Genomic DNA, 115,343 nt, shown 5'->3' with positions numbered 1-115,343 from the left:
GCAACCTGCTTGGTTTGCTGGCTGACACCAGTTGCTGCAGAAATTTTCTCGATAGCCTCGTTAGCGTTGGCAATGGCTGAGTTCTTGTTATACCAGCGATTGACGAAATAGACGTTGGTGGGAGTCAGCTCATGTCGGCTGATCAGTGGTCCGTCAGCACTCTCAGGTCCCTCAAAAGAGTGTGTCTTCGAGGTGAAGGTCTCTACGATGAACGACAAACCGAAGGCCTTGTGATAGTACTCAAACAAAGCGTTGTCGGCCAGTGCCAGTGCTTGTTCGTCGTTAATGGTCTCTACACCCGTGTTAATAGTGTTTGCATCGTCGTTGTTGTCACTGCTGCAAGATGTGGTAACAACTCCTGAAACAGAAAGTGCTACAAGTGCACCAACTAAAGTTTTGTTAATCTTTTCCATAATCGTCCTTGTTTTTTTAATTAACTACTATATGAAGAAATGGTATAATGAAAACGAGTGAATAATCAGAAGGTAACCTCTGCACCCAATGTAAAACAGCGTGCGGCGGGATAGTCGCCACGGTCCACACCACTTTGTATCTCGGGCTCGTAGCCTTTGTATCCGGTCAGAGTGAACAGATTCGTGGCTGTGGCATAGAGTCGTATGCCGTCTATCTTGAGCGGCTTCAGGAGTGATGCGCCCACTTGATAACCTATGGTCAGTGTCTTCAGCTTAAAGTAGTCGGCGTTCTCCACAAAACGGCTGTCTATGTAGTTGTAGGGGCGTACATCGCTGACAGCGGGATAGTCGTTGGTGGGATTATTGGCCGTCCAACTGTCAAGGATAACCGACGATACGTTATAGCAGTCCGTAGGACTCTCCAATGTTCTGCGCAGTGCGTTATAGATATGTCCGTTTGCCGTTCCCTGAAACTGTACGAACACGTCCAGTTGCTTGTATTTCAGACTTGTTGACAAGCCGTAGGTGACATTCGGTTGTGCATGTCCTAAGATCACACGGTCGTATTCGTTCACCTTGCCGTCGTTATTGATATCTCGGAATTTCTCTTCACCCACCTTGGGCTTGCTGCCGTTTTGGGTGGGCAGTTTACTGATGTCTTCGTCTGCCTGCACCACGCCGTCGAACACCAGTCCGTAGAATGAGCCCACCGCTTCTCCTTTTCGTAGAATGGAGTAATTGTTGGTGTTCAGTTCCTGATGATTGCCAAGATTCGTTATCTCGTTTTTGTTGTAAGCCAGGTTACCTTGGATATTCCAGGTGAGCTGTCGTTCTCTGAAGGGTGTCACTCCCAATGCCAGTTCAAAACCTTTGTTCTCGACGTTGCCGATGTTCTGTAGTTGCGATGATACGCCATATTTAGCCACATCGACAGGAACGGTGAGCAGCAGGTCGTTCGTCTTCTTGTGATAGAAATCGGCTGTCAGGGTCACAAGACCATCCCAAAGCGTGGCATCAATACCGATGTTGGCCGATACGGTTGTCTCCCATTTCAGTTTGCTGTTGGCAGCATTCGACTTGGTATAGTGCACATTGCCACCAGTGGTGCTCGTTGTATAGGATGTAGAGTACAGATAGTCGCCAATCTCCTGGTTACCCACTGTTCCCACTGAGCCGCGCACCTTCAGGTCGCTGAGCCACGTCGCGTTACTGAGAAACGATTCGCGGTTGACGTTCCACGACAGGCCGATAGAAGGGAAGAAGCCCCAGTTATGATTTTGCGAGAAACGCGACGAACGGTCAGCACGTATCGTGGCGGTGGCATTATATCGTTCAAGCAGTGTGTAGTTAACGCGTCCAATCAGTGAATGCAGGTTCGAAGAACTTTCGCCCGACACGGGAGCTGCATACTGACTGCCGCCCGAGAGGTTGTTCTGCTTCAGACTCTCATCGGTATATTTGCTCGACGAACCGATGAGCTGTGTGCGGTTGGTGGTCTGATAGGTATAGCCCACAAGTGCGTCGATAAAGTGGTCTGAGCCCAGTTGGCGCTTGTAGTTCAGCGTAAATTCCGTCTGCCAGGTCTCCAGTCGGCGCTTGGCAATGCTGCCCGTACCGCCGTTGGCCAGTCCCAGTGCCGTGTAGTGGGGCGCAAAATAGTTCTGCGTGAGGTTGTCGATGTCGAAGCCCAGGCTGGCTTTACCCAGAAGTCCCTTAACAAACTCATAGTTCAGGTTGATGTTGCCAATCACATCATCGCTTACCGACTGTGCCACACTGTTCTCCAGGTCAGACACGGGGTTGGCGGCAATGTCGCCCATAGCAAAATACGCATATTCATAAGGGTTCGTGTAATTATACGAGCCATCAGCCTTATAGATAGGCACCACAGGTGGCATGAGCAAGGCATAGGTCAGCGAATTGGTGATGCCTCCCTGATAGGGCGACGAGTTGAATGTCACCCCCGTGGTTGTGGTGAGTCCGTCTTGCTTGTTACGACTCACGTTAAGTGCTGTCTCAACGCTGAGTTTCTCGGTAAGTTTACGATCAATGTTCAGTCGTACAGCAGAGCGGTTGAACCCTGTGTTCAGCACAATGCCTTCCTGGTCGGTGATGTTACCAGTCAGCAGAAAGCGTGTACGGTCGTCACCGCCGCTGATAGTCACATTGTGTGACTGGCTGACCGTGTTTCTGAGTACGGCATCCTGCCAGTCGGTACCTGCTCCCAGGGCATCAATCTGTTCGTCGGTATAGCCACCTTTATTATAAAAGTATTGCTTTTGATAGCGAGCCCATTCTGTGGCGTTGAGCACGCTGAGTTTCTTTGAAGGACTGCCAAAGGTCAGTTGGTAGCCATATTTGATGGTGGTCTTGTCGCGACGGCCTTTCTTCGTCGTAACCATAATCACACCATTAGCACCGCGTGAGCCATAGATAGCCGTAGCCGATACGTCCTTGAGAACCTCAATCGACTCGATGTCGGCGGGGTTGATAAGACTCAGTGGACTGATGCCACCGCTGATGCCGGTGCCACGTTCGCCGGTGCTCAGTGTGCCGCTCTCCTTATAATAAAGGAAGCCGTCAATCACATAGAGGGGCTCGTTGTTGGCACTGATAGAGTTGCCGCCTCGAATACGGATAGAGGAACCACTGCCAGGCTGTCCCGAGGTGGTCACCTGTACGCCTGCCACCGATCCGCTGAGCAGTCCGTCGAGGGTGGGCAACACGTTGTTTTTCAGAACGTCCTGACTGATGCTGACCACGCTACCCGTCAGTTGGGTGCGCTTCTGTGTGCCGTAACCCACAACAACGACCTCGTTGAGGTTGTGGTCCTCTTCCTTTAACTTCACCACCAGATCACCATCATCACCCTTCACGCTGATAATCTTCTGTTCATATCCCATGTAGCTTATCTTGAGCTGCGAGGGGAAAGTGGCGACATCGATTCGGAAACGTCCCTCAGCATCGGACACTACGCCTATTTTGCTGCTGGCATTGTAGATGGTGGCACCAATAATAGCCTCACCCGTTTCGGCATCGGCCACCTTACCAGAGATGGGGGTTGCCGATGCCGTATGATGGAAAACAATGGCTATCGTTATTAAGAGAAAACGTGTTATCAGAAAATGCTTCATACCTTATCCTTTACTATTAAATCAATTCAACGGTGCAAAGGTACGCCGTTTCTTGTGCCCTCACAATCCCTTTTCTATGGCATTCGTGTACCATGAGTGTGGTATATTGCTGATTTTAATGGTTTTTGGAGCCTTTTTTGATGGAAAAGCAGTACCTTTGTACCCAAAAATTAAACGATGGCAATAGATAGTGCAATATTTCGTAGGAGTGAGTTGCTGCTGGGTAATGAGGCGATGGACCGCATTGCCCAAAAGCGTGTGATTATCTTTGGTGTAGGCGGCGTAGGCTCGTGGTGTGCCGAGAGTCTGGTGCGTAGTGGTATACGCCAGTTGACGATTGTCGACTCCGATCGCGTGTGCATCACCAACATCAATCGTCAGCTGATGGCCACCACCAAGACCGTTGGACAGGTGAAGGTGGATGCTCTGAAGGAGCGCCTGCTCAGCATCAACCCCAAGGCCGAGATTACCGCCCTGCAACAAATCTTCTCGGAAGAAACTGCCGAGAGTTTTGAACTCGATACCTATGATTATATTATCGACGCCATCGACTCGCTGAAAGACAAGGCTGCCCTTATCCTTTTGGCCTGCAAGACAAAGGCTAAGTTCTTTTCGTCGATGGGCGCTGCGTTGAAGCTCGATCCAACGCGCATCAAGGTCACTGAGTTTTGGAAAGTACAAGGCGACCCTCTGGCACGCGCCTTACGAAAGAAGTTCAAGTCACAGAAGCTATTCCCTAAACGCAAGTTCCAGTGCGTCTATAGCGATGAACTGCTGGAGAACCGCGGCCAGAACGCCACCTGTGGCACAGAGCAGTGTATGTGCCCCAAAGCAAAAAATGGTCCAGGCGACCAGAGTCTCCTGAACCATGAGTGGTGTTCTTCGAAAGCCCAGATTAACGGAACCTTAGCTCATATCACAGCCATCTTCGGCTTTATGCTGGCAGGTCTCGTTGTTCAGGACGCAACGGCAGAATAATCCTTATTTCTTGTTTGAAACGGGAGTGCCTTCGCTCTTTTTGGGGGCGTTCTTCACCTCCTTTGCCTCGTATTTAATCTTTTTGAATCCCTTGATGATGTTGTCGACATTGGTCTTGTCGGCATCATACTTGATGGTGACCATCTTGGTGCAGAGGTCGGTTTCAATGGCTTTGACGCCCTTTTCGAAGCGCAGGTTACTCTTGATCTTCTTCTCGCAATTCTCGCAGTGCATCTCAGGGTTGGTGGTCAGTACCACCGTCTTGATGTCCTTAGCCAGTGCAACCGTTGCGGTCAACATCATGGCGCTAAAGATAAATAACTTCTTCATTGTTTATTTGTTTTTGGATTAATACATTCTTCCTATATTCACGCGTATGCCGGCATAGAACATGGCCCCATGCACGGGTCCCCAAACCATGGTGGGGTCGAAAGTGCTGCTCCAAGGATCGACAGCATTAATGATGGATTGCTTCTGACGGAAACCTGTGAGGTTCTCGCCACCAATATAGACGGAGAAATGACGGAACCAGCGGGTGATTTGTGCCGATACCTGCTCGTAGCCGTGGAAGTGGCTGTCCCAGAGGGGAGCCCCCGAAGCGTCGGAAACGGGTGTCGGCATGCGTCCGCCACCATTCAACTGAAGGGTGGCATCAAACTGCCAGATGCCAAGTGGGGTCTTGTAGCTGGCAGTGACCAGTCCCTTGTATCGACTGGTTAGCGGCTTCTCCATCAACTCACCGCCATAGGTACTTTTCACATCATTCCAACGCCATGCTGCTGTCAGTTCCAAGCCTTGCACCACGGAGTAGGTGGCATCCACCTGAATGGTGTTCGAATACGATTTGCCGTCGAGGTTGCTCATGCGAATCTCAGCTGGATTACTGTCGTAGTCGATGATTGTCTGATTGCTAAAGTGCGTGTGATAATACTCAGCGTTCAGCTTCAGTGTTTTGCCGAACACGGGAATATAGAATGAGCTGCTGAGGCCAGAGTTCCAAGCCTCTTCTTGCTTCAGGTCGTCGATGACCAACTGGCGTCCACTGGCCAACAGGTTGTTGTTCTCGGCCAGGGCATGTACAGAACGATAGCCTTTGCCAAACGAAAGACGCAAGCTCACCACTTCGTTGGGCGATAGCTTCAGGTGGAAACGTGGTGTTACAAAGGTGCCGTAGCGACTACTATGGTCGGCTCTCAAGCCAGCCATCGCCACAACTTTTTCGTTCAGATTGTAGGTGTACTGGGCATAGATGCCAGGGGTCGTTTCTTTTGTGGCAGTCCACTTCTCGCCAATCACTGCTCCCTTCTCATTCAGATAGTCGTGGTTCAGCGAGAGACCAGCCGACAGACTATGCTGAGGCGTGAATGATGTCTCGAAGAGGAGTTGTGCATAGGCATTCTTTTCGTCCACGTTATAGGCCTTGTGACCATAGTTGGCGTCCAACTGATGCATCGAGGCGCTACCCATCACGGCAATGTTCGTTCCGTGTGCGGGGTCGAGGATAAAGGCGTGCTTCATATAACCCTCGTAGCGGTTGGTCTCTAAGCCTATTTTATATAAATGTGAAAGATGTGAGGTGTGTGACGTCTGTCCGCCTTCGCGCTTCTCCTTCATCAGGCCGATGCCACCATGAAAAATATAGTTACGTCCCTTCCAGTTCCAGCGGTTCTGCAGGTTCCATTGACGCACGTTGGCCTGGTCGAGAAAACCATCGTTGTTCTCATCGTGATGACCATAGTCGTCTTGATAGTGCGCCAGTAGCACCGTATTTAGTTTGTCGTTCAGATGGATGCTTGCATCGGCATTGGCATCCATACGACTCTTACTGTTGCCATAGACGTTTACCGTGATGCCCTCGTCGGCCTCTGGTTTCAGATACTCCACATCAATCTGTCCTGTGATGCTCTCGTAGCCGTTCTTTACCGACGAGGCACCTTTCGACACCTGAATGCCACTCATCCAAGGACCAGGCACATAGTCCAGCGCATAGGGCGCAGCCGCTCCGCGGAAGTTTGGCAGGTTCTCAGTGAGCATCTGCACATAGGTGCCACTCAATCCTAAAAGTTTGATTTGCTTGGCGCCAGTGGCAGCGTCGCTATAGTTCACGTCAACGGATGGGTTGGTAGTGAAGCTCTCGCCAAGGTTGCAACAGGCGGCCTTGAACAACTCCTCTTTTTGAATCATCACACCATTCACGGCGCCTCCCATCTTGCGAGTGCCGGCTCGGCGTGAAGTGATAGTCACGTCGTCCAGTTTCTGTGTTTTCGTAATGGTGGTATCTGTCTGCTGGAGCGTCGTTTCTTGTCCCATAGCAGGCAGACAAAGCATCATGATGATGCTTGTCAGAATATGTTTCATGCTTTTTCTATGTTTGTTTCTTTGTGTGAATATGATACAATGACTTTTCTGGGCAACGTCACGACGATGCTCAGAGATGTTAGATACTCATATCAAAGAATCAAATCAGCAATATTCGGATGAAGTTCAAGTAGGCGCGAGGCTTACCCCTCCACACCTGTGGCATGAACCGTTGTGGTGCCTTGTGTTCCGTAAGTGTTGGCCATCCTGTCACAAGACTCGGCAGGAAGGTCAGCAAGGGTTGCACCACATGGAAGTTGGGCTTGACGGTCTTAGCTGTTTCCGTAGGCGACAACTCCACATGCTGCATCGTGACACAGCAGAAGTTCTGGTTGCAATGCGCATCGTGCATGGCCTCGCTGCTGAGCACGGTGAGAATCTTCATCCTTCCCGTGTGGTGGCAGTGCATGATGTTAACGCCACTTCCGATGAGCAATAGGAGCATCGAAAGCAGCATCGACAGGCCGATGTGAAAGCATTTCTTCATTCTTTTGTGTTGTTTGCGGGTGCAAAGTTATGACATTTTCCTCTTACTCGCAAGAAACAAACGTTAATAAACAAAAATATGAAGAGGTCTACTGTTGGCCATCTGCAAGGAAAAAAGTGTTTGTTGCCTATTTCGGACGCAGGGCCACGCGCTTCGACTGACCAATAGCACCAGCAGGACACACCAGACGGCACAGATGGCAGCCCACGCAGCGGGTGCCAACGAGTCGCGGACGCCGACTGTCATGGTCGAAGACGATGGCCTGGTGACCGCCATCGTTGCACGACATCTCACAGCGGCCGCATCCCACGCACAACTCATGGTTGAACTTCGGATATACGATGGTATCGCGATTGAGCGAGTCGGGCTTCAGGAACAGTGGCAGTGACTCGCCAACGAGTGGAGCGAGCGACTTCAGACCACGCTTAGCCAGATAACGACGCATACCCAGCACCAGGTCGTCGATGATGCGATAGCCATACTGCATGACGGCGGTACACACCTGAACATTGCTGCATCCTAGTTGGATGAACTCCAGGGCGTCACGCCAGGTCTCTATGCCTCCAATGCCACTCAATACGGGCTTCTCTGGCATCTGTGCCAGTTCCAGCACATGGCGCAGGGCAATGGGACGGACGGCACGTCCTGAATAGCCCGAGATGGTGCGCTGACCAGCCACCTCTGCACCAGTATCCATCGTCACCGATTTGATGGTGTTGATGGCCGAGATGGCGTCGGCACCTGCCTGCAGACAGGCCTCGGCAGGTTCTGTGATATGGGTGATGTTGGGCGTCATCTTGGGGATAACGGGAATCTTCACGTTTCGCTTCACGCAGGCCGTATAGGTCTTTACCAGTTCAGGACTCTGTCCCACGTCGCTACCCATGCCCTTGTGCTTCATCTGCGGACACGAGAAGTTCAGTTCTACGGCATCACAGCCAGCCTCCTCGGCCATCTTGGCCAGTGATATCCATTCCTCTTCAGTCTGTCCCATGATGCTGGCCACCACCACCTTTGTAGGATAGTCACGTTTCAGTCGGCGCAGGATGTCAAAGTCCATCTCCACAGGGTTCTCACTCAACTGCTCCATGTTGCGGAAACCATAGAAATCACCATGGGTGGCATTGTTATGCATCGCATCGAATCGTGGCGACACTTCCTTGATCTCCTGCAAGCAGATGGTCTTGTAGAAGACGCCTGCCCATCCAGCATCGAAGGCATGAGAAACCATCTCGTAGTTCGTACACACAGCCGATGAGGCCAGGAAGAACGGATTCTCGCACTTGATGCCACAGAAGGTGATGTCGAGTGGTGGATACTGGCTCTCGTCAACGTCGTCCTTGTGGATGGCATGCACCATCTCCTTGATGCGGATGGGCCAGTTATAGTGGATACAGGCCTGCTCGGCGCGCTCCAGGTCGCCGTCGCTGCAGTCCTTCACCCATTGTAGGGCGGGCTTGTGGTTATCAAAGCGGATGGCACGGATGGCGCGTGCAGGGTCGCCTGTTTTGCAGGCTTTGGTGCAGGGAGCATCCTGGCAGAGCAGACAGCGGTTGGCCTCTTCATAGATGTTCACCTTCCTTACCTTGACGCCCTTCAGGTGAATCTGGTCGTTCTCCAGCGATTCGATGATGGCCAGCGACTCAATGTTTTCTATGCCGGCCTCTGCGAGTACCTTGCGACCGCCCTGAAACTCCTTCTCAATAATGAAGCCCATGCCCACAATCTCGGCACCAGCCTGACGACATAGGTCAACAATGCCCATTCCTGTGTTGCCATAGGCCAGGAAGTCATCAATGAAAAGCACACGATCCTCGGGCGAGAGATACTCGCGACTGATAACCAGCGTATAGTCATTCTGCTTGGTAAACGAGTGTACCTTCGTCGAATAGAACCTCCCCATTGTCGACGTCTTTTTCTTCTTTGCAAAGACCACGGGCAGTTCCATCGTGTAGCCCAGCATAACGGCTGGTGCGATGCCCGATGCCTCAACAGTCAGTATCTTAGTGGGTCTGGCCTGCGCAAAGCGGTTCATAAATTCCACTGCCACCTGTTTCATCAGGTAGGGGTCCATTTGGTGGCTCACAAACCTATCCACCTTCAATATGCCACCTTCCAGACAATGTCCATCCTGCAAAATGCGGTTAATCAAGGTCTTCATAGTTCTAACGTTTTTAGTTTCTGTGGCAAATATAGTGAAAAAAGTGGAAACATCAGACTTTTTTCTTTGAAAAAATAAACAAAGATGCAAGACTGTTTTTATATTTGTCATCAGAGCGCCTGGAACAACTGCTCCAAAGCCTGAAGGAGGACAGCGCGAGGCGTGCCAACGTTGAGGCGCATGAAGCCAGAGCCGCCGATGCCAAACATGGCACCATCGTTCAGGGCCAGGTGGGCATGGTTGACAAAGATGTCTACGAGCGCATCGTGACTGAGTCCCAGGGCGCGACAGTCGAGCCAGACAAGGAAGGATGCCTGTGGGCGCCAAGGCTTTATCTGAGGCAGATGCTCCCTGCAGTAGTCCTCCACGAAGCGGATGTTATCCTCGATATAGCTGAGCATCTGCTGGCGATAGTCCTCTCCCTGCGTATAGGCTGCGATGGTGGCAATAGGCGAGAATAGAGGCGGGTCGTTGAGTTCGTTGGCCTCGAGCCAGGTATAGAAGCGGCGACGCAGCGAGTCGTTGGGCACAATGGCATAGCTACTCACGATGCCAGCGATGTTAAACGTCTTCGAGGGAGCGCCGAAGGTGATGCTGATCTGGGCAGCCTCGTTGCTCACTGAGGCGAAGGGAATATGCTTGTTGCCAAAGAGTGCCATGTCGGCATGAATCTCGTCGGAAATGACAATGATGTTGTGCTCGAAGCAGAAATGAGCCAGTCTTTGCAATGTTTCCTTTGGCCAGCATACGCCAGCAGGGTTGTGTGGATTACTCAGAATCAGCAGTCGGCACTTGTCGTCGACAACCTCGGCCAACTGCTCAAAGTCCATCTCGTAGGTTCCATCCACCTCTTTCAGGGGGTTATAGACCACCTTGCGTCCATTACCTTGGGGCGTCAGGCGGAAAGGATGATAGACGGGAGGCTGGATAATCACCTTCTCGTCCTCCTTCACAAATACGTTGATGGCCATGCCGATGCCCTTCACGATTCCTGGGATATAGGTGAGCCATTCGCGCTTCACCTCCCATTGATGATGGTCGCGAATCCACTGGATGATGCTGGTCCACAACTCATCGGGCACCACCGTATAGCCAAACAACGAATGCTCCAAGCGTTGACGCAGGGCGTCCGTGATAAACTGAGGCGTTTCAAAGTCCATGTCGGCCACCCACAGGGGCAGCAAGTCATCACGTCCATAACGCTCCTTGAGTACCCCATGCTTCAAGTCGCCACTGCCCGTACGATCAATAATCTTATCGAAGTCGTATGTCATGCGAGTGCCTGTTTGATGTCTGCGAGAATATCCTCTTTGTCTTCCAATCCTATAGACAGACGGATGGTGGTCTGATGTACGTCCATCTCATTCAGTTGCGCCTCAGGGAAGTTGCCGAAGATAGTTGAGGCCGGATGGATGGCCAGCGTGCGACTGTCGAAGAGGTTCGTGGCGCGATGTACCAGTTTTAAACGGTTCAGAAAACGGAAACACGCCTCTTTTGAATCCAGGTCGATGGTGAACATAGCACCTGCCGTTGGTCCAAACTGCTGTTGGGCGAGGGCGTGATAGGGGTTGCTGTCCAGCCCCACATAGTTCACTTTCACCACCTTACTTAACTCCTGCGCCAGCCACAAGGCGTTGCTAGCCTGACGCTGATAGCGCACGTCGAGTGTTTCCAGTCCCAGCGTTTGCATATAGGCAGCCTGTGGTGTCATGTAAGCCCCCAGGTTGAACAGCAGTTCATATTTCAACCGCTTGTTGATCTCAGGGAAGGTGCCATAGTCGATGACCAGTCCACCCAGCGACGTGCCGCCCCCTGAGAGATACTTCGTGCTCGACACCACCTCCACGTCAACGCCCAATGTTTTCAGGTTCGTTTCTGTGAAAGGAATGACTGTAGAGTCAGCAATCACGGGCACACCCTTGCTGTGGGCAATCTCGGCAATAGCCTTCAGGTTGGCCACCTCCAATTGTGGGTTGGTCACCACCTCAAGAAACACTGCACACGTCTTGTCGTCGATAGCCTTGGCCACAGCCTCCACGTTGGTGAGGTCACGTAGTCGTGGCTCCACGCCAAAGCGCTTAAGGGTGGTGGTGATGAGGGCCAGCGTGTTGCCAAACAGATGGCGTGACGACACGATGTTCTTACCCTGCTCGCTCACTGCCAGCAGGGTGTTACTGATAGCAGCCATACCCGAGTTGAAGGCCGTCACGTGGTCGGCCCCCGTCAGCGCCTTCACACGCTGCTCGAAGTTGGTCACTGTGGGATTTTCTACACGTGCGTAGTCGGGTGCCTTGATGCGATTACAAAAGGCATCCGCCATCTCGGCCGCATCCTCAAACTCGAACGCCACGTTATTATAAACAGGTACGGCCAGCGCTCCGTAGACATCTGGCCGTACATATGGGTTATTTATTGCAATTGTCTGTTTGTTCATCCTTACCAATTTTTCTACCTCTTAGTCTTTGTATTCTGAATCTTTTTACCTTTTTAGATATAGAACTCCGACGAGTCTATCAAGCCCGCTCGCAGGGCGTATTTCACCACCTCGTGGGCCGTGTTGATGCCCAACTTGCGAAAAATGTTCTTGCGGTGGGTGGTGATGGTGTGTATGCTCGAGAAACGCTCGTTGGCAATCTCCTTGGTGGTCTTACCCTGAGCAATGGCCTTCACAATCTCCACCTCGGTGGCTGTCAGCACGCTGGGCTGTTCCTCTTCCTCGTTGTGCTGACTGATAATCACCTCCAGGGCGCGCTGACTGATAAAGCGCTGATGGCGACCAACGGCCTCCAGCGCCTCGCGCACCTCCTGTAGTGGTCCGTCCTTGAAAATGATGCTGAACTGATGCGACGAATAGACCATCCTGCGCAGGAAGCGCGGCGTGAGTTCCTCGCTGACGAGAATCCAGTCGGACAATGAGAATCGTTCTGCGACAATCAGGAGCTGATCTTCGTCGGAGAAGTCAAACAAGGTGTAGTCCAGAATCACCACGGCACTCTCGTGCTCCTTGAGCAATTCCACCAGTCCGGCCTTGTCCGAGGCCTTATACACCACGTTCTCCTCGTCCTTCTTCAGAAGGCTCTCCAACGCGAAGCGCGTCAGTTCCTGATTGTCTGCAAGAATGAATTTTCCCATCAATTATCTAATTTTCATGCAAAAGTACGAAATTCTCTTTAAATATTGTCCAATGCCTGCGACAAATCTTCGATGATATCGTCGATATGCTCTGTTCCGATGCTCAGGCGCACGGTTGAAGGCGTGATGTGTTGCTCGGCCAGTTCCTCAGGCGACAACTGCGAGTGGGTGGTGGTGTAGGGGTGAATCACCAGACTCTTCACGTCGGCCACGTTGGCCAGCAGCGAGAAGATTTGCAGCGCATCGATAAACTTCCACGCCTCTTCCTGTCCGCCCTTGATCTCGAAGGTGAAGATAGAGCCGCCGCCGTTGGGGAAGTACTTCTGATACAGTTTATGGTCGCGATGGTCGGCCAGAGCAGGGTGGTTCACCTTGGCCACCTTGGGGTGCTTAGCCAGGAAGTCGACCACCTTCAGTGCGTTCTCCACATGGCGCTCCACACGTAGACTCAGCGTCTCGACACCCTGCAGCAGGATAAAGGCGTTGAAGGGCGAGATGGCAGCACCAGTATCGCGCAGGACGACGGCACGGATACGGGTGACGTAAGCGGCTGCACCTACAGCATCAGCAAACACGATGCCGTGATACGAGGGATCGGGCTTCGAGAGGGTGGGGAACTTGTCGTTCTGCTTCCAGTCGAACTTGCCGCCATCCACAATCACGCCGCCCAGGCTGGTGCCATGGCCGCCCAGGAACTTGGTGGCAGAATGAACAACAATGTCTGCACCATGCTCCAAGGGACGGATGAGATAAGGCGTTCCAAAGGTATTATCGACAATAAACGGGATGCCGTGCTTGTGGGCCACAGCGGCCACACCCTCCAGGTCGAGCACGTCAGAGTTGGGGTTGCCGAAGGTCTCGGCATACACTACCTTGGTGTTAGGTTTGATGGCTGTCTCCAGTGCGTCGAGGTCGTTCACGTTGACAATCGTGTTACTGATGCCCTGAGTGGCTAAGGTATGGGTAATCAGGTTGTAAGAGCCGCCATACAGGTTATCGGCAGCCACGATATGATCGCCAGCCTGCACAATGTTCTGCAGGGCGTAGGTGATGGCAGCAGCACCAGAAGCCACAGCCAGACCAGCCACACCACCCTCGAGGGCAGCCACACGATCTTCGAATACGCCCTGGGTCGAGTTGGTCAGTCGACCATATATATTACCTGCGTCGCGCAGGCCAAAGCGGTCGGCAGCGTGCTGCGAGTTGCGGAACACATAACTGGTGGTCTGATAAATGGGCACGGCGCGAGCGTCGGTTGCAGGGTCAGCCTGTTCCTGGCCTACGTGGAGTTGCAAAGTCTCAAAACGGTAATTCTTGTTCTGTGCCATAATCTTTTTCCTTTCTTTTATTTTAGTTTTACTTATGTTTTGTTTTCTGGGTGCAAAGTTACGGCAAAAAGAAATATCTTCCAAATTTCTGCTGAAATCCAGAAGATATCCCTAAATTCTTCATTTTGACTTTTCTTCTATTCTAATTCGGTCCCTAAAAACAGAGTCAAACAGAATATCATTCTAAAAAGTGGCCTTTTTGAGTGTGTTTAGCCTGCTTTTGTAGCATTTCCTAGAACACTGCCTTCACTATCTTACATACATTATCAGGTCTGGCCATCGTATAATAATGGATGGCAGGCACCCCATGCGCCAGCAGGTCGCGACTCTGCTGGATGGCCCATTCAATGCCCACCTGATAGGTGGCCTCAGGCGTCTTGGCCTTCGCTATCTCGCTCACCAGCTCCTGAGGAATGTCGATATGGAACGAGCGTGGCAGCAGGTCAATCTGTCGCTGACTGGATATCGGTTTCAGTCCAGGCACCACAGGGATGGTGATGCCCGCTTGGCGCAGACGGTCGACAAACGCATAGAACTTCTGGTTGTCGAAGAACATCTGCGTCACGATATAGTCGGCCCCAGCCTCCACCTTCTCCTTCAGGTGCTGAATGTCCGTATCCAGGTTAGCCGCCTCAAAGTGCTTCTCAGGATAGCCGGCCACGCCAATACAAAAGTCCGTCGACAGTCCCTTCTTCACCGTGGGGTCCAGATACTGACCACGGTTCAGGTTGCGAATCATCGTTACCAGTTCAGCGCTGTGACTGAAGCCGTCGGCCTCAGGGATGAAGTAGCGCTGACCAGGCAAGGCGTCGCCACGCAGGGCCACCACATTCTGAATACCCAGGAAGTGGAGGTCCAGCAGTTCGCTCTCAACACGCGACTGAGAGGCGCCGCCACAGATCACGTGAGGCACCACCTCTAGGTCAGGATAGCGACGGATGATGGCACCCACGATGGCCGTCGTACTGGGGCGCTTGGCCACTGTCATCTGCTTAAACGTGCCATCAGCATTAGGCACATACTCCACCTCGTCGCGATGGCAGGTTACGTTGATGAACGGCGGCTGAAACTGCATCAGCGGTTCAATGCTGTCGTACAGCCTACTCACGTCGCTGCCCTTGAGAGGCGGCACAAGTTCAAAACTGGCGAACGGTCGCTGAGAACTATTGATGATGTCGATGACTTTCATATCGTTGTTATTTTCTTTATCGTTTTCGTTACTTTGCAATATATTTCGAGAGCAGCTGCTCACCCTCGTCCAGACTGATGCCACGACGCTGGCAGTAGTCGGCCAATTGCGCCTCGTCAATACGTCCCACAGGGAAGTAGCGCGCCTCAGGATGCGTGATGAACAGGCCACAGATGGCCGTCGATGGCTGAATAGAGTAGTGGTCGTTCAGGGTGACGTTCATCTGGCGTTCAGCATCCAACTCGTCGAACACGATGCGCTTCAGCGAGTGGTCAGGACAGGTGGCATAGCCAAAGCCCACCCTGAGGAGCGATGGCATGTCGGCTTGCGCCATGATGGTCTTTTGCAGCCATTCAGCACACGCCTCAGTCAGACGGGCACAGATGGCGTGACTCATCAGTCGCTCCCCCTCGTCCTCAGGCTTTACCTTTGGCTGACAGGCAATGACGAAGAGTCCGATGGGCGTTGCCTCTTTTGTGTCGAAGTAGTCGGCCAGGCAGAGATAGTGGCCAGCGGCACTCTGACTGCGTAGCATGGGCATCACCTTGCCGCTTTCCAGTACGATGTCGTTGCCCTGGCGCTTGGCCGCCTCAAAACGATGGAGCACCTCCAGGCGGATGCTGTTGTTCTCGATGGCCTTGGCCAGGTAGTCCTGACCATCCTTCAGGGTGCGCTCAGCCTCAGGGTTCACCAATAGCTGCTGCAGCGTCTCGCCCTTAAAGCCCCAGAACAGCAGGAACATGCGCCAGTCGATGAGGGGCAGGAGGTCGGATGTCTGAGGGACGATGTTTGAGGGACAAGAGAGATGAGAGGTGAAAGATGCGAGCTGAGGCGCCTTCGCGTTGGCCTCGGCATAGGGTGTCAGAGGGGCATGATGTTCCTCGTAGGCCTCTCTCAGTTCCTGCTGCTCAGCCTTGATCTGCGCAATGGTAGTGGTGGCATCCATCTGCAGGTGCTTGGCAATGAGCGATGTCTGCGAGGCATCGCCGCCATAGGCCACGCAACCCTCATAGAGTGGCGCCAGTTTCACAGCCGTATGAACCGTCGATGTGGTGGCACCACCCACCACGATGGGCACACGCAGTCCCTCGCGTTGGAATAGCATGCACAGCTGTTCCATCTCCTTCAGCGATGGTGTGATGAGGCCACTCACGCCCACCAGACAAGGCTGGCGCTTCCTGGTCTCCTCCAGTATGGTTTCGTTGGGCACCATCACCCCCAGGTCAACAACCTCGAAACCGTTACAGTTGAGCACGATGCTCACAATATTCTTTCCTATGTCGTGCACGTCGCCGTTGGCAGTGGCCAGCACCACGCACGGCCGTTCCTCTTTCTGGGCCCCTCCCTCTGCGTCGATAAAGGGTTGCAGATGGGCCACGGCCTCCTTCATCACCTTGGCCGACTTCACCACCTGGGGCAGGAACATCTTACCTTCGCCAAACAGTTGGCCGATGTGCTCCATGGCCTGCATCAGTGGCTGTTCAATCACGTCGATGGGGCGACCATATTTCTGCAAAGCCTCAGGGATATCCTCTGCCAGGTGCTCGCTCACGCCCTTGCTCAGGGCATAGAGCAGTCGCTCCTCAATGCTTTTGGTGCGCCATGAGTCAACAACTGCTGTCGCTGCGCCAGTCGTCTCGTTGGCCGAGGCGAGTACTGCTGCCGCCATGTCGATGAGTCGCTCAGTGGCTCCATCGTCCGTGTTCAGTATCACGTCCTCCACTGCCTTCAGCAGCGTAGGGTCAATATCGTCGTACACCTGCAGCATGCCAGGGTTCACAATACCCATGTCCAGTCCTGCACGGATGGCGTGGTAGAGGAAGGCCGAGTGCATGGCCTCGCGCACCTTGTTGTTGCCACGAAAGCTGAACGACAGGTTACTCACGCCGCCACTGGTCTTGGCCCCAGGCAGGTGTTCCTTAATCCATGCCACAGCCTTGATAAAGTCCACACCATAGTTCTGGTGTTCCTTCAGTCCTGTGCCCACCGACAGGATGTTCACGTCGAAGATGATGTCCTGAGGTGGGAAGCCGATGCCTGTCAGCAGGTTGTAGGCACGCTCGGCAATGGCAATCTTACGTTCGAAGGTCGTGGCCTGACCCTCCTCGTCGAAGGCCATCACCACCACGGCGGCTCCCAGTCGGCGCAGTTCCCTGGCCTTACTGATAAAGCTCTCCTCGCCGTTCTTCAGGCTGATCGAGTTGACGATGCACTTACCCTGCGCGTTCTTCAGTCCAGCCAGGATAGTGTCCCAGTCGCTCGAGTCGATCATCAGTACTGAGCGACACACGGCAGGGTCGTTGGCAATATAGCGACAGAAGGTCTGCATCTCCTCCTTGCTGTTCAGCATGGCATCGTCCATGTTGATGTCGATGATGGCAGCACCACCTTCTATTTGGTGACGGGCCACGGTCATGGCCTCTTCATATTTCTTTTCGGCTATCAGGCGTGCAAACTTCCTCGAGCCGGCCACGTTGGTGCGCTCGCCCACGTTGGTGAAGTTCTGCGTCTGCTTGTCCACCAGCAGGGGCTCCAGTCCAGAGAGCCATAGCTTCGAGTTGAGCGACGAGGCCTTGGCTTGCGATATGTCTCTGGGTTTCAGGCCTTTCAGGGCCTCGCTGATGGCGTGGATATGCTCCTCGTTGGTGCCACAGCAGCCACCAGCGATGTTGATGAGGCCGTCCTCTGCCATCTGGCGTATATGACTGGCCGTATAGCTGGGCAACTCGTCGTACTCGCCCATCTCGTTGGGCAGTCCGGCATTGGGATGCAACGACAGATATACAGGGATGCGCTTGGCCAGCAGTTCGACAAAGGGTCGAAGGTCTGTCACGCCAAACGAGCAGTTCAGTCCAAAGCTCAGCAGGTGGGGGTAGTGGCACACACTGATGAAAAAGGCCTCCAGCGTCTGACCTGTCAGGGTGCGTCCGCTGCGGTCGTTGATGGTGGCCGACACCATCACAGGTATCTCGCTGCCCGTCTCCTCGTTCAGTTGCTGAATGGCATAGAGTGCTGCCTTGGTGTTCAGGGCGTCGAAGCAGGTCTCCACCAACAGAACGTCGGCCCCACCGTCCATGAGTCCCTTGGCCTGTTCGTGATACACGGCCGCCATCTCGTCGAACGATGTGGGTCTGTAGCCTGGCTCGTTCATGTTGGATGCCAGCGAGAGCGACCTCGCCGTGGGACCCATCGAGCCTGCCACAAAGACTGGCCTCTCTGTGCAACTGTCGGCCACCTCACGGGCTATCCTGGCACCTTCCTTCGCCATCTGATAGGCCACCTCCTCGCACCCGTACTCATGCTGACTGATACGGTTCGACGAGAAGGTGTTGGTGGCAATGATGTCGGCACCTGCCTCCACATACAGTCGGTGAATCTCCTTAATCACCTCTGGTGCCGTCAGACTCAGGATGTCGTTGTTGCCTGTCAGTGATACTGGCCACTGTGCAAACTGGCCTCTTTGATAATGCTCTGGGGTCAGTCCAAACGACTGAATCTTCGTGCCCATGGCACCATCCAAAATCAATATCTTTTCTTTTAAAAGCGCTTCTATTTTCATTCTTATCTTCTGCAGAGTGATAAAATCACGTTGCAAAGTTATAAAAAACAGCGAAAAATATCAAATGTTTTGCATAATTCAGAAAATATTTCTAATTTTGCGCCCATTAAAGAATATATCTCTAAGCATGGCGCTTAAACCTTATATTCACAGAATAAAACTCTAAAAGGCTCAGAGAAAAATAGTAAGAAGATGGCAGATATTTTAGACGAAACCGATCTGCAGATACTGAAAACGCTGCAGAAAAATGCGAAGTTAACCACCAAGGAGTTGGCCGATGCCGTGCATCTGACGCCCACGCCCGTTTTCGAGCGCCAAAAGCGCCTGGAGAAGAAGGGTTACATCAAGAAGTATGTGGCCATCCTCGACCCAGAGAAGCTGAATCAGGGTCTGCTGGTATTCTGCAAAGTGAAGCTCCAGCAGATTAACCACGAGATTGCCGACTCGTTTGTGCGTCGCATCCAGCGCATCCCTGAGGTCACTGAGTGCTACAACACCTCTGGTGCCTACGACTATCTGCTCAAGGTGCGTGCTCGCGACATGAAGCAGTATCAGGAGTTTGTGCTCAACAAACTTGGCGAGATCGAGAGTCTTGCCTCCATCGAGAGCACTTTCGTGATGAGCGAGGTGAAGCAGAACTACGGCATCAATATCTGATTCTTTGAACTTTTCTGACAATAGCGCCTCTGAGATTTAAAAATTCTGAGCCAAAAATTTTTTCTGTGCGTACAGGCGAAATATGAGCATGTTTATAAATCGTTGAAAATGAGAGGCTTACGAAATTAGCTCGAAAAGTGTAAAGATTTAGAACGCAATCGAATATTCGTTTAGGTTGTAACGGAGCCTGAGTTACACTGCAACGGAGGCTGTTTTGCATGGTAAAACAGCATGAGTTGCATCGTAAAACAGCCTCCGTTGCATCCTAAAATCGATAGGGGCCCCTCAAAAGGTCATTTTTGACCCATTTTTGCGTTCTAGTTTGCATTTTTTCAGAACCCCTTTTTTCGGCAGTATTTCTTTACAATGAACAATGAACAATGTACAATGTACAATGAATAAACGTGTGGCGGACGTTTGATGGGTTGAAGTCCTCCTTAGGCAAGGAGGGTTGGGTGGTTGTGAAAAAAGAAATATAAGTTAGTTGATGAAAGAAGAAATAAGTTTTATAATGAGAAGAAGATAAAAAGAAGAAAAAAAGTAGTACCTTTGTGTAAGTTTTCTGTTTTTCATGCGACTGATAGAGCAAAGTGTCAAATGAAACAAAGGATGAAATGAACCAAAATGAATTAGAACAGCAGTTCGTGAACCTCATGGACAACCACAAGCAGATGGTCTATAAAGTCTGCTTGATGTATGCCAACGACGATGAAGGCATCAGCGACCTCTTCCAAGAAGTGGCACTGAACCTGTGGAAGTCGTTCCCCCACTTCCGTGGCGATTGCAAACCATCAACGTGGGTCTATCGCGTCAGTGTGAACACCTGTATCTCGCACCTGCGCCATGAGCGCACACAGCCCCAGATGGTGACCCTGACGATGTCGATGGCAGACCTCTTTCCTGACGAGCAGGAGCGCGAACAGCTGCGAGAACTCTATCAACTGATCAACCGACTGGGCGAATTGGAACGCGCGCTGATTCTGCTGTGGCTCGATGACAGGTCGTATGAGGAAATGGCTGAGATGCTTGACATATCGGTCTCGAATGTGGGAGTGCGCATCAACCGCATCAAGGCGAAACTCAAGCAGATGTCTAACAACTAAAAAACAGAAAGAACAATGGAACTACAAGAATTAAAACAGAAATGGACAATGCTCAACGACCGTCTGTCGAAGAGCGAGGTATATAACAAGCAGGTGCTGATGGAGACCATCAAGGGCCATAACAAGTCGACCTATGAGCAACTGTCAAAACAGGGCATCTTCAACTTCCTGGCAACGCTGTTTGTGGCAGCCTTCGTGGTGCCCCTGCTTCATGAGAAGGGCATCTTCCACGCCCCCTCATTCTATATCCTTGAGGCTGTCTGCGTGCTGGGCGTGCTGATGGTGGTATGCCGACTCTTCCTCACCAGTAAGTTGAACGTGGTTGAGGCGCCAGGCAAGCAGCTCAAGGCACTCGTCAACTATAAGCGCTGCTTTGTGTATGAGTCGGTCATAGGCACTCCCCTGGCTGCTTTCGGCATCTGCATCACGCTCTATCTGGAGCATGTGGCCTCGCCCCTTGGCATCTTCTTCGTGGCCCTCGGCTTCTTTTCTGGCCTCTTCTGTGGCTGGATTGGATGGCGCAGACACAAGAGCACCATGCAGGAGGTTGAGAAGAATCTGCAGGAACTCAAAGAGCTTGAGTCGTAAGATACGTCTTATGGCTTTTTATGATAATCCTCTATGTTGTCCCTGCTGAACACGATGGTGTCGGCATGCGTGATGGAGCCAGCGGCGAAGTAACCCAGACAGCCGCCTGAGATGTTGCTGTGGGGGTTGGCGCCGTGGTATTGGCCAGAGCCCAACTCAGACAGGTAGTTATAGACCTTGGGGTCGACAGCCATCAGCGTGACAGTGACCCTGTCGCCATCATAGAGGATGCGATCCCAGTCCTTCTCATCGTCCTCGTCCATCTTTTTCTCGCTCATCAGCATCCAGTCCATGATGATGGTGCCTGGCGGACAGCCACGGTCGTCGAACAGGTCCCAACTGAAGGGGGCCGTCTGGCGCTTGTCCTTCAGGTGGGGATGATGCGAGAGGCGATGCATCCTGAACCAGTAGTAATTACGCACATCGGGCTGGGGGTCAACACCCGTCATCTCGTAGCACAGCATGCGCTCGCCCATCATCGGCATCCACGAGAACTCAGACGTGTTGATGATGGCTGCTGGGGGCATGGTGGACGAGGCTTTATACTGCACGCCCTCGAAGAACATGTTAAGGAAATAGGTGTTGCCAGGCTCGCCAGGAACGGGCGAGAAATAGCGGTTGGTGGCTTCATCATAGGTGAGCTCGGTGGTGAGTCCGTCGTCGCCGTTGATGGTGATATAGGCGCCAGGCAGACAGCGCGAGTGGACAGAGTCGGTGACCGATCTGCTGCGACTCACAGTGACCCATCGGCCTTCGTTAGTTACCTGGCCCTCGATCACCACCACAGGGTCCTCCTCGTGGAAGTCGAAGTCAATCTCCTTGGTGCAGGCGCTAAGCAGCGCTGCTGCTATCATTAAAAAGAATATCTTTCTCATATCGAATCAATATTTCAGGGTGAACGAAACGGAGGGCACGATGCCAAAGAGCGAGGTCTGCTCTACCTTGGTGCCCGATGCTTTCTTGTCGTCGTTTGAGAAACGGATGACGTAGGGGTTGTAGCGGTTGTAGGCGTTATAGACGCCAAACGACCAGATGTGGGTGGCCTTGCCGTGCTTGCGAGTGTAGTTGGCACTGAGGTCCAGTCGATGGCAGGCTGGGGCGCGATAGCTGTTGCGCTCGCTGTACGAATAGAACGTGTTGCCAAACATGTCGTACTTGGCCGTAGGGGCACTCAGGGCCTGACCCGTGTTATAGTGCCAGGTGGCAGCCACATCCCAGCAGGGCGACAGCTGATACATGCCCACGATGGACAGGTCGTGGCGACGGTCGTTCGATGCCGTATACCATCGGCCGCCGTTGATGCCTTCAATCTTGTTCTCCGACCATGCCAGCGTATAGGATATCCAACCCGTCAAGGGACCGTCGTTCTTGTGGGCGCAGAGCTCCAGTCCGTAGGCACGCCCCTTGCCGCCCAGGATGATGCGCTCCACCTCGATCTCAGAAAAGAAGAACTTGCCATCACGGAAGTCATACACGTTGTCGATGGTCTTATAGTAAGTCTCGGCCGAGAAGTCGTAGGCGCCGTTCCTGGTGATGCCTGTCCAGCCCAGCGACACCTGGTTGGCCTGCTCAGGTTTCACGATGTTGCTCGACATGAGGTAGCGACTGAAGGGCATGCCCGATGCGCCGTTGTTGATGGCGTGCACATCCTGCGATGTGCGACTGTAGCCTATCTTCAGGTTGTGCTGGGCGCCCAGACTGATCTTGGCGCTGAGGCGTGGCTCTATGTCGGCATAGGTCTTCACGATATGCGAGCTGCTGGGGTTGGTGGTATTGGTGATGTTGCCGTCGGCATCAATCTCATAGTAGGGCGCGCCACCCAGTACTGAGAAGAGGTGCAGACGGGCACCAGCCTGCAACTCGAGGGCATCGCTGATGGTCCAGTCGTCGCCAATCCACAGGGCGCCTGTCAGGGCGTTGCGCTTCTCGCGCTCGTGCAGTTCTATGATGTCCCATTCGGCCGACTGCACCTGAAGGTACGAGCCTTCCAGTCCGTAGTTCATGCGATGATGGCCGTCGATGGTCCAGGTGTGCTGGTGGTTCAGCGTGGCATGGCGGATAAAGCCTTTCATGGTGTAGTCCATGCTCATCACGTCCATGCCTATATGACTGCTGAAGTCGCTATAGATAAGTTTTGTGTTGGCATAATACTGATCGCTGAAGGTGTGCAGCCAGTTGGCCGTGGCCGTGGTGTTGCCCCACTTCATGAACATCAGGTCTTCCAGTCCCATGTTGTCGAAGCCGTGGAAGAACGACAGCGCCAGCACGTCCTTCTGCGTCAGGTGGAAGTTCAGGCGCACGTTGGCATCATAGAAATGCAGGGTGTTGTTCTTATATTCGTCGGTGGCCTTGAGAAACAGGTCGAGATACGAACGACGACCAGAGACGAGGAACGACGACTTGCCTTCTTGTATGGGGCCTTCGGCCATCACCTTGGCCGACAGCAGGCCGATGGTGCCGCCATAGTGATAGTCGTACATGTCGCCAGAGCGCGTGCTGATGTCGAAGACGGATGATGAGCCGCCACCAAACTGTGCTGGCACCATACCTTTATAGAGGGCGCCACTCATCAGGGCGTCGTCGTTGAACGTCGAGAAAAGGCCCATCAGGTGGCCTGCATTATAAACGGTGGCCCCATCCAGCAGTATCAGGTTCTGGGCTGCCGTGCCGCCACGCACCTGATAGCCGCCAGAGCCTTCGCTCTCGCTCTTCACGCCAGGCAGCAGTTGCAAGCTCTTGATAATATCTTTCTCGCCAAAAAGCGAGGGTACTTTTGCCAGTGTGGCTATCTCCACTTTCTCTACACCTATCTGCACCTCGTCCATTCGCTTCTGAACGGAGCGCGAGGTGATGGTCACTTCCTGCAGGTCTTTCTCGCGTGCAATGTCTGACGCCTCCTGAGTCATGCCTGGAAGTGGTGCTACGGCCGCCACTGCAGCCGTTAACCTGAAAATCATCTTTTTAACTAATACTTTCATTTTTTCTTTTGCTTCAACGTCTTTTTCGTCTACACGTTTGTTTTGTCGCTGCAAAAGTACAAAAAAAAGCAGAATACACCATGGATATGGGATATTCTGCATGATTATGTGATGAATGGATGATTCAAAAACTACTGATGTTCCTTTTTCTCCTTGCCATGAACACTCTTAACCTTCATGCCCAACTTACCAGGCAGGACGGCATTGAGTGTGACACCAACGATGGCTGAAAGGGCCAGGCCTGAGAAATGGATGGGGCCGATGTTCACGTTGTCGTCGGCACCATACTTCACGCCAATGGCGATGACCAGAATCAGGGCTGCCACAAACACGTTGCGCGATGAGTTGAAGTCGACACTGTCCTCCACCAGATTGCGCACACCCACAGCCGAGATCATGCCATAGAGAATCAGACTCACCCCACCAATGGTGGCAGCAGGCATCAGGCCGATGAGGCAGGCAAACTTAGGACAGAACGACAGCAGGATGGCGAAGCAGGCTGCCAGTCGGATGACGGCAGGGTCGAACACCTTGGTGAGGTTCAGCACACCAGTGTTCTCGCCATAGGTGGTGTTGGCAGGGGCGCCAAAGAGTGATGCCAGCGCAGTGGCCAGTCCGTCGCCCATCAGGGTGCGATGCAAGCCAGGCTCCTTGAGGAAGTCCTTGCCCACGGTAGATGAGATGGCACACATATCGCCGATGTGCTCCATGATGGTGGCAATGGCGATGGGCATGATGGCGATGATGGTAGAGATGAGGAATGTGGTGTCCAGATTGTCGAACACGGCCAGCGCCGTCTGCTCTCTGCTGAACGGCAGTCCAATCCAGTCGGCCTCGCTCAGCGACGAGAAGTCAACCTCGCCCATGGCCACGGCCGTCAGATAGCTCACCACCACACCCAGCAGGATGGGGATAATCTTGATGATGCCCTTACCACACACACTTGACAGGATCACTGTGGCCAGTGCCACGATGGCCAGGGGCCAGTTGGTGGTGCAGTTCTGAATGGCACTGCCTGAGAGTACCAGACCAATGGCAATAATCATAGGACCAGTGACGAGTGGAGGGAAGAAGCGTAGCATCTTTTCAATGCCAAACGACTTGATGAGGCCTGCCATCACGAAATAGCAGAGTCCTGCAAAGAACACGCCGATGCAGGCATAGTCCAGGGCCAGCGTCTCGCTCATGCCCTGCTCCACGCCCAATGCCTTGACCGACATATAGCCGCCCAGGAAGGCAAATGAGGAACCCAGGAAGGCGGGCACCTGCAACTTGCTGACAAAGTGAAAGACTAAGGTGCCGATACCTGCAAACAGCAGCGTTGACGACACGGAAAGACCTGTTAACACGGGCACCAGCACGGTGGCACCAAACATGGCAAACAAATGCTGGACACCCAGGATGACATACTTGGGCAGCCCCAGTTTTCTGGCATCGGTGATGCCTTCTTTCTCTGTAATAGGGTTCATCTGAATTTTAAAATTATTGTGTCTATAGGTTGTTTGGCTGCAAAGGTAATCATATAATTGAAAATACACAAATCAAAAACGCAAAAAGTGACGCCGTCCAGAATTTCTTTTTTTTTCTATAGTCTAACGCCAAACGACAGGCGGGCATAGGCATCATAGATGTTGATCTTGCCATGGTCGTTCTTATAGTTGAAGTTGTTGTACTGCGCCTGTGCGCCAACGAAGTAGTTGCGCCAGTTATAGGCTATGCCGAGTCGCAGGTCGAGGTTCAGTCGGAACATGCTGTGGTTCACCTCTGGCTCCACATCCCAATAGTCAAACTGAGGGTTCGGCGTGTCAATCATCAAAATGGGCTTGTGGGTCTTGCCGTTGGCCCATGTCTTTGTCTCTTTGTTCCAGTCGCCGTAGTTGTCAACAGACTCTTTTGGCGACAGGTCGTAGTTGGTCTCGTATTTGTAGGCCTTCACACGGTTGTAGAGGCTGACGGTGGGCATGGCCATCACGTTGACAACAAGGCCACGCAACGGCACCCAGTTGTAGCCGTAGCCCACGCCCAGGTTGGCCTGATGCACTTTGGCGCGATAGATGCCATGACCAAGAATCATAAAGACGAAGTTTCGGATGTCTGAGTAGTCGAACGACGACTGATACCAGGTGGCTCCCAATAGGAAAGAGCCTGCGGAGCGACGCTGGATGACCGATTGGTTGTAGGCAGCCGCCTGCGAGTAGCGACGACCGTTAAACACGTAGTAGCCGTTGATATAGACGGAACGGATCCATACTGGCGCTGGCATGTTGAGCGTACTGTCATACTGGGTGGTCTGCCCGTTCTCGTAGTCTGTTGAACTGATCTTGGCGTCTTGCGTGTTAAAGCGTCTCAGTCGGAAGTTGAAGCCATACTTGGCTCCTGTTGAGCTAAGCGAATAGTAACGGCCGGCGTTCTTGGTGAGCGACTTGGAATAAGAAAAGCCCGTGCCACGATAGCCCACCCAGAAACCCACGGAAGAAGCCACGGGAGGCTCGAAGCACAGGTTCCAGTCGGAATGGTCGTTGGTTCCAGGAAAATCAACGCTCTGGCTGTAGTCCACATCAACCACGTTCTCTTTATAGCGCAACACCACTCTCCAGGGCTTCTCGGGCACTTCAATATAGCGCGCATCCACCGCTGCCTTTGCTCTGGTTTCCAGGAGTTGCTGCACCTCGTGAAGCTGCTCCATCCAGTTCAACTTACTGTCTTGTGTACTTGTGCTGTCAAAAGGTTCCTGTTCCTGTGCTGCAGCATTCAATGAGAACAGCAGGAGGCAGATGATCGTTCTTCGTATCATATACTAAGGCTTTTATGGTCGCAAAGATAACACTTTTTTTGAAATGTCCAAATCGTTTGACCGACATTTATTTTGTTTCCAAAGTGTTTCAACGTTGGAAACACTTTGTTTCGCCTATGGAAACAAAGTGTATACACTATCGAAACAGAGTGTTTCCTTTATAGAAACAAACTGTATCCTTGGGAGAAACTAAATGCAACTTGTAGTTTAACGATTTTAGTTGACTACTTCCAGTCTTATTAATGATAAGAGTTGACTCAATTAAACTTAATTTTTATTTCACGTTGACTCTATTTGGAATTAGTTATAAATCGGGTTTACACCTATTCTGATGCAAAGATACCTATTTAATTTTATGCAGCCAAAGCTTTGAGTGCAATTTCTCTGTGACTCTTCCATTTCTTCTTCAATTCGCCAGTACAGAGAGCAGCCTGAGCTGGTGTTTTCCAGTCAAGGCTCATATGTGGACGCTCGTTGTTATAGAAGTCAATAGCTACTTTCAGGGCTCTTTTTACCTCATCAATAGAGAAAAACGACATGTCCATAAGCAATTCGTTCTTGATAATGCCGTTGACACGTTCGGCTACTGCATTCTCCTTGGGATCTCCACACTCAGTCATGCTGATCTTGATATTGTTTGCTTTCAGAATATCCGTATAGGCGTAGCTGGCGTATTGGACGCCGCGGTCAGAGTGGTGGATGAGGTCATGGGCAGGATTTCCGCCAAGACGCTTCAAAGCCATGTTGAGCGCGTTAATGGCAAACTTGGCCTCCAGCGTATCGCCCACGCACCAGCCGATAATCTCTTTCGTATAGTAGTCCGTCACCAGCGACAGGTAGCAGAAATCGTACTCGCCAGTCTGGCCATTGAGATAGACGACCATATAGGTGATGTCGCTCACCCATAGTTGGTTGGGACGTAACGGGATGAGCTTCTTCACAAGGTTGGGATACAAGGGCAGGTCGTGGTCGGAGTCCGTTGTCCTGGTACGACGCTTCTTCTTGCGCACCTTCAAGCCGTATTTGTCAATGATGTCGTAGAAACGGTTGTAGCCCACACTGTGTTCCTCGCCGAATGTATCTGTATACTTATGCCACAGCGGACCACCGCCCATGCCGCGGTCCTTCTTGCGGATATTCTTGATAAACTCCACTACAAATGTCTCTTCTGCGAGCTTACGCATCTGACTGTTGCCGTGTTTGTAGTAGGCCTGTGTACTCACACCAAGCAGCTCACACTGCGACGTGACAGGATAAGCCTTCGCGTCGCGAGTGTAAAGCCTACTCACTACTTGGTGCCAGCTTTTTTTAAGTCAATGCCGTACACTTCCTTGCCAAAAGCCACCATCTCCTCATAGAAGTCTGCACGAAGCTTCTCTTTCTTCAGTTGAGACTTCAGGGTTGACACCTCCTCAAGTAACTTCTTGTAGTCCTCCGGAGTTACATCATTGCCTTTTTTCTTCATTTGATCTGCTAAATCTGGATATTCCGCAGCAAAGGTACGAAGAATTTTGTAATAACGAGTTCTATTTAGACCTGTACGTGATAAAATTTCACTCTCACGGAGGTGCTGGACATAACGCATATCAAAGACATCCTTCATCTCGTTAATCAGATTTACATCTCTAGAATAACATTTTTCTTTGGGTTGTTTCACCATAATGTTGAACTTTTGGTGTCAACCTTATTTAAAACAAGACAACTAATTGCCTTGCGGCATTTCTGCTTGTCTTTCTCTGTCAGCAAGGGGTGCATGGCTGTGCCACCACGCTCGATGGTTTTCACGATGTTAAAGCCTGCATAGTGGGCTATTTCGCGCATGGCACGGATGGCGCCACGCGACTGCTTGAACAGGATGTTCCAAGGCCAGGGCGTGGTGCAGGTGCTGATGAGGATGCACTTCTTGCCCTTCATCAGTGGCTCAGGAAAGCGAGGGGTGTCGCGCATCATGCCATACACCTGACGGTCGAACATCAGCTTCATCTGTCCTGGGATGTTACCCCAGTAGCAGGGCGCTCCCATGATGATGGCATCAGCCTGCTGCATCATCTGCAGCACCCGTTGCGAATCGTCCTCTGCCAGTACGCACTTCCCCTTCGTGCGACAGGCCATACAACCTGTGCAGGGCTTCACGGTCAGGTCGTTGGTATAGACCGTCTCCACCGTGTCACCTCGTTTTTCTGCTTCCTCACGCATGATGCCAAGCATCTGCGAGATGAGTCCCTTCTTCCTGGGACTGCCATTTATAATCAGTATGTTCATAGCGCGTTGATAGTCTTTTGCAGTTCTTCCAGAAAGCGGGCTGCATGCTTGCCGTCCATCTGGGCATGGTGAAACTGGAAGGAGATGGGGAGGGTGGTCTTCAGCCAGCCTTTGCGATAGCGGCCCCAAGCCAGGAAGGGATTGTTGAAGATGCCGCTGTATTGATTAACGATGCTGTCGAGCTCTGTGCCCGTGACGGCCGAGGTGCCCACGATGACGGCCTCATCGTCGAGGATGTCCTGACAGGTCTGGGTGATGGTCTCCGTCAGATGCATGTAGTTGGCATTAAACGCCTCCAGGTCGTCGCTGACAGCCACATCGCAGAAGCTGAGTCCGCCCTTGACATTATCGGCTATCACGTTGATGGCCATGCGGTCGTATTTGTACAGTTTCCCATCTTGGGGCAACATATAGAACTCCTCAATCTTCGATGCAGCCTGACCGATGCACCAGCACAGTAGCATGTTGAACTTGAGCCTTCGCTTTCTGCTCGCCTTGCGCAGTCGCGTCACGTCGAAGGTCTTGGTGAGTGTCACCATGGGCATGGGCGACTTTGTCCACAGCTCGAAGGCAATGGCCCTGTTCGTGTCCTTGGGACTGATTTCCTGTTTCATCGTTTTTTATTTGTTAGCCGCTGCGAAGGTACGCATAATTGCTGAGACAACCAAATGCTTGGACTTGTTATTACTAATACTTTCATCGTATCTGTCTTTTCTTGTGTTTGATAATTATTCTATGGGTATCATTACACCACACTGGTAATCGGACCTCATAATCTACTTTTATTTAGCATAAAACATAAGATATTCCTCCAAATGGGCTTTGATATAATCAATGGTATGATGTCCTTCGTTTAAATGATTCTGAACCTGAGCGCCACGGGCTGCCAATCTTTCTGCCAGTTGCGCACATCCGCGATAGAAACCACCTTCATCTTCGTTGCCCGCATCAAGATAAAACTCGATTTTAGTTGGCAGAGAGTGTTTTTCGGCCAAAAAGAGCGGATTGTTTGCCGCCCATTGTTCGCGTGTGCCGAAATAATGCAGGTCTTCATCATCCAGTTGCTCGTCTATGGCAGGCATATGACCACCCACACGCTCAAACATCGTAGGATGTCGCAATGCGTAATTCAGGGCGATGTAACCGCCTGCCGAGCAACCGCCAATATAGCGTTTACGTGTCTTGTACTGCTGCTCTACATGTGGCAAAACTTCACCAAAGAAATAATCCTCGTAGGCGTTTAGCCCCAAAGCATCTTCCATTCTCGGACAGGCAATTAGTATCGGGTGCATTCTCCCGTCGGCAATCATCTTGTCAGCGACAGCCTGTATATCAAGTGCATGGATAATCTTCTCGTCACCGTTACGTCCGTGCATGAAATAAAGCGTAGGCAACCCCTCCGTAAAGTCAGCAGGCACATAGACCATCACTGCCATCGCTTTCCCAAGTACCTTGCTTTGTATTTCTATCGTGTCTATTTTTGAATTATTCATACTCAAATATCTTAAGATCTTTATTGCCAACGATGAGCTGCTTGATTTTTGGCATAATGGTGGTGTAGTGCTGGTTGGCGACATGAGCCTTGAAGGCATCATTATCAAGCCAAGTCTCGCAAAACAACAGGCATGTTGGACTACTACCCTGGAAAAGGTCGTAAGAGAGGTTGCCCTCTTCTAAACGCGATTGCTCAATGAGTTGCCGTGCCATCTGCTTTACCTGCTGAGCATCAGCCTCATCCTTTACATTAAACATACTATTAATTCTTACCATAATTGTATTCCAATTTAATGTCCTCTATGTTTCTCTTTCCTTTTGGCCTGGCGCAGGTCGAACTGACGTTGTTTTTCGGCTTCGCGTTCGGCTTTTGAACGCTGTTTTCGCTCCATCTTGTTCTGCTCCTGTTGAAGTTTCAGGGCCTGCTGCGACTTGGTACCTATGCCCTGCGACTGCATCTGCTTCTTGGCTTCGCGTAGTTGTCGCTTGGGATTTATCTTTGTCCCAGAATCCCTTTCGGCTTCAACCGCCTGACTGAACTGGAGGAGATGCCAGTTCTTATCAATGAACTCCATCACCTCCTTGTCCGTCGGCTCGGCACCAAAAGTCACCTTGCAAACGTGCAACCCTTCATGGTCGGTTTGCTCAAACAAACCAATCCAGAAAGGATCCTCAAACATAACTGTCAGCGAACCTGTATTCATCTTCTACTCTTTTAAGAGTGCGAAATGAAAACAACTTTCTCTTCCCATGCTTTCAGGAAAGCAAGCTGTTCTGGTGTAGAGCCGATATATAATTCTTCCATCATTTTGATTTAAATTTCCCACTGAGGATTCTTTTGCGCAGACACTTTACGGCGGGCTTGTAATAGTCAATCTCCATCGCTTCGAGGGTGCGCTTCAGCTCGTCCGTCAGTTCAGGATAGAAGGTGCACATGCGATAGGCAAGTTTCATGCAGAGCGTCTGGATGCCAGGGAACTCCTCTATGCTGACCGCATGTTCGAAACAGAAGTCGAGGAAGTCTGTGCGCAGATCTTCCTCGTTCATCTTCAATCGCTCGATGATGTTCAGCGTTAGCCGCCTGACGGACGAGTTCTCCGTCTGCATGGCCTGGTCAATCAACTCATTAAATATCACCTGCAATTCAGATAGTTCTTCGTTCGTGGCCTTGGTCAGTCCCCACAAGGCACTCCTCGTCACACGATAATCCGAATCGAAAACATACTGTCGTGCAAAGCCCAGGAAATCACCCTCAGCCTTGACTTCCTGATATATTTCCTGCGCACCGCCCTCAGAAAACGTCTGTTTTAGTCGCTCGCTTGTTATCGCCATATGATGTTTCTTATATATGTTGTCCTAACTCGAATGCCTCGTTCAAGGCATTGGTGTTTTTGATATCGCCTTTATCCTTGACACCACGAACCAACACACGACCAGCATCCTCCAACTTGAAGAAGTTCAGGCAGAGCTGGTATTGCACGAGGATGCTGTCGAAGAGTTCAGGAAGTGTGGCAGCACCAACAAGCAGCAACGCCATCTTCTTGATGGGGAACGTATCCCTGACGGGATTATGACAGCGGTCGATGACGGCCTTCAGCTGTGCACTCAGTCCGTAGAAATACACAGGCGAGGCAATTACCAAAATATCGGCATGAGCCATCTTCTCATAGATAACCGACATATCATCCTTCTGAGCACAAAGATGGTGCTCGCTCCTGAAGCAGGCGTTACAGCCCATGCAGGGATTGACCTTATAATCGTGTACAGATACGACCTCTACATGGTGTTTCTGCAAGACACCTTTGACGAACGCCTCCACCAATAAGTCCGTATTGCCGCCCCTCCGAGGGCTTCCTGAGAGAATCAGTATATTCATTTTTTCCTTAAATAAATACCTTTATGCTTTGTTATTCGCTTAATCGCATTATTCTGAATGTACAGCGGTCGCTCCCTCTAAGAATTGTATTCTCAATCAGAACCTCGAAATGACTGGGTAACGACAAGTGCTTTATTGTTCATCATTTATTCAATCACAAAACTACGTGGATAAAAATCGCTATAGAATCGACCATCGGTGGCGGTGAATTTGAGTACGCAATAGTTAGGGTCGGTGACACCACCGAGATAGTACTCTGTGTCGCCATCGCGCCAGATCATCTCCTTCGAGGCGGCATCCGTCAGTACCTCCATCGTACCTCTGAGCATCATGCCCTTAAATCCTTCGGCATCACAGAAATAGATGCTGGCTTTGGGGTTGGCTTTGTATTGGGCCACACGTATTGAGAATGTGTTAGTTGTAAAGTAGAAAGTTTTGATACCCTCACGCTTGCGTGGCTTCAGCATGGCCTTGGTCCAAGGAAAACCTTCTTGGTCTACTGATGAGATGTAAGCGATGGGCAGTTTGTCGGCCATCTGTGCAATGAGTTCTTTAACGCCGGCTAAAGCGGGGTTAACATTCTTGACTTCATCGTTACTAATATCCAACGTTTTGCGCCAGCGCTTTAATTGGGGGAAATACGTTTTCATCATGCCGATGTACTCCTCTTTAGTGATGGGTTTCTCCAACCCCTCGTTGACAGCACCAATAAACTGCGCACAATGTTCGATCATCTCTTCCATCGTGCAGTCCTGCAAGAACTTCCCATCCTTATAGCAGTACATGCAATAATCTTCATTCTTACTGCCATCGGCATTCGTGCCGAGAACATCTTCGGTTAGCGGCATGCCGCAACTCTGACAAAATTTCATTTCTTTCATAGTGTATCTATGTTTATGGATTATTCATATTTTTATCATTCAACTATAGGCACACACATCTCGCAAAAGCCGTTTGACACCATCTTGACAGAATATCTTTCCATTATTGGGCGTGAAAAATCTATCTTCACGCCGTTGTTGGCCATCTCTGTCGGAAATGATTTCCAGAAATCTGTTACGGCATCTTTAGTGTGGTTGATGGTGAAGACTGCATATTTGCCCCCGCAGAGGTTCCGGGTCTCTACTTGGTCTTCGACTGCGATATCTTTTGCGCTTGAAGCTAATAGGCATACATCATATCTACACTCGCTTGGTTTAGTGAATTGTGGGTTGTCGAGGGCTATACCAAAAAGTACAGCATCGTCTGTCAACAAGCCTCGTTCATTAGACCATGCCTTCATTTTGCACATCAGCTCATAGTTTTCTTCACCGTATTGTCCCGTGCGACGCATATAAATAACCTCGTCACCATTGATTTCTTCTATTCTCATATTCTATTGCTATTGTAAATTATTTCCGTAATGCTCGATAATATACTGCCACGAAGCATCTTTATCATCAAGATTAACCTTCACTTTCATTATTATATTTTATTTATTATGATTTGACGCTGCAAAGGAACGCATAATTGCTGAGACAGCCAAATATCTGGGATAAACCGCAGTGATTTGTGACGAATGGGAGCGCTAATCGTGAGTTACAGGAGCGCGCATCTATGTAGCACCATGCAATGATGACAATTCTAATCTCAATACTCTGATAGGCCTGTTCTCACCTTGATACTGGTTTTCGTCTATGCAAATCTCGCCTGTGGGAACGAAACCACACTTTTCCATTACTCTACCAGAAGCTGGATTATCTACGAAGTGGCCGCTAATGAGCGATTTGATGTCCGTCGATTCTCGGATGTGGTCTAACATCAGGCGCAGTGCCTCTGTGCAGATGCCCTTATTCCAATAGGGCTTGGCCACCCAATAACCAATGAGCGGTTCACCCTCGCGGGCCGGCAGATCGCACTCGCACGACGGGCCGTACCCCATAGCGCCAATAGGTTCGTCAGTCTCTTTTAGAACGATAGCCCATGTGTGCAGCACGTCATTAAATACAGTGCGAATAATCTCCAGACTCTCCTCCACATTCTGATGAGGTGGCCATCCTGCACGAGGCCCCACATCAGGATCAGAAGCCCATTTATACAGTGTCTCCGCATCCGATTCGCGCCAAGGGCACAATATGATACGATTTGTTTCCATTGTAATTCTATTCATTTGATATTATCGTTTTCTCTTCCCATGCTTTCAGGAAAGCAAGCTGTTCTGGCGTATGAAACCAATGTTCTCCATCAGGCATGATGGTGACCTGGCACTGATGCTGACTGATGAAGTCGTGACCTACTTCCTCGCTGACAATCAAGTCCACTTCTGGGCGAAGGATGTATGTGGGTGTATCCCAGCAAGTAATAGGGTTATTAACAACCCACTCGTAATAGTCATCCTCACGCTGTGGCATCAGCTCTATAAACCGCTTCATATCGAGAATCGGAGAAACAAGTAATGCCTGTTCCACTTTCTTGCTCTGGAAAGCCAACAACGTAAACCACGAGCCTATGCTATTAGCACGAACGGAAACCGATTGCCAATTATCATATAGATAATCACAGATATCATTCAGCAAAGGCAGTACCTCCCAAGGCTTGCGCTCTACAGGCAGGTCGATACCCAAAACTTGATAACCATTGGGCACAGCCTCCTCTGCAAAGGCCAATGCCTCTTCCTTGCGTCCATGCAATCCATGCACAAACAGGAATACCTTGTCACTCTTTTCGCCAATGAGTATGACCGGTGCTTTATTGTTCATCATTTACTCAATTACAAAACTACGTGGATAAAAATCGCTATAGAAACGACCATCGGTGGCGGTGAACTTCATGACACAATAGTTCGGGTCGGTCACGCCGCCTGGATAGTACTGTTCGTCTCCATCACGCCAAATCATCTCTTTCGAAGCGGCATCCGTCAGTACCTCCATCGTACCGCGCAGCATCATGCCCTTGAAACCCTCGACATCGCAGAAATAGATCGAGGCCTTGGGGTTAGCCTTGTATTGAGCCACACGTATTGAGAATGTGTTGGTGGTGAAGTAGAAGGTTTTGATGCCCTCGCGTTTGCGTGGTTTCAGCATGGCCTTGGTCCAAGGGAAACCTTCTTGGTCTACTGACGAGATATAAGTGATGGGCAGTTTGTCGGCCATCTGTGCAATGAGTTCTTTTATGCCTGCCAAAGCAGGGTTAACAGTCATGACTTCATCGCTACTAACATTCAGCGTTTTGCGCCAGCGCTTCAGCTGGGGGAAATACGTTTTCATCATGCCGATATACTCCTCTTTGGTGATGGGCTTCTCCAGCCCCTCGTTTACTGCACCAACAAACTGAGCACAATGCTCAATCATCTCTTCCATCGTACAATCCTGCAGGAACTTGCCGTCCTTGTAGCAGTACATGCAATAATCTTCGTTCTTTGTGCCGTCGGCATTCGTACCTAGCACATCATCTGTGAGCGGCATGCCGCAGCTCTGGCAAAATTTCTGTTTCATATTATTATCGTTTTATACGTTTCGATGCTGCAAAAGTATTGTATTTTACGCAGTTGGCCAAATATCTGGGATAAACTGCACGGATTTGTGACGGATGGTTTGATTAAGCGAGAGCCAAGCCGAATAAATTCGAGCTTTCTTGCGTCCCGTTGGTAGCGGCAAAGCGTTACGAACAAAGAGACAGCAATCCTTCCCCATTGATTCGGAGAAGCGATTTCTATGTGATTTAACCTTCGTCCGAAGCGTTGGTGCCCCTTTCTACCATATATGAAGATAACTTGATGACGAATAATTATCCTTTCATACATTAAAAAGATAGTTCATCGCTAAAAATTTATCCTCTCATAAATAGAATTTGTAACTTTGTGCCAAAAAGAAGACTTTGACCATGCCGACAACGAGAAAAGCCATAGCGCAGTACCCTTTTGAGCGGATCTAGGTGGCCCCCTTCACCCAGAAGCGCGGATTCGACGAACGGAGTTTGACCTACCGCCTCGTGCCCATGGAACCGGCGCGGCAGCGAACGGGCATCAAGGTGCTCGACAGCGTCGTGGACCGCAAGAGCGGCGACATCGGCAAGTACGCGCTGTAAGTTTATCCGGCGGATTGGTCTCCGAAGGTCCTGTATCTTCGTTTTTTTTACTCTGAAGGTCAACCACTGAGGTAAAAAGTGGACAAATTCATCTCGAAATCTGCATTTTTTAGTATAATGTACGAAATACGAATAATTTTGTGTATCTTTGCCCCTGCATTCCGCAAAGAATGCAAGACATATTGCTCAATAGTCTCACAATCACCACGTGAAAAAGAGCAAACTCCTATTATTGGGACTGCAACCCAAAAGGGCGCAGCTTTCCCATATTTAGGAGTGGCTTGTGGTGAGCCGTGAGACGTATGGCGAGAGTCTGCGCCTCTTATAATCAATTATTATCTAACTAAAGCCGAAGGGTAACGGCATAACAACGCCCATTTATCATATGAATAAAGTAATTCTTATGGTGTTTTGGATGTTATCACCGACTATTGCTAATGCCTTCACAGGAGAAAAAGAAATAAATGGGATATGGTATAACATCGTTACAAAAATCGCTACAGCAGAAGTCATTAGTTCTAAAGGTAATAAGTATAGTGGTGATATCGTTATTCCTGCGACGATAGAATACGAGGGTGTTACTTGCAATGTCAATGCCATAAAAGAGTCTGCATTTAGTTATTGCGACAATGTAATAAGTATAAAGATGCCAAGTAGCATAAAGACCATCGGCTCTATGGCCTTTTTGTACTGTTCAAAACTGACAAGTATTGAAATTCCCTCCAATGTTATAGAAATCGGTTATAGAGCATTTGCAGGATGTAGTGGAATGAATTCTATTGTCGTGGATAATGCAAATACCACTTTCGATTCTAGAAATAATTGTAATGCGATAATTGAAACTTCGACAAACAAACTTATTGTAGGGTGTAATAATACGATCATACCCAGTGGCGTTACTACCATTGGTACGTTCTCTTTCGAAGCAAGTTCAGGGTTGTCTTCATTGATTATTCCTAGTACTGTTACAACAATTGAAGATTGCGCTTTTCAATCTTGCTCAGGACTTAATACAGTTTATATACCAAATAGTGTCGTTTCAATCGGAAGAGGCGCATTTAGTGGAAGTGGTATTACTTCAATAGAAATGCCGAATAGTATTTCTGAGATTATGTTTGATACATTTAGCGGTTGTAAGAATCTCCAAACAGTGGCAATTCCAAATAGCATTACAAAAATTGGGCAAACTGCATTTTCAGGATGTAGTTCTTTGGTTTCAATAACAATTCCCAATAGTGTTACTATTTTGGAAAAATCTACTTTTAACGGATGCTCGGGATTGAAATCCGTCACACTTGGAGAGGGGCTCAAAACAATTGCATATAACACATTTAATGGCTGCAGCAACCTTAATACGATTGTCCTAGGAAGCCAAATTGTCAAAGTCGAAGAAGCGGCTTTCAGAAATTGTTCGAGTTTGACATCACTATCCTTTCTTAATAATGTCAGTCATTTAGGTCTTCACGCATTTGAAGGCTGCACAGGACTTGAAGAAATAATAATTCCAGATAAAGTTAATACTATGGATAAAGAGGTGTTTTACAACTGCTCAAATCTTCAATCTGTTGTAATAAGCGAAAACATGACTTCTATTTGCAATGGAACCTTTAGAGGTTGTGCAAATTTAAAATCTGTAACAATCGGATCTAATGTTGAATATATTGAAGAAAACGCATTCCATAGTTGCACGGCATTAACTTCAATTAATTTCCCCTCCAGAGTCAAAGTAATAGGAGCTGGAGCTTTCGGTAATTGTATTTAGAGACCTCTAAACAACTACAAACAATGAAAAACATATAGAGATAAATCTCTGTATATCAACTACTTTTAGATTTTAACACTTCGGGCTTGCTTTTTGGTAGTTCTCAAAAATCCGCTTACCTTTGCAACGCATTTCTACCGCGGAGAATTTTGAGGGCTTTTATTTTGCCATCTCATGGACAGGGTTGACAAAGGTTGACAAGAGTGGACAACGGTTGACTGAAGAACGAGAGGGAAAGGAGCAAGGAAGTGACCTCACTTGATGAACGTGACATCGTGGAATGAGTTGACAATGGGTGTCAATGATTGACGAAAGTTCACTCCGTGGCGGTTTGCATGAAATTGATTGTAAAACCACATAAAAAGGAGTCAAATGAGAAAGACAAGAAAATGCGCCTTCTGCGGAAAGGAGTTCACTTGTAACAGCGGCTCGCAGAGGTATTGCTCAGAACAATGTGCCGAGGCGGCAAAGGCTCAGCGCAAGAAGAGGCAACAGGACTTTTTGAAGGCTGTCCAGCCTGTTATAGACATCGCCAGCCAGGAGTATCTCACATTCTCCAAAGCTGCCATCCTTATGGGATGCTCCCCGTCAGTACGTTTACAAGTTGGTAAACGAGGGTAAACTTCCTGCATCCCGAATCAGCAGCCGGATGGCATTCATCCGCAAGGCAGACATTGAAAAGATGCTTGCAGGAAATCCTTATCATCGTGTCTTGCCAACATCCAAACCTAAGAATCCTTCTTCCCTTTCGTTGAAGAAGGAACATGATTCAAGTAAGTCAACGAGGAAAGAGAACTCTTTTCAAGACATTGAACCACTTGAATACATCTCTGGCGAGGACGTTATGGCAACCTACAAGGTTAAGAAGTCATGGCTCTATGTTTCAGCCAAGAGAAACAACATACCTGTGTGCAAGATTGCAGGCAAAAACTATTATAGCCGAAAGCACATGGATGCACTCTTCGGAGTTTCCGCTGAGATAGAAGCCTTGACAGAATGGCTGACAACGGATGAGGCAGAAACACTTTATTCCACGACCAAGGAATCCTTGCGCACCCAAGCCTACCGTCGCCATATTCCCACCAAGCGAGAATATGGCAAGACCTATTATTCAAAGAAACATCTGGATGACATCTTCCGTCCCGACCTGAAGGCGAGTGATGCCTATTACACCACAGCCGAAGCTGCCGAGAAGTACGGCATGACCAAGAGCAACATCTGTGTCATGGTCAAGACGAACAACCTCACGAAGGTGAAAGTCGGTGTGCAGAACCTCATCGTCAAGGAGGAATTAGACCGAATAATGGCAAGCAGACTGGCACAATTCGGGGCTTACAGGCTCCAATAACGCCCAATAATAGGCATCAACTGCGTGAAAGTACAATTATCCATGAGTTATGAAAAGGTGCTTTGGTCACACTTTCATCACGCAGTTACTTTGCACCCGCTATGAGACGCATAGCCTTCGATTATTAACAAAACAAATTTCATACAAGTATGAGTAACATTTGTAAGACAGTAACCTTGCGTACGCGTAAGATAAAGAAAGGTACGCAGCTGAGCTTCTACCTTGACTACTACCCCGGCTACAGGGATGAGTCAACCATGAAGGTACAGCGACATGAGTCGCTTGGCATCTACATCTTTGCCAAGCCCAAGAACCAGCGCGAGCGTGACTATAACGAGCGCATGACGGAAAAAGCCGAGGCACTGCGCTGCCGACGCTATGAGAGCATCGTGAACGAACGCTACGACTTCTTCGACAGAGAGAAGGAAAAAGGCAACTTCCTCGCATGGTTCAAGAAAAAGGCCGATGCCAGAAACACCAAGTGGCAGAACGTCTATAAGCATTTCGAAACTTTCTGCGAAGGCAAATGCACTTTCGGGGAGATAGACGTTGACCTGTGCAACAAGTTCAAGGAGTACCTTTATACCGCTCCACAGACCATCCACAAGAAGCAGAAGCTGCACACCAACACCATTGCAGGCTACTGGTCAACCTTCCGCGCCGTGCTCCACACAGCCTACCGCGACCACAAGATCAAGGAGAATCCCAATGGCTTCCTTGACAGAATAGACACTATTCCTACGGAGAAGGAACACCTCTCACAGCCTGAGCTCGTCAGCCTTGCCAATACAGACTGCAAGGAACCTGTGTTGAAAAAGGCTTTCCTCTTCTCTTGTCTGACTGGACTCAGAAAGAGCGACGTTAAGGCATTGACGTGGAAGAAGATTCAGCCATACGGAGATGGAGGCATGTATATCACTGTGCGTATGCAGAAGACTCAGCAGCTTGTGAACAACCCCGTCAGCGAAGAGGCTCTTGAACTCATCGGCTTCTACGACGGAGAATACGAACCCGATGCAAAAGTCTTTCCCGACTTCAAGGACAAGATGACAGGCACCTCCTTGAAGAACTGGCTGAAGGCTGCAGGTATCACCAAGCACATCACCTTCCATTGTGCTCGTCATACCTTTGGCTCCTTGCAGGTTGATGCAGGAACAGGCATCTACACCGTCCAGCACATGCTCGGACACAAAAATGTGGAAACCACTCAGATTTATGCTAACATGGCTGACGAGAGCAAGCGCGAGTCGGTCAACCGCATCACGTTGAAGCCAAAGATAACTCCGCAACTGAAAGTCGTCGGGCAGGGCTAAACCTATTTGTTGGTTCTATTTCTTCGAGAAATGAAACCAAAGAAGCTTTTTTCAGGTCACACACATGGGAAAATGGGAACCAACAGGATTGGCTCTCATTTTTCGTTATACCTTTGTAGGGCAATCAAACAACGGAGAAAAAGGAGGAAAAGGCCAAATGTGAAAATCATACTCACTTCAAGTATGATTCACAAATAAACATAAATCATTGGCCTACAGACGAAAAGACTATACGCCATGTGCAAAAATCTTCTTAACTTTGCAGCACAATTTCTGAAACAACGAACAATAACACATAAAGACAATGAAAATAGATTCACCATCTTCAATCACTTCACGTGAGGCTTCCATCCGGCTCGAATGGATCTCCACAAGAATACTGCCGGGAGTTGCAGTACTTCTTCTTTCAATTCCACTTTGTCAGTGGGCAGACTCAAATCTTCCCGATGGCATCGTTCCTGTATCTATCATCTACTTGATTATTGTAATAATCCTATGGTCAATGTACATGGCTGTGCAGTATGCTTTCGTGGGAATAGCTCAGACGAGGAAAACCAAGGACAAGGTTACTATGGAGAATAGCAATCCTCACGAAGAAGATGTGCAAGCACCTGTTTTTCTTTTGGAGGCAAAATCGTTTGCTAATGAACCAGAGGATATAAACCCTGTCGGTTGTGTTGAAGCATTTTCCAATAACATAACCGAAGTAGAGCTAAACGAAGAGATAGCTGTTTCAGATACCAAGGTTATAGAAGGAAACAATCCTGTCAATAATCCATCAACTGTTTCGGCTGCTTCTGCCAGCTCGACCTATCAACAAGGCATTGATGACTTCTATCAGAGTCAGGCAGAAAGCCAGAAGAAGAAACTGGATACCATTCATGAATACCTTCTATACATCATGTCTCCATTTGTATATGAGGAAGACATGGACGATTTCTGTACAGACCTGTTGAGATTCGCGATGGATCACGACTACCGCCCTGAAGTTGAGTGGAAGAGATTCAAGACCAAACTGAGTAGCTTCGATGTCCGTCATCTTGTCTGGAGCATTGCCATAAGGTTGGGACTTGGCAAAGGCAAGGTTTACAGCAACGATGATTGCGCCTGTTATATCGAGCGTCGTTTTGCTTCATTGTGTGTGACAGCCAGTGGAGAGCCATTGTCACATAGCACACTCAGGAATCTGACAGTCACATCCAACAGCGACCAGATACATTGTGACATTCAGGGAGAAGACGGATTGTTATTCCATATCCCTTCACAACTGGGCGTAGAGAAAGACAGAAGATAAACTTTCTCACCTCTCCTATATCAATACTTAGACATCACATATTGGAGCCACATCAGAAACCGAACTTGGTGTGGTCCTGTTGTGCCTATGCCCTTTTGCGCTGAAATCTTACCCCTAAAAACAGCCGTAATCCCAATTGTCATTCATTATACTTACATGTTCAATATTGTCAAAATGACGCGTCAGATTCTTGTTTTATCCACTAATAACAGCCAAAAAGAAGGCTCTACTGCGTGATTGTTTCGTGACGCACCAGTTATAAAACTGTGGCTTGCCCTCCGATTCGTAACGGGGTTCCTTTGCAGCACGATTCCACTAAAGGGTCGTGTTGTAAAATGACAAATAAGGAATTAACGTTCAATGACCTTCCGCAGGTCGTTGCCGAACTTCGGGATGAAGTGTCGGGCATGAAGGAGTTACTGCTGAACCTTCAGAACAGACCAACTCAGCAGAGAGAGAACAGACACCGCCCTGTCACACCAGAGCAGGTTGCCGAGTACACCAACATTCCCCTTGCGACCATCTACCAGAAACTCGCAAACAGGGAAATCCCAGGTTCCAAACCTGGCAAGCGATGGGTCATCTACCTTGACGAGATTGACAAGTGGCTGGAGGCGAACCGCAAGAATCCCATCCCTCTGACGGATGAGGAGCAGAACGCTGCCATCCTTGCATCGCACAAGCGCAAGCCGAACAAGTCCAGTTGGAACGATGAAGCTTCAGCTCGACGACGTCAACCTATTGCAAAACCATTTGACGGGGATAAAATCTAAAATCAAGCAATTATGAACGAGCATAAAATTCATTACTGCTTCATTCTGTCCGAGGAACAGATGAAGTATCTACGCAGCAAGAAGTACAAGATGACGCACTTCTCACAGATTCCTTACTATAAGCCAGCAGGCAAACTGATCTTCTTCGAGAAGAGTGCCTTGCTTGACTGGGTGCGCAACGTGAAGGTGAAGTCCGAGAACGAGATAAGGGAGGAAGCTGCCTTGCACCTCTCCTGTCTCAGCGTTCCCCGTTCTGAGAGAACCCATGTATAACCATATAAATATGTATGCTTATGGAGAACTCTCATTCTGAAACACGGCTCATCCTGTCCCTGTCGCTACAGGACATTGACAATCTTGCCAAAGACCTGAAGCCAAGACAGAGGATGTTCCGCTTCTTCTCACTCCTCCGTCATGCCGCAGAAACCGACGGTACGCAGACAAAGCGTAGCATAGACTACAGCGTACAAACGGGACAGGTAGGTGCTTCGCATTCCGAACTTGCCAGAGAATGGAACCGCAACCGCAGTACAGTCACCCGTTTCCTGAAGGAACTGGAGGCCGACGGACTCGTCAAGGTGAGTACGGGCAATGTATCGTCCGTGACAGACATCAAGTGTCTGCTTGGCTGGCAGCATGGAAACAAGGTAACGCCGAACCTGTCAAGTGACAACGAACTTGTTTATCAACTAATCATCTGAACAACTATGGGAAAGATTGTATTATACACTAACGTAAAGGGAGGTGTCGGAAAGACAACCCTTTGTGGTGTCTTTGCCACCAACCTTGCCAATATCGGCAGAAACGTCGCCGTAGTCGATGCCGACCTTCAGCAGTCCCTGTTCCGTCATCGTAAGCGTGACCTTCAGCATAATCCCGATGCCAGTCTGCCCTGGGAGATTGAAACGTTCTGGGGCAGGACTACAGAAGAGGTGACGCAAATCATGTCGAAACTGAAGCAACTGCCCTACGACATCATCATTGACTGTCCGGGTAACCTCGTTGACCCGAACCTCAAAGTCATCTACTCATGTGCTGACATTGCTGTAGTACCTATCCATTATGACAGCGATACGCTTGATGCCACCCAGATGTTCTGCGAGGTATTCAAAGCTCACTTCGGAGCGAAGATATTCTTCGTCCCCAATGGCATTGTGTCGGTCGAGGAAAGGCGTGAACACCTCCAGCAGGAAAGAGACAAGGCCATTGAGCAATTGAAAGCCTATGGCACGATAACACCGAGGATAAAGCGCAGCGTGGTCATCGGCGACTATAATACGCTGTTTCCGCTTACTACCTATCAGAGGAATGCAGTCAAGTATGCCTTTGAACCTGTTATCAATGAATTGCAGAAAGGAGGTGCAGAATAATGGATCCAGACAACGCTTTCAATGAAATCTTCGGCAAAAAGCCATCAACAGAGCAGAAAACAGAGCCGCAGAATAGTCTGGAAGATACTTCTTCCATTAAGGAGCAGAGTGAAGCAGTTCTCCAAACACTATCCGTGCAACAGCCCATGCAGGAAGAGCATGAACCTGATACGGCAGAGAAGCCTGTCCGCAAGCGTGGACGCAGGAGAAAAGGCGATGTCAGTGTCGATGGCTCAACCCCTGATAAGGTCGGCCACTTCTCTTGCATCTGTGACAAAGACATCATATCAAAGGTAAGGGCTATCGCCTGGCAGGAGCACTTGACTGTAAGGGCTGTCGTTGAAAGCATGTTCACCAAGTGCATTTGCAAATACGAAAAGAAGCGTGGCCCAATTCTGATTGAACCCAATCAGTCGTCTGAAGAACTCTTCTGACCGTTACACGATTCCTCCTTTTGTGCAGACACCGAACTGAATGTTGGTTCCGTGTCTGCATTTTTTTGTATAGCCATATAACGATGGCATACCTATACACTATGAAAGAGTATAAGCCTATAGGCATATACACATCCACAACGTATAGGGGTATATTCAGTATTAGCATATACCAAGTATAGGCTTATTTTCCGTATAGGGTTATAGCATGTATGAATGTACAGGGATATAGGCATATAGCTTTACATTTGGCGCGACGGCTTTGCAATGTATAGCCTTATATAGATATACGGTTATACATTAGCGGAGTTTCTGCAATCTCTTTTGTGGCTGCCATTTGTATAACCCATATTGAGTATAGCCCTATAGGTGATATACAGTCTGAAACCAAAGGGTGGTTCCATCTTGCATTTTACGGATGTGGTAAATGCGCAGCAAATCTTACAACGGCATTGGGCTTGGGATGCACAGCAGATTTCCAGTCAATCACCATCCCAATTGCTCATTTTCCTTTTCCCTTCTTTCAAAGATTTGCGACAGTAGGCCGTCGGAAATGTTCTCGCCCTGAAACCGATGCGATGTCTTGTCATTCAAGCAGCAAAGCCCCAGAAGCCTCAGAAATGCTCTAATTCGTGGTTTTGCCATCCCAGATGTGTCATTACCCACGAAAGGATTTTGACGCTTCCTGAAGCCATTTTCGAGTCTTTGTAGAGGCTTACACGCTGGCAAGGCCATCCATCCACACCTGTATAGTTATTTTTCAAACCTACGGGCACTGGGCTTGCCCATGTGCCACATTTTTACAGTATCGGGAAGCTCACTACCCGTTCCGATTTTCATCGGACGGAGATTTGACCAGATAATTCTGCAAGCAGAGGTCATGGAATCTGGCATGAAGGTGTTCCCACACATGGTCGGCCATGAATGGCAGCGATTAATCTCTGGCAATTTTATCCAGTCAGTCTAATCGGCTTGCCGATGCCACTTTTTCAAAGTCATGGGAAGCCTAATTCCCCAATCCTCATTCGGGACTTGGAAGACAGACCAGATAAAATTGCAAGCAATGGGGTTTGTAGTGACTATGAAAACTCTTCAAGCGACTGTCATCTGCACGAATGAAATCTGGTAGCAAGATGATACCAGGGCAACTTCTTTCCCATACTTCAAACGAGCTTGCTCCGCGCAGCAGAATCTGTACTCCTGAACCGAGTTAATTTCTGTTAACTCTTATTAGGCTTAGCGTTTTTTCAAAACACTGTTCGACGCAAGCGTCGCATGATGATAAAATCCGCAGCATTTTTACGTGGCTTACGAGAGTCGTTTCCGACACGTCGGAGCTCGCTCCGTTAGCCATTCGACGGTAAGGATGGGTAGCCTAATACCCCTGCCAACATTCGAGGCATGGGAGGCTAACCAACCCAATTTGCAAGCAATGTGGCAGAAAGCAAGAAACATCAACCGAAGTCCGTTACGCAACAGAGGCTTGCCTCTGTCCACTCAACGATAGAGAGGGGCAGCCTAATACCCCTATCATCGCTTCGTTCGATTGGAGGGGGCCACCCCCTCGGCAAGTCTTCAATGGCAGTTTCACCTGGATAATGCTGTGGACAGAACAGCCCCTCTCATAGTAACAAAAACTTCAGCAGTATAGCGAAAACAGAAAGCTTATGTTGCACCGTCGTTGTCAATCTGGCATCAGTACAAATCGGATTCCTTTTTTTGAGCAGCTAACAAAAATGGTCACTGACCGCATATTTGCGCAGCAACCATTTAATAAATCTTGACAGCCCCGTCTCGTCATCACGACGCGACGGGGCTTAGGTGCCTATAGGACTTTTGAACAAAAATTACTTTGTTTGTTTAACTGATCTTCTTTTATTTACTAACTGTTTTAACTATCTTATAACTTAAACGTGGCGCGGAGCAGGGCGGTGCGACCGCAGAGGGCGTAGTCGTAGGTGTAGGTGTTGATGCCGTTGAAGAGGGTGTAGGCGTAGTGGCGCTGGTTCAGGAGGTTGTCGAGTTCGAGGCGGAGGACGAGGCGCTTGAATTTGTACTGGGCGGAGGCGTTGAAGAGGGACATGCGCTTGTATTGGTCGGCGGTGAGCTGACGGCGCACGTGGTCGTAATCCAGTGAGAGGTCGAGGGTGGCGATGGGGAAGATGTGGACGGCACCGCTGTGGGTGAGGGAGGTCGTAGTGTTGCTCTCTTCGGAATAGCGCGAGCGCGACCACCCGTAATTGATGTCGTACCGCAGTTCGAGCCAGGGGACGGGGGTGATGGTGGCGTTGCCATGTAGGGCGTAGCTGTTCGTGCGGGTGTCGATGACGGTGGCCTCCTCCTGACCTCCCCCCATAGAGGAGGAAATTGCCTGTTCGCCGCTGCCGAAGCTGTAGCTGCCGTCGGCACCGAGCTTGGCAAAGAGCGTGGGGATGTTCTTCGTGACGGAAGCGGAGAAACTGGTGGAGCGGCTGCGGGAGTCGCGGAGCAGGGCCGTGCTGCTCACGTCGATGCCGCTGACCGACTGCGACGTGAGCGTGTTCTGCTTGCCTTCGCTGTGGGTAGCTGCGAGGCTCAGCGTGAAGTACTGCATGGGCAGTTGCCACTTCCAGTCGCCCGACGTGTGCCACGTGTTGGACTCGCCGATGATGCCCGACGAGGTGCGCACCGAGCGGTAGTCCACCTGCATCGGCTCCGTCAGCAGCGTCATCATGTCGCCGATGGAAGTCGTGTAGCCCGTCGAGAACGACAGCTTGCTGTTGGCCGAGAAGGTATAATTGATGCCCATCGAGGGATTGAGCACGGGCTTGGTGTAGTTCAGCTTATTGTAGTACAGCCCCTTCAGCGCGGCCCCGATGCCCGCACTCAGGTAGAAGCGGCGGTTCTTGGAATGAATCTCGAAGCCGGGGTTGAGGGTTGGCGTGAAGGCCCAGCCGCGAATGTCGTTTTGGTCGCCGGTTGCCATGCGATAGGTTTCCAAATCGTCATACATTGCGGACACGCTGACGGGCAGATTCAGGCGGAACGACTTGCCGATGGGGATTTGGAACGACGAGCCGACGTTCATGCTGAGCGTAGAGGACTGCGCCGTCTGCCCATAGTCCGTACCGTCTTGGCTGAACGACAGCCGCAACGTCGGTGTCCGCTTGAACGACACGTTGGCATGGACGTGTCGCCGTGCGCCCTTCTCCGTCCTGCCCATCCAGAAGAGTTCATTGCCCAACTCAAACGATGATGTCTTCCGTCGCTGCTCCACCGACTGCTGATTAGCCACCACATCCCCCTCATTCTGCTCAAACTTTCCCTTCAAGACAAACGTCTCGCTGAGATACACGCGGTCGGCGTTCTTCAGATAGTTCATTGACAGCTTCGGCAGATGAATCTTCGTCAGCGGCGACGTCTGTTCGCTCACGTTCACGTAATCGCCGCCGTCGGCAAGGTACGTCGTGCTCTGGCTGATGTCGTGCGTGGCGCGGTGGTAACAGTAGTCGGCGTTCACCTTCATGGTCGTGAACGAGTCCGTGCGCAGGATGCCGTTCACCGTCGCCATGCCGTTGCGCTGGTAGAGGTACTGCCCCTGCGGAGGCGCACCGCCGTCGAAGCCGCCAAACAGGCTTGTGGCGCGGGTACTCACGTCCGAACCGCCGAAGTGGTCGTACATGTCGGCCCGTGCAAAGCCCTTGTAGTTGCCGCCCTTCACCGAACAGATGGTCTGGAACTTGTTCGTGAACATCATGCCCGTCAGACCGAGGAGGGCTTGCAGCCTGTCATCACCGTCCTCCATATAGCCTGCTCCCGCCTCCTCCTGCCCGAACGGCTTAAACTTCGCCTTGTTCGACAGTTTGATGTTCATCGACACCTCGTTGCTCGGCACGTCCTTCTCCACCCGTCGGCTGTGATGATTACGCACTATCTCCACCTGCGTCACATAGTCCGCCGGGATGTTCCGCGTCGCCAGGTTGTACTTGCCGCCCAGCAGGTCCATGCCCTCGATGTTGAACTGCGAGATGGGCTTGCCCATGTAGCTGATGCCGCCGTTCTTCGACACGTCCACGCCCGGCAACCGCTTCAGTCCGTCCTCCAGCGTCACGTCCATGATTTTCTGCCGAAGCTCGCGCACGTTGCCCGGCCATGAATGGGTCAGCAACGCTTTCCGTGCTTCGGAGCTGAATCCGCTAACCTTGCACTCCAATTCATTATTGGCAATCTCGCGGAAAAACTCTGCCAGCGGCATGATGTCTTCCTGACAATCACGCAGCGGCGGAACGGTTATATCGAAGTCGTGCAGACGGTACAGCAAGTCCTGCCGGAAACGCTTTTCATTGACCGCCTTTTCCAGATTCTCGTTGGTGGCAGCGATAATACGGACATTGAAACTTCTATCCGTCCTGTCACCAACGGGGCGGTATCGCCGCTCCTGTATGGCACGCAGAAGCATCTGTTGGGTTTCCGGTGCGAGGTTGCCCACTTCGTCCAAAAACAGCGTGCCGCCTTCGGCTTCATGGAAATATCCTTTCTTGGCACTGTCCGCACCGGTGAATGCGCCTTTGACGTGTCCGAAAAATGCCGATGGAGCAAGCTCTTTGTTTAACGATCCGCAGTCCACAGCCACGAACGGCTTGCCGGAACGTTTGCTTTTATCATGCAGATGGTGGGCGATATGCTCCTTGCCCGTGCCGTTCTCTCCGAATATCAGTACGCTCATGTCGGTTGGTGCTACCAGCCTTATCCGGTGCATGATTTTCCGGAAGGCGGAACCGTCACGGGCAAACACGGGCATACGGCTCCGCCCGATATTCCGCTCTTTCAGTATGGTACGGAGAAGAGGCACGAGTTTGTCCTCCACGAGTTGTTTGGGTATGTAGTCCAGCGAGCCGAGTTTCATACTTTCAACCGCCGTATGCACTTCGGCATAGTCGGTCATGATGATGAACGGCTGCGTCATACCCTCTTTGCGCATCCAACGCAACAGGTCGATACCATTGCCGTCAGGTAGGCGCAGGTCTGAAACCACGATGTCCCCGTCAGCGGCTTGTTGCAGAAGTTTCCTCGCTGTCGAGAGGTGGAAAGCCTGCACGGTACGGAATCCCTCACGTGCCAGCAGGTTACAGACAAACTCGCAATACACGATGTTGTCCTCCACCACGATGATTTTTATCTTATCCATTGTTGTATTTCTTCCTTTCTTCTTTTGCCAGCCGGATTATCTCCGAACCCTTATCCAGCACAGCTCTTACGGCATTGCCTATTGCTTTGTCGTCAGGTGTGCCATTGTGATGAATCAGTTTATAAAGTTCCCTCAACGGTCTGTCGGCACGGAGTATCTCCCAAGAGCTGCGCAGGTGGTGTGTTAGGGCGTCCAGTTCCGGAAGGTCTTTCCGTTGTTCCGCATACCTGAGCGACTGCATTTCCTTTTCTGTTTCCGTTATCAATTTCTCCAGCATGACGGCTTCATTGCCGTAGGATAGCAGGGAGGTGAAACCCGGCTTTTCATTTTGTGCCGCATTCATGGCGCATTTATTTGAAATCTCCATCAGTTCAGATATGGAGAACGGCTTGAACAGGCATTCTGTGAATCCATGTTCTATAAGTTCCTCTTTGCCGCAACTGCCCGAAGCGGTTGTCACGATTACCGGGATATCCCTTGAATTGCCAACGTTGGAAGTGCGCAACAGTTCCAGCAACTCGAAACCGTTTATATCCGGCATATTCAGATCCGTCAGAAGAAGGCTGTATTCCTTTTTTCGTATCAGTTCCATCAGCTCCGCAGCATTGGTGCAGGTATCGCAGTGTATCCCTTCCTGTGCATACATTTCTTTCAGCATCAGGAGCAGCACTTCGTCATTGTCGATGGCAACCACATCGTGGAATGTATGGTTATGATGAACCTGTGTTTGATTTATCCGTTCCGGTAGTTCCTCGGCTGTCTGCATGGGGATTTCCACCGTGAAACGGCTACCTTTGCCTTTATCGCTCTCCAGACGGATTGTGCCGCCGAGCATTGTCACAATACGCTGAACAATGGAAAGACCTAATCCGAAGCCATCCTTTGCGGCAGCGTTTGACAGACGTTCAAACGCCCCGAATACCCGTTGCTGTTCCTCTTCGGTCATACCTGTACCCGTATCTTCGACGATAAGTTTCAGCAGACCGTTATCATAATCTGCCCGCAAAGAAACACTGCCGTTCTCCGTGAACTTGATAGCGTTGGACAGCAGGTTGTTCCCGATTTGCAAGATGCGTTCCTTATCTGTACATACAAAGGCATCCTTGTGGCAATGTATTGTCAGAGTCAGTCCTTTGTTTATGGCGATTGGCATAAACTCCGTTTCGAGCGTATGTGTGATTGCGGAAATCCTACATGCGGAGAAATTAGGCTGTTCCTTGCCGTTGTCCAGCCGGAAAAAATTCAGCAGGGTGTTCAGCATTTCACGCATGCGGTCAGAAGATTCCTGAATGTTTCGGATATACGTCCCGGTTTTATCCGTATTGCAGTCTTTCCGCATCAGTCCGGCATAACCCGTTATTGCCGTCAGTGGTGTACGTAATTCATGGGTAATGGTATGAACGGCTTTCTTGCGAGAGGCTATCAGTGCCTCGTTTCGCTTTGCCATTTGTTGCAGTCGCTCAATTAAATCTGCGGTTTCCTGTTTATATCGCTTGATGCGGTTGGCATTTCGGTGTATGATGATATATGATATGACCAGTAGCAGTATAACGAACCCTGTCAAGCCCCCAATCTGAATGAACGACCGTTCCCGCATGGCTGTTATCTCGGCTTCCCGCTTTTGTAGGTCAGTTTGTACTTTCCCGTCTATTTGAACAACCAGTCCTTGCAGTTGCCTGTTAAGTTCCGCATTTCGTGCGGCAAGGCTATCGGCATGAACCGATAAGCGACGGCTTTGCGCCTGTTGTTCGGTTCTCATATTCCGGTTAAAGGAACGGTGCATCGTGGTAGTCACAGTTGGTTTCGCTTCTTCCTTTTTGCCGAAGATGCCCAAGAATCCTTTTCGTTTAGGTTTCTTGGGTTGTTCTTGCACACTTTTCTGCGCGATTACGGGTACTTGACGGGGTATCTTATCGTTGATGGCTTGTTGCTGTTCAAGTATCTGCACGATTTGGCACATCTGCCGTTCCTTATCTTCGAGAAGATGGCGTACGCTGTCTATACGCTCTGCCGGATAGGTAGCTTTGAAACGGCAGAGCATACTGTCCATTGCCATACGCTGTGCATGGTAATGTTCGATATCTTTATCGTTCCATTCCAGTATTGTTTCACCAAATAGAGAGAATTTTATCATTTGAATATTGATATTGTTTATCTCTTTTCGGAACTCGTCTATTTTTTTATTGTCAAGTTCTAATGCTTCTATCTCCTGCCATTCATAGAAGCTATTATATGCTATACATCCGATAAGAACGGAGATAAGTATATACCCCAACCGTATTGTCTTATAGAAATTCCTGGATCGTTCCATTATTTTGATGATACTGATTTTTCAAACATGAATAAAAGTTTATCCTTTTCTTCCATACGGGTATTATCAGAATAACCGCCTTTTGTTATTTGATACCCACACGGCTTAACCATAAAAGTGCCTAAGCCTTTAGTGTATGAACTTACTTCTGAGGCATAGTCTTTACTTGTATTTAATGGAACTTTCCCTTTAATATGACACCACTCATTATTACAACTGATGTCTTCAATCTCAGACATCAGTTTTTGCAAATCTGTAATAGCTTTGGAACTCGCTACTTGGGGTATCTGCAACTCAAAACAGAGCATCGGTTCGAGAATGTCCACACCTGACTGTTGCAAAGCCAGCCTGAAGACATAAGGGGTCAGCTGTCTGAAATCAGCAGGTGTACTTACCGGGCTATAATACTCGGCTTGAGTAAAAGTTACTTTCAGATCTGTCACTTCCCATCCATGTAAACCAGATTGGCAAGACATACGAATCCCTTCAAAAACGGCATTTTGAAAAGAATGGTTCAGATAACCATAGGAGATGTCACTTTCGATTTGCAACCCTGCCCCTAACGGTAAGGGTTCAAGAGTCAGCCCTATTGTGGCCCAGTAAGGGTTGGGTGGTACTTCGATCTGAATAATCTTATTGACCTTTTTTATAGGTCGTTCTTTGTAGATAGTCTTGATCTCATCAAAATGGACCTTTACGGAAAATCGTTCTTCCAGCAATGTCTGTATGATTTCCTTTTGGGTCAAACCATATAACGAGATTTCCAATTCATCACTATATGAGTTTATGGAAAAGGACAAAGACGGGTCTTCAATCCACAATGTATTCAGAGCGGATATCACCTTGCTTCTCTCTTCGGGCTTATTTGGCCGGACGGAGGATTTGAGAGCGGGATGCTGATGAGATAATCCTTGAATCAAACAAGGTTTAGCACCTAAATAATCTCCGATTCGAAAATCTTCTATATCTTCTACAATCGCGATATCATTGGCACCCACTTCATCAACATTTATCTCTCTGCCCTGATAAATAGTCTTTAGATTTTTAATCTTGATGAATTTTTCCGAATCGTTGATTCTTACAACGTCTCGAAGTCTCAGACTTCCGTCAATTATTTTAAGAAAACTTCTTTTATGCCCTTTGGGGTCATGCTCTATCTTATAGAGATAAGCTGAAAGTCTGTTTGAGACTGATGCCGGAGGAAGTATAAAAGAAGAAATGGCGTCCAACAACTCATTGATACCGATATTGAACATTGCTGATCCATGTAGCACCGGATAGACTTTGGCTTTTGCCACAAGAGCGATTATCGTATTCCAATAATCAGCCGGTGAAATTTCGCTATCCGCCAAATATCGTTCTAATATATCGTCGTCATGGTTGCATACAAATTCTTTGTATTCTTCCTTTATATATGTTTGGGAGCAAACCGGATAAACCGATCCATCGACAATAGTTTGCATAAACAGGACATCTTGCGACAGATTTGTTTTTATATCCATATACAAACGCTCCAAATTCACACCGGCACGGTCAATCTTATTGATAAATATAATTGTCGGGATTTGCAGCTTTTGTAAAGTACTGAACAGCAACTTTGTCTGCGCTTGTATGCCTTCCTTTGCGGATAAGATGAGGACTGCTCCATCAAGCATTTTGAATGTCCGCTCCACTTCCGCAATAAAATCCATGTGTCCCGGAGTGTCAATGATATTGCATTTCACTCCATTCCAGATAATAGATGTCGTAGAAGCCCGGACAGTAATTCCTCTACGTTTCTCTATATCCATAGAGTCCGTTATGGTGTCACCATTATCCACACGGCCGCACTTTTCCGTTGCTCCACTGGCAAACAGCAGATTCTCGGTTACGGAAGTTTTTCCTGCATCAATGTGAGCAAGAATTCCTAAATTTATAATATTCATTTGATTAAGCAATAATATACTACAATAGATGCATTGCCGAAACGCACCTTTTAATACCTCCTCGTAGCATGTAGAAAACTACAGGATTCTTAACTCGTATTAATATGTATATTATTACTGCCGCATAATTGAACGCAAAGTTACGAAAAAATCGTCATAGAATAATAATTTTGCTGATACTTTTTGAATACTTTAACCGTTTTTTGCCGAAAATAGCTCGTTATTTTATATTTAGGTGGCATTATATACGAGAAAAACAGGTTGAATTGATATGTTCAGCGCAATTATTTGCAAGTTGTTTTTATTTTTGTACCAATGACTGACTGTTTTTTGAGTCTTTCATTGCATATGTCTTGTATTTTTGTAAGAACCACCTTCAAAAAATGCACAGATACGCCGATTTTGAGGTTTGCAAAAGTTAAAAACGTTAAATCTTCTTCTTTTTTAGCTTCTTTAGAATGCACGTCATCACTTTTCTACCGTTTAACACGTAAATAGTTGAAATAAAGCGGTTTGCAAATACCATAGTTGTGGACTATCTTCTATTTATTTACCAGACAATATAGGTAGTATCCAACGAGGTGCTTTTGCTTATTGCGACAAATTATCAACAGTTACAATTGGAAGTGGAATTGTCTCTATAGGAGAATATGCTTTTCAAGAATGCAAGGAAATTGTAGATGTATATTGTTTTGCCGAGAAAGTTCCTACGACAAAAAGTTCAGCATTCTTTTTAGCTGGTATTGAATATGCAACGCTTCATGTACCTGAGTCTAGCATTGATTTGTATAAGATGTCAAATCCTTGGAATAATTTTATGAATATTGTGGCAATAACTGATCCCATGTCAGTTTCAACAATTGCCAATGATGGCAAATCTGGGAACCTGAATATTTATTCCATCAATGGTGTCCAAAGAGATACAATACATAAAGGTGTCAATATCTTAAAGTATAACAATGGCACGATAAAAAAAGTAATAATAAAATAGGTTTAAGATGACAGAGCAGCAATTTGAGAAACTCAATGAACTCATTGATGAGGGATTTGCAGTTAAAACAAATACTCTCGAAGGAAAGAAAAATTTTCTAAAGAGCGTTCAGGTTTTTGTTGGCAATACATACACAGAGAACGGGAAAGATGTGCCGCTATGGGTTTATTTAATTTTGGTCAAACCGATAACTATTGGTAATAACATTCCACAGGCTGATGAAAAAACTTTTGTAGACAAGCAGATAAATGATTGTTTAGACCATCTTTTAGATATGCGTTCAAGACACAATGACAACCTGCTTACCGAGATTAATCTTAGACTAGCAGAAGAGTCTACAAAGCAATCTTTATATGCGAAAAGAGCAAATGTTTATGCCGTGATAGCAGCCATAATATCCTTCCTTTCATTTATTGTCTCCATAATAGCCCTAAATAAAATAAATTAAGATTACATAACTTCTCAGAAAACGGGAGGTCGACGCTGAATCGCCATCGTCGACCTCCCGAATATCTTTTCTAATTGTATTTATAATAGCCCCTGAATTATCTCTATTGCTTTAGTGTTTCATTGAACTCGTCAAGCGTCAGGACGTTGAGTTGGGGAAATGGGATCTTTTTCAGATGATCGAAGTGGCTATCCTCGGTCACGATGTAGTCGGCTCCAGCGGTGATAGCGCAGTCCACGAACTTGTCGTCGTCCTTGTCGATGTCGGTAAGCAGGTGAAAGCGGAAGAATGACTCGCGATAAACAATCTGCGGATGATGCGCAATGGCTTCGACAACGTTGTGGGCTATTGCGGGCGAAGTATGCACGGCGAGAATTTCCTCGTACTCGGTCAGTATCTCATTACTGACGCACAGGCGATACTTGCCAGCCAAGAAGTCGGTCCATATACGATGATACAGGCTACGCGTGGGCAGACTCTGAATAAGGGCGTTAGTATCAAGCACTATGAGTCGCATCGTATTCTTATTTATAAGATGTACGCAAGTGTTGGCCACGCAGTTCGTCGAGTTTCTTCTGGTCGAAGGTTCCCTCGTCCCACATCTTATCGATAGCCTTTTGTGCCCGCTCTGCAAAGAAGAGCGAGATGGTGAGACGCAGCGCGTCAAGGTCTTCCTGCGAGGTGACGTTGGCCGCCGCGTTCATCAGTTCCAGTTGTGCCATTTCTGAGTAACTCATACGCATCTTGTTTAATATTTCGCCGCAAAGATAAGAATTTTCTTTCAATTATTCATCGAATTTACCCTAAATCTTCACCAAATCTATTATAACAGGGCATTTTAACGGAACTTACCGCTAAGAATCCTTTTGCGCAGACACTTTACGGCGGGCTTGTAATAGTCAATCTCCATCGCTTCGAGCGTGCGCTTCAGTTCGTCCATCAGTTCAGGATAGAAGGTACACATGCGATAGGCAAGTTTCATGCAGAGCGTCTGGATGCCAGGGAACTCCTCGATGCTGACCGCATGTTCGAAACAGAAGTCGAGGAAGTCTGTGCGCAGATCTTCCTCGTTCATCTTCAATCGCTCGATGATGTTCAACGTTAGCCGCCTGACGGACGAGTTCTCCGTCTGCATGGCCTGGTCAATCAACTCATTAAATATCACCTGCAATTCAGATAGTTCTTCGTTTGTTGCCTTGGTCAGTCCCCACAAGGCACTCCTCGCCACACGATAATCCGAATCGAAAACATACTGTCGTGCAAAGCCCAGGAAATCACCCTCAGCCTTGACTTCCTGATATATTTCCTGCGCACCGCCCTCAGAAAACGTCTGTTTTAGTCGCTCGCTTGTTATCGCCATATGATGTTTCTTATATATGTTGTCCTAACTCGAATGCCTCGTTCAAGGCATTGGTGTTTTTGATATCGCCTTTATCCTTGACACCACGAACCAACACACGACCAGCATCCTCCAACTTGAAGAAGTTCAGGCAGAGCTGGTATTGCGCGAGGATGCTGTCGAAGAGTTCTGGAAGTGTGGCGGCACCTACAAGCAGCAGCGCCATCTTCTTGATGGGGAACGTATCCCTGACGGGATTATGACACCGGTCAATGACGGCTTTCAGCTGTGCACTCAGTCCATAGAAATACACTGGCGAGGCAATTACCAACATATCGGCATGAGCCATCTTCTCGTAGATCATCGCCATATCGTCCTTCTGAGCACAAGTATTGTCTTTGCTCTTAAAGCAAGCGTTACAACCCATGCAGGGATTGACCTTGTAATCGTGTATAGACATGACTTCCACATGGTGTTTCTGCGAGGCTCCTTTGACGAATGCCTCCACCATCAAATCCGTATTGCCGCCCCTCCGAGGGCTTCCTGAGAGAATCAGTATATTCATTTTTTCCTTAAATATATACCTTTATGCTTTGTTATTCGCTTAATCGCATTATTCTGAATGTACAGCGGTCGCTCCCTCTAAGAATTGTATTCTCAATCTGAACATCGAATTGGCTGTCCGGTTCAAGTTGCGAAAGAATATATAGAATACTCTGTCGTGAACACTCACATTGCTGCGGATGGTTTCTCAGCCCACATTTAACTTTAGGGCATGTACATTCCAAATAACTCAGTTCATATACCTTCCCAGGCTCAATCACCCTACCCGTATAGGACTTGCTGTTGTACCCTTCCGTATAGATTCTGTCAAAATCACCATTATATTTGGCATATATTTGCTTATGTATCTGGAGAACATGATCCTTAACACATTCGATGGCTTCTTCTCTATAGCGCATAGATTCCAAAATTATTTATAATCGGCAAGCGTTTTCACCTCACAGCCTTTGCTTTTGTAATAAGCGAACATCTCTGGCAGTTTCTTCAGGTCATAGCTGGTGACACAGTCTGAGAGAACATGCACCGTGAAGCCAACCTTGGCCATGTTGAAACACGTCGATTTCACGCAGCCTGTAGCATCCGCGCCAGCTACGTAGAACTCATTGATGCCGTTCGCAGCGATGAAAGCAGAAAACGCCTCGCTTGTAAGGGCGTTGCTTTTCGTCTTCACGAAGATATTGTCTGACACGACCTTCATCTCAGGCACCAGTTCTTCGCCTTTGCTACCTGGCTTGAACGTTCGCGTAGCAGCGGTGATGTTGTTATGCTTGATATACACAATGTGCATCCCCTCTGCCACAGCCCATTCGATGGCAGCATTGATGTTGCCGATGATGTCACGATAGTGCTTAGTGATGTCGTTCTGTATGTCGATAACGACAAGTGCTTTGTTGTTCATTACTTCCCCGCACAAATTCTCCTTTGCCTCGGCACTGTTCTCCCAGATGGCACCAACCTTTTTGCACGATTTCTTGTCAGGACAGTCGCCACAGGTTTCGTAACCCTTGGCGGCCACACATTTTTTTACCTCGCACATGTGGCTACAGAAGTAGAACTTCTGGCCTTCCACACGGCAACCTGTGCAATTAATACTCTCAGGTGTAATCTGGTCGGTGTGGTTCATCTCGCACCATTTCTTAGCAACCTCGACGCGCATCTTGTCGTCGTTCTTTATCGTGGCAATGCGAGCCTCACAGGTCTCGCAGTTAATGCCACAACATGCAATCATCTTATATTTCTGTTCCATATTTTACTCTTTTATAAATGTTTTCAGTTTATCGTTGAACATCTCAGACTGCTCCATGTGGATGAAGTGGCCACAGGTGGTCAGCTCTGTGTAGTCGAGATGGGGATAAAGTCGTTCCATCTTCTGACGATTGTCAGGATCAAGACCGCTGTTCTGTGTGCAAATGACCATTGTCTTGGCCTGAATAGGTCTTTGCGTCCACCACTGGCGCTCCACCAGGTTTTGCATGGTGCTTGATGCTACATACTGTGGCGTCTGGGGCATGACGCTCATGGCATAGTCGGTGATACTCTTTGGCGTCTCAGGACCAGCCAACGAGGTGACGAAGCCTGTGATAACCTCACTGCAATCAGGTCCGTCGAAGGCATGACCAAACTGATTGACGGCTTCCACGTATTCTGGCGTTTCCGTGCCGTTGTAGAAGCAATAGACACCATCGATATCAACAAGGTTTCCCTGTCGGCCACCCAGCAACACCTGACGGCAGACGGGTGTGCCAAGACTATGGCCCACGAGGACGGCAGCCTCTACATGTTCTTTATCCAATACAGCATTGACGCCCTTGGCAAAGAAGTCGAGCGTGTAGTCCACATGTGGCTTACTGCTCTCGCCATAGCCAGGCAGGTCGATGAACAGCAGGCGCAGTCTCTCCTCATCGCGCAGTCCTTCAAACTGCTTCTCCCATGTGTTGAGGTCGCAGCCGAAACCATGAACGAAGCAGATGGTCTGGCCGCCATTGCCATAAGTCTTATAATGTACGCGTACGCTATCGTTGATGGTTGCGTATGCTGAGTCGATGTCGCTCAGCTTTTCTGGTTTTAAACAACATCCTGTCAGAAACATGCTGAACAGGAGTAGTAAGCATACTTTTTCTTTCATCTTTTTTTATTGTTTTGATGTTGCAAAAGTAGTGTTTCTTACAGATTTCACCAAACAATTGGGATAATCTGCATAAAAATGTGATGAATAACTTGGTGAACTCGCTTATTTGCGGTATTATTGCGGCATGAAACAAATTATTACGAACCCATGCGGGCCTGTGCATCCAGTCCAGCTCCTGTACCTTTGTACTTGCTGCGGGTGGCATTGAAGCGATAGATGAGCGTTGTCACCAGTTTGTGGGTTGAGTAACGGTTGGTCTGGCGGAACCAGTTGTAACCCAGGTCGCCCACCTCGTTCACATGATGACGCTGCAAGCAGTCGAGCACACCCACACGGGCGATGAGCGAACGGTCCCTGAGGAAACTCTTCTGTGCAAACAAACCCAGACGCAGGCTGTTGGTGTCGTTGTAGAAATTATATGAGTTACCCTTAGAGCGGAACATCATGTTAACATCAAACTGCCAGCCATGCTGGAGCGAAAAGGTGTTAAAGGCATTCACGGTGTAAGTGGGCTTGTTGCAATATACACGATACTGGTGGTTATGAGGTCCCTCCACATCCAGATATAAATCCTGCTTATCGACACCCAACGTAGCGTTGAGCGACCAGATGCCCACACGTGGTGTGAGCGACAGATAGGCACTCAGCGTTTTGATGGGCTTATCCAGATTACAATGCTTGACGAGTGTGGCATCCTCCTGGGCCGTGTTGATATACGTCCACTGGATGATGGCATTCTTGGTATGCTCGTATGAGGCCGAGAAGTTGATCCACTTCCACGCCAGGTTCAGCGTCAGGTCGCGGATGCGCTCGTTCTGCAACTGCGAGTTGCCAGCCTGCAGGGTATAGCGACTGATATAGGTGACGGCATCGTTCATGGCGAAAAAGCTGGGACGGTCGGTCTTGAGGCTATAGGAAAGGCTTGCCTGCACCTTGCCTAACGTAACTGAATAGGATGCTGTGGGGAACCACTCGTCCATCGAACGATGCAGGAAGTCGTTATTGCTGGCATCGTCGTAATCCAAGCGTGTGTGCTCGTAGCGTAAGCCTGCACTGGCGTTACCATATTGGCCAAAGTCGCAGCCATACTCGGCAAAGGCGGCGATATTATTTTCTTTGATATCGGCATCGGTATTGGCGATGGTACTCTTGTCTATCCAATAGGTGTTGTTGCGCTTCACAAAACTCATCTCAGTGCCTGCATCCAGCGAACCCTTCCAGATGGGGTAGGAGAGCACTAGCTTGGCAGCATACAGTCGATTGTCCGTGTCCGACTTGCTGCGCACGAAGTCGTTCTGTATCTGACTCAGTTCCACGTTCTCGCGATTGGTATCGGTGCCGCTTTTCATGAAGTCGAAGTTGAAGTCGATGCCCAACTTGCCCACCTTCCCATTATAGTAGGTGTTGGTGAGCAGACCAAGAGGCTTGGTTTCGCTGCTGGTCTGGTGCGAGTACAGATGGTCAATCAGGGTGCCGTTCTCAAATACATCTTCATCATAAATCACTTGGTTGGTGCCGCTGCCAGGACGGTGTGTCAATTCGGCACGCACACCCATTGAGTGGTTGTCGTCCAACTGCCAGTTTACACCAGCACTATAGGTGAGTTGGTTGTGCTTCCACGTCATGGTGTAGGGACCATACTGCAGGAATGTCTTCTGGTTGGTCATGGTCTTGTCTTCAATGGTGCTGTACTGGCGGTAGTCCTGATGATAGAAATACAACTGTCCAAACACGTCGACACCGTTCTTGCGGTAGTTGGCACCCAGTTTCACCTGCGGTCGGTCGAAGTCGTAACGCAGGTCGCGCTCGTTCGAGAGCGTCGCATTCAGTCCTAAGCCTTCGCCCTGCAACTTCCTGGTACGAATACGCACCACGGCACGTATCTGTGCATCGTACTGAGCCCCAGGGTTGTTGATTACCTCAACATCGCGAATATCCTCGCTGCGCAGGCGCTTCAACTCGCTATCGTCGCGCATTCTGCGGCCATTGATATAAATGAGTGGCGTGCCCTTGCCCAATACCTCGGGCGACTCGTCTGTACCTGTCATACCTGGCACTTTTACTAATAACTCGCCCAAAGTGCCTGACGATGCCAGTGGTGTGCCCTCGATACGGGTGATCATCGCATTACCCTTGAGGCGCGTGTGAGGGAGGCCGCCTTTGACGACGACCTCCTTCAGGTTTAATAACTTGTTTACAGATTCTATGGAGTCTTGGGGCTCTTGTGCCCAGCTTGTCGTGCAGGCCAGTGCCAAGGCTATGATAGTGAGATGACTTTTCTTCATGATGCTTTTGAATTAGAATTCCACGCGATAGGCGATGTTGGGGAAGGTGAGTGAGGTGAACTTATCCACAATATCGTGGGTCTGCAGGTCGAACGTCTGACCCTGGAAGGTCTTCATCTGCAGATATTCCAGGATGATGTGGTGCGCCGTGTGCTGTTTGTTGATGGTGTACTTCACTGAGAAAGCATAGCCCACGTTCATACCCTTCTGCTTAGTATAGGGATCCATGCCTTCGTCAATGGGGATTGACTTGTCTGGGCGTTTCATCACATCCTCGAAGGTGATGCCATCAGGGATGGGGGTATAGCGGTCGCCACCCATCATCGTGAGTCGGCCGTTGATGCCAAAGACATTCTTCTTGCCTTTACCAATCATCCACTCTTTGCCACCAAGGATATTGGTGATATAGCGGCGATCGTGGCGCGAATGGTGCCACTGACCTTGAGCGTCGCGATATTCCGACTTGAACAGGGTGGCTGTGACCATGCCATAGAAGCCATCCTTCAGATAGCGCTCCAACGTGAGGTCGATACCATAGTTGCGACCAGCGCCCTTGTTGACCAAAGCACGGTCTTGGAAGAAGTTGCGATGATTCAGTATCGAATAGGTCGTGCCATCCTCTACGGGTACATCGAACAGCCACTGCCAGTAGGGTTCTACCTTCAGCATGATGTTCTCGCCCAGGCGCTGGGCAAACGATGCTGAGATGTGATGAGAACGAGTAAGACCGAGGTTCTTATTGGGATTCTTGTCATTCATCAGCACGAAATAGGTATCGGTGGTTTCCTTACGACTGTTCATGGCGTAGGCTACAGAGAAGGTGCTGGATGGTGATGTCTTATACTGCATGCTGACGCGAGGCTCTACCAGCCACTGGTCGTTCAGGTTGAACCACATGACATTGACACCAGTCACTGTTGACAAGCGACTGCTGAGTGCCACCTTGTGATTGGTGTAAAGACGGGTGAGACCCGTGTTGCCTTCAGAATCGTACACGCGATAGAGGGGACCACCCGTCTCGTGGATATAGTCCATCCAGGTATGGAAGTCGAGGTGTTGATGCTCGAAGCCATTCTGCATAGTGTATCGTGATGAGAATTTGTGTTGGTGTTGGGTGCTGATGATGACGTTCCACAGTGAGTTACGACCAGCCATTTCAGGCATCATGTTCATCGCAGCATCGTAGTCGTTCACGCCCAACTTGCGATAGGAACCAGTAAAGGCCACGCTGGAATGGAGCGTGCCTCCAGAACGGAGGCGGAAGTGATGGTTGAGGCCCACAGCACAGTTTTTCTGGCGCGACCATGAGTCGTTCATGTCCCACAATGTCTCCCAGTCAGACACATCGGGCACCTCGTTCTCGTAGCGGTCTATCAGTCCTGTGAACCACACGGCAAAGGTGCCTGCCTTCTGCGTCGGCATGTTCAACTTGAAACTCAGGTCCTGATAGTCGAGTGTCTCTTTCTCCATATTGATGGCATGCAGTTTCTTGGCTATCTCGAGGAAACTATAACGATAGTTCACCAGGTACGAAGCCTTGGAGCCCTTTGCAAGTGGACCTTCGGAGGCAAAATCGACACCCAGCGTGCCCACCTGAATGGCATGTTCGTACTTGGTATTATTACCCACGCGCATCTTCATATCGAAAGCGCCAGAGAGGGCGTTGCCATACTCGGCTGGCATCGCTCCCGTGAGGAAGTCGCTGTTGGCCAGTACGGTGCCGTTCAATGAGGTGAACACGCCACCGCCGGCCTCAGTTATCTCGGCAAAGTGGTTGGGATTAGGTACTTCCACACCTTCAACACGCCACTGCAGCATCTGGGGCGAGTTGCCATGAATAGAGATGCCATTGGTGGCACCACCCGTAGCCACACCTGCAAACATGGAAGCCGTACGGGCAGGGTCGGACATGCCGCCGGCATAGCGGCTGGCCTCCTCTACACTGAACATGCGAGCACCCACTTGTGCCATCTCGTTTAGTGGCAACTGCTTGTTGACGCGTGGCTTGATGACCACCTCGCCCATTTCGGATACATTTTCGCGCATCCTCAATGTGAGTACCAACTCCTTACCTGATGATACCAACTGCTCTTTCAGCAATACGGGCTCATAGCCAATGTAGCTGGCGCGAACAGCATGGCGCCCTACGGGTACATTATGAATAACAAAGTTTCCTTCTGCATCAGAGACGGTGGCCAGTGTTGTACCATTCTCCACCGTTATTGTTACGCCAATCATTGGCTCGCCAGAGGCCACGTCGCATACTTGTCCACGAACGGTCTGCGTGGCCTGTGCCATGACCTCAGTAGCACATAGCAGCATCAGGGCTGCTCCTAAAATCAATCTTTTCATCTTTTCGTCTTTTTTCTATTTCATCGTTTTTTGACGCTGCAAAAGTATAAAAAAATGCAGAATACACCATAGTTATGGGATATTCTGCATGATTATGTGATGAATGGAGAATCGCGTTAACTGTTTATCGATTCTCATGATGTCATACGACTACCACACCAGTGCTCGCTTCTCTTTGGGAAGGAACATCTTGTCGTTGGCTTTAATGCCAAAGGCCTCGTACCAGGTGTCAATCATTGGCAGGGCTGCTGTGACACGGATGCGGTTGGGAGAGTGTACGTCACTGTTGACAAGCATAGCGGTATACTCTGGTGTGCTGTTGCTGGCCCATACACGAGCGTAGGCCAGGTAGAAACGCTGGGCAGGTGTGAAACCGTTGATGGTCTTCAGGGGTTCCTGCTTCATGCGGTCCTGGAAGGCACGGAAAGAGATGTTCAGTCCGCCGTTGTCACTCACGTTCTCGCCCAGGGTCTTCTCGCCGTTCACCTTTAAGCCAGGTACAGCCTCCTGCTCAGAGAACCAGTCGGCAATCACCTTGGTGCGCTTGTCGTAGTTGGCTTTGTCTTCGGCTGTCCACCAGTTGGCCAGATTGCCATTCTTGTCAAACAGACAACCCTGATCATCGAAGCCGTGGGTCATCTCGTGTCCCATGATGACACCAATGGCACCATAGTTTGAGGCATAGTCGGCCTCAGGATCGAAGAAGGGCGGCTGCAGGATGGCAGCAGGGAAGTTGATGCTGTTGAACAGTGGGTGATAGAAGGCGTTGACTGTCTGGGGAGAGCAGGGCATCTCGGTCTTGTCAACGGGCTGGCGCCAGTGCTTGCGGATGCTGGCCTTGCGCATCTCCTGTGTGATACGGATGAAGTTCTCCACCAGGTTCTCCTGTTCGCGGATGTCGATATATTTCTCCATATCCTGCCACTTGTCAGGATAGCCGGCATTGATATGTATGGCGTGCAACTTCTCCAGGGCTTTCGCCTTCGTAGAGTCGCTCATCCAGGTGTTCTCCTTCAGACGCTCTTCAAAGGCTTTCTGAAGGTCTTTGATGAGTTTTACCACACGCTGTTTGCTGGTCTCGGGGAAGTACTCCTTGGCATAGAGCTTGCCGATGGTCTCGCCCAGGCTGCCGCTGATGGTGCTGACAGCGCGCTTCCAGCGGGGCTTTTGTTCCTGAACACCGCTGATGGCCTTGTCGGCCTCGAACATGCGGTCGGTGAAGGCGTCAGAGAGGAAACCTGCGTATGAGTTGATGATATGCAGTTCCATGTAGGCTTTCAAGTCGTCGACAGAGGTGTTGGCGAGGATGTCCTCAACGACATGCAGAGGCTCCAGCTGACTCACGTCTATCACGTCGATGTCCTGAGGATAGCCCATGACGTCGCGATAGGTTACCCAGTCGATGCCCTTGAAGTCATTGAGCAACTGGTCCCACGTCATGATATGAATGGTCTTCTGAGGATCGCGTTGGTCCACCTGGTTCAGGGTTTTGATACCAATCTTATGCTCGATGGCCCATTCGGCCTGCATCATGCGCTCGGCGTCTTTGTCGTTATAGCCCACCATCTTGAGAAGGTCCTTATTAAGACTCTTGATGGCATTGACAGTGGCCTGCTGTTGCTCGTTGGGATTGTCGTAATACTCCTGAGGCAGTGATGCACCGCCATGACCTGCGCCCATCATATACTCTGATGAGTTATAGGGGTTCAGACTCAGACCAATGCCGAAGGGAGCGGTGTTAAAGCCTTTGGCGTCGAAAGCGTACATCAGTTTCAAAGCTTCCTCGCGGGTCTTGATGGCGCGTACCTGCTTCAGGTAGGGCAGGATGGGCTCGTAGCCCATCTTGTTGCGACTGATAGAGTCCATATAGAGACGATAGAGAGAACCAATCTTCTGACCGTCGGAACCTTGGGGCAGGTCTCTCTTCTCGGCATACATCATAATCAGGTTGTTGATGCGCTTCTTGTTCAGTTCCTCGAGATCGGTAAAGGCGCCGTTTTCAGGATGCTCCTTGTCCAGTGGATTGTTCTTCAGCCATCCGCCTACGGCATACTGCCAGAAGTCATTACCTGGTTTCACACTCAAGTCCATATCGGACTTGTTTACCTGTGCCATGCCTGTCATGCTGACGAAAGTCATGGTCAGGCAGAAAAGAATCTTTTTCATTTTCTTATATTGATGATTGTTATTTATTTCTCTTCAATCTGTTCCAAAATGCTCTTGGCTGCATTCACGGCCTTGCAGTGGAAGTAATATCCGATGAGTCCGCCAATAGCCGCACCAAAGAGGATGGGCAGGGTCAGCCAAAGTGGGTTCACCCCTGAAATATTGTTTTTCCAGGCAAACTCGTAGCATGCCCAACCAATCCAGGGGATCATGAGGGCTGGGGTGACGTAGTGCAGCCAGTTGTCATACTGCTTCTTGAACTTCGTCATGACACGTGCCACGGTAGCCAGGTCGCTCGTCATGTAGTTTAGCTTGTCTACAGGACGGTGGATATAAATCGTGGCAATGGTGCAGAAGATGAGCATGGCACCCGTAACAGCGGTGAACGTCCAACTCCATGCATGTGTGAAGGTGTTGAAGGGAAAAGTGAGGAAGGCAATGATAGCAGCAATGAAGCATACGTTCTTTGTCTTGCTAATATCTTTGTTCTTCACCTTCATAATCTCGCGGATAAGGTGATCATTGACAATCTCCTGTTTGTTAAGCTGTTCCTTGAGCGCGGCCATCTGTTGGCGCATCTCGTCGAAATACTGTTCTTCCATATTTACATCTTTTTTAGTTGTTCTTTGATTCTAAAGAGTTTGGTGGCCACGTTCTGGGCTGTGATACCCACCACGGCTCCAATCTCATCGTAACTCATACCTTCGAGCCATAGCATTACGATGGCCCTGTCGACATAGGCCAGTTTGCTGATGCGCTCGTGTAGCACACGTGCCTGTTTGCTGTTGGCATCATTATCCTCGAAGAGGTTGACGTCCATGGCCAGGGGTACCTTCTTTACCTCGCGCTTCTTTTTGCGCTCCATGGTTAGGCAGGTGTTCAAGGCCACACGGTAGATCCATGTGTCAATCTTACTCTCCTCGCGAAAACCTTTGATACCCTTCCACATGTTGATGAGGGTTTCTTGGAAGAGGTCTTGCACCTCGTCCTCGTCGTTCGAGAACATATAGCACACAGTATAGATGGTGCTTTTGTGCTCTCGAGCTAACCGGGCAAACATTTCTTCTTCTTGTTTCATCTTCCTAACAGGTTTTGTACATTAGATGTCAGGTACAACTAAAAAATTACAGAAATAACAGTATTTTTTTTATTTTTCTTTCTTGTGCCTAGTTTTTGATGTCTACGCCGCCAAAGAAATTGTCGGCTACAATATGGATGCATGGGGTGGAAGGGTCGGCGGTGCGCATGGCCTGGTTGCTGACACCACCAAAGAAACAACGGCTTTTTACTACGACGTTGACCGTGCTTGGCACATAGAGCTCAATACCCCCGCAGAAGGTGTGGATGTCAATCTCTTCGTCCTCGGTGATGATGGCTTCGCGCAGGTCCATGCGGATACCTCCGCAGAAGGCATCGAGACGAGCACCATGGAATGGCTCGCCATGAAAGATATACTCATCGCCGCCATAGTGTACGCTGCATACGATTCGTTTGCCGTCTTCGTTAATGGGAACTTGGCGTTGTAGCCACTGGTCGGGGTCGTGACGATAGCTGTTAACAATGGTTCCGGCACCCACATAGAGAAGTAATGCTGGGGCAATATATGCCGTCCAAGGCTGACTCCACAACCAATCGTTCTCAATGATGCCCCACATGTTGGCCAGCTTCCACAGGCCGGCCACAATCAATAATAGTCCAATAATCGTTCTTGGTTTCATAATCTGACGTTTTTAAATATTACTTTTGATGCAAAAGTATAAAATTATCTATTTTCCACCAAAGATTTGGGATATTCTGCAGGGAAATGTGACGAGTGGAGGGAAAAATGCAATAAATGTGATGAATGACAGCACTTTTTCTGCTTCCGTTTTTTTCTTTCGCAATATTTTATTACCTTTGTCGGCTGTATGAATAAAGAAAGAAATCAAACCATATCCACTCGCGCTATTAGTACGACGTTTGTTATTGTTGCATTGGCGGTATTCAAGCCTTTCGGACTTGATACCTGGCAGTGGCAAGCTTATGTGCATCTGGCTGTCTTATGGATCATCGGCATCTCGATATGTATGCTGACAGGTCTCATCCTGAAATATGTTGTTCGTATGCCTCGCTCTTATGAAAAGGGAGTCGAGTATGTTATTCGTCGTAATCTTTGGTTCCAGCTTATCAATACGCCGCTGGTAGCATTGTCTGTTTGTTTTTATCGACATTTCGTGCTGAGCAATGGGACGGAAAACAACCAGCTGTCGGTGGTTAACTTTATAGAATCGTTATTGATTATAGCCTTTTGTTCGTTTACCATCGGTCTTTATTGGCGCTTCAAGTTCCGTAGTAAGTTCCTAAAGGTGGAACTGGAAGAGACAAAGCAGTTGAACGACCAACTGACAAAGGTAGAGAAGGTGGAACGGGAAGAGGTGGCAGAGAAAGGAGGAGCGCTGGTGCTTACAGGTACGACGAACGATACTGTAACCCTCCAGGTGGCCGACTTGCTTTATGTTGAGGCTGTTGGCAACTATGTAAAGGTGTGTCGTTTGCGCGAGGGTGTGGTGCAAACAGACATGTTGCGTGCCACTTCTAAGCAGATAGAGGATGAACTGAGAGACTATCCCATGGTGGTGCGTTGCCATCGTGCTTTCCTTGTTAATCTGGCTCAGGTTGAGCAGGTTGTTTCGCATGCTGGCTCCATGCAGTTGATGATAAAACATAGTCACGATGCCATTCCGGTGTCGCGTAGTAATATGACACAAGTAAAAGAAGCCATCAAGGAAATTTGATGGCTTCTTTTTTATGTTGTTCAACTGTGTTATGCCTTTCTTAATGGCAGGTCGACGATAAAGCGACAGCCGTCGTGATAATTCTCGTCCAGGGTCAGGTCGCCACCTAGGTTCTGTGCATGTCGCTTGGCTAGGGGGAGTCCAAGTCCTAGTCCTTCCGAAAGGTCGTCTACCTTGGTGAAGAACTTAAACATCAACTCGCGATCGGACTCAGCAATACCTTTGCCCGTATCCTGTACAATGAATCGGATCCTGTCGCCGACAACCGATACGCTTAGTGATACGTTCTTGCCATCGGAGTATTTTGCTGCATTGTAAAGCAATTCACGCAGGCAGCGCATGATGTACAGATGATTGCTCTGGAAACAGAAATTATCGTCTACCTCCGAGTGATAGGTGACAGGAACATCGGGGTAGTGTTCCTTTAGGTAGTGCAGAGTTTCGCGTCCCACCTCATTACAAGGTACCATATCCATTTGTGGACTGTTCAATTCTTCGGTGAATGCCGCATCGGAGCTGTCGAACAGCATGGATACCAAACGATAAAGCAGTTTGGCGTTATGATCCATTGTCTTAGTGATACTCTTCATATCGTCTTCCGAAGGTTGGGTGCTGGCCGAATCTCTGAGCACTTGCGCAAAACCCATGATGATGTTTAATGGGGTGCGAATCTGGTGTGTCACGTTCTGGATGAAGGCAGTCTTCTGACGATCGCTCTCTTCAGCCAGTCGGGTGGCCACTACCAACTCCTCGTTGCGGTGTTGCGTCTGCTCTGAGGTGTAGCGAACACTACCCATGTGGAAATTCAGTGATTCCAGCATAGCGGCAAAACTGTTTTGCAGTCGTCCCACGGCATCTATGCGATTGCTGCGTGGAATGTGTACTTCCATGTTGCCTTCGGCAATGCTCCTTGTCTTCTTGAGTAATTCGTGGAGCGGTCCGATGGCACGTGCCACGGCTCTACGACATAGCAGAAGGATGACAGCCAGTCCGATGATGAGTAGTGCTATGACAATATAGGTTTGCTGCTGATAGCCTGCCAGGACATCGCTCTCTGGACATACGAGTGCCATACTCCATGCGGTGCCAGGTACCGGCTGGTAGCACACCAAACATGACTTGCCGTTAATATCTACGGCCATACTGCCTTGCTTGCCTGCAGTCATCTCATGTCCCATGGCTATGAGGCCGGCCTGGTCCTTGGGGTTGGTGTCGTCGAAGATGCTATGGGTAAAGAGGCGCGATGAGTCTGGATGTACATAATAGTTTCCACTCTCGTCAATCATCATGAAGTATGAGTTGGGGTAGGGCTTCTCTTGATTGATAACCTTAGAAAGGCGCAGCAGTGAGAGATCGCTTGAGATAACGCCTACAAATTCCCCGTCGTCGTTGTACAGCGGTTTGCTATAGGAGGCAAGCATGCCGTCAAGTGTCAGCGCCAGTGAGTCGCACTCATCGAAATACACCACCCAGCAAGGGCGGTTTTCATCGCGAGGCATCGAATACCAGATCTTATCAAAGTATTCGTATTGCTCCTCAACAACTGTTGAGATGCTGTCTTTCTCTTGATTATCACCAGTAAGGTAACGATGATTCTTCCTAATAGAATAGGCGGAGAAGTAGCGACCGTGCTGAGGGAAGACATTTGGTTCCATGCTGATGGAACAACCGTCCATATGGGGGTTGAGACGCACAATACGGTTGGAAAGTTCCAGAACAGAGTCGGGGTTCAGGTGGCGCGTTACCAACCAGGAATTGGCATTGGTACCCATCTCGATGGTCAGCATGTTACGATAAACACGCTGCATGGTGGTGCTCAGCACACTGTTAGCACGGTTCACGGCCTCCTTGCGGATGATGTGGCGCGATTGTGAGAACAGTACTCCCAGAGCTATGACAAACGTAGGAACAGACAGGAGGATGATACTCAGACTGAGCTTGTTCGAGAGAGATTTGCGGATGCTAATCATGGTCCACCTCCTTTCTCATCTGTTCGTCGGATGCATTGATGATGTTGTTCAGAATTTCGGCAATGGTTTTACCGTTCTCTTGTATCTCGTCTACCAGCTCATTGATGTTGGCGTTGTCTTTGCACAACTTATGAACATCGTTGCCAATGGTCAGGGCCGGTTTTGTCATCTGGTTTGTCATGTTGTGCAGGAAGGTCGTCTTCATGCGGTCGGCCTTTTGGGCATGGTTATATGCCTTACGCAGACTTTGCTCGTGCTCCTGCAGGGTGGCCTGCAGTTGCTCCAGTTGACCAATGTTATTGGCCAATGACTGCTGCATGTGCTGGAAGTTGTTTTGCAACTTACCTATCTCATCTTCCTGACGACTGTCGGGAATGGGCTCGGTGTAGTTGCCCCTTGTGATACGCTGGGCCGATGCTGTTAGAAGGCGCAGTGGCAATAGTTGGCGATGGATAATGGCACGACTAAGCAGGAAGATGATGAGCAGACCAACGATGGCGATGATAATGACGTAGTACGACAGGTCGTTGTAGTCGCCAAAGATATCGTCTTCTGGATAGATGATTCCAATACTCCAACCAAGGTCCTCTGTTGAGCGTCCTGGAACAACCATGCGTGTGAAGGGCTTATAGAAAACATAGTGGGTGGTGCCTTTCATTGTAAACGACTTGTAGCCAGTCTCTCCCGACAACATGGAGCGTATGGCTTCTTTTATAGTGGGGTCGGCAGCGTGTCGGGATATGGTGAAGGCACTCTGCTGAAGCAGTCTCTCGCCATTGGGATGAACGATAAACGATGCGTCGGAATCCAAAAGTGTGCAGTAGGAGTTGGCCGATGGCTTGCCTTCTAAAACTATTTTAGAAAGCACTCTTAGCGACATGTCGGCACCAATGATGCCTATGGGTTTACCGTCGTCTCCGGGAATAGGCAGACAGAAGGTGATGATAGGTTCCACATGGGTATCCATATCCTCCAAAGGAACCATCCATGTAGGTTTATTGGTGCTCATGGGCTCTTTATACCAAGCCTGTTGAACATATGGCTGATTGTTATACAGCTTCAGTTGCAGAATGGGTGAGTCGTTCCACAAAACAGTGTCGCTTAGCTCGCGATGGAAGTAGGCCATGAAGTTCTTACCATCATTGTAATAACCTGGTTTCATGGCGATGGCCGCTCCCACGATATATGGATTTGATTCCACCAATTGCCTGCAACTGGTTCTCACCATGTCTTGATTGTTAATCTCGGGGCGCAAGTTATAATAGATGTTGCCTGTTGCCTGCTCTATGCTCAACAGGATGTTGTCAATGTGCTCAGTTGTGCATTCCAACGTCTGAGAGGCTTTTCTCAGTGCTTCATCTTTGATGGTTCTTCTGGAGAAATGCAGCAATACAAACAAGGAGGCCATGAGCAGTATAGTCATAGCCGCTACAACCATCAGACTTAAACGAACTGACAAGGTCTTATTGATGATTTTAGTTATTGGCCGCATATCGGCAGCAAATATAGTGAAAAATCATCATAAAACCTTGTCAATCATTCCAAAATTATGTTAAATCGCTATGTTTCACATTCTTGCCTTTTGTTTTTCTCCGGCACCAGAGCCACGATATTTGCTGCGTGCTTCGTTGAATTTCCATGTGAGGTCGAGCACAAACGTGCGACGGGCAGGGTTAAAGGCGGTTAGCTCGCGCATGCCGTAAATAATGGTCTCGCTCTTGTTGGTGTTGAAGATATCGTTGCAGCGTATGTCTGCGGTCAGTGTGCCAAAGGTGTTCAGGCTGAAGTCGCGCTGAATGCCCAACAAGGTATTAAAACTCTCGCGCGTAACGCGGTAGTTGTTGTAGTCGCCTTTTGTGCTGTAGGCAGCACGTATATTCAGACGGTAACCCTTGGGTAACTCGATGTCGTTCTGCCAGGAGAAACTGTAGTATGGGCGTTTCAGGGTGATGGTAGAACCATCGGCCGTTGGCGACTTGTAATCCTGAAAAATGGCATAGAAGCTCCATGAGGGATGCCAGCAGCCTATAGTGGGACGGGCCTGAGCGCCTGCCATCAACTGATTATAGTCCTCGTGACTGTTGATGGGACGTACCAAACTGACCAACGGATCGGCGGAACCTGGGAAGGGCTCGGTCGACATGGTCTCTGAGTCCTTCACTCGCGAATAATTCACCGTGGCATTTAGCCACTGATAGGCTCCATTCAGTACCATGCTATGCGTGTAGGTGGGCTTCAAATAGGGGTTGCCGCTCTGATAGGCATAGCGGTTCAGGTATATAGTAGAGTTGGTCAGACTGCTATAGTTGGGGCGCTGGATGTCACGACGGTAGGAGAGTGACAACTGTACCTTACCAACGGGCATGGCCACCACTGCCGTGGGGAACCAGTCACCGTAGTCGCGACACACTTCGTCTTCTTTTTGTCCGAAGTTGTAATAGTCGTTAGTCAGGTGCTCGTAGCGCAGACCCACCTGGGCAAATACTCTGCCAAACTGACGACCATACTCCACGAAGCCTGCAGTGCTCTTTTCGTTAATCTCGCTGTCGGTGGCTTTCACTGGCACCACCTCGGTCGAGGTAAAGGTGTAGGCATCGGTACGGTGGTTGTAAGCATACTCTCCTCCTACCGACAGGTTGCCTTGCCATATAGGATAGGTGAAGATGAGCTTCGATGCCCAGAAGTTATTGCCGCTGTTGGTGTTGCTCTCTATGTTGCGTTGTGTTGGCTGCTGTGTAATAACACCCTGCTCTACCGGTGTTGTTGTCTCACAGGTTCTGCCTGGTGTCTTTGTGTCATCGAAGAGACCGTCCACATTAAAGTCGATGCCTAGTTTGCCTATCTTGCCGTTATAATAGGCGTTGAAGATGTGCTTGTCGAAATTGTCGTCCATCCAGATGCGACTCTCTGAGCGCTCAAGCCATATGCCATTCTCGTAGTTGTCGGTATTAAACTCGCTGTTCATCTCGCCACTGCTGTGACGGTCGTATTTATAAAACGCACCAAAACTGTGGTTCAGGTCAACCATGTAGTTAATCTGCAACTGCGGTGACCAGCCCTTCCACAGCTGTTTGGTCTCCTGCTTGGTCTTTCCAAGATATTGGTCGTTGCCTACATAATAGAACATGTCGTCTTCTTGCAGTGACTTGGAGTGACCATAGCGACCTGCCCAGAATGTGGCAGTGACATCGAGACCACCTGTGCGGTAGTTCACATCCAGGTTGTTGTGCAGTGTATGCCCGTACTGATAGTAGCCTGAGAGATTGTCCTGGAAACTCAGCCCCTCGCCCTGTGCTTTCTTCAGTGTGATGCGCACTACGGCCTTGGTCGAAGCGGCATAACGGGCACCGGGGTTCTGCACCACATCGACATGCAGAATCTGATCGGAACGAAGGCGAGAGAGCTCCTTCGTGTCCAGCACCCGGCGTCCATTAATATATACCTCCGCATCGCCGCGACCTGTTACTTTCACTCCACCGTCGCGCTCAGCCTCCAGTAAGGGAATCTTCGAGAGGGCATCGCTCACGGTGCCGGCTTTCTCTAAGATGGTACCTGCCACGGTGGTACGCATGGCATCGCCTTTGGCGCGCGTCTTGGGCAAACGGCCCTTTATGGTTACGCCACTCAGTTCTTGTGTCTGGTTATACCATCTTGTGGTATCCGCATTCAGGCTGTCGCTTTCCTCGGCATGCGCTGTCGCGGGCATCATCATTGCAGCCATCACGGCCGATAAACTCAAAAACAAATGTTTCATTATCCTAAAAATTTTAATGTTTGTACTAAGGCTTTTTGTTGCCATATACATTCGACGCTGCAAAAGTAGAGTTTATTACAGTTTGTGCCAAATAAATGGGATATTCTGCTTCTTTTTGTGACGAATGGTTTGTTTGACTGATGAAAAACATGTATCTTTGCAGCATGATGGACGAGCAAACAAAGAAACTGAAAAAGGACTATCTGCGCTACTTGCGATTGCAGCGCAACATGTCGACCAATACGCTGGATGCCTATGCCCGCGACTTGGATAAGTTGCTGGTGTTCCTCTGTCATCAGGAAAAACATCCGGAACAGGTGGAACTGAGTGACCTTCAACAGTTTGCCGCCGGACTCCACGACATCGGCATTGGGCCGAGGTCGCAATGTCGCATACTGAGTGGCGTTCGTTCGTTCTATCGGTTTATGGTGATGGATGGCTATATGGAAAGCGACCCTACGGAATTGCTCGAGTCGCCTGTGCTGGGTGAACATCTGCCCGAGTTTCTGACAACGCAGGAGGTTGATAAACTGAAAGCTAGTGTTGACGTGTCAAAGCCTGAAGGACATCGTAACCGTGCTATCATTGAAGTATTGTTCTCGTGTGGTTTACGTGTGTCTGAACTGGTCAATCTAAAGTGGTCGCAGGTCTTTACCGAAGAACGCTATCTGCGTATCCTTGGTAAAGGTTCAAAGGAACGTTTGGTGCCCATCTCTAACACGGCACTGAGGGATATAGAGAATTACTTGCCGTGGCGACAGGGACTGAAAATAAAACCGGGTGAGGAGGATTATGTTTTTCTGAACCGTCGCGGTGGTCATCTCACCCGCACCATGATACTCATCATGCTGAAAGAACAAGCATTAGAGGCAGGTATCCAAAAGACCATCTCGCCCCATACCCTGCGCCATTCTTATGCTACGGCACTATTAGAAGGTGGTGCCGATCTCCGTGTTATCCAGGCTTTGCTGGGTCACGAGAGTATCGGCACCACCGAGATCTATACGCACTTGTCTATGCAGACCTTACGCGAAGAGGTGCTGACCCATCATCCGCGTAACATCATGCACTCATCCTAGAAGGGTGCGTGTACTTTCCAATATTTGCAGTAGTTCGTCCATCTTCTCGGTACGTAGCATGGCTATGCGCGTCTGACGGAAGTTGGGAATTGCCTTGAAGATGGGTGTGGCAGCCAGGTGACGACGGGTGTGCAGAATGCCGCGCTTCTCGTCAATGCGCTCCACATTGATGCGCAACTGTTCTTCCAGTACATCCAGTTTTTTGTTGAAATCGAAACTGCTGTCCACCATATTATTATCTATATAGTCGCGAATCTCTTTGAAAATCCATGGACGACCAAAGGTGGCACGACCCACCATGATGGCATCTACGCCATAGCGCTCGAAGGCGGCCTTTGCCTCTTCGGGCGAGGTGATGTCGCCATTGCCAATGATGGGGATGTGGATGCGTGGATTGCGCTTCACCTCACCAATCAGGGTCCAGTCGGCCTCGCCAGTATACATCTGGGCACGGGTGCGACCGTGGATGGTCAGTGCCTGAATGCCGCAGTCCTGCAGTTGCTCGGCCAACTCGGTGATAATCAGTTGATCCTGATTCCAGCCCAGGCGTGTTTTTACGGTGACGGGCAACTTTACGGCGTCCACCACCTTCTTGGTAATCTCCAAAAGTTTGGGGATATTTTGTAGCATGCCGGCGCCAGCACCCTTGCCGGCTACTTTTTTCACAGGACAGCCGAAGTTCAGGTCAATGAGGTCGGGGCCTGCTTGCTCTACAATCTTGGCCGCCTCGACCATGGCGTCCACGTCGCGACCATAGATCTGTATGCCTACAGGTCGCTCCTCGTCGCTGATGGTCAGCTTCTGCTGGGTCGACTTTACATCACGTATCAAGGCCTCGGCGCTCACAAACTCTGTGTAGACCATCGAGGCACCAAAACGCTTGCACAGCAGGCGGAAGCCAATATCGGTAACGTCCTCCATCGGTGCCAGGAACACCGGGTGCGGACCAAATTCAATGTTTCCTATCTTCATGGGTGCAAAGGTAGACATTTTTTTTGAGATAAATATCATAACAACATAAAAAAGGCCATCCTCGCTGGGGTGGCCTTTTTTCCTTTCGAAGTTTTCTCAACTTCCAGAAAGGCTCGTTTTAATTCAAAATAAATGATTCATTTAATATAGAGAAAGCATAGAAATGTATTCTACTCAAAATAGCCGGAGGGCTTATAGAGCGAGTCGCTCTTCACCGAGTCTGTGTTGACCTGATCGTAGGCCATGGCAGGCTCATTGCCCGTGGGCTCGTATCTCAGAGCATAGTCCGACTCGTCGGCCCATACCTTGTCTTCTTTGAACGACTGGTTCAGGGCGGTGCTCAGCGTCAGCAAGATGGCAACTACTGCGGCAGCGCGCATCAATGGACGGATACGGTCGCTGAGGCTAATGATGCGAGCCTTCACCAACATCTTCTCTTCCGTCATCTCCAGCAGGCGTGCATCGAAATCATCGCCCAGTGTCTCGTCTTGCTCCATGGCAGCGAACAAGGGCTTGTACTGGCGCAGGCTCTCGGGCAACTCCTCCTCGCTCTGCTCGAAGAAGGCCTTCAGAATCTGCTCCTCCTTCAAGGTCGTTTCGGCCTCGAAGTAGCGGTCCAGCAGTTGTTCGATGTATTTATAATCCATATTGTTCTTGTTTCAAAAATTCTTGTTTAATTGTTTGTCGGGCTCGGAAGATATTTACCTTTACTTGCTGTTCGGTAATGTCCATCACCGCGGCTATCTCCTTGTATGACTTGCCTTCTACGTCGCGCAACTGCATACAAGTGCGTTGCTTCTCGGGCAGATGGTTCATCAGCGTCCTCACACGTTCCACTTTGTCGCGCTGTACAGCCTGTTCCTCAGGATTGGCGCCGTATGAGTGGTCGGGTGCGTCGTGCCCCTCGTCGTCGAGCGATGCGTCTTGGTTGCTGGCTCGTTTTGTCTTGTCGAGCGCCAAGTTTCGGCAGATAGTGGTACAGAAGGCTTCGATGGATTCTATCTGTTCCCACTGTTCTCGCTTGTTCCAGACTCGGATCATTGTTTCCTGCACCACATCTTCTGCATCCTCGCGATTGAGAGTGATGCGAAGCGCCACGCGGAAGAGTTCATTCTTCAGCGGCAACACGTCGGTGCGAAAACTGATCTTTTTCATCCTCTCTATTTAGTATGACGATTCACGTGGGACAAAGTTACAAATAAAACGAGAAAAAAGCAAATTTTTTATTTGAAAGCTGTGCAAACGAGCTTAGAGAGTGTTAATAAACAAATTAGTTTGGTCAGCAAATCTATGGTGATTGCTAACCAAACTAATTAAAAATGTTTTTATAGAGGGGGATTATTGTATGGCGATCTTCTTGCCTTGGTGGAGGTAGATTCCCTTTTCAGTTGGTCTCTGCATGAAACGACGACCATCTCTGAATCTCAACCACAAATCGTCTCCATCCTGGAACTCGGTGGGGGTACCTGTGCCAGTAGTAGTGCCTTTGCCGCTATGGTTCAGAATGGTAGCGTCCTTGTCCTTGGCAGTTTTGGCATTCTTACCTTTTTTAATGTCAACAACTACGGCCTTGATGGCTGTCTTTACGTTGGTACTGTCAGCGGTGTTGGCCTTGACATTGTCCTGGGCGCAAACCGTTGATGCTGAAAACAGGGCCACGAGCATGCTCATTGCCACTTTGGAATGCAGGATTCCTTTGCAAAGGTTTTTAGCTTTCATTTTTGCGGTTGAAATTAAGTGTAAGTATGTGTATGATTTGTTTAATCGGTGGCAAAGATACAATATATATTTGAATCCACCAAGAATATTGTTATATTTTTTTAGAATTACAAATTATTTCTACATATCTGTGGCAGAATACTTTGGGTTCTAATAATCATATTCGTCGTCATCAAATCCGTCGAATTTGAATTCAAGTTTCTCGTCCTTATTCTCAAACTTATTAAATTCATATTTATAAAACTTAGAGCTTCCTGCCAGCAGGTGGCCCTGCTGTTGAATCGTGACGACCTGCATCTCAGGCTTTGAATATATCTTTTTCATAATCTTACTTCTTTATTACCTTTTTACCTTTATATATATAAACACCCTTCTCGGTGGGCTCGCCATCAAGTTTTTTGCCATCGAGGGTGTACCAGTTGTCTAACTTGAATTCAACGACCATCTCTGTGTCGGTTGCCGATGTTATTTCACCATCGTCGAAGTTTAGTTCAAAGTCGCGTGCCTTGTCAGAACCCGATGACACATAGAAATGGCAGCGGAAGGTATGTAGCGTGCGGGGATTCTTGGAATACCCCAACGTATTATTATTACCCAACATGACAATATCATTAATGTTGTTGGGAGTGGGATTATAGTCTTCGTCATTGCGACCGTCGCTGACGACGAACGGATCGAACTGTCCGACGAAGGTCACCGTCCCATCATTGCTTGTTACAGCTTCTGGTTCAACGACACTAATATAGCCATTATTGAACGTGGGAGACGTGTTCGGTTGATATAGATGGTTGACGACCTTAATAAGGTAGGGTTTGCCCGCTTGAATACTTTTAGTCTGTTTGAAGGCCAAACGGAGTACACCATTATCAAGGGTCGTCTCGTCCGGATCCATTTCCATGACGATGGCGTCGTTGAACAGATGAGCAGTGTTATTCTTCATTGCAGATTCAGAGATGGAGAACGGTAGGCAAACCGTGTTCCATGTCTTGTCACTAACAATGAATCTGCGACCAGTAAGGGTGAACGATCGCGAGCCTTTTTCATCTTTATAGTACTTTCGTAGGATGAAGGTATTCTTGTGGTCATCCGATAGAGGTATGCCATTAGCCTTCACTGCACCATCATTATCGGTGATATCGGCAAAACCACCACTCAAGCCTATGCCTCCGTTGCCTATTCCGTCCCATGTACTGTTAGCATTCTTTATGACCTTAGCTCCATAATAGTAGTTGTTGTTGAGGTGAGAAAAATCTTCCGTACATCCGCTGATAGCACCAACGTAACTACTTGCTGCAATAGTTGATTCGATAACCGTGTTATGACTGATAGCTGATAGACTTTCATATCCCACAATTCCGCCGAAATACTTACAGTTGGAGTTGGCATTGTCTTTGACTTGTGCAAAATTGATACAGCCTTCTATCTTACTATCGAATAGATATCCCGCAATTCCGCCCAAACATTGGCTTCCATTGTATCCTGCCCAAACGAAGACACTGTCTGTTGTATAACAATTTTTTATAAGAGTAGTCACGCCACGGCCAACAAAGCTGCCAATATTACTGTAACCGAAGAAACGGGCATCATTCAGGATAACATTCCGTATTTCTCCGCTTATGACATTTCCGAAAAGTCCTAGATAACTATCATCGTTAGTATTACCTCTTCTGGCAACGCGGATGCCGCTGATGGTGTGGCCGTTACCCTCAAAGATGCCTGCGAAAGGTCTTGTATTATTTCCTATGGGTGTGTAGTTTTTGCCCTCAGCATCGAGGTCTTCAGGGTCGTATCTAATGTCGTTTTTCAATATAAAGTATGTACCGGCGAAGTAGTTGGGCTCGAAACCATCGAGGCCGATTGTTTTCTTGGCGAGCAGATCCAGCTGACTGGGGTATTCAATCACAAATGGGTTAATCCGTCGGCCGTCGCCATCCCATGGTATGGCGGTGAGATCGGCCGTGATGGTTACATCGCTGGCAGGCGTCTCAAAGGTGTTGCCGTTGGTCAGGGCGATGTCGTTGTCGTTGGCATCCTTCACTGTATAGGCGGTCATGTTAAAACCGTCTACGTGGCTCAGTTTGACAGGGGTGCCGGGCAGATAATAATTTGTTTCCCGATAGTTGAGAATGGGTTGTGCCGCAGCGCGAATATTTCTTTGTCGTGTCATGGTGTAGACACAAAGGGCACCGTTGTTAGTGGGCTTATCACCTTGATAGGTTCCAATGTTGGTGGTCTTTCCGTTGACGGTGCAATGATAGTAGTAGTTATTTGCGAGGGTGACGTTGCTAGAATACATACCGAGGATAGCACCGCATTGAGTACCCGATGTGTTGTTTATCTCAGAGTTGAGCACTAGGCAGTTTTCAATGGTGTTTTTGCTACTGGTGTCACCCACAATACCGCCCACTTGGTTACAGCCTGTAATGATTGCATCGTTCAGAACGACGTTCTTAATTGTTGCATCCATAATCACACCGAAAATGCCCTGTTTGCCATTTTGAGTATTGTTGTCGCCCATCTTTTTCAGACGGATACCACTGATGGTATATCCTTGACCATCGAAGGTGCCTTGAAAATTGTGATAGAAGTTTCCAATAGGGGTGTAGTTCTCACCATTCTCATCAAGGTTGTTGGGATCGTATTTGATGTCATGTTCCAACTTGAAGAATTTGTTCTTATAGGTATTTCCCTGACTCACCAGATTTGCCAACAGATTGATGCCTGTGGCTGTTCTGATGATGTAGGCTCTATCTTCTGTCGTTCCATCGTGATCAGCATCGGCATGCCACCATCGCCAGAAATCTGGGGCCATGGAGACATAAATCCTTATGTTTTCAGCTGGCATGGAAAACGAACTGTTGATGCTGGCACCCTTGTTGGTGCTGTAAGCGCAAGAATAGCCCTCGGGAACACCGGAACAACTCAGCATGACAGTAGTGTTGCTGGCGTAGTAAGTGACGTTGTCAAGGACAAGGGTCTCGCCGCTGGCGCTTATTCTGTCATCATCCATCGTAATGGTGTGCAAGCTGTGTATACCTTTGATATCGCCATCGCCTGTACCTATGTTGGTGCTGCTATTGGTGGCGTTGCCTATTTTTCTCGTGCAATTGATGTAGTAGTCCTTGTTAAGGGTGTTATTAGAACTGTTATTGTGTCCAACGTAGACGCCTGCTAAAGCATCTGAGGCTTTTGCTTTAACGGAACTATTCTTAACAAGACAGTTCTCAATAGTACTACTGTTATACCCTACAATGGCGCTAACATAATTATTGCCAATAATGTCTGCCCCGTCAATGGTGAGATTCTTGACAGATGCATATTCGCTAGTGACATAGCCGAAGAGCCCAACATAGTTACTGCTTGGTCTGTTGATGGTGAGATTTCTGATGGCCTTGCCGTTACCATTAAACCTTCCCTGGAATGAATGATCGTTATCGCCTATTCCATTGAAAGTAACACCTTGCATATCGATATCGTTTTTCAATTTGAAACAAAAAGAGACATATTTATTACCACCTGCCACGTCCTCAGAAAGTTTGATGAGTTGTGAGGGGTACTCGATCATGTAAGCGTGATTCATGTCTTGTCCGTTACCTGTCCAATTGATGACGTTCCATTTGGCATAGAGGGTCACGGTGCCGTTGTTGGTAGCGCTGAGATTATTGAGCTTATAGCCGTCGGCATAGCTCGTTCCAGTGCCATCGGATTTGGTGTTCCAACCAGCGAAGGTGTAGCCCGGGCGAGTGAAGGTATTCTTTGTAAGCGCCTGGGATTCATCGTAGGTAAAAGTCTGGTCGTCCATTGAACCGGTAGCATTGATGCCGTTGGTAGCATTGGCATCGAAGTGCACGGTGTAGTGGTTTGCCGTCCAGTGGGCGGTAAAACTCTTCTTACCATACGAATGCTTGGAAATCTGTACGGTTGTCTCAGGCGTGTCGCCGTTGCTGCCCGTCCATCCTGCGAAGGTGTAACCGGTCCTGGTGGGGGCATTCAGTGTGAATGTTTCTGTGTCGTATGTGTATTTACTTGGGTTGCCTGGGTTTTGGCCACCGTTTAAGCTATAGCCGATAGAATAGGCGTAGCTGGCATCGCGTTCACAATTACTGTTGTAGGTGATGCTGCTGGGCGCGTTGCCTGCCAAATCGGTGATGGTGCCGCTCCAGCCTGTGATGGTGAGATAGCCAAGAGCGTTGTCGCCGATTATTCCGCTGAACGTCAGCACGTTGGAACCGCTGCCGGCCACATAACTGAGTGTGCCCCAACCGTTTGCGGTATTGAGTGTCGGTGTGCCTGTCACCTTGACAATCTCGTTGAAAGCCAAAGATACGTACATTGTATTGCCGGCAGCGTGCTTGCCAGGAGCCACGAAGCCAGCTAATACGCTGGGCGCAGTGGCGTCCACGGCCTGGATGTGGGCCTTGACGTTCTTAGCCCACCACTCATCGTGATCAGTACCACCGCCAGAGGCGTTGCAGCGAACAGCAAGATAATCAAAATCCAGAGGTAGGATAAGACGACCGTCAGAAGCCCGACGATTTGTATTGAATTTCTGTTTACTCAAGATATATTGTGTACCGTGGCCCCAGGGATTACTATGTCCTTCGTTGTCGCTTACAGAAGTTACAGGAAAACTATAACTTTTATACTCTGTGTCCTTACCGTTAGTTTTGTGCTCAAAGCCGGCCATGTAAAGCGAATTATTGATATTGCCAGGATCCCCATTACTACAACCAGAGCGATTGTCGAATAAAGTTTTTGAGGTTAGAATAGACATGTACTGATAGCCGTCATTTTGTTCCCTGACATCCATAGTTAGTGTCATACGCAGCTCGGCACCAATATGTTGAAAGTAGGTTCTTGGAGCGACATAGTCAAAATAGCTAGAACTTGCTACTGACTTGACATTGTTATTTTCATAACCAGCGTCTGTGTTCTTATACTCGTCAGATTGAATGGTTATATCCCTAATTCTGAATATATTGTCGCTAATGTTGGTGCCAGTTTTGAAACTGCGAGTTTTTTCGGCAAGTAGGAAACCACCTATGTCAGTCACCTCCAATTTATAGCTACGTTCGGTGCCTGTCTGATACAGGTAGGCATCGTTATTGGCTGTCTGCTCCGTGACGGTAATGGTCCTGCTCTTAGTTTCGCCTGCGGTAAAGGTGAACTCGCCTCTCAGATTCATTACTGGTACTGTCAGATCGGCGTCTTCTCCATTTATTTTACTCACATAGTAGTGTTGCATGGCATAAGCACTTAGGTTCACCAGGCGATAGCGCACTGTTTCGGCCACTGCCGTGTTGGTGCGGGTAATGGTAAACGTGGTAACGTTGCCGCTGGTGTTGGTTTGTATGTCCCAGCCATTGTCGGCCCATGTGTTCTGACCCATAACAAGTGCTATTATTGTCAGAATCAGGGTGAGGACCCGGTTGAGATGAGAGGTGATGAATGGTTTCATTTACAAATCTGATTTTTTATTAGTTTTGGTACTTGTTGCTTGAAATATCGGAAGAACAGGCGATAACCCGTACATAGATAGTTGAGCCGCTCTGGTCCATAGATGGTTATACGCTCGTTAAGACGATCCTTGGGACAGCCACCGAAGCAAAGGTCGGCCACATCGCAATGGAGACAGGTCGTGGGCAGACTGTCCAGTTTGTATTCTCCAAAGTGACGGTTTGTTTGCATCAGGTCATATAGAGGTGTATTGAGAATATTTCCCACTCGGTATTCGGGGAAGACAAAACGGTCGCAGCGATAGAGGTCGCCGTTCTTCTCGATAACGCCGCAATGCCCGCAAACAGCCTCGTGCACACAGAGTCCTGCCGGACGTCGGGTCAGATTGCCAAAAGCTGCTTCGATGGTCTGTACAAACTTGTGGCCTATGTCCTTGCAGCCCCATTCGTCAAGGATGGAACAAAGAAATTTACCATAAGTCTCGGGCTCTACCGAGTAGTCGGCTATACTATGTTTGGGGTCCACTTGACTGTAGACCCCAGGGGGAAGGGCTACATTGCCTGCATTTTCTAGTGGAAGACATTCTACCACTGGCAAAAATTGCATAAAATCACTGAACTGACGTAGGAAGTTATATACCTCCTTGGCGTGCAGGGAATTTGCTGCATTGACAGTGGTCAGGGTGTTAAACTCTACGCGATGCTTCACCAGCAACTCTATGCCATGCATCGTGCGGCTGAAGGTTCCTTCTCCGTGCACATCTTTTCTATAATGATTATGGAGATGCTCCGGTCCATCGATACTAATACCGATGCGAAAGCTATTGGCACGAAAAAACTCGCACCAGTCGTCTGTGAGCAACGTGCCGTTGGTTTGAAGTGTGTTCAGGATTCGACGCCCTTCGCTATACTTATGCTGGAGAGTCATGGCTTTGTCGAAGAAGGGAATACCACAGAGTGTTGGTTCTCCGCCATGCCATGCGAACTCAATTTCTGCTTGTTGGCCGTGGATGGCTATAACTTGTTGGATGTATTTTTCCAGAACCTCGTCTGACATGAGTAAAGAGGAAGTGGTTGCTCCACTTCCTTTTCCCAAATAGTAACAGTATCTGCACCTCAGATTACAGGTGGCACCGATGGGTTTTACTTCTATGGCATAGTGACGTAGTTCGTCGTGTTCCATGATCAGTTTCTTGAATATAATCTGATACCACCGCGATAACCGCCACCCATCTTCACCTCGTGGCCGTCGTCGGCACCTATCTCGTGTTGGATAAGTGCATTGAGTCTTTGGTTCATATGATTGACGAGTGTGGTGTTGCTGCCTTTAGGCCATGCCAGATTATTGGTCTCATCGCTACCATACTCGTAGAGTTCCACGTCGTTGTATTTATATAAAGTGTCGATGTCAGTCGGACTGTTAAACTGCAACGGCGAGAAATAACGGGCAAACTTATATTCAGGGGTAATGATGCCGCGTACGAAGCCGCGTTTGTGCAAGTCAGCACGATAGGCAGGTTGGATGTCGGGGTCGATAACGAAGGCGCTGTCTATCATTGAAAGCATCTCGAAACAGAACAGAGCTCCTTCTGCGTTGCGGATATCAGCGTTGGGATCCTTCACTGCAGGCACCAGAGAGTGACCATGCAGTGCTCCGGCAATCTTCTGGAACTGTTTCTTGTCACCATTGGTAGCCCAATCGATAAGGGTGGGAGCCAGGTCGAGATGTGAGGTAAGGTTCCTACAGTGACGTCCGCCTTGAATCTCGGGGTGATAGATGACCAAGGGCACGTGGATGTTGTTCTCGTAGATATTGCCGCCCTTACCTTTCATGGCGTGCTCGCCTTGCATTTCACCGTGGTCACTGGTATAGACGATGATAGTGTTCTTCATCAGGCCAGCCTTCTCAAGGTAATTGATGAGTGTAAGCATGTGGTTATCCTCGTCCTTGATGGTGTTGAAGTAATAGTTGCGGAACCGCAGCCAGCTTTCCGCACTTTTAGGCGTTGGTCCCACCATGCGCTCCCAGTTGTAGTAATACTCGGTGTGGGCCTGTGGACGCCCGGGCTTGTTGAGTGGCTCGTTCCAAGTGCTGGGCAGTTCCACATTGTAGGTTTGCTGGTAAAGAGGATCGTCGGGTTCAGGCACTCCAGAACCGGCAATACCCCCAATGCTATCCTCGTTGAAATACATGATGTCGTGTGGGTTTAGGAAGTTGACAGCCAGGAAAAAGCTCTGTCCACTGTCATTCAGCTCTTTTCCTTTCTCCTTCAACCATGCAATGGCGTGCTCGGCAATGGTTCCATCTTCGTGGTAACCCTCTTGTACAGAACCGTACATGTCGCCCTCGGTCCAGTCGCTGAAACCATAGTCCTCTAAAGATACTGTATCTTTGGAAACATGCCATTTTCCTTTGAAAGCTGTGTAATAACCTGCATCGCGTAACATATCGCCTACGGTAGGAAGGTTGCGAGGCATGTCATTAACAAACGCATAGTTGGTGTTGTCCAGCATGCAGGTCTCGGTGATATGACGACCGGTGTAAATCACAGAACGGCTACTGGTTGATACGTTGGCACAGGCGTAGTGCTTCTCAAAGGTAGTACCTATCTGGCGAAGACGTTCACGCGCTGTATAGTTGCTGCCGGCAGGGTATTCTTCCATGTAGGCTTCCTGATCACAGGTGATAAAAATGATGTTGTACTTGCCATCGGCGTTTGTCGTTGGCTGATTCTCATTCTTTGTACTGTCCTGCGAGTCTGTACAGGCCATCAGCATGGCGGCACCAGTGGTCAGCAGCGCTGCCGTGCGGAAGGTAGGGTTTTGTTTCATAATTCGGTTATTTGTTGTTTTGTATTATTATATAGTAGGTATTTAATTCATGTGCAAAAATAGGAATTAAAAGGATATTATGGTGTGTAATTTTCGACAATGGTGTGTAAAATACGACAAAAAGGTGTGTAAATTGTAACAATTTTCACTACTTTTTGATAATAATTTCGAAAAAAATTGTACTTTTGTAACCTGAAATGGAATACATGCAATTTACAGCCGTTGTGCTGATGACCCTACTAACCCTGAAACTGTTGCTACTTCCTGGTAAGGTTTCGGTGAACCCAGCTGCAAACAAATCACGCTGGATGATGATGGCGGGCACCATCGCTTTGGTATTCCAGTTCCTATTGCAATTAATTTTTGGTTTGCGTGCTATGGGCGTGACGCAAGCTGCCATGCTCAATCTCGCCTTGTTCATTCCTTGTTCGTGGATGTTCTCGCTGTCGGTTATCTACTTGCAGCGCAAGGGCTCTGTTACCTGGCTCGATAAGTATTTGGGAGCATTGTGCTGGGGCGTGTCGCTCACGCTGTTAGGTGTAGCAGCCGCTATCGATGGCGAGCCACTGCTGAGTGATACGACAGAATTACGCTGGGCCGAGATGTTGTCGTCGGCGATTTATATTTTTATGCAGGGCTATTACACCAACAGACATATCCTGAGAATGCGTGCCATCCAGAATGCGATGGAGGATTATTACGATAATGACATGGCTTGTGTGGTACACTGGATGCAACTTGGCGTGATCATTCCGCCTGTGATGGCGCTCATGGTACCACTTCTTATTTATTGTCCATTACAAATCGTGTTGGCCATATGTGGCATTGTCTTCTTTGTGGCCATCTTCTTTTTGATAGATAGTTTTAGTAGTTTCGTTATGAGCTCTGCTCCCAAAAAGATTCAGGAGGCCGAGAGCAATAGTGATGAGGAGGAAACGACAGCAAGTACGTCCCTTAGTACAGAGGCCTTGCAACGCGTGGAGCGAGCTATTGAATCATGGCTCGAGAAGAGGGGTTATCTGCAGTGTGGCTTGACGATGCCCACGGCCGCCGATGCTATTGGCGTGCCGCGCTACCTGTTGTCATCTTGGTTGCGTCAACAGGATCTGAGGTACTCCGAATGGATGACGAACCTGCGCATAGACGAGGCCAAGCGTATCATTATGGCTCACCGCGATTGGAGTAACGAAAGTGTTGCTCAGCACTGCGGATTCAGTGATCGCAGTTATTTCCAAAAGAAATTCAAGGAAAAGACAGGCATTTCGCCTGCCGATTATCAGACTTTGGAAGAAGTATAGTTCTTACCTCTCCTTCTCTGTTGTCTTCAACACCGTTGAAGATATCTTAAAATTATTTTATTCTCACCCATCGTATCTCCTTTGTCTCACCATAGAGCCCACGCACTGTGAAGCGATATTCGCGGCCGATGATGAATGGCCAGGAAATAAACTGAGAGAAGTCTCTTACGATGGAATCATTGATTTTTGTGATGATGTCGCCTTGTCGGAACCCCAACCGATAAGGCTCACCTTGCTCCCATACAAGTCCGACGCAGGGCCGACCTAACTCCGACACAAAGGCGATGTCCAGTTGGCGGTTGTTCACACTGTCGGCCTGCTGTCCGTTGTATGGCAACAGGGTCATACGTTTTTTCTTGGGATTGATAATCATGGCGCCGTAGGTTAATAATTGGGCACCAAGGTGCGACTCGCCTTGGGAGGTTAACGTGTGGAGGTTATGGAGGGTGTAGCGGCCCACGTGCAGGTTGCTCAGACATAGAAAAACAACTTCATTCAATGGCTCTACACCAAAATGACCAATGGCGTGACGCCCCATGCTACGTCCTTCCACCTGCGAGTCGATGAGCGAGCCAGTCATGTCGGCGCAGCGGTTAAAGCTCGTACGGTTCATCACGTAAAGGTGGCGACTTCCAGTGTCGAAAAGCGTCATCTCATGGTAGCGGCCAAAGGGGTTGACATCCAGATAAGGCACGTGGTAGCGCAACTTATAGGGCATGTCGATACCCTTCTCCTCTTTAAAGTGCTTCTTGCGGTCGGTGAGGACAAGGAGACGACGATAGACGTCTATCTTTGCCAGTAGTCCGCTGTTAATGAGGTTGAACCCCAGAATGCCGTCAACGCCTGGCATTCTTATAGGACGTTGTTGTATCGTGGCTTGACAGCGGCTGATGGTGAGGCGTCCTAAAGTCATAGGTGGCAGAATCACCATGGGCACCGTGTCCATGGCACCAGTGGCATCGTGCGAGCGGATATAGCCTGCCGCCTGACAGCCGTCGATGGGCGTGTCGGCATAGACCACCGACTGGGCTGCGCCTGTGTCCAACAGAAAACGATAGTTCCTGCCGTTTATCTGAACGGGCACGTATACCTGATTGCGTTCCCATTCAATCCCGATGGAATCGGCAAAATTCCGTTCCGACAGGACGAGCTTCTTAGAGTAAAGAGCCTGCTGCGCATCGGCATCGATGCACAGCAGGCTCAGTAGTATGATCAACCATTTGTTCATGGTTCGTTTAGTATTTCTTTCTCCTATTTCTTGATCTCATCGATCAATCGGTCAGCGTGGCCCCACTTGTCCATCATAAAGAGGACATAGCGGATGTCGACACCAATGCAGCGTGCCAGTTGCGAGTCGAAGAAGAGGTCGCTCGACAGTGAGTCCCAGTTGCCGTCGAAGGCCAGACCGATAAGGCGGTTCTTGCCGTCGAACATTGGGCTACCACTGTTTCCACCAGTGATGTCGTTGGTGGTGAGGAAGCAGAGCGGCATGTCGCCAGCGCTCTCCAGTAGGTCAATCATCTCGGGCTCCACCTTATAATCCTCGAAGGATTCGCCCATTTTCATCTTCTTCACGATGCTGGGAGCCTTGGTCTGATAACCAGACGATACACCACCCAGTTTGTACTCCTTCACCTGACCGTAGCTCAAGCGCATGGTGAAGTTCGCATCGCTGTAGTGAGGCAGGTCTTCCTCCATGCGCAACTTAGCAGCGCAGAGGTAACGCTCCTGCAGGTCGATGCTGTCAACCACCTCCTTAAACTCGCTACGCAGGTTCATGTACAACTCAGTAAGGTCGAGGCCAAACATGATGGCGGGGTCCTTCATGAACGACTTCTTGTTGGGATAGAGACGTGCACCCTTCTTCAGGACCTTCGACTTGCTGTATAGGTAGTCGGCATACTTCTGGCAATCGCCGCCAAATGACTTGTCAATGGTCTGGTAGAATTCGGGCAGGTACTTGGCATCGGTCACCTTTTCGCGATAGTTCTTCAGCAGCGTGCCCAGCGTCTCGCGGTCGGTATCATAGTCCCAGGTCTCGCTGTTATCATCGAACGTGATATACTGGCGCTTGCCTTTACCTTTGGGCGAGATGCCGTTGTGGGCTTTCAAAGCACGCTTCGACAGTTCGTCGGTACGACTGAACGTCTCGGCAAAGTACATATACGCCTTGCTGGTCGCCAGACGCTTGGCATAGAGGCGCTTCATCTGGTCGAAGTTCAGTTGGGTCATCAGCAAACCTGTGCTGTCCATCCATTCCTTAATCTTTGCCTCGAAGAGCTCCTTCTGCTGAATCAGACCGATGGAATCGATACATTTGTTCATGCCGAGCGAGTTCTTCCAGTAGTTTGACGACTGTGCATATTTCGAGTCGTACTTGATGCGTACGGCCTCCGAGGCATCCATATGGCGCTTCATCACCTCCTGTTTGATGCCACGGATCTGAGCACGGATAGCGTTCTCCTCGTAGCGCTCCTTGATGCCGAAGCTTGACAGATAACGGTTAGTGCTGCCAGGATAACCCATGGTCATTGAGAAGGTGCCATCCTGATAGCCCTCGTCCGACACGCGAGCCCAGTGCTTGGGGTGATAAGGCACGTTGTCCTTCGAGTAGGCAGCAGGACCGTTGGTCTTTGGGTCGGCATAGATACGGAACACCGAGAAGTCGCAGGTCTGGCGTGGCCACATCCAGTTGTCAGTCTCACCACCGAACTTACCCATCGACTTAGGAATGGCGAACACCAGACGCAGGTCGGTGAAGTCGCGATAGGTGGTGGCGAAATAGCGGTTGCCCTCGTAGAAAGGCTTAATCTCCAGACGCAGGGTAGAGTCCTGTGCCTTCACGTCCTTCGACATGGCATTCTCGATGGAATCGAGAAATTCCGAGCGACGGTCGTTGCTCATCTTGTCAAAGCCCTGAGCCATGAGTTGGTCGGTGATGTCCTTCTGTTCCACCATGAAGCTCACAAACATGTCCTTGTTGGGCAGCTCGTCGGCATAGGTCTTGGCATAGAAACCATTCAGCATGTAGTCGTGCTCCACAGTAGAATGCGAACGGATGGCCTCGAAGCCACAGTGGTGGTTGGTGAATACCAGTCCGTCAGGACTCACAACCACGCCCGAGCAGTAGCCCGAGAAGTTAACCACGGCCTTCATGATGGCATCGTCAGCCTGATACAGCTTTTCGTAGGGCAACTGATAACCATAGCCCTTCATCTGCTCATATACAGCGTTGGGCAGGTTGTAAAGGGTCCACATGCCCTCATCAGCATGAGATGTGAGAAGTGAGAATTGAAATGTGACGAGTAATAGAAATAATTTTTTCATTATATTTTATTATTTAATCAAAATTTTCTTTCCATTTCTGATGTAGATGCCAGGCTTCAGGTTGCCCTGCACAGCCTGACCCTTCAGGTCGTAGGTCTGCTCAGCATCTGACTGCTGTGCCATCATGTCGCTGATGCCATTGGCTCCGATGGTTTGTCCCACGATGGTGGCATAGCTGCTCATGATATTGGCCTTGGCAATGGTGGGGATGTTCATCACATAGACACTATTGCCACCGTCGGGATAGCGGCCTACGGTCTGATCACCATTGTGGGCGGCATAGGTGAGTCTGCTGGTCCACGACTGGTCATCGGCGCTAAGAAGCACGTCACCTCCCTCGGCAGCCAGTTTGAAAGAGGCATGCAACAGTGACTGAGGCTCCAGCTTATCGCACCAGATAATCAGATAGTCGTGTGGTTGGATGATGGTTTCCACGCCGTCGGTCTTCACAATCTGATATTTCGTTGGCTTATCGGCATTGTCGCTCAAATACATGCCCTCTACATCAATGGCCTGGTCAGTGTTGTTATACAGCTCAACCCAGTCGTTGCGTTTGAAGAGCTCGTTGACGAAGACGCTGTTGGCAGCACTCACCTCGTTGACACAGACAGGTGTAAATCCCTGTGCTTTACGTTCATTGTCGCTGAGTGGTACAAAGGTGGCGGTCAACTGGACAGTAGCATCTGAGGGTAGGGTGATGGTGCTCTCGTTGGCATACTGTTCGCTGCCTTTTTTCCAGCCAGCAAAGCGATAGCCGGCAGGTGCCTTGGCTGTCAACTCGACGGGCGCAAAAAGATAGCCGTTGAAATCGGCGTAAGGCACCTCTATATCGTTGACAAGGAGGGTGGCCCCCTCAGTGTCAGTGCTCAGAATGACGTTCTGAGCAGTCGTATTCTTCAGATTCAGGTACGAGAAGTTCTTCATGCTGGTAGCCATCTTCTTGGCACGTCCCTTCAGCTTGGTCTTGATGGTGCTGGCAGTCCTGCTGGGTTCATGACCGTCGGTGATACCCTGTTGCTGCATCAGTTGGCACATGGCCTTGACATTGGCCAGCAGCTCATCGACAATCTTTCCGGCACGGGTGGGCTCGAAGACGCTGCCGCCCACCAAACAAAAAGTGTCGGTGAACTTGCGGCGGTAGTCCTCACGCCCCAGGAGGTTGAGGAAGAGACGCACAATCTCGCGGTTCTTGTTGTCCTCGTTATACACCTTGTCGGCGTCCTTGAAACGGACGAAATACTTGAATGGGTCGTCGTTGTCTTTGTTGAAGTTGCGCAGGGCGAAAGCATAGTCGAGGTCGAAGCTGACGAAGCGGTAACGGCCGTCGTTGCGACTGCGATAAGCCTTGATATTGTTGTTGGGCCAGTCATCATTGTCGAGGAACATCGTGACAGCCATATAATTGGTGAACTCATCGATGTCGAGCAGGGTCTTCAACTCTTCGTAGGCGGCATCATTGGTGGCGTTGCTGCCCAGTTCGAAGATGCGGTTGATGACAGAGTCATTGCCATTCTTCATCTGCATGTTCTCAAAAGCATCGAGTTCTTCGTCAACATAGCCCCAGTTAGCATAGGCAAAGTTGGCGTTGTTGGGCTCACGCAGGTTCAGTACACCACGCAGCTGACCGTTGACATATTCGATGACAGGCACATACGACTGCACGTCGAGGTCTATGCCCGAGCGCTGGATGATAGTCTCCAAGGCAGGATCCATGAAACGAGCGTTGTGGGTGTACATGTCATTGCCGCCATTGCGCACCAGAAGCGTTTTGTTGCGAATATAGGGCTTCTGTGGGAAGAAACTATAGTCGAAGCGGTTTTGACCGTCGAAGATCTTGTTACTCTTCAACTTGAACGAACGCTTTGACTGGGCACGTGTCCAACCACCCGAGACACTGATGTTGACATCCTGATTGAAGAGCATCTTTCCGTCAGGACTCAGATAGCTGAAGTTCACAGGGCGGTCCCAGTCCATGTTGTAGTTCTTGGGGGTGTCCTGACCGTTTCCTGTCTTTCCGTTAGTACCATCACCGTCGCAGTCAAGTCCAATCTTGGGGTCGGTGAAGTACTTCTGATTGCCAACAATGCTGATAATTGGTAGCGTGTAGTTGTTGCTGGTACGGATATAGCTGCGAGTAACGGGAACACTGGGCAGATAACCGTCGCGGAACAAACGGAAGGTGAGGTTGGTGGTCTGCGAGATGGTGAACTCGCCAGTGGTGCTCTCCTGACTGCTGACGTTGTCGTCCATGACTTCCCAATAGATCTCGTCGAAATAGAAGTTATTGTCCGTGTCCTTCTTCTTGTTCAGATTGAAGGCAATGGTCTGAAGCGAGTAGGTGATGGTAGTGTTCCACCAGTCCCATTCCTCCTTCTCGCCGGCCTGTTCTTTGGTAAGGGTGCCTTCATAGACGAAGTCCTTCCAGTCTGTGGTCACCTGAAACTCGCCCCCCAGAATGTTATTGACGAGGGTCTGACCAGGTTTCTTCTGGGCGATATTGGTGATGGTGGTGGGATGATCGGCACGCACCTTCATGTGGAAACGGAACTTCTCGCCCGTCTTCCAGGTGTGGTCTGGGGTATAGACGAAGAACTGGGTGGTACGGTCGCTGCTGGCATTGGCCACAGAGTGTACCTTGATACCACGTGATCCGTCGATACCCACACCGTCGGTGATGCGGTTCACATTGCCCGTGGTGTTGCCGTCGTGACAAAGAAAGCACGAGGCATCGCTGCCTTCGCAGCTGCTGTTCTTTACGCGGTTTGTCCAAGGATCCATTCCGTCCAGAGAAACGGGCAGACTGCCATCGGTGGTATACATCAGTTTGGTGCCTTCGGGGATGGTGACCTTGATATTGAGCGAGCCGTTGAAGAGCTGACTGCCTTGGTCAACCACTGGGGCATCGAGGCGCTCTGAGGCATATTGGGCCTTGGCGTTCGATTCTCCAGGGGTAGGGGTGGCAGTCCATCCCCATTCCTCGCCACCGTCGGTGGTGCGGGCATAGGCCGTGCGACTCTTTGCCTGTGGATATTGCATGCTGGTGATAAGCTGGCCGTTCTGGTCACTCAGGAAGATGGAACCTCCGTCGCAGTTCAGTTTAAAAGGTGCCTGGTTGCTCTTGATGTCGTTGGAGCCGAGCCAAACGACGAGATGGCCTTTGGCAGGGAGGGTGCCTATGTTATTGGGCATTTGCCAACGTGTCAGGTTGTTCTCGTTGTTACTGAGATACATACCTGCAAGGTTGATGGTTTGTTCTGTCGGGTTATACAACTCAATCCAACTGTCGAAGTTGACAGCGGGGCTCATCACTGAGCCAGCGTTTGATGCCATGAGTTCGTTGATGACAATGGCAAAGGTCAATGCGCTATTCCACATGGTTTGATAATGGTTCTTTTAGTTATTGTTATAAATTAGGTTTTTTGTTTTCTGAAATATCGTCCAACAACGGGGAGACTGCTTAGGGGCAGGTCTTTTTTGATGACGCTGACCAGGAAGCCAATGATAAGCAGCGTGCTCAGCGTCAGCGATGCCCAGGTGGGTAACTCTTCCTGTGCCCAGTACATCACCCAGAAAGCCGCAAAGGTCTGAACGACATAGGATACGATATCCTTCATGGGATAGGGAATAGGATTCTTGATCTGACCAACGATATAGCTCAGCACCATGGCTGTGCCATAGCCGGCCACCCCCCCCCAGGCGCAGGCCCAGTAGCCATACTTCGGTATCAGCAGGATGTTAACGGCAAAGAGCACTGTGCAGCCAGCCAGCGAGAACCACGCACCATAGATGGTCTTGTCGATAAGTTTATACCAGAACGACAGGTTGAAATAGACCCCCATCATAATCTCGGCAATCATGACGATGGGCACCACGCCCAGTCCCTCGCGATACTCCTCTCCGATGATATACTGCAGCACAGGCATCCATCCCACCACACACAGGAAGGCCAGTAGGGTGAATATCAAGAAGTATTTCATGGCCGAGGCATAGTATTCCGTCTTGTCGGCATCCTTACTCTTGGCAAAGACGATGGGCTCGTAGGCATAGCGAAAGGCCTGCGTAATCATGGCCATGATCATGGCAATCTTTACACACGAGCCATAGACGCCCAACTGCACGTTAGCCTCTGCCTCATCCGGATAAACCAGTGGGAAAATGATCTTGTCGGCCACCTGGTTCAGAATGCCGGCAATGCCCAGAATCAGGATAGGCCATGAGTAGCCGAGCATCTGCTTGAGCAGTTTGCCGTCGAACTGCCATTTGATGCTGAACAGTCCAGGAATAAAGAAGAAGGTGATGAGTCCTGTACATACCAGGTTGATGAAGAAGACATAGAATACAGATGTCTTGCCCAACCATACGAAATAGAGGACGTTAAGACCAATGTTCAATACGATAAACAGCATCTTTAGCGATGCAAAGCGGATAGGACGCTTTTGGAATCGCAGGTAGCTGAAAGGAATAGCCTGTAGGGCATCGAGTGCCACCACCACTGCCATCATCAACAGATAGTCGGGGTGCTCAGCATAGCCCAGACTGTTACTGATAGGTGTGATAAAGCCGAAGATGAGCAGCAGGAATACCAGCGTCAGCGAGCCCACCACCGCCATCACTGTCGAGAATACCGTGTCGGACTTATGGCGCTCGTCGTTGGCAAAGCGAAACAGTGTGGTCTCCATGCCAAAGGTGAGAAGCACCAGGATGAGTGCTGTATAGGCATAGATGTTCGTACTCACGCCATAGTCGCCCGATGCCTTGGGCATGTAGTGTGTGTACAGTGGCACCAGCAGATAGTTCAGGAATCTGCCAACGATGCTTGAAAGGCCGTAGATGGCCGTGTCTTTTGCAAGTGACTTAAGATTTGCCATTATTTGTCTTTTGTCTTTTTTTACCTTTTTACCCTCTTACGTTCTTACCTTTTTCTTTTGCCTTTCTTTATCCAAAGAAGAAATATGCAATGAAGATAGCTGCTATGATGCCTGCCAGGTCGGCCAGCAGTCCGCAGACCACCGCGTGGCGTGTCTTCACGATGCCCACGCTGCCGAAGTAAACTGCGAGGATATAGAATGTTGTGTCTGTTGAGCCCTGGAAGATGCACGACAGGCGACCGATGAACGAGTCGGCGCCATAGGTGGTCATCGCATCAACCATCATGCCGCGAGCACCGCTGCCGCTGAGTGGCTTCATCAGTGCTGTGGGCAGTGCACCCACGAAGTCGCTGTTCATGCCTGTCAGTTCAATGCCGCTACGGATGCCATCAATCAGATAGTCCATGGCGCCCGATGCACGGAACACGCCGATGCCCACGAGAATAGCCACCAGATAGGGGATGATGCGGACGGCAGTCGAAAAGCCATCTTTGGCACCTTCGATAAAGGCATCATAGACGTTCACCTTCTTGAAAACGCCAGCCAGGATAAAGGCAATGATGATGGTCATCAGCAGGATATTGGCTGCCGTGGTGCTCACCGTGTTCATCGTCTCGCCGTCCATCTGACTGAAGCCCCAGATGATGCCTGACACCAACAAGCACGCACCCAGCAGCGTTACGAAGATAACCCTGTTAAATAGGTTGATGCGCTGAAAGATAGAAGTGATAAGCACGCCTATCATGGTCGAGAAGAACGTGGCCAGCAGGATGGGGATGAAGATGTCTGTGGGCTGTGCCGCACCCATCTGGGCACGATACACCAGAATGCTGACAGGAATCAGGGTCAGTCCGCTGGTGTTCAGCACCAGGAACATAATCATGGGGTTCGATGCCGTGTCTTTCTTGGGATTAATCTCCTGCAGCTGCTCCATGGCTTTTAGTCCCAGTGGTGTAGCCGCATTGTCGAGTCCCAGCATGTTTGCTGCAATGTTCATGAAGATACTGCCCGTGACGGGGTGTCCCTTAGGTACATCGGGGAACAGTCTGACGAACAACGGCGACAGCATGCGTGCCAGAACGTTGACCACGCCGCCTTTCTCGCCAATCTTCATCACGCCCAGCCACAGCGACAGAACGCCCGTCAGGCCGAGGGATATCTCGAATGCCGTCTTCGAGGATGAAAACGTTGAGTCCATCATGGCGGGGAACACGTCAAAGTCGCCCCAGAAAATCAGTCGCACCAATGCCACGAAAAATGCGATGACAAAGAATGCTATCCAAATATAATTCAGTACCATACCAATGTGCAAAGGTACAAAGAAGTGAGCGAAAAGCCAAATAAATATACAAGAAAAAGGACGCCTATTCACATAGACGTCCTCCAAAATGAAAAAAATTAAAAAATTCTCTTAAACAATGCGTATCTTAATACCAGATAACATCCTTGTTATGAACCCAATCCTTGAACTTCGGGTATCTCACCTCGATAGACTCGAACTCATCGCACCATTCGTAGGTGGGCTTCACCGCAATCTTTGCGGCGGGCACGCCAGCATGTGCCTCGAGTGGATACCATTGGTCGTTCTTCTTGACCATAATCTGGATGTCACGGCCTCTTTGTGTCCTGTCGATACCAGTGATGTCAAACGATACTGGTGTCTTCTCGCTCTTGCGATTTTCGTAGGTGTTGACCATCACGCTTGTGCCTACGCCAAACAACTGGTGAACCTCCTGACCGGCAACGGTGAGGGGCAGTGTACCACCAGCGGCCTGCAGGGTGATAATGGCCGTTGTGTTCGAGGTGTAAGTCACGTCAAACACCACGTCGTTGAAATCGAAGTCCGACGACTCCGAAGCACTCAAGTCCTCGGCGATGATACGAACATCGGGCGTCAGGTCGAGGTCAGGCTCTGGCTCAATGCTACCGCTGCCGGCAAAACCAAGACAGCAGCGTGTGGGCTTGATGGTGATGGCGGGCTTGCCGTCCTCAAAGCCAGGCGCATAAATTTTGGCGTTGCCTGAGAAGTCGATATAGGGATACTGGCCAGAATAGCCGTTGCCAAAGTGGGTCTCAGCGTTGACATACAGGTTGCCGCCGTAGGTCACCTCGTAGCCCTGATTCTGGGCCCCCTTCACAATGTTCTTGGCATCCAGCACGGCATAGCCGCCTGTCTCAGGGCCATAGAAGCCGTAGTAGGCCTTGGTGGCGTTCATGGTGCAGGTCTCTGTCACCTTAAACACTGAGTTCTCGCCCATATAGACGAAGAACGGTCCACCGTTAAAGGCGCTCCAACCTGTGGAGTATTGCTTCGCCCAGTTGCCGCCGCCGTTGAAGTTCTTCGTCAGCACGCTCGAGCCGGCATCCATCTTGAAGTTGCCGTTGCCAGGGTTGTCACCCAGGTTGATATTGAAGTCCTCGTCCACCGTCAGGAAACAGTTGTTGATCACCTCGTCGCTGGCAGCGTTATAGATGAAGTTGCCCGTATGATAATGGCCGTTGTTCACCCATGTGTTGTTGTTGCTGTTCACGAAGGTTGTTCCTGTGATGCGTACAGAATCGTTGTTCTCGAACTTACCCGTTCCTGCTGTGTTCAGGTCGGCAGCCGTGATAATGCCATTGTTCTCAACCACCGAGTAGTCGTTCTCTACAGAGATCTTCGTGGTGACTTTCACCAGACCCGTGTTCACCAGCCAGCTGTCGCTGTTGGTCGAGAGCTTGTTGGCCTCGATAGTGCCGTGGTTGAAGATGTGCAGACCGTTGTTCAGCTTCAGCTCGCCAGGCGTCACAATCTTCGAGTTGGGTGCCATATAGATGTTCGTGTATGTCTGCAGGTTGGCGGCATTACTGGCGTTCAGCGTCAGGGTAGCACCCTCGACCAGATACAGCTCAGAGTGGCCGTCAAAATAGAAACTGCGGTTCGAGAAGTCGCAGTTACCCTTGATATAGAGCACACCGCCCGAACGGTCCTGCCAATTGCCCTCGGCAGTGGCACCGCCCCAGATGTTCAGGTCGCCCTGCCATGTCTCATCAATATAGTTGTTGGCACGAGCCACGTTCTGTGTCAGCTTCTCCACGCCGGCAGGCACGTCGGCCAGAAATTTGCTGGCGGGGGCGTCCTCAGGGAAATTGAACGTGGGCTGGATGGCACGCGTTCTGCGGGCGTTGGCTGTCTCTGCGCCAAAACCCCAGTCCTGATCGGCGGCGGGAACGCCGAATGTGTTAACGAAACTGGTGCGATAATTGAGTTCTACCTGGCTTAGATTAGTTCCTTCAAAATCATGAGAACAGCTCGTAAGCCCCATGGCTATCATCATCGCAGCCGTTCCTAACAAATACAAATTCTTCATCTTTATCATCTTCTTTTTTTTGCGCAAAATATGTTATCTAGATTCTCGTTGCAAAGGTAAGCAAAAAAGTCGTGGTGGGCTTGTGTAAATCGTTAAAAAGACTAAAAAACGACAGATACTTCAATAAAAAACCGTATTTCATGCGGTGCGAACGATTGTTTTTTTGTAATTTCGCCAACAAATTGGAAGAAATGTCATGAAGAATATCATCAAGATTTTTTGTGGAATAGTGTTGCTGACGGCCCCCTTTCTGCTGTCGTCTTGTCGCCATATGGAGATGAGCAACGAGCAGTGGCGCCAGATTATTCAGGCCAACTATCCCATCGATTCCATCGACAGCTATCATACGTGGGACCTGCTGCAAGACAAGGCGTTGACCATCCGTGTGAAGATTGCCGACCAGGACATACAGAAAGTGCAGATACTGAATGGTAACCCCTATATCAGCGAGGGTGTCGAGGTGCTGGCCGAGCGCCCCTGTAAGACGGGTCAGGTGGTTCGCCCCACCTTCAAGGTGCCCAATGTGATGCCCACCCTCTATGTAGCTGCCGTAAACGGTGAGGGCCGATATTATGTGGTGCCTGTCGACAATGCTGTTGATGTGACGATAGGCGGTAGTAGGGTGATTAACGACGGAGAACTCCATCAGCCTATCTATCAGACGTTTACCTATCTTTTTGAAGAGGATTATCCCTTCCCTGGCGATTTCGATTTCAATGATGTGGTGCTTCGTATCTCGCAGCATGCCGTCAACGACAGCACCCTGGCTGTTCAAGTCACACTGGCTGCCGTTGGTTCTGCCCAGCAGATTGGCGCTGCCATCCGTCTGCCGCATATCAACAGGGATGATGTGCACGATGTGACAATAGAGGAGGGCTCTCGCTTCGACGAGAACTATGCCACCAGTCGTTATTTCATCTCTGACGATGAGGTGGTGAGCAGCGGTCTTGACGGCTCGGCTGTCATCAACCTCTTCGAGGATGCCCACTGGAGCTTGAAGCCTGAGGAGTCGATGGGTCAGGTGGTGCGCCTGCGCTATAATACCCTGAAATACGAGATCGAGGACGAGGCAGCCGTTGTGCCCACCGTCACCCGTACTTACGACCTCCATCTCAAGTCGTCCATCAATGCCTATTATCTGTCGCTGGCCGATATCGACCCTTTTATCATCGTGGCCAACAACGGTATGTGTGTCGAGGTGCACACCTATATGCATAAGTACGACGAGGCCTTGTGGCACTATACCACAGGCTCTGGCGGTATGGACGACCGTGTGCCCTGGGCACTGATGATTCCAGATGCCACGTTCCATTACCCTGTCGAGGGCATCACGTTGGGCATGTATCGCGATGGCGAGATATCAGGTGCCTATAGCCGTCGTAATCACTCCTTTGGTCAGTGGGGGCGCAATCGTAATAGCTCGAAAGACTGGTGGCTCTACGAGAATGCCACCAAACCGCAGGTGTATTAAGTACGGGGGAAATATAAAAAGAGGCCGTTTCTTCGCAGGAAACGGCCTCTTTCTTTATGTTAGTTCTCTTAGTTTTCTGGCTTGTAGATCTCGTCCTCAACGGGGTTTGTCTGGGTTGTCTGATACCATTTTCTCACGGTTTCATCGGTGGTAGAGGCATCCTTGGCAAACTCAATGAAGTTGGGATAGGCATCCTTGATGCTGTGTGCCTCGCGCGGCCAGCGCCATTTGCCTGGCACCACGATGCCGTGAGGATCCTGTCCCTGCTTGGCCACGTGCACCTCCATATAAGGCGTCTTAATCCAGAAGTCGGCCGTCTCGTACGAGAAGTTGGCTGGCTTGGTGATGGTTGTGGTCACAAACTCCTCCTTGATGCCGTTGTTCACCGTGTTGATGAACACGCCGCCCTGATGGCCGAAGATGCGATGCACTTCCTTGCCGCCGCCGGCAAACAGCATCTTGTCGTCCAGATAGACATTCAGGTTGAAGGCAGCACCAGTGGCGCAGAGGGTCACGTCGAGCACATTCTCGTCCTCAGCATTCTCGTTCACTCTGATCACCACGTCGTTCATGTCGTAGTCGCCCAAGGGTGTATCCTCAAAGGCGTAGGTCCATACGGCAGGCTCGCCAGGGATGTCTTGCGAGGGAACAGAGCTTGTGTCGTGATAGCCTGTGCCAGTACAGTCGCCGCGAGGGATAGTGAAGGTTGAGTTATCCTCGTTGGTCCACTTCGATATCCTGTACACCAGGCCACGCATATAGGTGTTGCTGTTGTCAATCTTCGCTCCGTAATGGTAGTAGAAGTTGCTGGGATTCCAGTCCATATACAGGTTGTAGGCGGTCTGCAGGTCAGTGTCGTTGTTGGCAAACACGCTGCCCACCTTCACCACGGCAAACTCGTTATAGTTTCTGGGGCCATAGATGGTGGCACCGTTGGCCTTGATAGAGCCAGCCGTGATCATGCTGAGGTGATGGAGCTCGTTGAGAAAACCGCCATAAAGACCGTTGCCTGTGATATAGAGCTGGCCACCCACATCCAATCGACTGTTCTTCAGCATGATGAGTCCACCCACGCCAGAGTTCTCTGTAAACTTCATATAACAGCCGTTCACAATGTCTTGGTTGTAGGCATCGGCCTGCATGGCATTGGTACGGGCGGTGATATGTCCGAAGTTGGTGAAGTGCGTGCCCTGGGTGGTGCCCATCAGCACATCCACGTTCACAATGTTGTTGTTATAGAAACGCGAGCCGTTCAGGTTCAGTGTGCCGTTATAGTCGATGGTACCTGCGTTATAGCACCAGCCACCATTGTTCACATTGAACACAGCACCGTTTTTGCCTGTGATCTTGCCGCCAGGACAAACCACGAATCTGCCTTGGTTGCTGAAGTGGTTCTCGTCGGTATCAAGGATAATCTCGCCACCGTCGGCCACCACCAGCGTGATGTCGTTCAGACTATTGCCTACCAGGTGTACCTTGCCCTCGATATAGACCACCAGGCCGTTCACCACACCATTGTAGCCATTGGTATTGAATATCTGTCTCAGTTCTACATTGGCAGGCACGCGATAGTGTCTCATGTCGCCATAGTATTCTGGCTGTCCCTGCCGGTTGTAAGTGGGGTTCTGCAGACTGCGGCCCTGGAACTTCGAGCCTACGATGTCGTCGTCAATGATGGTGTAGTTCTTCATCTGCTCCAGACTAATCTGATCCACCGTGGGCACCTGGTCCCAACTGTTCACCTTCGTATAGAAGGGGTTCAGGTAGTCGTTCAGTGTCTTGGCATAGGGAGCGGCATCGTCGTCGGTCTCAGAGGCGCGATTCCACGAGCGGGCTTCTGCGGCAGGTTCCTCCTGCTTGCCTCCAAAGCTGATGTTGAAGACGCTGTCCTCCACATAGGCACTCTGCACAATGCGGCGATACTTACTGTCGAACACGGCTGCATAGAGCACGCTGTCGGCCGTAGGCATGTCCAGGTTCAGTCGGGCAGTGTCGCCTTCTGTCACCATGGTCTTGGCATAGTAGTGCACATCGTCGTTGAACAATGGGTTCTTGTCGTAGATCACCAGTGTGTATTCCTGATCCAGTCCCAGGTTAACGGACACGTTGGCCTGGATAGCGGTGGCCAAGTTCCATTTCTGGTTGGGGTCTATCTCTACACCCAGTCTCTCGGCGGCGTTCTGAAGGGCCTCTTCGTTCGATGGCTCTGTAAACACCACGTCGTGCGAACAGCCTGCAAAAAGGGCTGCTATCAGGAATGCTAAACTATATTTGAGGTACTTTTTCATAGCTATGTTCTTGTTGCGCGTGTACAATAATATATATGAATTCGGTGCAAAGGTATACAATTTTTTTCAATAGTGGAATGCGTTATAAGTTAAAATTGCTTAAACCGCTGTGGCCATCTGCTTATAAATCATTATCTTTGCACCATAAAAACTTACAAAACTAAATCGTATGAAACTAAGAACTATACTGTTTTCCGTAGCAGTCTCGTTGGCCTGTGTGAGTGCCAACGCCCAGCAAAAGGTTTTCTTCTATTCACCCAATCCTGGCGGCGGCCTGCACATGGCTGTCTTCGAGGACAACGCATGGACCGATCTCCGTCAGTTGTGCTCGTCCGACTATGGCACGTGGGGTGTCGAGAAGAAAATGTATCACCCCTCCCTCTGTCGTGCCACTGATGGCTCGTGGCGACTGGTGTTTCAGGTGAACGACCGCTCACCGCTCTTTGCAGCAGCCTATAGCCGCGACCTTGTGACGTGGCGTCCGCAGGACTATCCTCGCGTTTCTTCGCCCCAGTGCCTCAAGCCTGTGGTTCAGTCGGTCGGCAATGCCTTCCAAGTATATTATCAGTCGGCTGATGGTGCCGTGCATCGTGTCAATGCTGATGCAGAATTCCGCCATTTCATCGGTGATGAGGTCGTTAATGCTGATGCCAGATTGTGGCAGCGTGACACGGTCATTATCAAGGGCGAGCAGCGCATCGGCCAGATCTTTTCTATCTCTGATGCCGAGTTGCAGGTGGTGCGGCAGGATGCACGCCTGCAGGCCCAAAAGGGTGCTTTGACTGGCGAGCGCATGCACGATGATGCGCAAAAATTATCGATTCCATCGGTGATTAACGCCACACTGACGGTTCTTCCTCAGCAGGAGAAAAATATCAGCGACAAACTCATTGGCATCTTCTTCGAGGATATCAGTTATGCGGCCGATGGTGGTCTTTATGCCGAACTGATTCAGAACCGCGACTTCGAATATTCCTCGAGGGACCATCGTGGCTGGAATGCCACCACGGCTTGGCACTCATCAAAACCAATAGAGATAGCTACTGAGCACCCGTTGCATCCTAATAATCCTCATTATGCCCTCATCTGGCCTGACACACTATGGAACGAGGGATGGGATGGCATCGTCGTTGAAAAGGGCAAAAAATATGACTTTTCCATGTTTGTCCTTGCAGGTGGTCAGAAGCAGGACTTTCTCATCCAGTTGGTTGGCCAGAAGGGACAGGTGCTGGCTCAGAGCAAGCTGAAGACACATGCTTCCGACTGGCAGCAGTTCTCAACGGTGCTCAAGGCTAAGGCGAGCGATGAAAAGGCGCGTTTGGTCATCATCCCCCAGAAAGCAGCCCACGTAGGTATCGATATGGTGTCGCTTTTCCCACAGGAAACCTTTATGGGCCGTAAAAACGGCTTGCGAAAGGATCTGGCGCAGGTCATTGCCGACCTGCATCCCAAGTTCGTGCGCTTCCCTGGTGGCTGTATGAGTCATGGTCAGGGTCTTGAAAACATCTATCACTGGAACCATACGGTGGGTCCGCTCGAGAGTCGCATGCCTGACTTCAACATCTGGAACTATCACCAGACGCGTGGTTTGGGCTTCTTCGAGTATTTCCAGTTCTGCGAGGATATCGGTGCCGAGCCGCTGCCTGTCCTTGCGGCTGGCGTGCCTTGTCAGAACTCGGCCAATAATGCTGAGGGCATCGGCGGACAGCAGGGTGGCATCCCCATGGCGGATATGCCGGCCTATATCGATGAAATCTGCCATTTAATCGAGTGGGCCAACGGCGATCCTGCCACCAGCGAGTGGGCTCGCATGCGTGCTGCGGCTGGTCATCCCAAGCCTTTCAACCTGAAATATCTGGGCCTGGGCAACGAGGACATCATCTCGACGGTCTTCGAGGAGCGCTACGAGATGCTCTGCAAGGCCATCCGCGAGCGCTATCCTGATATTAAGATATGTGGCACGGTGGGTCCGTTCCATAGTCCTTCGGCCGACTATATGGAGGGTTGGGACTTTACGAAGAAGCATCCCGACCTGCAGTATATGGTCGATGAGCACTACTACGAGAGTACGGGCTGGTTTATGCACAACCGCGATTATTACGACCATTACGACCGCTCGGCGGCGAAGGTCTACCTGGGCGAGTGGGCTGCCTCTACCAACGTGAAGCGCCCCAATGTGGAGACGGCACTGGCCGAGGCCCTCTACCTCACGGACATCGAGCGCAATGGCGATGTGGTCGAGATGACATCGTATGCGCCCATGCTCAGTAAGGATGGCCATTCCAACTGGAACCCTGACATGATTTATTTCTCTAATACAGATATTCGCACCACGCCTGCCTACGAGATTCAGCGTCTCTTCTCTGTCTATGGTGGCGACAAGTATGTGAATTCTCAATTATCCATTGTCAATTCTCAATTATCTCATCGTGTGGGTGCCAGTGTTGTGCGCAACTCGAAGACGGGCAAGTGCTATCTGAAACTCATCAACGCCCTGCCTTCAACCCTGAACATCTCTGTCGAGGGCATCTCCCTGCCTGCCACCGTCAAGTGTCAGCAGTTCACTGGCGCCATCGACGACCAGAAGGCAAAGGCCGTTGAAATCGAGACCAGCGAGCCCACCACGCTTCCTCCCTACACCTTCCGTGTAATCGAACTCTAATAGTCCTATTATACTACCGAATTTTGGTATCGTGACTACCATACGTTGGTAGCCACGCTACCACGGCTTGGTAGCCTGACTACCAAAGCTTGGTAGTGTGCCTACCAAAGCTTGGTACTGACGCTACCAAGCCTTGGTACTGAGAGTACCAGAGGCGTTGGTACTGAAAATACCAGAGGGGTTGGTACTGTGAGTACCAACCGCTTGGTACCAGGGGTTTTGGGAAATTCTGTATAAATTTATCGTATCATTTCTTTTCATCATTTTTTTCATTTTATTCTCTTAAAGTCCTTCTCTTTCCAAACTTTTTCGTAACTTTGCAGCTGGTTCGGGGAGAAATCCGAACAAATTAAGAAGCATTTGCTATTATTTCGCGTTAAGCCAATATGCCTAGGAAACAAATTGGGATAAGAAACGCTCTGAAGTAATAGAGATTTGTGGGTATAGGAATATGTATACTCGCATCCTGTCAATATTATAGCAATGCATCGACGCAATAGGCGTGGTGCATACTTATATGACAGGATGGGGCCCATTTTCCTAGGCATACCCCAGCTTAACGCATAAGGAGCATCACGCTTTCTTTGTGCGTAGGCGATTGATAGTTCATGCCTAATTTTGACTTAAAACTATCAATCGCATATGGATGAATTATCATTTACTAAGAAGTACGACAAAGAACTGCAAGGTCAGATAGAATTATTGCAGAAGTATCTTCCTCGAGTTGACCGATCGTTGGATATTTCTGATGTGCAGAAATATTATAGTGATGGTGTCGTTCGTGGAAATCTTCTTGAATTTAAGACACAGATAGAGAATTTAAATGTAGTGCTTTCACAAACAATAAAATTGTTGTCGTCAATGAGATTAAAAGGACGCCCATTACCTGCAAATATCATCCTTATCTCGTTGAATGATACAACTGCCTACATATATCATTCTGCGGATTATCTTGAAAAAATTGAAAAGGTATATGTCGGAGCTGCGTCAAGAAACAATAAAACATTTGTTGCAGATGACCCTTTCTTGCGACTTAGTTATAGCAATCCCATTGAAGAAGAAAAGTTGATAGGAATACTTCGAACTGAGAATTATACGAAGATTCATATCGACGAAAACTGCATAGTTGGATGGGCATCTTTTTTCTATAAACAGTATCCAAAATCTACAAAAGCAGAATTTATTGGAGATGAAACAGGAGAGACAAAAATTATAGGTGAAATAAGGAAACCAGATAAATTTCGCGATTATATCTATCCATATAAAGGAAAGAGTAATGAGAAATTCCGTTATCTGATGGATCGTCTAAATGATGATTTACACAAGAAAGATTTAGGTGCTTTCTATACCCACACCGTATATGCTAAAAAATCTCTTGAACTAGTTCGAAAAGCAATTGCAAGAGTACCCATTGGAAATGATTATGTGATAATAGATCGCTGTGCAGGAACAGGTAATTTGGAGTCAGGAATGACTACAGAGGAACTTACGCATACAATTGTATCTACATATGAGTACTATGAATATAAAGTGCTACTGGAAACTTTTGGTGATAAGGTAAGGCATATAATTCCTCCAACTGAAAAAATCGACACCTTTAATGGAGGCATGGTTCGAGGTGCAAACGCCTTAAGCATGGATTATGTTAATAATGAGACTATCATGCAATATGTTCGCAATCCACAATGCACTATTATCTTGTTTGAGAATCCACCTTTTGCAGACACTACATCGATTGAACACCAAAAGAAAAATGCTGGTAAGAAAAGCTCTGAATGGAAGACGTATGATGTCTTTAAAGAGATGAAGAAAGAGGTGAAGGGCACGGCCCTTAATGATTTGGGTAATGTATTCATTTGGTCTGCATTTAAATACTATCTTCGCCAGCCTACAGATAGCTATATAGTTTATTCGCCTGTTAAATATTGGAAAGCGCAACATTTGATTGACAAGAAATTCCTTGGAGGTTTTGCTTTTAATCGAAAACACTTCCATACAAATATTGCAGCTACAATTATGGTTGCATTCTGGAGTAACGAAGATGATAAAGAATTAGATAGTTTCAATATAGCTGCATATGATATCAATGCTGAGAACAACTTGGATTATGTAGGAGATTTAGCTATAAAGAAAATACACTCGTCGTATAGTCAGCTGTATTTTGACAAGCGTACATTCTCTGATGATATAATAAATGAGGGTATTCTTTGTAGCAAGGATGGAACAGAAAGACTTGTTTCTAATACAATAAGGATTAAGCCAATTCTCAACTCTAATATTCTTGGTTATATGGCAGTTTATAGTAGTGGTTTTGATAATCCCGACAATATGGCAAGTCTTCTCATTGCTGGAAGATATGATGGCAATGGCTTCTTTCTTCGTAATGATAATTATTTGGAAAAACTTCCTATGTTTGCAGCAAGTCGATATATTACGTATAATAGAGAATGGACGGAACGTAGTCGTATCATGAAATCTGGAGATGGAGCAGAAAGATTTAAGAAGGCAGTTTCCTCAGGAAAACTTGATGCATATCTGTTAAAGTGTTTGCTATTTACCATTCTTGAACCTCAGAATCATATGCGTGAATTTGTTGGCTCTGATGGCAGACATTACAAAAATCAATTATGTCTTGATACAACAAACGGTGATACTCTTGCTTCAGAGAGACTAAAAAGTATGAAGAAAACTGATGACGAGGAGACGATGCTGGAATTGCTAAATAAAATAATAGAAGAAGCTAAGCAAACTGCAAATTACCAACCACAATACAATTATGGCTTGTATCAGATAAAAACAGAGCTGAACACTGAGCATATTGACACAGATACTGGTGATTCTGTTCCTGATTATCCTGAGTTAAACGGAAATATTGAAACACTAGCAGAACTTGTAAAGGGTTATTATAACAAAGAAATAGTCCCAATCCTATTTGAATATGAATTTTTAAAATAATGGATTGAGAAAGCTATCACAGGGACAGGTTTTGAAGTGAACCCCAAAGTTTGGACGGATTAAACAATCGAAGCAGTAAGCATCTTCCTGTATTGTACGGGCGACATGCCATTAAGCCTCAGTTTTATTCTCTCGTTATTATAATATTCCATGTATTCTACCAGGTCTTTGATGAAGGTGTCTGCTGATGTGTACTTTCCAGAATACAGCAGCTCTGACTTCATGAGACCAAAGAAATTCTCCATCATGGCGTTATCCAGACAATTTCCCTTGCGAGACATGCTTTGGATAATGCCATGTTTCTTTAGACTATTCTGGTAGGCTACGTGCTGGTAGTGCCATCCTTGGTCAGAGTGCAATACGACACCCTCAGGCAGCTTTATACGCCTGTACATCTGGTTGAGCATACCGAGTACCATTTCCATGTTTGGCTTCTCTGTGATTGAATATGCAAGAATCTCACCATCGCACATGTCAAGTATAGGTGACAGGTAAATCTTGCGTCCGCCTATCGTCATCTGGGTCACGTCTGTTGCAAGCTTCTGATAAGGTCTTTCAGCTGTAAAATCCCTGTCTATGATATTAGGCGCAGTCTTGCCAACTTCTCCTTTATAGGAGTGAAATTTCACCTTCCTCACCTCGCTCTTCAGTTCCATTTCGTCCATAAGCTTCTTGACTGTCTTGTGATTGATAGGACAGCCATCTTTACGGAGTTCCAGCGTTATACGCCTGTAGCCGTAACGACCTTTGTGCTTATGAAATACGGTGTATATCATATCTTTTACTTCCTTGTACCTGTCTTTCTTCTTGCCGTGCTTGAGGTGATAGTAGAACGTGCTACGCGCCATCTTCTTGAGCTCTAGCAGGACATCTAAGTCCGCATGCTCATTACGCCTTAGTTCTTCGATGGCTTGCGCCCAATCGCTCTGTTTTGGGTTTCTCTTTCCTCGACTAAGGCTCTCACTTTTTTTAGCAGGAGATTCTCCAGTCTTAAGCGTTCGTTCTCCTTGCGAAGACGCTCGTTCTCCTTTTCGTACTCTTCTTTTGGTAGTCGTTTAACCATATGCTCACCAGTTTGGAAATGCCTGGATCGTCGAGATTCCAGTGCTTCAAATCCATTTCGCTCAACCAATTTAACCCAATTGCCAATTATCGAGCTTGACAATTGATATTTGGCTGAAAGCTGGAACAAAGTTAATTCACTTTCCTGATAATCACGAACTATTTTGCATTTTTCTTCATATGAAAGCCTCTTTTTCTTCTTCGGCTTTAATTTTAGACCTTCAATGCCAAGGAGTTTGTAACTCTCTATCCACTCATATAGAATATGATGGCCTAAGTGGAGTCTACGGGACACAGAACGGGCTGACTCGCCTTGGAACACAAACCCAATTGCGGACATCTTTTCTTCTAAACTAAATTCTTTTTTCATTTGAACCTTTCTGTTGTGTCCAACTTTCTGGGTTCACTTCAGTTTTTGATTCCTCAGAAAAAACAGGGCTTGCACAGATTTGTGCAAGTCCTGTTTTATGCATATTCAAGAATTGTTTCTGCATCAATGCCGAGTTTTGTGCGTAGCCGTTTGGCAAGTGGCATGGTGATACGTCTTTTGCCACTTAGTATCTGACTGAATACTGATTCATTGATTCCGAGAAACTTGGCTCCTTCTTTCTGCTTCATGTTTCGAGCATAGAAGTACTCCTCGATAGATTTTATTAATGGCGTCTTTTCGCGAAGAGGCATAATATCCATGTATTCATCTTCGTATTGCGCCATCTGCTTGCTCAAATCAGAAATCTTTCTTGTGTATTCGTTATCCATTTCAGGTTCAAGCATCCCTTTTTCTGTTGCCTCAGCAATAAGAGATTCCACAAGGTTTTTAACCTTGTTGTATTCTTGTTTCGTTGTTAATTTGTTGTTCATAACTTCTCCTTTCTTTTATATTGTTGAACAGTCTATCTTATCATATTCAGAATGTGTTCCCACAAAACGTATATTCATCACACCACCTATGAAAATGACTACGCTGCAAAGATATGGTGTTCTTTGCAATTCTGCAAACAAATTTGCAAAAATATAAAGAAAAGGATGTAAAAAGATGATTTATAGATATAAGGAATCGCAAGGAACAGGGGTCGCCTCTTCCTGCGATTCATCATTTTTAGGTATTGTCTATCTTCCTGAAATATAGTACCTTTGCAGTCGAAAAACAAAGCAAGAAAATATAAATCAGGATAACATGACAAGACTTAACTCAAGACATGTGATGTGCCTTGCTGTGGCACTGGCTCTTTGCGGTCAGGCAGAGGCACAGAAAAATGAGGTGCACGACTCGCTGAGTCTGCACGAGGTGAGCATCGTGGGCAAAAGTAAGGCTCGCAAGATGCACGAACAGGCTTATGCCGTATCGGTGGTCGATTTGGCTACCAAGTATCAAACCGCTTCCCCTTTAAATAAGGTGTTGAACACAGTGACCTCAGTGAATATTCGCGAGGACGGTGGACTGGGTTCCAACTACAGCTTCTCGATGAATGGCTTCTCGGGCAACCAGGTGAAGTTTTTCCTCGACGGCATTCCCATGGATAACTTTGGCTCGTCGTTCAACCTGGCCACCATCTCGGCCAACATGGCCGACCGCATCGAGGTATATAAGGGCGTGCTGCCCGTGAGTCTGGCCAGCGATGCACTGGGTGGTGCTGTGAACATCGTGTCGCGCACCAATGCCAACTATCTGGATGCCACCTATTCCGTTGGGTCGTTTAACACCCATCGCGCTGCTGTCAATGGTGTCTATACCTCGAAGAGCGGCTTTACCCTGCGTGCCAACGCCTTTGCCAACTACTCGGACAACGACTATGAGGTGTGGGCGCCCATCGTCAACCTGCAGACCAACAAGCAGGAGGGCGAAGAGTGGGTGAAGCGCTTCAACGACGGCTATCAGTCGTATGGCGTGAAGATGGAGACGGGTGTGGTGCGCCGTTCGTGGGCCGACTACCTACTTGTAGGTATGATTGCCTCGGCCGATAAGCGCAACGTGCAGACGGGTGCCACGATGGATGCCGTGTATGGTGGCGTGAAGAATCGCAGTTGGTCGCTTATCCCCAGCATCCGCTATAAGAAGAACGACCTCCTGGTGCCAGGTCTGTCGCTCTCGCTCTATGGCACTTACAGTATGGTGAACACCTATAACGTGGACACCCTGGCACGCCGCTATAACTGGCGTGGACAGTGGATGAACAGTACGTCGGCAGGCGAGGCCTATCTGACGGATGCCACCATTCGCGAGCGCCAGTGGCAAGCCAATGCCAACATGGGCTACATTATCAGCGACCACCATTCGCTCACCCTCAACAACGTATTCTCGGCCCTCCGTCGTAAGAGCAGCGACGCGATGTATCCTGACGACGAGATGAACAACGTGCCCCAGCAGTTGACGAAGAACATCACAGGCCTGGGCTATCAGATCCGCTACAATCGCTGGAACGCCAATGTGTTTGCTAAGATGTATCGCCTGTATAGCTCGACGAACAAGCTGATGGACCAGTTTACTGAGAACCAGCGCTGGGAGAAACTGACAGACCGCAAACAGCGTTATGGCTATGGTGCCGCCGCCACCTATTATATGTTACCCTCGTTGCAGGCCAAGGTGAGTTTTGAGCGCGCCTACCGCATGCCCGAGGCTGTCGAGATGTTTGGCGACGGACTGGTACAAAAAGCCAATCCCGACCTGAAGCCAGAGAGCAGTAACAACCTGAATGCTGGTCTCCTGTTCGACCACACCTTGGGCGACCATCGCCTGCAGGCCGAGGTGAACTATATCTATCGCGACACGAAGGATTTTATTCTCAAGGGTGTGAGCATGTCGAGCAACCCCACCACCAGCTACGACAACCTGGGTAAGGTGCAGACACGTGGCGTTGAGGCCTCGCTGGGCTATGCCTACAAGGAGGTGCTGCATCTTAACGGTAACCTGACCTATCAGGATATCAAGGACAAGATGAAGTACGAGACATCAGAAAATACGTTCGTGGGCGATGGCATCAGCGAGAATATCACCTACGGACAGCGCTTGCCCAACATCCCTTATCTTTTCATGAACGGTCATGCCGACTATCAGTTTGTTGACCTGGGCGCCAAGGGCAACACGCTGTCGTTGAACTACGACGTGAATTACGTTCACGACTACTACCTGTCGTTCACAGGCTTGGGCGCCAAGGCCACCAAGAAGGTGATCCCAGAGCAGTTCTCACACAATGTGTCGCTGGGCTATAGCCTCTGTGACGGTCGCTATAGCATTGTGGCCGAGTGTCAGAACCTGACCGACGCTAAGCTCTACGACAACTACCGCCTGCAGAAGCCTGGCCGTTCGTTCAACGTGAAGTTCCGCCTTTATTTAAGTAAGTAAACCCCAAAAGAAGAAAAACGATGAAACAGATATATAGCATGATGCTGCTGATGATGGCAGCCTTTTCACTCACCTCGTGCGAGGATGACCTCACCGCCGAGCAGGAGACACCCTTTGCACCTTATGTGCTGAGTCTGGGTGTGACCTCGAATGGCAATACCACCTATTATGTGGTGTCTACCGACAACCTGATGGAGGGCACCATCAATGCTGTGGGCAAGGGCATCGAGCAGAACGGCTATCACGACTATCAGCAGGGTGGCCGCAGCATCTTTTGCATTGGCGGACTGGGCCTGACCAGTGCTACGGCCGTGGTGCGTGGTGCCGATGGCCTGCTGAAGGAGCAGGGCGAGTTTGTGTTCGACGATAAGCTGAGTGGCTTCTGTCAGGTGGACCAGAACACGATGGTGGGTCTGGAACTGCCTGCCAACAAGGAGAGCGGCACACAGCTCACCTTCTATACCGTGGATACCAACAGCGCCGCTATCCTCAGTAAGAACACGCAGACGGCCGTTGCTCCCATCGACCAGTTGGACTGGCCTTCGCTGACGGGCATGATGTACAGCGGTGGCAACCTTTATGTAACCTATACGCCGATGAACAGCATGACATTCGAGACGGCCTATACCGATACGTGTTTTGTGGCTGTATATAGCTATCCCACCATGCAGTTTCAGACGCTGATGAAAGACACGCGTATGGGGCCTGGCGGCTCGTGGGGTGCCTTCAACGGACTGCTGAAAGACGAGGCCGACAACCTCTATGTGATGTCGAACTCGGCCCTTTCGAACGGCTATTCACAGAGTACCAAGCATGCTGGCTTCCTGCGCATCAAGAAGGGTGCGACGGCGTTCGATGCCGACTATTTCTTTGATTTTGAGGCTGCCACGGGTGGACTGAAGCCTGCGCACGTAACCTATGTGGGCAACGGACTGGTGTTTGCCGAGGTGAGTACGCTGAACCCTCAGACGACCAACGACCGCTGGGGTGACAAGAGTCTGAAGTGCTGCATCATCGACCTGGTGAACCAGACGGTGACGGATGTTGAGGGCATCCCCGTTCACAATGGCAATGGCGGTCGCCGCTTTGCCTGCCTGGTGGAGAACGGCTATGTCTATCTGCCTGTGTCAACGGCCGATGGTGTCTATATCTATCGCACCGATGTGGCTACAGCCCGTGCCGAGCGTGGTGCCCGTGTGTCAACGACCTTCGTGGGCGGCTTCTTCGCCCTCGATTAAGATAAATCATAAATAAAAAAAGAGGCCCACTTCAACGGTGGGCCTCCTTTTTTATTCTATATACGCCAGTATCAGGTTGGCAATCTGGTCTTCGGTCTTGCCTGCCATGTTGATCACCAGGTCGTAGTTGCGCGTGTCGTAACGCGAGGTGCCTGTAAACTTGTTGATATAGTTCTCGCGCGTGGTGTCCACCTTCTTGATGGCCTTCCTGGCCTCCTCTTCGGTGAGTCCCTGTTTCCTCATCAGGCGCTGGATGCGCTGCTCCAGGGGTGCCGTGATCAGGATGCTCAGGTGGTTGGGATGGTCTTCGAACACAAAGAAGCCACTGCGGCCCGCGATGACGCACGATTCCGACTCGGCAATGCCCTTGAGTATCTCCACTTCCCGTCGGAAGATGTC

86 protein-coding genes and 7 pseudogenes (2 of these 93 only partly in view) are annotated in these 115,343 nt (G+C 49.2%); 23 read left to right on the top strand and 70 right to left on the bottom strand.

The window, feature by feature from the left end:
* Window positions 1-413 carry the beginning of a RagB/SusD family nutrient uptake outer membrane protein gene (locus M1D30_RS13060; protein WP_248504676.1) on the bottom strand. 1,198 nt of this gene lie to the left of the window's left edge, so the window shows 413 of its 1,611 coding nt (coding positions 1-413); its start codon is at window positions 411-413; the stop codon falls past the left edge of the window.
* 65 nt (window positions 414-478) lie between these two features.
* Entirely contained in the window at window positions 479-3,547 is a 3,069-nt protein-coding gene (locus M1D30_RS13055) for a TonB-dependent receptor (protein ID WP_248504674.1), read from the bottom strand.
* 177 nt (window positions 3,548-3,724) lie between these two features.
* On the opposite strand from M1D30_RS13055, the gene M1D30_RS13050 reads away from it, so the two are divergent.
* Window positions 3,725-4,525 (top strand): ThiF family adenylyltransferase, encoded by an 801-nt coding sequence (locus M1D30_RS13050; protein WP_248504672.1) that lies wholly within the window; start codon window positions 3,725-3,727, stop codon window positions 4,523-4,525.
* Window positions 4,526-4,528: 3 nt separating this feature from the next.
* Here the strand turns inward: M1D30_RS13050 and M1D30_RS13045 are convergent, their stop codons facing one another.
* From M1D30_RS13045 to metH, 11 genes and pseudogenes are all read right to left on the bottom strand, one after another.
* The gene (locus M1D30_RS13045; RefSeq protein WP_248504671.1) at window positions 4,529-4,855 is read right to left on the bottom strand and encodes a heavy-metal-associated domain-containing protein; all 327 of its coding nucleotides are present in this window, start codon (window positions 4,853-4,855) and stop codon (window positions 4,529-4,531) included.
* Window positions 4,856-4,873: 18 nt separating this feature from the next.
* On the bottom strand, window positions 4,874-6,883 hold the full coding sequence (locus tag M1D30_RS13040) for a TonB-dependent siderophore receptor (protein WP_248504669.1): 2,010 nt from the start codon (window positions 6,881-6,883) through the stop codon (window positions 4,874-4,876).
* Window positions 6,884-6,983: 100 nt separating this feature from the next.
* Window positions 6,984-7,370 (bottom strand): hypothetical protein, encoded by a 387-nt coding sequence (locus M1D30_RS13035; RefSeq protein ID WP_248504667.1) that lies wholly within the window; start codon window positions 7,368-7,370, stop codon window positions 6,984-6,986.
* 127 nt (window positions 7,371-7,497) lie between these two features.
* On the bottom strand, window positions 7,498-8,946 hold the full coding sequence (gene preA / locus M1D30_RS13030; RefSeq protein ID WP_371874193.1) for an NAD-dependent dihydropyrimidine dehydrogenase subunit PreA: 1,449 nt from the start codon (window positions 8,944-8,946) through the stop codon (window positions 7,498-7,500).
* Window positions 8,947-8,964: 18 nt separating this feature from the next.
* Window positions 8,965-9,531 (bottom strand): annotated as a pseudogene (gene xpt, locus M1D30_RS13025) (xanthine phosphoribosyltransferase); the annotation flags it as partial.
* Between the two features lie 110 nt (window positions 9,532-9,641).
* Window positions 9,642-10,805: a MalY/PatB family protein gene (locus M1D30_RS13020; protein ID WP_248504665.1), complete on the bottom strand. Its 1,164-nt coding sequence runs from the start codon at window positions 10,803-10,805 to the stop codon at window positions 9,642-9,644.
* Window positions 10,802-11,965 carry a PLP-dependent aspartate aminotransferase family protein gene (locus tag M1D30_RS13015; RefSeq protein WP_248504663.1) on the bottom strand — a complete coding sequence of 388 codons (1,164 nt, stop codon included), beginning with the start codon at window positions 11,963-11,965 and terminating at the stop codon, window positions 10,802-10,804. Before M1D30_RS13015 ends, M1D30_RS13020 begins: the two co-directional genes overlap by 4 nt.
* Before the next feature lie 53 nt (window positions 11,966-12,018).
* Window positions 12,019-12,663, bottom strand: a complete 645-nt coding sequence (locus tag M1D30_RS13010) for a response regulator transcription factor (protein WP_248504661.1) — start codon at window positions 12,661-12,663, stop codon at window positions 12,019-12,021.
* A 38-nt stretch (window positions 12,664-12,701) separates the two neighbouring features.
* The gene (locus M1D30_RS13005; RefSeq protein WP_248504659.1) at window positions 12,702-13,991 is read right to left on the bottom strand and encodes an O-acetylhomoserine aminocarboxypropyltransferase/cysteine synthase family protein; all 1,290 of its coding nucleotides are present in this window, start codon (window positions 13,989-13,991) and stop codon (window positions 12,702-12,704) included.
* Between the two features lie 232 nt (window positions 13,992-14,223).
* A complete protein-coding gene (locus tag M1D30_RS13000) occupies window positions 14,224-15,180 on the bottom strand; it encodes a methylenetetrahydrofolate reductase (protein ID WP_248504657.1) in 957 nt (318 codons plus the stop codon).
* A gap of 28 nt (window positions 15,181-15,208) precedes the next feature.
* The gene (metH, locus tag M1D30_RS12995) at window positions 15,209-18,739 is read right to left on the bottom strand and encodes a methionine synthase (RefSeq protein WP_248504655.1); all 3,531 of its coding nucleotides are present in this window, start codon (window positions 18,737-18,739) and stop codon (window positions 15,209-15,211) included.
* A 192-nt stretch (window positions 18,740-18,931) separates the two neighbouring features.
* Between metH and M1D30_RS12990 the strand changes: the two genes are divergently transcribed.
* The 3 genes from M1D30_RS12990 to M1D30_RS12980 all read left to right on the top strand — a co-directional run bounded on the left by M1D30_RS12990 (window position 18,932) and on the right by M1D30_RS12980 (window position 21,087).
* On the top strand, window positions 18,932-19,396 hold the full coding sequence (locus M1D30_RS12990; protein ID WP_248504653.1) for an Lrp/AsnC family transcriptional regulator: 465 nt from the start codon (window positions 18,932-18,934) through the stop codon (window positions 19,394-19,396).
* A 614-nt stretch (window positions 19,397-20,010) separates the two neighbouring features.
* On the top strand, window positions 20,011-20,499 hold the full coding sequence (locus M1D30_RS12985) for an RNA polymerase sigma factor (protein WP_248504651.1): 489 nt from the start codon (window positions 20,011-20,013) through the stop codon (window positions 20,497-20,499).
* Between the two features lie 15 nt (window positions 20,500-20,514).
* The gene (locus tag M1D30_RS12980) at window positions 20,515-21,087 is read left to right on the top strand and encodes a hypothetical protein (protein WP_248504649.1); all 573 of its coding nucleotides are present in this window, start codon (window positions 20,515-20,517) and stop codon (window positions 21,085-21,087) included.
* Window positions 21,088-21,095: 8 nt separating this feature from the next.
* On the opposite strand, the gene M1D30_RS12975 is transcribed toward M1D30_RS12980, so the two are convergent.
* From M1D30_RS12975 to M1D30_RS12880, 20 genes and pseudogenes are all read right to left on the bottom strand, one after another.
* Entirely contained in the window at window positions 21,096-21,962 is an 867-nt protein-coding gene (locus tag M1D30_RS12975; RefSeq protein ID WP_248504647.1) for a DUF4249 family protein, read from the bottom strand.
* A 6-nt stretch (window positions 21,963-21,968) separates the two neighbouring features.
* Window positions 21,969-24,044: a TonB-dependent siderophore receptor gene (locus tag M1D30_RS12970; protein ID WP_248504645.1), complete on the bottom strand. Its 2,076-nt coding sequence runs from the start codon at window positions 24,042-24,044 to the stop codon at window positions 21,969-21,971.
* A gap of 152 nt (window positions 24,045-24,196) precedes the next feature.
* Window positions 24,197-25,534: a uracil-xanthine permease family protein gene (locus tag M1D30_RS12965; protein WP_248504643.1), complete on the bottom strand. Its 1,338-nt coding sequence runs from the start codon at window positions 25,532-25,534 to the stop codon at window positions 24,197-24,199.
* A gap of 116 nt (window positions 25,535-25,650) precedes the next feature.
* Window positions 25,651-26,859, bottom strand: a complete 1,209-nt coding sequence (locus tag M1D30_RS12960; RefSeq protein ID WP_248504641.1) for a DUF4421 family protein — start codon at window positions 26,857-26,859, stop codon at window positions 25,651-25,653.
* A gap of 353 nt (window positions 26,860-27,212) precedes the next feature.
* Entirely contained in the window at window positions 27,213-28,148 is a 936-nt protein-coding gene (locus M1D30_RS12955; RefSeq protein WP_248504218.1) for an IS3 family transposase, read from the bottom strand.
* Window positions 28,148-28,519: a hypothetical protein gene (locus M1D30_RS12950; protein WP_248504216.1), complete on the bottom strand. Its 372-nt coding sequence runs from the start codon at window positions 28,517-28,519 to the stop codon at window positions 28,148-28,150. The genes M1D30_RS12955 and M1D30_RS12950 overlap by 1 nt, the downstream gene beginning before the upstream one ends.
* Entirely contained in the window at window positions 28,513-29,121 is a 609-nt protein-coding gene (locus tag M1D30_RS12945; protein ID WP_248504639.1) for a flavodoxin family protein, read from the bottom strand. Before M1D30_RS12945 ends, M1D30_RS12950 begins: the two co-directional genes overlap by 7 nt.
* Complete coding sequence (locus M1D30_RS12940; protein ID WP_248504637.1) at window positions 29,118-29,735, bottom strand: CatA-like O-acetyltransferase, family 2; 618 nt, start codon at window positions 29,733-29,735, stop codon at window positions 29,118-29,120. Before M1D30_RS12940 ends, M1D30_RS12945 begins: the two co-directional genes overlap by 4 nt.
* A 168-nt stretch (window positions 29,736-29,903) precedes the next feature.
* Window positions 29,904-30,614 (bottom strand): esterase family protein, encoded by a 711-nt coding sequence (locus M1D30_RS12935; RefSeq protein WP_256466170.1) that lies wholly within the window; start codon window positions 30,612-30,614, stop codon window positions 29,904-29,906.
* A complete protein-coding gene (locus tag M1D30_RS12930; protein WP_248504632.1) occupies window positions 30,607-30,891 on the bottom strand; it encodes a putative quinol monooxygenase in 285 nt (94 codons plus the stop codon). The genes M1D30_RS12935 and M1D30_RS12930 overlap by 8 nt, the downstream gene beginning before the upstream one ends.
* A 14-nt stretch (window positions 30,892-30,905) precedes the next feature.
* Window positions 30,906-31,319, bottom strand: a complete 414-nt coding sequence (locus M1D30_RS12925) for a YjdF family protein (RefSeq protein WP_248504630.1) — start codon at window positions 31,317-31,319, stop codon at window positions 30,906-30,908.
* 100 nt (window positions 31,320-31,419) lie between these two features.
* Window positions 31,420-31,947 (bottom strand): hypothetical protein, encoded by a 528-nt coding sequence (locus tag M1D30_RS12920; protein ID WP_248504628.1) that lies wholly within the window; start codon window positions 31,945-31,947, stop codon window positions 31,420-31,422.
* 10 nt (window positions 31,948-31,957) lie between these two features.
* Window positions 31,958-32,491, bottom strand: a complete 534-nt coding sequence (locus M1D30_RS12915; protein ID WP_248504626.1) for a flavodoxin family protein — start codon at window positions 32,489-32,491, stop codon at window positions 31,958-31,960.
* A gap of 146 nt (window positions 32,492-32,637) precedes the next feature.
* Entirely contained in the window at window positions 32,638-33,036 is a 399-nt protein-coding gene (locus tag M1D30_RS12910) for a pyridoxamine 5'-phosphate oxidase family protein (protein WP_371874192.1), read from the bottom strand.
* 81 nt (window positions 33,037-33,117) lie between these two features.
* Window positions 33,118-33,363: pseudogene (locus M1D30_RS12905) on the bottom strand (zinc ribbon domain-containing protein); the annotation flags it as partial.
* A gap of 44 nt (window positions 33,364-33,407) precedes the next feature.
* Entirely contained in the window at window positions 33,408-33,863 is a 456-nt protein-coding gene (locus M1D30_RS12900) for a GyrI-like domain-containing protein (protein ID WP_248504624.1), read from the bottom strand.
* A gap of 222 nt (window positions 33,864-34,085) precedes the next feature.
* Window positions 34,086-34,640 carry a GNAT family N-acetyltransferase gene (locus tag M1D30_RS12895; RefSeq protein ID WP_248504609.1) on the bottom strand — a complete coding sequence of 185 codons (555 nt, stop codon included), beginning with the start codon at window positions 34,638-34,640 and terminating at the stop codon, window positions 34,086-34,088.
* Window positions 34,633-35,232, bottom strand: coding sequence for a hypothetical protein (locus M1D30_RS12890; protein ID WP_248504607.1), 600 nt, complete (start codon window positions 35,230-35,232; stop codon window positions 34,633-34,635). Before M1D30_RS12890 ends, M1D30_RS12895 begins: the two co-directional genes overlap by 8 nt.
* Window positions 35,233-35,652 (bottom strand): pyridoxamine 5'-phosphate oxidase family protein, encoded by a 420-nt coding sequence (locus M1D30_RS12885; RefSeq protein WP_248507860.1) that lies wholly within the window; start codon window positions 35,650-35,652, stop codon window positions 35,233-35,235. It lies immediately after the preceding gene.
* Window positions 35,653-35,712: 60 nt separating this feature from the next.
* A pseudogene (locus M1D30_RS12880) lies at window positions 35,713-35,964 on the bottom strand (zinc ribbon domain-containing protein); the annotation flags it as partial.
* 977 nt (window positions 35,965-36,941) lie between these two features.
* Here M1D30_RS12880 and M1D30_RS12875 point away from each other — a divergent pair.
* The 9 genes and pseudogenes from M1D30_RS12875 to M1D30_RS12835 all read left to right on the top strand — a co-directional run bounded on the left by M1D30_RS12875 (window position 36,942) and on the right by M1D30_RS12835 (window position 44,850).
* Window positions 36,942-38,318, top strand: coding sequence for a leucine-rich repeat domain-containing protein (locus M1D30_RS12875; RefSeq protein WP_248504605.1), 1,377 nt, complete (start codon window positions 36,942-36,944; stop codon window positions 38,316-38,318).
* A 372-nt stretch (window positions 38,319-38,690) separates the two neighbouring features.
* Window positions 38,691-39,666, top strand: a pseudogene (locus M1D30_RS12870) (helix-turn-helix domain-containing protein).
* Between the two features lie 149 nt (window positions 39,667-39,815).
* Window positions 39,816-40,979 carry a site-specific integrase gene (locus M1D30_RS12865; protein ID WP_237802444.1) on the top strand — a complete coding sequence of 388 codons (1,164 nt, stop codon included), beginning with the start codon at window positions 39,816-39,818 and terminating at the stop codon, window positions 40,977-40,979.
* Window positions 40,980-41,481: 502 nt separating this feature from the next.
* The gene (locus M1D30_RS12860; RefSeq protein ID WP_237802445.1) at window positions 41,482-42,273 is read left to right on the top strand and encodes a hypothetical protein; all 792 of its coding nucleotides are present in this window, start codon (window positions 41,482-41,484) and stop codon (window positions 42,271-42,273) included.
* Between the two features lie 335 nt (window positions 42,274-42,608).
* Window positions 42,609-43,046 (top strand): helix-turn-helix domain-containing protein, encoded by a 438-nt coding sequence (locus M1D30_RS12855; protein WP_371874101.1) that lies wholly within the window; start codon window positions 42,609-42,611, stop codon window positions 43,044-43,046.
* A 12-nt stretch (window positions 43,047-43,058) separates the two neighbouring features.
* The gene (locus M1D30_RS12850; RefSeq protein ID WP_237802446.1) at window positions 43,059-43,319 is read left to right on the top strand and encodes a hypothetical protein; all 261 of its coding nucleotides are present in this window, start codon (window positions 43,059-43,061) and stop codon (window positions 43,317-43,319) included.
* Window positions 43,320-43,339: 20 nt separating this feature from the next.
* The gene (locus M1D30_RS12845) at window positions 43,340-43,747 is read left to right on the top strand and encodes a MarR family transcriptional regulator (protein WP_248504603.1); all 408 of its coding nucleotides are present in this window, start codon (window positions 43,340-43,342) and stop codon (window positions 43,745-43,747) included.
* A 6-nt stretch (window positions 43,748-43,753) separates the two neighbouring features.
* Entirely contained in the window at window positions 43,754-44,416 is a 663-nt protein-coding gene (locus M1D30_RS12840; protein ID WP_237802448.1) for a ParA family protein, read from the top strand.
* The gene (locus M1D30_RS12835) at window positions 44,416-44,850 is read left to right on the top strand and encodes a hypothetical protein (protein WP_237802449.1); all 435 of its coding nucleotides are present in this window, start codon (window positions 44,416-44,418) and stop codon (window positions 44,848-44,850) included. Before M1D30_RS12840 ends, M1D30_RS12835 begins: the two co-directional genes overlap by 1 nt.
* Window positions 44,851-48,928: 4,078 nt before the next feature.
* On the opposite strand, the pseudogene M1D30_RS12830 reads toward M1D30_RS12835, so the two are convergent.
* The 3 genes and pseudogenes from M1D30_RS12830 to tet(Q) all read right to left on the bottom strand — a co-directional run.
* Window positions 48,929-50,017: pseudogene (locus M1D30_RS12830) on the bottom strand (sigma-54-dependent transcriptional regulator); the annotation flags it as partial.
* Entirely contained in the window at window positions 50,010-52,328 is a 2,319-nt protein-coding gene (locus tag M1D30_RS12825; RefSeq protein ID WP_005944277.1) for an ATP-binding protein, read from the bottom strand. The pseudogene M1D30_RS12830 and the gene M1D30_RS12825, both read right to left, overlap by 8 nt.
* Complete coding sequence (gene tet(Q), locus M1D30_RS12820) at window positions 52,328-54,253, bottom strand: tetracycline resistance ribosomal protection protein Tet(Q) (RefSeq protein ID WP_237802450.1); 1,926 nt, start codon at window positions 54,251-54,253, stop codon at window positions 52,328-52,330. The genes M1D30_RS12825 and tet(Q) overlap by 1 nt, the downstream gene beginning before the upstream one ends.
* Before the next feature lie 535 nt (window positions 54,254-54,788).
* Between tet(Q) and M1D30_RS13845 the strand changes: the two are divergent.
* Together M1D30_RS13845 and M1D30_RS12815 are read left to right on the top strand one after the other, a co-directional pair.
* Window positions 54,789-55,244 (top strand): annotated as a pseudogene (locus tag M1D30_RS13845) (leucine-rich repeat protein); the annotation flags it as partial.
* Between the two features lie 7 nt (window positions 55,245-55,251).
* Entirely contained in the window at window positions 55,252-55,692 is a 441-nt protein-coding gene (locus M1D30_RS12815; protein ID WP_248504601.1) for a hypothetical protein, read from the top strand.
* A 103-nt stretch (window positions 55,693-55,795) separates the two neighbouring features.
* On the opposite strand, the gene M1D30_RS12810 is transcribed toward M1D30_RS12815, so the two are convergent.
* The 12 genes from M1D30_RS12810 to M1D30_RS12750 form a co-directional block, all read right to left on the bottom strand.
* Window positions 55,796-56,209, bottom strand: a complete 414-nt coding sequence (locus M1D30_RS12810; protein ID WP_248504599.1) for a putative toxin-antitoxin system toxin component, PIN family — start codon at window positions 56,207-56,209, stop codon at window positions 55,796-55,798.
* Window positions 56,210-56,216: 7 nt separating this feature from the next.
* Complete coding sequence (locus tag M1D30_RS12805; protein ID WP_248504596.1) at window positions 56,217-56,429, bottom strand: dephospho-CoA kinase; 213 nt, start codon at window positions 56,427-56,429, stop codon at window positions 56,217-56,219.
* A 101-nt stretch (window positions 56,430-56,530) separates the two neighbouring features.
* Window positions 56,531-57,052, bottom strand: coding sequence for a hypothetical protein (locus M1D30_RS12800; protein WP_248504594.1), 522 nt, complete (start codon window positions 57,050-57,052; stop codon window positions 56,531-56,533).
* Window positions 57,053-57,062: 10 nt separating this feature from the next.
* Window positions 57,063-57,596 (bottom strand): flavodoxin family protein, encoded by a 534-nt coding sequence (locus M1D30_RS12795; RefSeq protein WP_248504592.1) that lies wholly within the window; start codon window positions 57,594-57,596, stop codon window positions 57,063-57,065.
* A gap of 408 nt (window positions 57,597-58,004) precedes the next feature.
* Window positions 58,005-58,841, bottom strand: a complete 837-nt coding sequence (locus M1D30_RS13840) for an isochorismatase family protein (RefSeq protein ID WP_371874100.1) — start codon at window positions 58,839-58,841, stop codon at window positions 58,005-58,007.
* A gap of 3 nt (window positions 58,842-58,844) precedes the next feature.
* Window positions 58,845-59,720 carry an alpha/beta fold hydrolase gene (locus M1D30_RS12780; RefSeq protein WP_248504591.1) on the bottom strand — a complete coding sequence of 292 codons (876 nt, stop codon included), beginning with the start codon at window positions 59,718-59,720 and terminating at the stop codon, window positions 58,845-58,847.
* Between the two features lie 140 nt (window positions 59,721-59,860).
* Window positions 59,861-62,008 carry an outer membrane beta-barrel family protein gene (locus tag M1D30_RS12775; protein WP_248504589.1) on the bottom strand — a complete coding sequence of 716 codons (2,148 nt, stop codon included), beginning with the start codon at window positions 62,006-62,008 and terminating at the stop codon, window positions 59,861-59,863.
* 12 nt (window positions 62,009-62,020) lie between these two features.
* On the bottom strand, window positions 62,021-64,360 hold the full coding sequence (locus M1D30_RS12770; RefSeq protein WP_248504587.1) for a TonB-dependent receptor: 2,340 nt from the start codon (window positions 64,358-64,360) through the stop codon (window positions 62,021-62,023).
* Between the two features lie 150 nt (window positions 64,361-64,510).
* On the bottom strand, window positions 64,511-66,526 hold the full coding sequence (locus M1D30_RS12765; protein WP_248504585.1) for a M13 family metallopeptidase: 2,016 nt from the start codon (window positions 66,524-66,526) through the stop codon (window positions 64,511-64,513).
* Between the two features lie 23 nt (window positions 66,527-66,549).
* Complete coding sequence (locus M1D30_RS12760; RefSeq protein WP_248504583.1) at window positions 66,550-67,128, bottom strand: hypothetical protein; 579 nt, start codon at window positions 67,126-67,128, stop codon at window positions 66,550-66,552.
* Window positions 67,129-67,130: 2 nt separating this feature from the next.
* Window positions 67,131-67,604, bottom strand: coding sequence for an RNA polymerase sigma factor (locus M1D30_RS12755; protein WP_248504581.1), 474 nt, complete (start codon window positions 67,602-67,604; stop codon window positions 67,131-67,133).
* An 88-nt stretch (window positions 67,605-67,692) separates the two neighbouring features.
* On the bottom strand, window positions 67,693-68,244 hold the full coding sequence (locus tag M1D30_RS12750; protein ID WP_248504579.1) for a LiaF domain-containing protein: 552 nt from the start codon (window positions 68,242-68,244) through the stop codon (window positions 67,693-67,695).
* Between the two features lie 189 nt (window positions 68,245-68,433).
* Between M1D30_RS12750 and M1D30_RS12745 the strand changes: the two genes are divergently transcribed.
* Window positions 68,434-69,300, top strand: coding sequence for a LytTR family DNA-binding domain-containing protein (locus M1D30_RS12745; RefSeq protein WP_248504577.1), 867 nt, complete (start codon window positions 68,434-68,436; stop codon window positions 69,298-69,300).
* 29 nt (window positions 69,301-69,329) lie between these two features.
* Here the strand turns inward: M1D30_RS12745 and M1D30_RS12740 are convergent, their stop codons facing one another.
* The 3 genes from M1D30_RS12740 to M1D30_RS12730 all read right to left on the bottom strand — a co-directional run bounded on the left by M1D30_RS12740 (window position 69,330) and on the right by M1D30_RS12730 (window position 75,024).
* Window positions 69,330-71,270, bottom strand: a complete 1,941-nt coding sequence (locus M1D30_RS12740) for an ATP-binding protein (protein ID WP_248504575.1) — start codon at window positions 71,268-71,270, stop codon at window positions 69,330-69,332.
* The gene (locus M1D30_RS12735; RefSeq protein ID WP_248504572.1) at window positions 71,263-72,693 is read right to left on the bottom strand and encodes a cache domain-containing protein; all 1,431 of its coding nucleotides are present in this window, start codon (window positions 72,691-72,693) and stop codon (window positions 71,263-71,265) included. The genes M1D30_RS12740 and M1D30_RS12735 overlap by 8 nt, the downstream gene beginning before the upstream one ends.
* A 144-nt stretch (window positions 72,694-72,837) precedes the next feature.
* Window positions 72,838-75,024: an outer membrane beta-barrel family protein gene (locus tag M1D30_RS12730; RefSeq protein ID WP_248504570.1), complete on the bottom strand. Its 2,187-nt coding sequence runs from the start codon at window positions 75,022-75,024 to the stop codon at window positions 72,838-72,840.
* A gap of 140 nt (window positions 75,025-75,164) precedes the next feature.
* On the opposite strand from M1D30_RS12730, the gene M1D30_RS12725 reads away from it, so the two are divergent.
* Complete coding sequence (locus M1D30_RS12725) at window positions 75,165-76,103, top strand: site-specific tyrosine recombinase (RefSeq protein ID WP_248504568.1); 939 nt, start codon at window positions 75,165-75,167, stop codon at window positions 76,101-76,103.
* Here M1D30_RS12725 and dusB read toward each other — a convergent pair.
* From dusB to M1D30_RS12685, 8 genes are all read right to left on the bottom strand, one after another.
* The gene (gene dusB / locus M1D30_RS12720) at window positions 76,095-77,075 is read right to left on the bottom strand and encodes a tRNA dihydrouridine synthase DusB (protein WP_248504566.1); all 981 of its coding nucleotides are present in this window, start codon (window positions 77,073-77,075) and stop codon (window positions 76,095-76,097) included. The two genes, M1D30_RS12725 and dusB, sit on opposite strands and share 9 nt — an antisense overlap.
* A 170-nt stretch (window positions 77,076-77,245) precedes the next feature.
* Window positions 77,246-77,722, bottom strand: a complete 477-nt coding sequence (locus M1D30_RS12715; protein WP_248504564.1) for a pyruvate ferredoxin oxidoreductase — start codon at window positions 77,720-77,722, stop codon at window positions 77,246-77,248.
* Window positions 77,712-78,230, bottom strand: coding sequence for an RNA polymerase sigma factor (locus tag M1D30_RS12710; RefSeq protein ID WP_248504562.1), 519 nt, complete (start codon window positions 78,228-78,230; stop codon window positions 77,712-77,714). The genes M1D30_RS12715 and M1D30_RS12710 overlap by 11 nt, the downstream gene beginning before the upstream one ends.
* 183 nt (window positions 78,231-78,413) lie before the next feature.
* Window positions 78,414-78,794, bottom strand: coding sequence for a hypothetical protein (locus M1D30_RS12705; RefSeq protein WP_248504560.1), 381 nt, complete (start codon window positions 78,792-78,794; stop codon window positions 78,414-78,416).
* Between the two features lie 150 nt (window positions 78,795-78,944).
* Window positions 78,945-79,118 (bottom strand): hypothetical protein, encoded by a 174-nt coding sequence (locus M1D30_RS12700; RefSeq protein ID WP_248504558.1) that lies wholly within the window; start codon window positions 79,116-79,118, stop codon window positions 78,945-78,947.
* Between the two features lie 4 nt (window positions 79,119-79,122).
* Window positions 79,123-84,252, bottom strand: coding sequence for an InlB B-repeat-containing protein (locus M1D30_RS12695; protein WP_248504556.1), 5,130 nt, complete (start codon window positions 84,250-84,252; stop codon window positions 79,123-79,125).
* The gene (locus tag M1D30_RS12690; RefSeq protein ID WP_248504554.1) at window positions 84,249-85,433 is read right to left on the bottom strand and encodes an anaerobic sulfatase maturase; all 1,185 of its coding nucleotides are present in this window, start codon (window positions 85,431-85,433) and stop codon (window positions 84,249-84,251) included. Before M1D30_RS12690 ends, M1D30_RS12695 begins: the two co-directional genes overlap by 4 nt.
* Before the next feature lie 2 nt (window positions 85,434-85,435).
* Window positions 85,436-87,082 carry a sulfatase-like hydrolase/transferase gene (locus tag M1D30_RS12685; protein WP_248504552.1) on the bottom strand — a complete coding sequence of 549 codons (1,647 nt, stop codon included), beginning with the start codon at window positions 87,080-87,082 and terminating at the stop codon, window positions 85,436-85,438.
* 197 nt (window positions 87,083-87,279) lie between these two features.
* Between M1D30_RS12685 and M1D30_RS12680 the strand changes: the two genes are divergently transcribed.
* Entirely contained in the window at window positions 87,280-88,380 is a 1,101-nt protein-coding gene (locus M1D30_RS12680) for a helix-turn-helix transcriptional regulator (RefSeq protein ID WP_248504550.1), read from the top strand.
* Window positions 88,381-88,432: 52 nt separating this feature from the next.
* On the opposite strand, the gene M1D30_RS12675 is transcribed toward M1D30_RS12680, so the two are convergent.
* The 6 genes from M1D30_RS12675 to M1D30_RS12650 form a co-directional block, all read right to left on the bottom strand.
* A complete protein-coding gene (locus tag M1D30_RS12675; protein ID WP_248504548.1) occupies window positions 88,433-89,608 on the bottom strand; it encodes a retropepsin-like aspartic protease in 1,176 nt (391 codons plus the stop codon).
* Window positions 89,609-89,631: 23 nt separating this feature from the next.
* Window positions 89,632-91,707 carry a S46 family peptidase gene (locus tag M1D30_RS12670; protein ID WP_248504547.1) on the bottom strand — a complete coding sequence of 692 codons (2,076 nt, stop codon included), beginning with the start codon at window positions 91,705-91,707 and terminating at the stop codon, window positions 89,632-89,634.
* A 9-nt stretch (window positions 91,708-91,716) separates the two neighbouring features.
* Window positions 91,717-95,082: a lamin tail domain-containing protein gene (locus tag M1D30_RS12665; protein ID WP_248504545.1), complete on the bottom strand. Its 3,366-nt coding sequence runs from the start codon at window positions 95,080-95,082 to the stop codon at window positions 91,717-91,719.
* 35 nt (window positions 95,083-95,117) lie between these two features.
* Entirely contained in the window at window positions 95,118-96,575 is a 1,458-nt protein-coding gene (locus tag M1D30_RS12660) for a lipopolysaccharide biosynthesis protein (RefSeq protein ID WP_248504543.1), read from the bottom strand.
* 67 nt (window positions 96,576-96,642) lie between these two features.
* On the bottom strand, window positions 96,643-97,875 hold the full coding sequence (locus tag M1D30_RS12655) for a nucleoside recognition domain-containing protein (protein WP_248504540.1): 1,233 nt from the start codon (window positions 97,873-97,875) through the stop codon (window positions 96,643-96,645).
* A 127-nt stretch (window positions 97,876-98,002) separates the two neighbouring features.
* Complete coding sequence (locus M1D30_RS12650) at window positions 98,003-99,925, bottom strand: hypothetical protein (RefSeq protein ID WP_248504538.1); 1,923 nt, start codon at window positions 99,923-99,925, stop codon at window positions 98,003-98,005.
* Between the two features lie 196 nt (window positions 99,926-100,121).
* On the opposite strand from M1D30_RS12650, the gene M1D30_RS12645 reads away from it, so the two are divergent.
* The gene (locus M1D30_RS12645; protein WP_248504535.1) at window positions 100,122-101,396 is read left to right on the top strand and encodes an LruC domain-containing protein; all 1,275 of its coding nucleotides are present in this window, start codon (window positions 100,122-100,124) and stop codon (window positions 101,394-101,396) included.
* Between the two features lie 68 nt (window positions 101,397-101,464).
* Here the strand turns inward: M1D30_RS12645 and M1D30_RS12640 are convergent, their stop codons facing one another.
* On the bottom strand, window positions 101,465-103,684 hold the full coding sequence (locus M1D30_RS12640; protein WP_248504533.1) for a DUF4842 domain-containing protein: 2,220 nt from the start codon (window positions 103,682-103,684) through the stop codon (window positions 101,465-101,467).
* Window positions 103,685-103,853: 169 nt separating this feature from the next.
* On the opposite strand from M1D30_RS12640, the gene M1D30_RS12635 reads away from it, so the two are divergent.
* Window positions 103,854-106,346, top strand: coding sequence for an alpha-L-arabinofuranosidase C-terminal domain-containing protein (locus M1D30_RS12635; protein ID WP_248504531.1), 2,493 nt, complete (start codon window positions 103,854-103,856; stop codon window positions 106,344-106,346).
* A 642-nt stretch (window positions 106,347-106,988) separates the two neighbouring features.
* Window positions 106,989-109,301, top strand: coding sequence for a hypothetical protein (locus M1D30_RS12630; RefSeq protein WP_248504529.1), 2,313 nt, complete (start codon window positions 106,989-106,991; stop codon window positions 109,299-109,301).
* Between the two features lie 59 nt (window positions 109,302-109,360).
* On the opposite strand, the pseudogene M1D30_RS12625 reads toward M1D30_RS12630, so the two are convergent.
* The 3 genes and pseudogenes from M1D30_RS12625 to M1D30_RS12615 all read right to left on the bottom strand — a co-directional run.
* A pseudogene (locus M1D30_RS12625) lies at window positions 109,361-110,212 on the bottom strand (IS3 family transposase); the annotation flags it as partial.
* A complete protein-coding gene (locus M1D30_RS12620; RefSeq protein ID WP_371874186.1) occupies window positions 110,197-110,703 on the bottom strand; it encodes a helix-turn-helix domain-containing protein in 507 nt (168 codons plus the stop codon). The pseudogene M1D30_RS12625 and the gene M1D30_RS12620, both read right to left, overlap by 16 nt.
* 125 nt (window positions 110,704-110,828) lie before the next feature.
* Window positions 110,829-111,224 carry a hypothetical protein gene (locus M1D30_RS12615; protein WP_248504527.1) on the bottom strand — a complete coding sequence of 132 codons (396 nt, stop codon included), beginning with the start codon at window positions 111,222-111,224 and terminating at the stop codon, window positions 110,829-110,831.
* A gap of 316 nt (window positions 111,225-111,540) precedes the next feature.
* On the opposite strand from M1D30_RS12615, the gene M1D30_RS12610 reads away from it, so the two are divergent.
* Complete coding sequence (locus M1D30_RS12610; RefSeq protein WP_248504525.1) at window positions 111,541-113,706, top strand: TonB-dependent receptor; 2,166 nt, start codon at window positions 111,541-111,543, stop codon at window positions 113,704-113,706.
* 20 nt (window positions 113,707-113,726) lie between these two features.
* Window positions 113,727-114,944, top strand: coding sequence for a DUF4374 domain-containing protein (locus tag M1D30_RS12605; RefSeq protein ID WP_248504522.1), 1,218 nt, complete (start codon window positions 113,727-113,729; stop codon window positions 114,942-114,944).
* 51 nt (window positions 114,945-114,995) lie between these two features.
* Here the strand turns inward: M1D30_RS12605 and M1D30_RS12600 are convergent, their stop codons facing one another.
* Window positions 114,996-115,343: the 3' portion of an AAA family ATPase gene (locus tag M1D30_RS12600; RefSeq protein ID WP_248504520.1), read on the bottom strand. It continues 276 nt past the right edge of the window; 348 of the gene's 624 nt are visible here — the last part of the coding sequence; the start codon falls outside the window, past its right edge; the stop codon is at window positions 114,996-114,998.

The organism is Prevotella sp. E15-22 (assembly GCF_023204875.1).
Lineage (GTDB): Bacteria > Bacteroidota > Bacteroidia > Bacteroidales > Bacteroidaceae > Prevotella.
This window is presented reverse-complemented; position numbering and strand designations above follow the sequence as displayed.

What these genes read in the sequence shown, in the direction of transcription:
- M1D30_RS12675 (WP_248504548.1), bottom strand. Translation starts at nt 89,608, where the DNA reads ATGAACAAATGGTTGATCATACTACTGAGCCTGCTGTGCATCGATGCC.
- M1D30_RS12845 (WP_248504603.1), top strand. Translation starts at nt 43,340, where the DNA reads ATGGAGAACTCTCATTCTGAAACACGGCTCATCCTGTCCCTGTCGCTA.
- M1D30_RS12850 (WP_237802446.1), top strand. Translation starts at nt 43,059, where the DNA reads ATGAACGAGCATAAAATTCATTACTGCTTCATTCTGTCCGAGGAACAG.
- M1D30_RS12980 (WP_248504649.1), top strand. Translation starts at nt 20,515, where the DNA reads ATGGAACTACAAGAATTAAAACAGAAATGGACAATGCTCAACGACCGT.
- M1D30_RS13010 (WP_248504661.1), bottom strand. Translation starts at nt 12,663, where the DNA reads ATGGGAAAATTCATTCTTGCAGACAATCAGGAACTGACGCGCTTCGCG.
- M1D30_RS13040 (WP_248504669.1), bottom strand. Translation starts at nt 6,883, where the DNA reads ATGAAACATATTCTGACAAGCATCATCATGATGCTTTGTCTGCCTGCT.
- M1D30_RS12900 (WP_248504624.1), bottom strand. Translation starts at nt 33,863, where the DNA reads ATGAGAATAGAAGAAATCAATGGTGACGAGGTTATTTATATGCGTCGC.
- M1D30_RS13005 (WP_248504659.1), bottom strand. Translation starts at nt 13,991, where the DNA reads ATGGCACAGAACAAGAATTACCGTTTTGAGACTTTGCAACTCCACGTA.
- M1D30_RS13055 (WP_248504674.1), bottom strand. Translation starts at nt 3,547, where the DNA reads ATGAAGCATTTTCTGATAACACGTTTTCTCTTAATAACGATAGCCATT.
- M1D30_RS12695 (WP_248504556.1), bottom strand. Translation starts at nt 84,252, where the DNA reads ATGAAACCATTCATCACCTCTCATCTCAACCGGGTCCTCACCCTGATT.
- metH (WP_248504655.1), bottom strand. Translation starts at nt 18,739, where the DNA reads ATGAAAATAGAAGCGCTTTTAAAAGAAAAGATATTGATTTTGGATGGT.
- M1D30_RS12685 (WP_248504552.1), bottom strand. Translation starts at nt 87,082, where the DNA reads ATGAAACAAAACCCTACCTTCCGCACGGCAGCGCTGCTGACCACTGGT.
- M1D30_RS13015 (WP_248504663.1), bottom strand. Translation starts at nt 11,965, where the DNA reads ATGAACAAACAGACAATTGCAATAAATAACCCATATGTACGGCCAGAT.
- M1D30_RS13050 (WP_248504672.1), top strand. Translation starts at nt 3,725, where the DNA reads ATGGCAATAGATAGTGCAATATTTCGTAGGAGTGAGTTGCTGCTGGGT.
- M1D30_RS12925 (WP_248504630.1), bottom strand. Translation starts at nt 31,319, where the DNA reads ATGAATACAGGTTCGCTGACAGTTATGTTTGAGGATCCTTTCTGGATT.
- M1D30_RS12630 (WP_248504529.1), top strand. Translation starts at nt 106,989, where the DNA reads ATGGATGAATTATCATTTACTAAGAAGTACGACAAAGAACTGCAAGGT.
- M1D30_RS13020 (WP_248504665.1), bottom strand. Translation starts at nt 10,805, where the DNA reads ATGACATACGACTTCGATAAGATTATTGATCGTACGGGCAGTGGCGAC.
- M1D30_RS12645 (WP_248504535.1), top strand. Translation starts at nt 100,122, where the DNA reads ATGAAGAATATCATCAAGATTTTTTGTGGAATAGTGTTGCTGACGGCC.
- M1D30_RS12795 (WP_248504592.1), bottom strand. Translation starts at nt 57,596, where the DNA reads ATGAATATACTGATTCTCTCAGGAAGCCCTCGGAGGGGCGGCAATACG.
- M1D30_RS12865 (WP_237802444.1), top strand. Translation starts at nt 39,816, where the DNA reads ATGAGTAACATTTGTAAGACAGTAACCTTGCGTACGCGTAAGATAAAG.
- M1D30_RS12930 (WP_248504632.1), bottom strand. Translation starts at nt 30,891, where the DNA reads ATGGTAAGAATTAATAGTATGTTTAATGTAAAGGATGAGGCTGATGCT.
- M1D30_RS12670 (WP_248504547.1), bottom strand. Translation starts at nt 91,707, where the DNA reads ATGAAAAAATTATTTCTATTACTCGTCACATTTCAATTCTCACTTCTC.
- M1D30_RS13840 (WP_371874100.1), bottom strand. Translation starts at nt 58,841, where the DNA reads ATGGAACAGAAATATAAGATGATTGCATGTTGTGGCATTAACTGCGAG.
- M1D30_RS12800 (WP_248504594.1), bottom strand. Translation starts at nt 57,052, where the DNA reads ATGGCGATAACAAGCGAGCGACTAAAACAGACGTTTTCTGAGGGCGGT.
- M1D30_RS12965 (WP_248504643.1), bottom strand. Translation starts at nt 25,534, where the DNA reads ATGAACCCTATTACAGAGAAAGAAGGCATCACCGATGCCAGAAAACTG.
- M1D30_RS12760 (WP_248504583.1), bottom strand. Translation starts at nt 67,128, where the DNA reads ATGGAAGAACAGTATTTCGACGAGATGCGCCAACAGATGGCCGCGCTC.
- M1D30_RS12605 (WP_248504522.1), top strand. Translation starts at nt 113,727, where the DNA reads ATGAAACAGATATATAGCATGATGCTGCTGATGATGGCAGCCTTTTCA.
- M1D30_RS12750 (WP_248504579.1), bottom strand. Translation starts at nt 68,244, where the DNA reads ATGAAACCAAGAACGATTATTGGACTATTATTGATTGTGGCCGGCCTG.
- M1D30_RS12610 (WP_248504525.1), top strand. Translation starts at nt 111,541, where the DNA reads ATGACAAGACTTAACTCAAGACATGTGATGTGCCTTGCTGTGGCACTG.
- M1D30_RS12730 (WP_248504570.1), bottom strand. Translation starts at nt 75,024, where the DNA reads ATGAAACATTTGTTTTTGAGTTTATCGGCCGTGATGGCTGCAATGATG.
- M1D30_RS12765 (WP_248504585.1), bottom strand. Translation starts at nt 66,526, where the DNA reads ATGAAAAAGATTCTTTTCTGCCTGACCATGACTTTCGTCAGCATGACA.
- M1D30_RS12890 (WP_248504607.1), bottom strand. Translation starts at nt 35,232, where the DNA reads ATGATGAACAATAAAGCACCGGTCATACTCATTGGCGAAAAGAGTGAC.
- M1D30_RS12700 (WP_248504558.1), bottom strand. Translation starts at nt 79,118, where the DNA reads ATGAAAAAGATATATTCAAAGCCTGAGATGCAGGTCGTCACGATTCAA.
- M1D30_RS13045 (WP_248504671.1), bottom strand. Translation starts at nt 4,855, where the DNA reads ATGAAGAAGTTATTTATCTTTAGCGCCATGATGTTGACCGCAACGGTT.
- M1D30_RS12660 (WP_248504543.1), bottom strand. Translation starts at nt 96,575, where the DNA reads ATGGCAAATCTTAAGTCACTTGCAAAAGACACGGCCATCTACGGCCTT.
- M1D30_RS12825 (WP_005944277.1), bottom strand. Translation starts at nt 52,328, where the DNA reads ATGGAACGATCCAGGAATTTCTATAAGACAATACGGTTGGGGTATATA.
- M1D30_RS12855 (WP_371874101.1), top strand. Translation starts at nt 42,609, where the DNA reads ATGACAAATAAGGAATTAACGTTCAATGACCTTCCGCAGGTCGTTGCC.
- M1D30_RS12835 (WP_237802449.1), top strand. Translation starts at nt 44,416, where the DNA reads ATGGATCCAGACAACGCTTTCAATGAAATCTTCGGCAAAAAGCCATCA.
- M1D30_RS12735 (WP_248504572.1), bottom strand. Translation starts at nt 72,693, where the DNA reads ATGACTATACTGCTCATGGCCTCCTTGTTTGTATTGCTGCATTTCTCC.
- M1D30_RS12775 (WP_248504589.1), bottom strand. Translation starts at nt 62,008, where the DNA reads ATGAAGAAAAGTCATCTCACTATCATAGCCTTGGCACTGGCCTGCACG.
- M1D30_RS12705 (WP_248504560.1), bottom strand. Translation starts at nt 78,794, where the DNA reads ATGAAAGCTAAAAACCTTTGCAAAGGAATCCTGCATTCCAAAGTGGCA.
- M1D30_RS12915 (WP_248504626.1), bottom strand. Translation starts at nt 32,491, where the DNA reads ATGAATATACTGATTCTCTCAGGAAGCCCTCGGAGGGGCGGCAATACG.
- M1D30_RS12970 (WP_248504645.1), bottom strand. Translation starts at nt 24,044, where the DNA reads ATGATTTTCAGGTTAACGGCTGCAGTGGCGGCCGTAGCACCACTTCCA.
- M1D30_RS12680 (WP_248504550.1), top strand. Translation starts at nt 87,280, where the DNA reads ATGGAATACATGCAATTTACAGCCGTTGTGCTGATGACCCTACTAACC.
- M1D30_RS12710 (WP_248504562.1), bottom strand. Translation starts at nt 78,230, where the DNA reads ATGAAAAAGATCAGTTTTCGCACCGACGTGTTGCCGCTGAAGAATGAA.
- M1D30_RS12715 (WP_248504564.1), bottom strand. Translation starts at nt 77,722, where the DNA reads ATGGATTATAAATACATCGAACAACTGCTGGACCGCTACTTCGAGGCC.
- M1D30_RS12975 (WP_248504647.1), bottom strand. Translation starts at nt 21,962, where the DNA reads ATGAGAAAGATATTCTTTTTAATGATAGCAGCAGCGCTGCTTAGCGCC.
- M1D30_RS12840 (WP_237802448.1), top strand. Translation starts at nt 43,754, where the DNA reads ATGGGAAAGATTGTATTATACACTAACGTAAAGGGAGGTGTCGGAAAG.
- M1D30_RS12960 (WP_248504641.1), bottom strand. Translation starts at nt 26,859, where the DNA reads ATGATACGAAGAACGATCATCTGCCTCCTGCTGTTCTCATTGAATGCT.
- M1D30_RS12920 (WP_248504628.1), bottom strand. Translation starts at nt 31,947, where the DNA reads ATGGCGATAACAAGCGAGCGACTAAAACAGACGTTTTCTGAGGGCGGT.
- M1D30_RS12945 (WP_248504639.1), bottom strand. Translation starts at nt 29,121, where the DNA reads ATGAACATACTGATTATAAATGGCAGTCCCAGGAAGAAGGGACTCATC.
- M1D30_RS12780 (WP_248504591.1), bottom strand. Translation starts at nt 59,720, where the DNA reads ATGAAAGAAAAAGTATGCTTACTACTCCTGTTCAGCATGTTTCTGACA.
- M1D30_RS12810 (WP_248504599.1), bottom strand. Translation starts at nt 56,209, where the DNA reads ATGCGACTCATAGTGCTTGATACTAACGCCCTTATTCAGAGTCTGCCC.
- M1D30_RS12740 (WP_248504575.1), bottom strand. Translation starts at nt 71,270, where the DNA reads ATGATTAGCATCCGCAAATCTCTCTCGAACAAGCTCAGTCTGAGTATC.
- M1D30_RS12935 (WP_256466170.1), bottom strand. Translation starts at nt 30,614, where the DNA reads ATGAATAATTCAAAAATAGACACGATAGAAATACAAAGCAAGGTACTT.
- M1D30_RS12690 (WP_248504554.1), bottom strand. Translation starts at nt 85,433, where the DNA reads ATGGAACACGACGAACTACGTCACTATGCCATAGAAGTAAAACCCATC.
- M1D30_RS12950 (WP_248504216.1), bottom strand. Translation starts at nt 28,519, where the DNA reads ATGGTGAAACAACCCAAAGAAAAATGTTATTCTAGAGATGTAAATCTG.
- dusB (WP_248504566.1), bottom strand. Translation starts at nt 77,075, where the DNA reads ATGAAGATAGGAAACATTGAATTTGGTCCGCACCCGGTGTTCCTGGCA.
- M1D30_RS12615 (WP_248504527.1), bottom strand. Translation starts at nt 111,224, where the DNA reads ATGAACAACAAATTAACAACGAAACAAGAATACAACAAGGTTAAAAAC.
- M1D30_RS12940 (WP_248504637.1), bottom strand. Translation starts at nt 29,735, where the DNA reads ATGAAACAGGAAATCAGTCCCAAGGACACGAACAGGGCCATTGCCTTC.
- M1D30_RS12985 (WP_248504651.1), top strand. Translation starts at nt 20,011, where the DNA reads ATGAACCAAAATGAATTAGAACAGCAGTTCGTGAACCTCATGGACAAC.
- M1D30_RS12620 (WP_371874186.1), bottom strand. Translation starts at nt 110,703, where the DNA reads ATGTCCGCAATTGGGTTTGTGTTCCAAGGCGAGTCAGCCCGTTCTGTG.
- M1D30_RS12805 (WP_248504596.1), bottom strand. Translation starts at nt 56,429, where the DNA reads ATGAGTTACTCAGAAATGGCACAACTGGAACTGATGAACGCGGCGGCC.
- M1D30_RS12655 (WP_248504540.1), bottom strand. Translation starts at nt 97,875, where the DNA reads ATGGTACTGAATTATATTTGGATAGCATTCTTTGTCATCGCATTTTTC.
- M1D30_RS12665 (WP_248504545.1), bottom strand. Translation starts at nt 95,082, where the DNA reads ATGTGGAATAGCGCATTGACCTTTGCCATTGTCATCAACGAACTCATG.
- M1D30_RS12755 (WP_248504581.1), bottom strand. Translation starts at nt 67,604, where the DNA reads ATGAAACAAGAAGAAGAAATGTTTGCCCGGTTAGCTCGAGAGCACAAA.
- M1D30_RS12815 (WP_248504601.1), top strand. Translation starts at nt 55,252, where the DNA reads ATGACAGAGCAGCAATTTGAGAAACTCAATGAACTCATTGATGAGGGA.
- M1D30_RS12990 (WP_248504653.1), top strand. Translation starts at nt 18,932, where the DNA reads ATGGCAGATATTTTAGACGAAACCGATCTGCAGATACTGAAAACGCTG.
- M1D30_RS13000 (WP_248504657.1), bottom strand. Translation starts at nt 15,180, where the DNA reads ATGAAAGTCATCGACATCATCAATAGTTCTCAGCGACCGTTCGCCAGT.
- M1D30_RS12860 (WP_237802445.1), top strand. Translation starts at nt 41,482, where the DNA reads ATGTACATGGCTGTGCAGTATGCTTTCGTGGGAATAGCTCAGACGAGG.
- M1D30_RS13035 (WP_248504667.1), bottom strand. Translation starts at nt 7,370, where the DNA reads ATGAAGAAATGCTTTCACATCGGCCTGTCGATGCTGCTTTCGATGCTC.
- M1D30_RS12640 (WP_248504533.1), bottom strand. Translation starts at nt 103,684, where the DNA reads ATGAAAAAGTACCTCAAATATAGTTTAGCATTCCTGATAGCAGCCCTT.
- M1D30_RS12895 (WP_248504609.1), bottom strand. Translation starts at nt 34,640, where the DNA reads ATGAATAGAATTACAATGGAAACAAATCGTATCATATTGTGCCCTTGG.
- M1D30_RS12725 (WP_248504568.1), top strand. Translation starts at nt 75,165, where the DNA reads ATGAAAAACATGTATCTTTGCAGCATGATGGACGAGCAAACAAAGAAA.
- M1D30_RS12635 (WP_248504531.1), top strand. Translation starts at nt 103,854, where the DNA reads ATGAAACTAAGAACTATACTGTTTTCCGTAGCAGTCTCGTTGGCCTGT.
- M1D30_RS12745 (WP_248504577.1), top strand. Translation starts at nt 68,434, where the DNA reads ATGAATAAAGAAAGAAATCAAACCATATCCACTCGCGCTATTAGTACG.
- M1D30_RS12770 (WP_248504587.1), bottom strand. Translation starts at nt 64,360, where the DNA reads ATGAAAAGATTGATTTTAGGAGCAGCCCTGATGCTGCTATGTGCTACT.
- M1D30_RS12650 (WP_248504538.1), bottom strand. Translation starts at nt 99,925, where the DNA reads ATGAAGAATTTGTATTTGTTAGGAACGGCTGCGATGATGATAGCCATG.
- M1D30_RS12875 (WP_248504605.1), top strand. Translation starts at nt 36,942, where the DNA reads ATGAATAAAGTAATTCTTATGGTGTTTTGGATGTTATCACCGACTATT.